131 protein-coding genes and 4 tRNA genes are annotated in these 108,573 nt (G+C 65.9%); 28 read left to right on the top strand and 107 right to left on the bottom strand.

Going from position 1 to position 108,573, the window contains the following annotated elements:
* Positions 1 to 128 precede the first annotated feature (128 nt).
* The 3 genes from ASF63_RS14120 (at position 129) to ASF63_RS14110 (ending at position 447) form a co-directional block, all read left to right on the top strand.
* Positions 129 to 201, top strand: a tRNA-Glu gene (locus ASF63_RS14120).
* Between the two features lie 29 nt (positions 202 to 230).
* A tRNA-Asp gene (locus ASF63_RS14115) sits at positions 231 to 304 on the top strand.
* Between the two features lie 70 nt (positions 305 to 374).
* Positions 375 to 447 (top strand) — tRNA-Phe (locus ASF63_RS14110).
* A gap of 109 nt (positions 448 to 556) precedes the next feature.
* On the opposite strand, the gene ASF63_RS18885 is transcribed toward ASF63_RS14110, so the two are convergent.
* The 3 genes from ASF63_RS18885 to ASF63_RS19165 form a co-directional block, all read right to left on the bottom strand.
* Positions 557 to 787 carry a DUF3263 domain-containing protein gene (locus tag ASF63_RS18885; protein WP_162238893.1) on the bottom strand — a complete coding sequence of 77 codons (231 nt, stop codon included), beginning with the start codon at positions 785 to 787 and terminating at the stop codon, positions 557 to 559.
* Between the two features lie 70 nt (positions 788 to 857).
* Positions 858 to 1,157, bottom strand: a complete 300-nt coding sequence (locus tag ASF63_RS14105; protein ID WP_056515303.1) for a hypothetical protein — start codon at positions 1,155 to 1,157, stop codon at positions 858 to 860.
* Positions 1,151 to 2,527 carry a hypothetical protein gene (locus tag ASF63_RS19165; RefSeq protein ID WP_157534379.1) on the bottom strand — a complete coding sequence of 459 codons (1,377 nt, stop codon included), beginning with the start codon at positions 2,525 to 2,527 and terminating at the stop codon, positions 1,151 to 1,153. The genes ASF63_RS14105 and ASF63_RS19165 overlap by 7 nt, the downstream gene beginning before the upstream one ends.
* 245 nt (positions 2,528 to 2,772) lie before the next feature.
* On the opposite strand from ASF63_RS19165, the gene ASF63_RS19160 reads away from it, so the two are divergent.
* Together ASF63_RS19160 and ASF63_RS19155 are read left to right on the top strand one after the other, a co-directional pair.
* Positions 2,773 to 2,949 (top strand): hypothetical protein, encoded by a 177-nt coding sequence (locus ASF63_RS19160; protein WP_157534378.1) that lies wholly within the window; start codon positions 2,773 to 2,775, stop codon positions 2,947 to 2,949.
* Positions 2,950 to 2,966: 17 nt separating this feature from the next.
* Positions 2,967 to 3,191 (top strand): hypothetical protein, encoded by a 225-nt coding sequence (locus ASF63_RS19155; RefSeq protein WP_157534377.1) that lies wholly within the window; start codon positions 2,967 to 2,969, stop codon positions 3,189 to 3,191.
* On the opposite strand, the gene ASF63_RS14100 is transcribed toward ASF63_RS19155, so the two are convergent.
* From ASF63_RS14100 to ASF63_RS14040, 13 genes are all read right to left on the bottom strand, one after another.
* A complete protein-coding gene (locus ASF63_RS14100; RefSeq protein WP_157534376.1) occupies positions 3,170 to 4,339 on the bottom strand; it encodes a hypothetical protein in 1,170 nt (389 codons plus the stop codon). The genes ASF63_RS19155 and ASF63_RS14100 overlap by 22 nt on opposite strands.
* A 193-nt stretch (positions 4,340 to 4,532) precedes the next feature.
* Complete coding sequence (locus tag ASF63_RS14095) at positions 4,533 to 4,970, bottom strand: hypothetical protein (protein ID WP_056515296.1); 438 nt, start codon at positions 4,968 to 4,970, stop codon at positions 4,533 to 4,535.
* Positions 4,971 to 4,972: 2 nt separating this feature from the next.
* Positions 4,973 to 5,254, bottom strand: coding sequence for a hypothetical protein (locus ASF63_RS14090; RefSeq protein WP_056515293.1), 282 nt, complete (start codon positions 5,252 to 5,254; stop codon positions 4,973 to 4,975).
* Between the two features lie 5 nt (positions 5,255 to 5,259).
* Positions 5,260 to 5,571 (bottom strand): hypothetical protein, encoded by a 312-nt coding sequence (locus ASF63_RS14085; RefSeq protein ID WP_056515289.1) that lies wholly within the window; start codon positions 5,569 to 5,571, stop codon positions 5,260 to 5,262.
* Positions 5,558 to 5,944 (bottom strand): hypothetical protein, encoded by a 387-nt coding sequence (locus tag ASF63_RS14080; protein ID WP_157534375.1) that lies wholly within the window; start codon positions 5,942 to 5,944, stop codon positions 5,558 to 5,560. Before ASF63_RS14080 ends, ASF63_RS14085 begins: the two co-directional genes overlap by 14 nt.
* 68 nt (positions 5,945 to 6,012) lie before the next feature.
* Positions 6,013 to 6,846, bottom strand: coding sequence for a M23 family metallopeptidase (locus ASF63_RS14075; RefSeq protein WP_082478202.1), 834 nt, complete (start codon positions 6,844 to 6,846; stop codon positions 6,013 to 6,015).
* Positions 6,847 to 6,856: 10 nt separating this feature from the next.
* On the bottom strand, positions 6,857 to 7,756 hold the full coding sequence (locus ASF63_RS14070; protein ID WP_157534374.1) for a GDSL-type esterase/lipase family protein: 900 nt from the start codon (positions 7,754 to 7,756) through the stop codon (positions 6,857 to 6,859).
* Entirely contained in the window at positions 7,753 to 8,397 is a 645-nt protein-coding gene (locus ASF63_RS14065; protein WP_056515275.1) for a hypothetical protein, read from the bottom strand. The genes ASF63_RS14070 and ASF63_RS14065 overlap by 4 nt, the downstream gene beginning before the upstream one ends.
* Before the next feature lie 9 nt (positions 8,398 to 8,406).
* Positions 8,407 to 9,285 carry a hypothetical protein gene (locus ASF63_RS14060; RefSeq protein WP_056515272.1) on the bottom strand — a complete coding sequence of 293 codons (879 nt, stop codon included), beginning with the start codon at positions 9,283 to 9,285 and terminating at the stop codon, positions 8,407 to 8,409.
* The gene (locus tag ASF63_RS14055) at positions 9,282 to 10,397 is read right to left on the bottom strand and encodes a hypothetical protein (RefSeq protein WP_056515269.1); all 1,116 of its coding nucleotides are present in this window, start codon (positions 10,395 to 10,397) and stop codon (positions 9,282 to 9,284) included. The genes ASF63_RS14060 and ASF63_RS14055 overlap by 4 nt, the downstream gene beginning before the upstream one ends.
* A gap of 9 nt (positions 10,398 to 10,406) precedes the next feature.
* Positions 10,407 to 10,601: a hypothetical protein gene (locus ASF63_RS14050; RefSeq protein ID WP_056515266.1), complete on the bottom strand. Its 195-nt coding sequence runs from the start codon at positions 10,599 to 10,601 to the stop codon at positions 10,407 to 10,409.
* 12 nt (positions 10,602 to 10,613) lie between these two features.
* Positions 10,614 to 11,426, bottom strand: coding sequence for a hypothetical protein (locus ASF63_RS14045; RefSeq protein ID WP_056515263.1), 813 nt, complete (start codon positions 11,424 to 11,426; stop codon positions 10,614 to 10,616).
* Between the two features lie 3 nt (positions 11,427 to 11,429).
* Positions 11,430 to 14,258 (bottom strand): phage tail tape measure protein, encoded by a 2,829-nt coding sequence (locus ASF63_RS14040; RefSeq protein WP_162238892.1) that lies wholly within the window; start codon positions 14,256 to 14,258, stop codon positions 11,430 to 11,432.
* A gap of 81 nt (positions 14,259 to 14,339) precedes the next feature.
* Here ASF63_RS14040 and ASF63_RS19150 point away from each other — a divergent pair, with 81 nt between their 5' ends.
* A complete protein-coding gene (locus tag ASF63_RS19150) occupies positions 14,340 to 14,738 on the top strand; it encodes a hypothetical protein (RefSeq protein ID WP_157534373.1) in 399 nt (132 codons plus the stop codon).
* Here the strand turns inward: ASF63_RS19150 and ASF63_RS14030 are convergent.
* The 63 genes from ASF63_RS14030 to ASF63_RS19105 form a co-directional block, all read right to left on the bottom strand.
* Positions 14,735 to 15,007: a hypothetical protein gene (locus ASF63_RS14030; protein WP_157534372.1), complete on the bottom strand. Its 273-nt coding sequence runs from the start codon at positions 15,005 to 15,007 to the stop codon at positions 14,735 to 14,737. The two genes, ASF63_RS19150 and ASF63_RS14030, sit on opposite strands and share 4 nt — an antisense overlap.
* A gap of 77 nt (positions 15,008 to 15,084) precedes the next feature.
* Positions 15,085 to 15,543: a hypothetical protein gene (locus ASF63_RS14025; RefSeq protein WP_056515249.1), complete on the bottom strand. Its 459-nt coding sequence runs from the start codon at positions 15,541 to 15,543 to the stop codon at positions 15,085 to 15,087.
* A gap of 75 nt (positions 15,544 to 15,618) precedes the next feature.
* Positions 15,619 to 16,125 (bottom strand): hypothetical protein, encoded by a 507-nt coding sequence (locus tag ASF63_RS14020; RefSeq protein ID WP_056515246.1) that lies wholly within the window; start codon positions 16,123 to 16,125, stop codon positions 15,619 to 15,621.
* Between the two features lie 110 nt (positions 16,126 to 16,235).
* Positions 16,236 to 16,385 (bottom strand): hypothetical protein, encoded by a 150-nt coding sequence (locus ASF63_RS19145; protein ID WP_157534371.1) that lies wholly within the window; start codon positions 16,383 to 16,385, stop codon positions 16,236 to 16,238.
* Complete coding sequence (locus ASF63_RS14015; protein WP_056515243.1) at positions 16,385 to 16,813, bottom strand: hypothetical protein; 429 nt, start codon at positions 16,811 to 16,813, stop codon at positions 16,385 to 16,387. The genes ASF63_RS19145 and ASF63_RS14015 overlap by 1 nt, the downstream gene beginning before the upstream one ends.
* Positions 16,810 to 17,199 (bottom strand): hypothetical protein, encoded by a 390-nt coding sequence (locus ASF63_RS14010; RefSeq protein WP_056515241.1) that lies wholly within the window; start codon positions 17,197 to 17,199, stop codon positions 16,810 to 16,812. Before ASF63_RS14010 ends, ASF63_RS14015 begins: the two co-directional genes overlap by 4 nt.
* A complete protein-coding gene (locus ASF63_RS14005) occupies positions 17,196 to 17,597 on the bottom strand; it encodes a DUF6093 family protein (RefSeq protein WP_056515237.1) in 402 nt (133 codons plus the stop codon). The genes ASF63_RS14010 and ASF63_RS14005 overlap by 4 nt, the downstream gene beginning before the upstream one ends.
* Positions 17,594 to 17,995, bottom strand: a complete 402-nt coding sequence (locus ASF63_RS14000) for a hypothetical protein (protein ID WP_056515233.1) — start codon at positions 17,993 to 17,995, stop codon at positions 17,594 to 17,596. The genes ASF63_RS14005 and ASF63_RS14000 overlap by 4 nt, the downstream gene beginning before the upstream one ends.
* Before the next feature lie 2 nt (positions 17,996 to 17,997).
* Positions 17,998 to 18,345 carry a hypothetical protein gene (locus ASF63_RS13995; protein ID WP_056515229.1) on the bottom strand — a complete coding sequence of 116 codons (348 nt, stop codon included), beginning with the start codon at positions 18,343 to 18,345 and terminating at the stop codon, positions 17,998 to 18,000.
* A gap of 53 nt (positions 18,346 to 18,398) precedes the next feature.
* Positions 18,399 to 19,412 carry a major capsid protein gene (locus ASF63_RS13990; protein ID WP_056515227.1) on the bottom strand — a complete coding sequence of 338 codons (1,014 nt, stop codon included), beginning with the start codon at positions 19,410 to 19,412 and terminating at the stop codon, positions 18,399 to 18,401.
* Positions 19,413 to 19,426: 14 nt separating this feature from the next.
* On the bottom strand, positions 19,427 to 19,816 hold the full coding sequence (locus ASF63_RS13985; RefSeq protein WP_200934029.1) for a head decoration protein: 390 nt from the start codon (positions 19,814 to 19,816) through the stop codon (positions 19,427 to 19,429).
* A 2-nt stretch (positions 19,817 to 19,818) separates the two neighbouring features.
* A complete protein-coding gene (locus tag ASF63_RS13980; protein WP_056515224.1) occupies positions 19,819 to 20,448 on the bottom strand; it encodes a hypothetical protein in 630 nt (209 codons plus the stop codon).
* Between the two features lie 106 nt (positions 20,449 to 20,554).
* Positions 20,555 to 21,724, bottom strand: a complete 1,170-nt coding sequence (locus tag ASF63_RS13975) for a hypothetical protein (RefSeq protein ID WP_056515222.1) — start codon at positions 21,722 to 21,724, stop codon at positions 20,555 to 20,557.
* Between the two features lie 67 nt (positions 21,725 to 21,791).
* Positions 21,792 to 23,240, bottom strand: coding sequence for a phage portal protein (locus ASF63_RS13970; protein ID WP_162238891.1), 1,449 nt, complete (start codon positions 23,238 to 23,240; stop codon positions 21,792 to 21,794).
* Between the two features lie 13 nt (positions 23,241 to 23,253).
* Entirely contained in the window at positions 23,254 to 24,990 is a 1,737-nt protein-coding gene (locus ASF63_RS18880; protein WP_082478198.1) for a hypothetical protein, read from the bottom strand.
* A 649-nt stretch (positions 24,991 to 25,639) separates the two neighbouring features.
* On the bottom strand, positions 25,640 to 25,945 hold the full coding sequence (locus ASF63_RS19670) for an HNH endonuclease (protein ID WP_162238890.1): 306 nt from the start codon (positions 25,943 to 25,945) through the stop codon (positions 25,640 to 25,642).
* Positions 25,946 to 27,236: 1,291 nt separating this feature from the next.
* Positions 27,237 to 27,386: a hypothetical protein gene (locus ASF63_RS19140; RefSeq protein ID WP_157534370.1), complete on the bottom strand. Its 150-nt coding sequence runs from the start codon at positions 27,384 to 27,386 to the stop codon at positions 27,237 to 27,239.
* Positions 27,376 to 27,516, bottom strand: a complete 141-nt coding sequence (locus tag ASF63_RS19135; RefSeq protein ID WP_157534369.1) for a hypothetical protein — start codon at positions 27,514 to 27,516, stop codon at positions 27,376 to 27,378. Before ASF63_RS19135 ends, ASF63_RS19140 begins: the two co-directional genes overlap by 11 nt.
* A complete protein-coding gene (locus ASF63_RS13955; RefSeq protein WP_056515216.1) occupies positions 27,513 to 27,707 on the bottom strand; it encodes a hypothetical protein in 195 nt (64 codons plus the stop codon). The genes ASF63_RS19135 and ASF63_RS13955 overlap by 4 nt, the downstream gene beginning before the upstream one ends.
* Before the next feature lie 401 nt (positions 27,708 to 28,108).
* A tRNA-Asn gene (locus tag ASF63_RS13950) sits at positions 28,109 to 28,181 on the bottom strand.
* Positions 28,182 to 28,441: 260 nt separating this feature from the next.
* Positions 28,442 to 28,690 carry a hypothetical protein gene (locus ASF63_RS19130; RefSeq protein ID WP_157534368.1) on the bottom strand — a complete coding sequence of 83 codons (249 nt, stop codon included), beginning with the start codon at positions 28,688 to 28,690 and terminating at the stop codon, positions 28,442 to 28,444.
* A complete protein-coding gene (locus ASF63_RS13945; protein WP_056515214.1) occupies positions 28,687 to 28,908 on the bottom strand; it encodes a DUF3039 domain-containing protein in 222 nt (73 codons plus the stop codon). The genes ASF63_RS19130 and ASF63_RS13945 overlap by 4 nt, the downstream gene beginning before the upstream one ends.
* A complete protein-coding gene (locus ASF63_RS13940; RefSeq protein WP_056515211.1) occupies positions 28,905 to 29,132 on the bottom strand; it encodes a hypothetical protein in 228 nt (75 codons plus the stop codon). The genes ASF63_RS13945 and ASF63_RS13940 overlap by 4 nt, the downstream gene beginning before the upstream one ends.
* A complete protein-coding gene (locus ASF63_RS13935) occupies positions 29,132 to 29,638 on the bottom strand; it encodes a hypothetical protein (protein WP_056515209.1) in 507 nt (168 codons plus the stop codon). The genes ASF63_RS13940 and ASF63_RS13935 overlap by 1 nt, the downstream gene beginning before the upstream one ends.
* 130 nt (positions 29,639 to 29,768) lie before the next feature.
* Positions 29,769 to 30,029 carry a hypothetical protein gene (locus ASF63_RS19125; RefSeq protein ID WP_157534367.1) on the bottom strand — a complete coding sequence of 87 codons (261 nt, stop codon included), beginning with the start codon at positions 30,027 to 30,029 and terminating at the stop codon, positions 29,769 to 29,771.
* On the bottom strand, positions 30,022 to 30,579 hold the full coding sequence (locus ASF63_RS19600) for a DNA translocase FtsK (protein WP_056515205.1): 558 nt from the start codon (positions 30,577 to 30,579) through the stop codon (positions 30,022 to 30,024). Before ASF63_RS19600 ends, ASF63_RS19125 begins: the two co-directional genes overlap by 8 nt.
* Positions 30,576 to 31,001, bottom strand: a complete 426-nt coding sequence (locus ASF63_RS18865; RefSeq protein ID WP_082478192.1) for a hypothetical protein — start codon at positions 30,999 to 31,001, stop codon at positions 30,576 to 30,578. The genes ASF63_RS19600 and ASF63_RS18865 overlap by 4 nt, the downstream gene beginning before the upstream one ends.
* 8 nt (positions 31,002 to 31,009) lie before the next feature.
* Entirely contained in the window at positions 31,010 to 31,186 is a 177-nt protein-coding gene (locus ASF63_RS19120; protein ID WP_157534366.1) for a hypothetical protein, read from the bottom strand.
* Positions 31,187 to 31,372: 186 nt separating this feature from the next.
* The gene (locus tag ASF63_RS13925) at positions 31,373 to 31,675 is read right to left on the bottom strand and encodes a hypothetical protein (protein WP_056515203.1); all 303 of its coding nucleotides are present in this window, start codon (positions 31,673 to 31,675) and stop codon (positions 31,373 to 31,375) included.
* The gene (locus ASF63_RS13920; protein WP_056515201.1) at positions 31,668 to 32,141 is read right to left on the bottom strand and encodes a hypothetical protein; all 474 of its coding nucleotides are present in this window, start codon (positions 32,139 to 32,141) and stop codon (positions 31,668 to 31,670) included. The genes ASF63_RS13925 and ASF63_RS13920 overlap by 8 nt, the downstream gene beginning before the upstream one ends.
* Complete coding sequence (locus ASF63_RS13915) at positions 32,138 to 32,368, bottom strand: hypothetical protein (protein ID WP_056515198.1); 231 nt, start codon at positions 32,366 to 32,368, stop codon at positions 32,138 to 32,140. Before ASF63_RS13915 ends, ASF63_RS13920 begins: the two co-directional genes overlap by 4 nt.
* Entirely contained in the window at positions 32,361 to 33,173 is an 813-nt protein-coding gene (locus ASF63_RS13910; RefSeq protein WP_157534365.1) for a hypothetical protein, read from the bottom strand. Before ASF63_RS13910 ends, ASF63_RS13915 begins: the two co-directional genes overlap by 8 nt.
* The gene (locus ASF63_RS13905) at positions 33,109 to 33,399 is read right to left on the bottom strand and encodes a DUF4326 domain-containing protein (protein WP_056515193.1); all 291 of its coding nucleotides are present in this window, start codon (positions 33,397 to 33,399) and stop codon (positions 33,109 to 33,111) included. Before ASF63_RS13905 ends, ASF63_RS13910 begins: the two co-directional genes overlap by 65 nt.
* Positions 33,392 to 33,700, bottom strand: a complete 309-nt coding sequence (locus tag ASF63_RS13900; protein WP_056515190.1) for a hypothetical protein — start codon at positions 33,698 to 33,700, stop codon at positions 33,392 to 33,394. Before ASF63_RS13900 ends, ASF63_RS13905 begins: the two co-directional genes overlap by 8 nt.
* A complete protein-coding gene (locus ASF63_RS13895) occupies positions 33,697 to 34,164 on the bottom strand; it encodes a hypothetical protein (RefSeq protein ID WP_157534364.1) in 468 nt (155 codons plus the stop codon). The genes ASF63_RS13900 and ASF63_RS13895 overlap by 4 nt, the downstream gene beginning before the upstream one ends.
* A gap of 414 nt (positions 34,165 to 34,578) precedes the next feature.
* A complete protein-coding gene (locus tag ASF63_RS13890; protein ID WP_235560804.1) occupies positions 34,579 to 34,878 on the bottom strand; it encodes a hypothetical protein in 300 nt (99 codons plus the stop codon).
* A gap of 125 nt (positions 34,879 to 35,003) precedes the next feature.
* On the bottom strand, positions 35,004 to 35,762 hold the full coding sequence (locus ASF63_RS13885) for a DNA-methyltransferase (protein ID WP_056515183.1): 759 nt from the start codon (positions 35,760 to 35,762) through the stop codon (positions 35,004 to 35,006).
* Complete coding sequence (locus ASF63_RS13880) at positions 35,759 to 37,498, bottom strand: DNA cytosine methyltransferase (protein WP_056515180.1); 1,740 nt, start codon at positions 37,496 to 37,498, stop codon at positions 35,759 to 35,761. The genes ASF63_RS13885 and ASF63_RS13880 overlap by 4 nt, the downstream gene beginning before the upstream one ends.
* The gene (locus ASF63_RS13875) at positions 37,495 to 37,707 is read right to left on the bottom strand and encodes a hypothetical protein (protein ID WP_056515178.1); all 213 of its coding nucleotides are present in this window, start codon (positions 37,705 to 37,707) and stop codon (positions 37,495 to 37,497) included. Before ASF63_RS13875 ends, ASF63_RS13880 begins: the two co-directional genes overlap by 4 nt.
* A 496-nt stretch (positions 37,708 to 38,203) precedes the next feature.
* Complete coding sequence (locus tag ASF63_RS13865) at positions 38,204 to 38,515, bottom strand: helix-turn-helix domain-containing protein (RefSeq protein WP_056515172.1); 312 nt, start codon at positions 38,513 to 38,515, stop codon at positions 38,204 to 38,206.
* A gap of 68 nt (positions 38,516 to 38,583) precedes the next feature.
* A complete protein-coding gene (locus tag ASF63_RS19360) occupies positions 38,584 to 39,327 on the bottom strand; it encodes a hypothetical protein (RefSeq protein WP_200934028.1) in 744 nt (247 codons plus the stop codon).
* 1 nt (position 39,328) lies between these two features.
* Positions 39,329 to 39,808: a class I SAM-dependent methyltransferase gene (locus ASF63_RS13855; RefSeq protein ID WP_056515170.1), complete on the bottom strand. Its 480-nt coding sequence runs from the start codon at positions 39,806 to 39,808 to the stop codon at positions 39,329 to 39,331.
* A 228-nt stretch (positions 39,809 to 40,036) separates the two neighbouring features.
* A complete protein-coding gene (locus tag ASF63_RS13845; RefSeq protein WP_056515163.1) occupies positions 40,037 to 40,543 on the bottom strand; it encodes an ASCH domain-containing protein in 507 nt (168 codons plus the stop codon).
* Positions 40,540 to 40,845 carry a DUF4406 domain-containing protein gene (locus tag ASF63_RS13840; protein WP_056515160.1) on the bottom strand — a complete coding sequence of 102 codons (306 nt, stop codon included), beginning with the start codon at positions 40,843 to 40,845 and terminating at the stop codon, positions 40,540 to 40,542. Before ASF63_RS13840 ends, ASF63_RS13845 begins: the two co-directional genes overlap by 4 nt.
* 2 nt (positions 40,846 to 40,847) lie before the next feature.
* Positions 40,848 to 41,147: an HNH endonuclease gene (locus tag ASF63_RS19665; protein ID WP_414843740.1), complete on the bottom strand. Its 300-nt coding sequence runs from the start codon at positions 41,145 to 41,147 to the stop codon at positions 40,848 to 40,850.
* Complete coding sequence (locus ASF63_RS19115; protein WP_157534363.1) at positions 41,144 to 41,302, bottom strand: hypothetical protein; 159 nt, start codon at positions 41,300 to 41,302, stop codon at positions 41,144 to 41,146. The genes ASF63_RS19665 and ASF63_RS19115 overlap by 4 nt, the downstream gene beginning before the upstream one ends.
* Positions 41,299 to 41,898, bottom strand: coding sequence for a helix-turn-helix transcriptional regulator (locus tag ASF63_RS13835; RefSeq protein WP_056515154.1), 600 nt, complete (start codon positions 41,896 to 41,898; stop codon positions 41,299 to 41,301). Before ASF63_RS13835 ends, ASF63_RS19115 begins: the two co-directional genes overlap by 4 nt.
* Positions 41,895 to 42,428: a hypothetical protein gene (locus ASF63_RS13830; RefSeq protein ID WP_056515151.1), complete on the bottom strand. Its 534-nt coding sequence runs from the start codon at positions 42,426 to 42,428 to the stop codon at positions 41,895 to 41,897. The genes ASF63_RS13835 and ASF63_RS13830 overlap by 4 nt, the downstream gene beginning before the upstream one ends.
* The gene (locus ASF63_RS13825; RefSeq protein WP_056515148.1) at positions 42,425 to 43,324 is read right to left on the bottom strand and encodes a PD-(D/E)XK nuclease-like domain-containing protein; all 900 of its coding nucleotides are present in this window, start codon (positions 43,322 to 43,324) and stop codon (positions 42,425 to 42,427) included. Before ASF63_RS13825 ends, ASF63_RS13830 begins: the two co-directional genes overlap by 4 nt.
* Positions 43,317 to 43,526, bottom strand: coding sequence for an LPXTG cell wall anchor domain-containing protein (locus tag ASF63_RS13820; RefSeq protein WP_056515145.1), 210 nt, complete (start codon positions 43,524 to 43,526; stop codon positions 43,317 to 43,319). Before ASF63_RS13820 ends, ASF63_RS13825 begins: the two co-directional genes overlap by 8 nt.
* Positions 43,523 to 44,092: a hypothetical protein gene (locus ASF63_RS13815; RefSeq protein WP_056515142.1), complete on the bottom strand. Its 570-nt coding sequence runs from the start codon at positions 44,090 to 44,092 to the stop codon at positions 43,523 to 43,525. The genes ASF63_RS13820 and ASF63_RS13815 overlap by 4 nt, the downstream gene beginning before the upstream one ends.
* Before the next feature lie 93 nt (positions 44,093 to 44,185).
* Positions 44,186 to 44,413 carry a hypothetical protein gene (locus tag ASF63_RS13810; RefSeq protein ID WP_056515141.1) on the bottom strand — a complete coding sequence of 76 codons (228 nt, stop codon included), beginning with the start codon at positions 44,411 to 44,413 and terminating at the stop codon, positions 44,186 to 44,188.
* Position 44,414: 1 nt separating this feature from the next.
* Positions 44,415 to 44,582 (bottom strand): hypothetical protein, encoded by a 168-nt coding sequence (locus ASF63_RS19110; protein ID WP_157534361.1) that lies wholly within the window; start codon positions 44,580 to 44,582, stop codon positions 44,415 to 44,417.
* A gap of 44 nt (positions 44,583 to 44,626) precedes the next feature.
* Complete coding sequence (locus tag ASF63_RS13805; RefSeq protein WP_157534360.1) at positions 44,627 to 44,833, bottom strand: hypothetical protein; 207 nt, start codon at positions 44,831 to 44,833, stop codon at positions 44,627 to 44,629.
* A complete protein-coding gene (locus tag ASF63_RS13800; protein ID WP_056515135.1) occupies positions 44,830 to 45,186 on the bottom strand; it encodes a hypothetical protein in 357 nt (118 codons plus the stop codon). The genes ASF63_RS13805 and ASF63_RS13800 overlap by 4 nt, the downstream gene beginning before the upstream one ends.
* Before the next feature lie 129 nt (positions 45,187 to 45,315).
* Positions 45,316 to 45,693 carry a DUF4326 domain-containing protein gene (locus ASF63_RS18860; RefSeq protein ID WP_082478190.1) on the bottom strand — a complete coding sequence of 126 codons (378 nt, stop codon included), beginning with the start codon at positions 45,691 to 45,693 and terminating at the stop codon, positions 45,316 to 45,318.
* A gap of 180 nt (positions 45,694 to 45,873) precedes the next feature.
* Complete coding sequence (locus ASF63_RS13790; protein WP_056515129.1) at positions 45,874 to 46,404, bottom strand: hypothetical protein; 531 nt, start codon at positions 46,402 to 46,404, stop codon at positions 45,874 to 45,876.
* Positions 46,405 to 46,829: 425 nt separating this feature from the next.
* Positions 46,830 to 47,228 carry a hypothetical protein gene (locus ASF63_RS13785; protein ID WP_056515126.1) on the bottom strand — a complete coding sequence of 133 codons (399 nt, stop codon included), beginning with the start codon at positions 47,226 to 47,228 and terminating at the stop codon, positions 46,830 to 46,832.
* Positions 47,225 to 47,428, bottom strand: coding sequence for a hypothetical protein (locus ASF63_RS13780; protein WP_056515124.1), 204 nt, complete (start codon positions 47,426 to 47,428; stop codon positions 47,225 to 47,227). The genes ASF63_RS13785 and ASF63_RS13780 overlap by 4 nt, the downstream gene beginning before the upstream one ends.
* Positions 47,429 to 47,898: 470 nt before the next feature.
* Complete coding sequence (locus ASF63_RS13775) at positions 47,899 to 48,078, bottom strand: hypothetical protein (protein WP_056515119.1); 180 nt, start codon at positions 48,076 to 48,078, stop codon at positions 47,899 to 47,901.
* Complete coding sequence (locus tag ASF63_RS18855) at positions 48,075 to 48,797, bottom strand: phage antirepressor KilAC domain-containing protein (protein WP_235560803.1); 723 nt, start codon at positions 48,795 to 48,797, stop codon at positions 48,075 to 48,077. The genes ASF63_RS13775 and ASF63_RS18855 overlap by 4 nt, the downstream gene beginning before the upstream one ends.
* Positions 48,794 to 48,997, bottom strand: coding sequence for a hypothetical protein (locus ASF63_RS13765; protein ID WP_056515116.1), 204 nt, complete (start codon positions 48,995 to 48,997; stop codon positions 48,794 to 48,796). Before ASF63_RS13765 ends, ASF63_RS18855 begins: the two co-directional genes overlap by 4 nt.
* Complete coding sequence (locus ASF63_RS19105; RefSeq protein ID WP_157534359.1) at positions 48,997 to 49,218, bottom strand: hypothetical protein; 222 nt, start codon at positions 49,216 to 49,218, stop codon at positions 48,997 to 48,999. Before ASF63_RS19105 ends, ASF63_RS13765 begins: the two co-directional genes overlap by 1 nt.
* 93 nt (positions 49,219 to 49,311) lie before the next feature.
* Here ASF63_RS19105 and ASF63_RS13760 point away from each other — a divergent pair, with 93 nt between their 5' ends.
* Together ASF63_RS13760 and ASF63_RS13755 are read left to right on the top strand one after the other, a co-directional pair.
* Complete coding sequence (locus tag ASF63_RS13760) at positions 49,312 to 49,704, top strand: helix-turn-helix domain-containing protein (RefSeq protein ID WP_056515113.1); 393 nt, start codon at positions 49,312 to 49,314, stop codon at positions 49,702 to 49,704.
* Entirely contained in the window at positions 49,652 to 50,068 is a 417-nt protein-coding gene (locus tag ASF63_RS13755; protein WP_162238889.1) for an ImmA/IrrE family metallo-endopeptidase, read from the top strand. The genes ASF63_RS13760 and ASF63_RS13755 overlap by 53 nt, the downstream gene beginning before the upstream one ends.
* On the opposite strand, the gene ASF63_RS13750 is transcribed toward ASF63_RS13755, so the two are convergent.
* The 4 genes from ASF63_RS13750 to ASF63_RS13740 all read right to left on the bottom strand — a co-directional run bounded on the left by ASF63_RS13750 (position 50,028) and on the right by ASF63_RS13740 (position 53,394).
* Positions 50,028 to 51,254 carry a tyrosine-type recombinase/integrase gene (locus ASF63_RS13750; protein ID WP_056515108.1) on the bottom strand — a complete coding sequence of 409 codons (1,227 nt, stop codon included), beginning with the start codon at positions 51,252 to 51,254 and terminating at the stop codon, positions 50,028 to 50,030. The two genes, ASF63_RS13755 and ASF63_RS13750, sit on opposite strands and share 41 nt — an antisense overlap.
* Complete coding sequence (locus ASF63_RS19100) at positions 51,254 to 51,424, bottom strand: hypothetical protein (protein ID WP_157534358.1); 171 nt, start codon at positions 51,422 to 51,424, stop codon at positions 51,254 to 51,256. The genes ASF63_RS13750 and ASF63_RS19100 overlap by 1 nt, the downstream gene beginning before the upstream one ends.
* A 475-nt stretch (positions 51,425 to 51,899) precedes the next feature.
* Complete coding sequence (locus ASF63_RS13745; protein WP_056515105.1) at positions 51,900 to 53,183, bottom strand: HipA domain-containing protein; 1,284 nt, start codon at positions 53,181 to 53,183, stop codon at positions 51,900 to 51,902.
* On the bottom strand, positions 53,173 to 53,394 hold the full coding sequence (locus ASF63_RS13740) for a helix-turn-helix domain-containing protein (RefSeq protein ID WP_056515101.1): 222 nt from the start codon (positions 53,392 to 53,394) through the stop codon (positions 53,173 to 53,175). Before ASF63_RS13740 ends, ASF63_RS13745 begins: the two co-directional genes overlap by 11 nt.
* Positions 53,395 to 53,608: 214 nt before the next feature.
* On the opposite strand from ASF63_RS13740, the gene ASF63_RS13735 reads away from it, so the two are divergent.
* From ASF63_RS13735 to ASF63_RS13725, 3 genes are all read left to right on the top strand, one after another.
* Positions 53,609 to 53,821 carry a hypothetical protein gene (locus ASF63_RS13735; protein WP_056515099.1) on the top strand — a complete coding sequence of 71 codons (213 nt, stop codon included), beginning with the start codon at positions 53,609 to 53,611 and terminating at the stop codon, positions 53,819 to 53,821.
* Between the two features lie 182 nt (positions 53,822 to 54,003).
* Positions 54,004 to 54,627 carry a GntR family transcriptional regulator gene (locus tag ASF63_RS13730; RefSeq protein ID WP_056515096.1) on the top strand — a complete coding sequence of 208 codons (624 nt, stop codon included), beginning with the start codon at positions 54,004 to 54,006 and terminating at the stop codon, positions 54,625 to 54,627.
* 319 nt (positions 54,628 to 54,946) lie between these two features.
* Positions 54,947 to 55,867 carry an AEC family transporter gene (locus ASF63_RS13725; protein ID WP_056515093.1) on the top strand — a complete coding sequence of 307 codons (921 nt, stop codon included), beginning with the start codon at positions 54,947 to 54,949 and terminating at the stop codon, positions 55,865 to 55,867.
* Here the strand turns inward: ASF63_RS13725 and ASF63_RS13720 are convergent.
* On the bottom strand, positions 55,848 to 56,582 hold the full coding sequence (locus ASF63_RS13720; protein ID WP_056515090.1) for a DUF2071 domain-containing protein: 735 nt from the start codon (positions 56,580 to 56,582) through the stop codon (positions 55,848 to 55,850). The genes ASF63_RS13725 and ASF63_RS13720 overlap by 20 nt on opposite strands.
* Before the next feature lie 72 nt (positions 56,583 to 56,654).
* Between ASF63_RS13720 and ASF63_RS13715 the strand changes: the two genes are divergently transcribed.
* The 4 genes from ASF63_RS13715 to ASF63_RS13700 all read left to right on the top strand — a co-directional run bounded on the left by ASF63_RS13715 (position 56,655) and on the right by ASF63_RS13700 (position 60,643).
* Positions 56,655 to 57,158, top strand: a complete 504-nt coding sequence (locus ASF63_RS13715) for a hypothetical protein (protein WP_056515087.1) — start codon at positions 56,655 to 56,657, stop codon at positions 57,156 to 57,158.
* A gap of 183 nt (positions 57,159 to 57,341) precedes the next feature.
* The gene (locus ASF63_RS13710; RefSeq protein WP_056515084.1) at positions 57,342 to 58,790 is read left to right on the top strand and encodes a hypothetical protein; all 1,449 of its coding nucleotides are present in this window, start codon (positions 57,342 to 57,344) and stop codon (positions 58,788 to 58,790) included.
* Between the two features lie 111 nt (positions 58,791 to 58,901).
* Positions 58,902 to 59,807: an ABC transporter ATP-binding protein gene (locus ASF63_RS13705; RefSeq protein ID WP_056515081.1), complete on the top strand. Its 906-nt coding sequence runs from the start codon at positions 58,902 to 58,904 to the stop codon at positions 59,805 to 59,807.
* Complete coding sequence (locus tag ASF63_RS13700) at positions 59,804 to 60,643, top strand: ABC transporter permease (protein ID WP_056515079.1); 840 nt, start codon at positions 59,804 to 59,806, stop codon at positions 60,641 to 60,643. Before ASF63_RS13705 ends, ASF63_RS13700 begins: the two co-directional genes overlap by 4 nt.
* A gap of 78 nt (positions 60,644 to 60,721) precedes the next feature.
* On the opposite strand, the gene ASF63_RS13695 is transcribed toward ASF63_RS13700, so the two are convergent.
* From ASF63_RS13695 to ASF63_RS13665, 7 genes are all read right to left on the bottom strand, one after another.
* Positions 60,722 to 61,843 (bottom strand): fatty acid desaturase family protein, encoded by a 1,122-nt coding sequence (locus ASF63_RS13695; RefSeq protein WP_235560829.1) that lies wholly within the window; start codon positions 61,841 to 61,843, stop codon positions 60,722 to 60,724.
* A gap of 145 nt (positions 61,844 to 61,988) precedes the next feature.
* Positions 61,989 to 62,273, bottom strand: coding sequence for a hypothetical protein (locus ASF63_RS13690; RefSeq protein WP_157534357.1), 285 nt, complete (start codon positions 62,271 to 62,273; stop codon positions 61,989 to 61,991).
* Positions 62,274 to 62,432: 159 nt separating this feature from the next.
* On the bottom strand, positions 62,433 to 62,864 hold the full coding sequence (locus ASF63_RS13685) for a twin-arginine translocase TatA/TatE family subunit (RefSeq protein WP_056515074.1): 432 nt from the start codon (positions 62,862 to 62,864) through the stop codon (positions 62,433 to 62,435).
* 3 nt (positions 62,865 to 62,867) lie between these two features.
* Positions 62,868 to 63,764, bottom strand: coding sequence for a twin-arginine translocase subunit TatC (gene tatC / locus ASF63_RS13680; protein ID WP_321163162.1), 897 nt, complete (start codon positions 63,762 to 63,764; stop codon positions 62,868 to 62,870).
* 3 nt (positions 63,765 to 63,767) lie between these two features.
* Positions 63,768 to 64,034 carry a twin-arginine translocase TatA/TatE family subunit gene (locus tag ASF63_RS13675; protein ID WP_056515071.1) on the bottom strand — a complete coding sequence of 89 codons (267 nt, stop codon included), beginning with the start codon at positions 64,032 to 64,034 and terminating at the stop codon, positions 63,768 to 63,770.
* 24 nt (positions 64,035 to 64,058) lie between these two features.
* The gene (locus ASF63_RS13670) at positions 64,059 to 65,039 is read right to left on the bottom strand and encodes an intradiol ring-cleavage dioxygenase (protein ID WP_056516265.1); all 981 of its coding nucleotides are present in this window, start codon (positions 65,037 to 65,039) and stop codon (positions 64,059 to 64,061) included.
* 101 nt (positions 65,040 to 65,140) lie between these two features.
* Positions 65,141 to 66,271 (bottom strand): low temperature requirement protein A, encoded by a 1,131-nt coding sequence (locus ASF63_RS13665; protein ID WP_056515069.1) that lies wholly within the window; start codon positions 66,269 to 66,271, stop codon positions 65,141 to 65,143.
* A gap of 353 nt (positions 66,272 to 66,624) precedes the next feature.
* On the opposite strand from ASF63_RS13665, the gene ASF63_RS13660 reads away from it, so the two are divergent.
* From ASF63_RS13660 to ASF63_RS13630, 7 genes are all read left to right on the top strand, one after another.
* The gene (locus ASF63_RS13660) at positions 66,625 to 68,157 is read left to right on the top strand and encodes a sugar transferase (RefSeq protein ID WP_056515066.1); all 1,533 of its coding nucleotides are present in this window, start codon (positions 66,625 to 66,627) and stop codon (positions 68,155 to 68,157) included.
* A gap of 98 nt (positions 68,158 to 68,255) precedes the next feature.
* The gene (locus ASF63_RS13655; protein WP_235560802.1) at positions 68,256 to 69,404 is read left to right on the top strand and encodes a DUF1972 domain-containing protein; all 1,149 of its coding nucleotides are present in this window, start codon (positions 68,256 to 68,258) and stop codon (positions 69,402 to 69,404) included.
* A complete protein-coding gene (locus tag ASF63_RS13650) occupies positions 69,401 to 70,516 on the top strand; it encodes a Gfo/Idh/MocA family protein (protein WP_056515058.1) in 1,116 nt (371 codons plus the stop codon). Before ASF63_RS13655 ends, ASF63_RS13650 begins: the two co-directional genes overlap by 4 nt.
* A gap of 2 nt (positions 70,517 to 70,518) precedes the next feature.
* Positions 70,519 to 71,406, top strand: a complete 888-nt coding sequence (locus ASF63_RS13645; protein ID WP_235560801.1) for a hypothetical protein — start codon at positions 70,519 to 70,521, stop codon at positions 71,404 to 71,406.
* 1 nt (position 71,407) lies between these two features.
* On the top strand, positions 71,408 to 72,547 hold the full coding sequence (locus ASF63_RS13640; protein ID WP_056515056.1) for a glycosyltransferase family 4 protein: 1,140 nt from the start codon (positions 71,408 to 71,410) through the stop codon (positions 72,545 to 72,547).
* Between the two features lie 188 nt (positions 72,548 to 72,735).
* Positions 72,736 to 73,353 (top strand): DUF4352 domain-containing protein, encoded by a 618-nt coding sequence (locus tag ASF63_RS13635; protein ID WP_056515053.1) that lies wholly within the window; start codon positions 72,736 to 72,738, stop codon positions 73,351 to 73,353.
* A 62-nt stretch (positions 73,354 to 73,415) separates the two neighbouring features.
* Positions 73,416 to 78,128, top strand: coding sequence for a PKD domain-containing protein (locus ASF63_RS13630; RefSeq protein WP_162238888.1), 4,713 nt, complete (start codon positions 73,416 to 73,418; stop codon positions 78,126 to 78,128).
* 402 nt (positions 78,129 to 78,530) lie between these two features.
* Here ASF63_RS13630 and ASF63_RS13625 read toward each other — a convergent pair whose 3' ends face one another.
* The 8 genes from ASF63_RS13625 to ASF63_RS13590 all read right to left on the bottom strand — a co-directional run bounded on the left by ASF63_RS13625 (position 78,531) and on the right by ASF63_RS13590 (position 93,249).
* On the bottom strand, positions 78,531 to 81,083 hold the full coding sequence (locus tag ASF63_RS13625) for a right-handed parallel beta-helix repeat-containing protein (RefSeq protein ID WP_157534356.1): 2,553 nt from the start codon (positions 81,081 to 81,083) through the stop codon (positions 78,531 to 78,533).
* Positions 81,084 to 81,253: 170 nt separating this feature from the next.
* Entirely contained in the window at positions 81,254 to 81,868 is a 615-nt protein-coding gene (locus tag ASF63_RS13620) for a CDP-alcohol phosphatidyltransferase family protein (RefSeq protein WP_235560800.1), read from the bottom strand.
* Between the two features lie 98 nt (positions 81,869 to 81,966).
* Positions 81,967 to 87,315, bottom strand: coding sequence for a PKD domain-containing protein (locus tag ASF63_RS19595; protein ID WP_157534355.1), 5,349 nt, complete (start codon positions 87,313 to 87,315; stop codon positions 81,967 to 81,969).
* Positions 87,316 to 87,410: 95 nt separating this feature from the next.
* Positions 87,411 to 88,043 carry a hypothetical protein gene (locus ASF63_RS13610; RefSeq protein ID WP_056515038.1) on the bottom strand — a complete coding sequence of 211 codons (633 nt, stop codon included), beginning with the start codon at positions 88,041 to 88,043 and terminating at the stop codon, positions 87,411 to 87,413.
* Positions 88,044 to 88,101: 58 nt separating this feature from the next.
* Complete coding sequence (locus ASF63_RS13605; protein ID WP_157534354.1) at positions 88,102 to 89,379, bottom strand: O-antigen ligase family protein; 1,278 nt, start codon at positions 89,377 to 89,379, stop codon at positions 88,102 to 88,104.
* On the bottom strand, positions 89,363 to 90,688 hold the full coding sequence (locus ASF63_RS13600) for a hypothetical protein (protein WP_056515033.1): 1,326 nt from the start codon (positions 90,686 to 90,688) through the stop codon (positions 89,363 to 89,365). The genes ASF63_RS13605 and ASF63_RS13600 overlap by 17 nt, the downstream gene beginning before the upstream one ends.
* A 59-nt stretch (positions 90,689 to 90,747) precedes the next feature.
* A complete protein-coding gene (locus tag ASF63_RS13595) occupies positions 90,748 to 91,956 on the bottom strand; it encodes a lipopolysaccharide biosynthesis protein (RefSeq protein ID WP_056515031.1) in 1,209 nt (402 codons plus the stop codon).
* Positions 91,957 to 92,025: 69 nt separating this feature from the next.
* A complete protein-coding gene (locus ASF63_RS13590; RefSeq protein ID WP_056515028.1) occupies positions 92,026 to 93,249 on the bottom strand; it encodes a glycosyltransferase in 1,224 nt (407 codons plus the stop codon).
* Between the two features lie 120 nt (positions 93,250 to 93,369).
* Here ASF63_RS13590 and ASF63_RS13585 point away from each other — a divergent pair, with 120 nt between their 5' ends.
* On the top strand, positions 93,370 to 93,831 hold the full coding sequence (locus ASF63_RS13585) for an adenylyltransferase/cytidyltransferase family protein (RefSeq protein WP_056515025.1): 462 nt from the start codon (positions 93,370 to 93,372) through the stop codon (positions 93,829 to 93,831).
* A gap of 71 nt (positions 93,832 to 93,902) precedes the next feature.
* On the opposite strand, the gene ASF63_RS13580 is transcribed toward ASF63_RS13585, so the two are convergent.
* Positions 93,903 to 94,295 (bottom strand): SIP domain-containing protein, encoded by a 393-nt coding sequence (locus ASF63_RS13580; protein WP_056515022.1) that lies wholly within the window; start codon positions 94,293 to 94,295, stop codon positions 93,903 to 93,905.
* A 99-nt stretch (positions 94,296 to 94,394) separates the two neighbouring features.
* On the opposite strand from ASF63_RS13580, the gene ASF63_RS13575 reads away from it, so the two are divergent.
* From ASF63_RS13575 to ASF63_RS13565, 3 genes are all read left to right on the top strand, one after another.
* On the top strand, positions 94,395 to 94,658 hold the full coding sequence (locus ASF63_RS13575; protein WP_056515020.1) for a glutaredoxin family protein: 264 nt from the start codon (positions 94,395 to 94,397) through the stop codon (positions 94,656 to 94,658).
* Positions 94,659 to 94,723: 65 nt separating this feature from the next.
* Entirely contained in the window at positions 94,724 to 96,121 is a 1,398-nt protein-coding gene (locus ASF63_RS13570; protein ID WP_056515018.1) for an MFS transporter, read from the top strand.
* 45 nt (positions 96,122 to 96,166) lie between these two features.
* Positions 96,167 to 97,933, top strand: a complete 1,767-nt coding sequence (locus tag ASF63_RS13565) for an aldehyde dehydrogenase family protein (protein ID WP_082478180.1) — start codon at positions 96,167 to 96,169, stop codon at positions 97,931 to 97,933.
* Between the two features lie 39 nt (positions 97,934 to 97,972).
* Here the strand turns inward: ASF63_RS13565 and pip are convergent, their stop codons facing one another.
* Positions 97,973 to 98,935, bottom strand: a complete 963-nt coding sequence (gene pip / locus ASF63_RS13560; protein ID WP_200934026.1) for a prolyl aminopeptidase — start codon at positions 98,933 to 98,935, stop codon at positions 97,973 to 97,975.
* A 44-nt stretch (positions 98,936 to 98,979) separates the two neighbouring features.
* Positions 98,980 to 99,864 carry a neutral zinc metallopeptidase gene (locus ASF63_RS13555; RefSeq protein ID WP_056515016.1) on the bottom strand — a complete coding sequence of 295 codons (885 nt, stop codon included), beginning with the start codon at positions 99,862 to 99,864 and terminating at the stop codon, positions 98,980 to 98,982.
* Between the two features lie 51 nt (positions 99,865 to 99,915).
* Here ASF63_RS13555 and ASF63_RS13550 point away from each other — a divergent pair, with 51 nt between their 5' ends.
* Complete coding sequence (locus ASF63_RS13550) at positions 99,916 to 100,905, top strand: malate dehydrogenase (protein ID WP_056515013.1); 990 nt, start codon at positions 99,916 to 99,918, stop codon at positions 100,903 to 100,905.
* Positions 100,906 to 100,957: 52 nt separating this feature from the next.
* On the top strand, positions 100,958 to 101,428 hold the full coding sequence (locus ASF63_RS13545; RefSeq protein ID WP_056309981.1) for a recombinase family protein: 471 nt from the start codon (positions 100,958 to 100,960) through the stop codon (positions 101,426 to 101,428).
* A 39-nt stretch (positions 101,429 to 101,467) separates the two neighbouring features.
* Here ASF63_RS13545 and ASF63_RS13540 read toward each other — a convergent pair whose 3' ends face one another.
* Genes ASF63_RS13540 through ASF63_RS13525 form a run of 5 tightly spaced genes read right to left on the bottom strand, consistent with a single transcriptional unit; the run spans position 101,468 to position 108,387 of the window.
* On the bottom strand, positions 101,468 to 101,647 hold the full coding sequence (locus tag ASF63_RS13540) for a hypothetical protein (protein WP_056515009.1): 180 nt from the start codon (positions 101,645 to 101,647) through the stop codon (positions 101,468 to 101,470).
* A gap of 2 nt (positions 101,648 to 101,649) precedes the next feature.
* Entirely contained in the window at positions 101,650 to 101,811 is a 162-nt protein-coding gene (locus tag ASF63_RS19095; RefSeq protein ID WP_157534353.1) for a hypothetical protein, read from the bottom strand.
* Positions 101,808 to 105,782, bottom strand: a complete 3,975-nt coding sequence (gene eccCa / locus ASF63_RS13535) for a type VII secretion protein EccCa (RefSeq protein WP_056515006.1) — start codon at positions 105,780 to 105,782, stop codon at positions 101,808 to 101,810. The genes ASF63_RS19095 and eccCa overlap by 4 nt, the downstream gene beginning before the upstream one ends.
* Positions 105,779 to 107,026 carry an FHA domain-containing protein gene (locus tag ASF63_RS13530; protein WP_056515002.1) on the bottom strand — a complete coding sequence of 416 codons (1,248 nt, stop codon included), beginning with the start codon at positions 107,024 to 107,026 and terminating at the stop codon, positions 105,779 to 105,781. The genes eccCa and ASF63_RS13530 overlap by 4 nt, the downstream gene beginning before the upstream one ends.
* Positions 107,023 to 108,387: a hypothetical protein gene (locus ASF63_RS13525; RefSeq protein ID WP_056514999.1), complete on the bottom strand. Its 1,365-nt coding sequence runs from the start codon at positions 108,385 to 108,387 to the stop codon at positions 107,023 to 107,025. The genes ASF63_RS13530 and ASF63_RS13525 overlap by 4 nt, the downstream gene beginning before the upstream one ends.
* Positions 108,388 to 108,573 lie beyond the last annotated feature (186 nt).

Below are 108,573 nucleotides of genomic sequence, written 5' to 3'. Positions count from 1 at the left end.
ACAGTGATACGACTCCATCGTCCCCCCGAACACGCCCGGGCGACAGCAGGCTCGCCCTCGATTCGCGTTTTGCTCGAATCTTCCCTTATGCTTGAGCGTCGGCAAGGAAGTCCTCCGGGACAGACTTCGGCCCCATCGTTTAGCGGCCTAGGACGCCGCCCTTTCACGGCGGTAGCACGGGTTCGAATCCCGTTGGGGTCACTCCTTCCGGTACAATTGAAAACAAGTATGGCCCTGTAGCGCAGTTGGTTAGCGTGCCGCCCTGTCACGGCGGAGGTCGCGGGTTCAAGTCCCGTCAGGGTCGCTCTAAGCGACGGGCCCTTTTCTTCGAGAAGGGCCTTTCGTCTAGATGCGGCAGGTTCAGCCGGTCGCATGGCTCTGTAGCTCAGTTGGTAGAGCGCACGACTGAAAATCGTGAGGTCACCAGTTCAATCCTGGTCGGAGCCACTGCCGCTTCCCTAGGCTTCTACTGGGGAAGCGGCTTTTTCGTAAACGGGCCCGATCTGCCGAGTGTATCCGAGGGTGTCTCCCATCGCGGCAAACGGCAACTCACGACTCAAGCAGCAGTCCTCCGAGCTCGGATCGCGGCGCGAGCTTCGACCCGTTCCCTGACCATCCGTGCAGTGATGGGGTCTGCTTCGATCCCGTCGATGGATGTTGCGGCGCGTTCGAGGAGTACGTAGTAGCGGATTTCGCTGATGCCGAGTTCGTGTCGGATGCGTGCGTGTTTGGTGGGTGTTGCGCCTGGGTGTTGTCGTTCGAAGGCGAGTAGTTGTGCGGGCGTCATGGGATTCATGTTCCTCTGGGGGTACGACAAAACGCCCCGCCCCGTCTCGTGGACGATGGCGGGGCGTTGTTCAGTGCGTGTCGAGGTCTTCGACGATACGGATCACGAACTGGTCAACTGATGGCGCTGTGCGGATCTCACCGGCTTGTGTGATTTCGAGCTCGATGTAGTGTTTGCCGATCGCCCATGTGCCGTCGAGGTTGTATCGGACTTGCCCGGTCGCCGCGTCGGTGACGGTGTGTGCGAGTTGTGCGAATACACCATCACGGGTGAGGTGGCGGACGATGAGCCGGGTTGTTGCGGAGGCGAGGTCGTGGTTCACAGTGAATGTCACCGGGAACTTGTCGCCTCGTTTGATCGAGATCACCATGTGGCCTCCAATGTGAGTGCTGGCACTGTGGCCTCGAGCGTGAACTGTTCCGTTGCGCCGGCGAGTGTCAGTGGTTCGACGGTTGCGGTGAGGGTGAGCACTCGTTCGAATGGTTCGCCACCACCGCTGCCACCTGTGACTTCGGGTGGGTTTGCGGCGACCATGATGGCTGCTGCGACGGCGTACATGACTGCGGTTTGTGTGCCGATGATGTCTGGTGTTCCGGCGCCGATGGTCATGGTTGCGGGTGGTGGCTGGATGGTTGCGCCGTATCCTGCCGCGACCTGGACGACGTGTGCGAGCAGTTGCAGTTGTGCGGGTACGGCTTGGACTTGTGCGCCCGCGGATACGAGTGGTGCGGGTGTGGTGAGTGTTGCTTGTGCACGTACCGCGGTGACTGTTGCTGATGCCCCTGCCGTGATGACGGGGACTCGAGCAGTGATCGTAACGGCACTGGTTGGCGCATTGACGATGCCTGATGCACCAGCCTGTACGACCGGTGCCAGTGCGCTCACGTTCGTCTGTGCGCGGATGCCAGACACGACGGCACCAGCGGACACGGAAGGAGCAATCCCAGTCACGCTCACCGATGCAGCAGGTGCAGTGGCCTGGCTACCGGATGCAACCACAGGAGCGAGTGCAGCGACAGAGCCCACCCCAATGACACCCTGCACGGATGCCGAACTAGTGACGACCGGAGCAAGACCCTGGCTGGTGCCCGTAGCAACAACCGCAGTGACGCTTGCCGATGCGGAAGCAGTAACCACAGGAGCAGATGCCACCAGCGTGACCGTAGCGACAACACCATCCACGGCCTGTGACGTAGACGGTGCGGCAACAACCATCCCAATGGTGACCGTCGCAACAACAGCATTGACGGTTGCAGGGGTGGACACGGATTCGCGCAGACGTACGATCGCACCCGTACCACCAACGTTCGCACCCGTGAACGTTCCGTTGATCGTCGGCACACCAGTTCCACCAGTGGTGACGGATGCGTATGCGGCACCGTAACCGATGGTGTTCGAGCCGGTACGTGAACCGAACGCCGCCGTCGAACTGATCGTGGCCGTGGTGTGGCTGATCGACACACCGGATGGCGACGCGGAGAACGAACCCGTGGCCGCGAGACCCGAGTACGGCGCAACCAGCAGGTCACCGGTTGCGATAGTCCACGAACCACCGACCGCCTGATACGTGGTCGCCGTGGCTGTTGAGTCTGACCCGTACTGGATGTCGTACAGGATCGTCGCACCGGACACGTTGGAGCGCGACCGGATGATGTCAGCCCACCCCTTAGTACCACCCGTGATACCCGTGAGAGTGACCGTGCCCGACTCGCCACCAGTAGCGATCCTCAGGAACGCCATCGACGTGATCCCACCCGCACGCGCCGGAGTACCCAGTGCAGTCCAACCAGACAGCGTGGACGGCATTGTCGCGGAATCGGATGCAACGTAGTAGACGAGTATGTCGTTCGCGAGAACGGTGGCCGGGTATGCGGGTGCGGCTGATGTTGTTACCGCGACTGCACCGCCGTGGTCTACATATGAGAGCGTCATCCGGCCTCCACTCAAGTGTTGCGATTGTCGACACGGGAGCCTAAACTGTTGCTATGAGCGAAACAGAATCTGGAATGATTGAGGAAGCCGCGAAAGCAATGCTGGCCGTGGATCATCCGAACGTCGAGTGGTGGGGCGTAGCGGATATCGTCAAGAGCCGTTGGCTCGAGAAGGCCCGCGTTGCGCTGGCGATCTATCGCAAGCACGTTGGCCCTGATGCAGCGTCATGACCGCTACACTTCAACGCGTGTCGCCGAACCCGAAACGTGTCCTCAACCGCCACGACGAGCTTGCAATCCTCAAAGCCATGGATGCACGCGATGAGGCCGACGAGAACCTACGCAACACGATCGTCGAGGTGTCTGCGCGTTCATCGGTTCGCGTGTTGGCTGATTTCACGGGCATGTCAACCAACACCATCAGCCGGTGGAAGGCCGACGCGAAAGGGAATCACAGAACCCGCAGCGACTGATCCGGGTTCACATACGAATACGCGCCAGTGTTGAGCAGAGCCGCCGTCGCAACCCGTGGACGACCAGACCACACACTCGTCTCCGAGGTGCGCCGTGTCACCGTCGCATACAGGCGACCACCCGTGTGACGGATCGCGGCCACCGCGCCCAGGTTGCGCCCGTACAGCTGCACACCATGCAACCCAACCTCAGTGGTCGCCTCACCGGTCGTCGCGCCACTGATATCGATCAGGGCACCCTCAGACGCATCCGGGTTATCCATCCCCTGCCCGATCTTCGTACCGAAAAAGTTGACCGAGCCGCCTGTGATCTTCACCAGCGAACCGGGACCAGGGCCAGCAAGCAGGCCGTTCGTGCGTGTCGGCTTGAAACCCTCAATGATCCCGCCATGCCAGTCAACAGACGAGTTGCCTGAGATGAGCACACCCCGCCACCCGTTCATCGCGGAGATGTAGATCTTCTCCCCCAACGTCACCTCAGCGGTGTCCAGTTTCAGGAAGTACCGGTTGACGTCACCCGTCTGAGCAGCAGACTGTGAGACGCCGATGTTCATCATGGACGGGGAGATGTTGAAGTCAGAACCGCCGACGTGGATGGGTGTGTCCCAACAGTTGTTGATCGTCCAGTCACCAGTCATCGTGACCTGTGTCATCAGCGCTTTCCGGTCGCTGCGACCGAACACGCCACGCATGAAGTTGAACGACAGGCTGTGGAAGCTCGCCGGGTACATCGACCCGCCACCCGCATAGTCCAGAAACTGGTGTGTCGACGCGCCCTGAGAACCCTGCACCTGGAAGTTCGCAAACAGGACGTTGTTCACATCGCCGCCCGGTGAACGCCACCACGACGAAGTACCCGAACCGATCGACCCCGCCAACGTGCACTCAGGGCCAGACCTCGAGCCACCCGAAATGTCCGGATTCTTCTGACCTGAATACTCAGCCGACCCCATGATCTTCAACCCCGAATACAACACCCGTGGGGTCGTGAAAGTCATTGGTCGTGACGGCAACACAATCACCGGCATGTTGCGATCCGTTGCCGCCTGCTGATCCTCGATCGCAGCCGTCAACTTCTCATCATCAGTGCCCGTGTAGTCATCCAGCCGGAAAGACTCAGCAGCCATCCCCCGCAACGTCGCATCCATCGACGCATAATGCGAGTACCAGTTCGTTGACCCTGCGGTGGGCAGGGCGGTGTCTCGAATCCTTGGCATCACTCACTCCCTCGTGGTCGACTGGCTTCCGAGAGGGATAGAACCGAGGGGGCCGACACCAAGCATCTGCTCGTCAGCCGCCCACGGCACGCCCAACGTCACCCAGGCGTCAATCCCCATCGGCCTAAGCGACCGTTACCGTGAAGATTCCAGCCGCGTCCCACACGATCGAGAACGTGCCAGCAGTCGTTGCGACGTCCGCACCAAAGTCGACATAGGCGATCAGCGGGTCAGTGGAAGCCGCGCCCGCAGTGTCCACATAGATGACCGCGTACCGTGCAGTGATTGTCGACGACGGCCACGACACGTCCGCGGCGTCAAACTTCCACGTGTTCGTGCCAGCCGTGTACGCCCACGTCACACCCGTCAGCGTTGCACCACCAGCCGTATACCCCGTGCCCGTCACCTGATTCGTCACGTCATCGAAGTAGTCGTTCGTGTCCTGGTTCGGAGTCCACGACGACGTAGCCAGGGCAACCTTGATCGTGTCCGTATCCAGATCAATACGCTTCTGGGCGAGGTGATCCAGGAACTGTCCGAAGACAAAAGCAGAAACAGCCATGATCAAACCTCCGAGTTCGAACGGAACTGCTGGTTCACGCCAGCATTCGTGTAGTCATCCGGGATACCCGAAGACGTGATCTGCAGGTACGACGCCACCCCAGACAGCACAGACGACACCAGCGCGCCACCCACACCCAGAGCCACACCCAGCAGTGCATCACCAGTCGTCGGAATCGCAATCGCCGTAATCGGAATCACCGACGAAAGGGTCTGCGTGAACGTGCGAATGAACCCACGCTTAGCCGCAAGCTTCGTAGCAGCGGGAATCACTTCATTACTCATGTGTGTTACTCCTTGTCAGAAAGTTCAATGTCATGCGCGGCCTGCTCAGCCGCATCAAGTTCCGTCGACCCACCAGCACGCACACGCGACACATACTCACGAAACGCATCCTGGATTCGATACGCCCACCGAGCTCGACGCTCAAGACGATCAGCGCGAGCCCAAATCTCAGACACACTCGGCGCCTTCGTCTCCACGTTCCCCTTGCGCCGATTCCACATCGCAAAAGCACCCACGATGATCGCGCCGATCGCAGCCGTCAGAAGCGGGATGTACGGGGTGATCTGTTCCGTCAGCGTCAACTCAGCCGCGAGCATGCTTCCTCTTCCCGCTCTGCGCCGCCAGGTACACGAATCGCACAGCAGGAAGGATGAAAGCGATGAACGCAATGGCCCCAATGAACTGCCGGTCAAGATCCCCCTCGACGAAACCAACACCATTCAGGCCACCCACGTAGGCGCCCATCATCGACGCCAAACCAAGCGACGCCCACTTCTCGAGCTGCTGCCACCGGTCAGTGATCGAACCAATCGCAGACAGGATCGCCGCCAACCCCAGCAGCACCGCCCACACAGCCGTGTACCCCTCAGGCGCCGTCAAACGGAACACGGGCACACCAGCAAGGAACGCGATCACCGACGCGTACACGTAGCCGAGATACACGGCGACGAGCGCGACGCGGAGCACCACGACCGGCCCCCACGCCCACACTGCAAGCCGAGAACGCGGGGCCACGTTCTCGAGATACCGGTACGGCATCAGCTCGCGAGTCGTTCCCGCTCGCGGCGATCCCGCTCGTCTGCGGCGGCATCTGCGATCCGAGACAGATCGGAGTCGCTCAGCGTGCCCACGTAGGCGGGAAGCAACGGTGCGAGCTCCTTCGCCAGCGCCGCCTCATCCACCTCCGCAGTGATGGGCTTGCCGAGGTCTTCGCGGATCAGCTGCAGCATGTCCCCTCGCGGGTCACGACCACGCACGCGATCCTGGGTGTCCCGGATGAGCGGTGCGAGATCACGCAGGTCGTTCAAGGTCGCCTGAGGCCACCCATACACCTGGCCGGGAACGCGAAGTAGCTCCACGACAATGCCAAACTGCCGATCCAGCCACGCGCGGTCTTCGTCATCGAGCTTTGCCATGATTTCCTCCAAAGGGGATGATCCGCCGCCAGCAGTGCCAGCCAGTCGGCTCTGAATGAATGCCACCGGGTCCACCTGGCCCGTGTTCGAGGTGTGGAACTTCCCCGGCGTGATCTCGAAGTGAAGGTGCGTGTCAGTCGCAGTCCCCGTCTTGCCCATCACCCCGACGGACTGGTTCTCGTCGACGTCCTCACCGACTCGCAGCAGAGTCCGGTTCTTCATGTGGCCGGACTTCGAGAAGTACCCGTCATGCTGAATCCACACCGAGTTGCCGAGCGCGGGCCAGACGTTGACCGCCACGACGCGTCCCGCCTCGACCGCACGTATCTGGTCGAATGTGTGCGAGAAGTCCGTGCCACGGTGATACGTGGATGCGCCAGGTATGGGGGCGACGCGTGGGCCGAAGGAGCTCGACACGTACGGCCTCGACTTCGTTCCGCTCGGCCAAACAGTCACGGTTACCTCCTCAGAACGATCGCCACGTGTGGCTGATGTTGTATGCGCCGGCGGGAAGACCGCTCAGCGTTCGAATGAGACCGTTCCCGAAGACCACGAGCGTTCCGGCAACCTGCCGGGATGCCGGGGAGACCACGGGAATGTATGGGGTCGAGATCGGCCACATGCCGTAGTCGAGCTGCCCGAGCTCCGTGTCCACCCCTACGTTGTTCCGCAGTTCGAAGACACCGTGAATGCTCGTCAGGTCGCCCGAGCGACCGGCATACCAGTACGAGCTATCCCCGTTCACCCCACCGCGCGGCGCGATGAGGCGAAGCGGCTGGTCCGTCGAGACATGCAGGCCGCGAACGTGCTTCACCATGAAGTCCGCGATGCGGGCGTACCCTGCAGCGTTCGGGTGAACCTCGTTCGGCTTCATCCATCCGCCCGCGTCCGCCAGCCACAGCCAGGTCTCCGGGACGATATCGACGTCGAAGCCGAATGCCGCGTTCGTGATCTCCTCGACGCGCTGAGCGATCGACTGTATGCACCCGCCGCTGTTGTTGCCCGGGGCGTTTCCCCAGACCGCGGGGAGCACGATGATCCTCGCGCGCGGGTACTCCGCGGCGACCATCTCGAACATCGTCTTCGCGTGATTGTGGATGTTCGACGTCGCGCGGATGTCGTTGCCGAGGTCGCAGACGAGGAAGTAATCCACGTCGGCGTGATCGTAGGACGTATCGGCGATCGCATTCGCGAGCTGGTTCTGGAACGTACCCGGTCCCCAGCCTGTGAAGCTGCCGCCGCCGATCGAATAGTTATGACCCGTCCATCCCAGTTGCGCAAGGAACGACTCCACCCACGTTCCCGGGGTAGCGTTCGAGCTGCCGATGAAGACAGCGCGCGGCCGGCGCCATGGCCACCGGGTCACAGCGTGGTCAGCTTCGTGATGGTGAGCACCCCAGAACCATTCGACGTGTTGCCAGTGGTCTTCTGAATGTCAACGATGAGGTCCTCAGATCCATCGGCCCGGAAGGTCGCGGTCGCGGTCATCCATGGGTCGGCATTCAGCGCCACGGCACCGCGCCCGCCAGGCAGTACACCTTGCACGGACCCCCTCAGCGCGACGAACGACTGACCGGTCGTGGCGGAGCCAGGGTGGGCCTTCACCGACACCAGATAGATGCCAGCCTCAAGCTTGATCTTCTCCAGCGACACCGAATAAGTGAACGCGGGCTCGGTGTCCTTCGCGGTGTCCTCAGTGGGCACCTGGAAGAACGCCGACCCGTCCGTCATGCCACCTCGAGCGAGGTTGAAGATGCGGAACGAGATCTCTCGCTTCCACGAGCTCCCCCGACGGATGAGCGAGCAACCCATGGTCGTGTCGAACCACTCGTGCCCTTCGACAGCGAACCCTGCTGTCGTGAACGTGTCCCGCTGCGTGGTCGTCCCCTTGAAACGGTTGCCCCGTTCGATGACGAGGTCACGGAGCCGTGTTAGGTCCGCTACCGTCTGCGGGGTGTTGTTGATGGTCGGCGTGCCCTCAGGGCCCGCTCCGTTGGTGAAACCCATCGGGGCCTCCTAGTACCGGTAGGTCGTGCGGATTGCACCGCACTGTGGGTCTTGAGCGATAGAGGCGAAGATGTTGTAACCGCCGTGGTTGAGGCCGACGCCAGCGGAGCCACCGCCGGACTTCAGAGCGGTGAAGAACGAAAGCGGCAGCGGGTACCACCCGGCGCCGGTGACGTCGACGGGTGCGCCACCCACGAGACCCGGGGAACCCCCTGGCTTCGTGGCGTGCGCGTGCGTGGTGAAGATCGGGTCGGCGCCGCTGATTCGGACAGGATTCAGGTAGATCTCAAGCGAGCTACCCACCGCTGATGCGGGAATGGTCCAGGGCATCTTGAGGTCGTAGAACCAGCAACCCTGGTTGCTGTCACCGGCGACGACCTGCCCTGTCCACCAGCGTCCGCTCTGGAATGATCCAGAGTCGATCGGGGTGAATGTCTGCGTGACGACGGTCCCACCGCCACCGCCACCGGGATCAGGCGTCGGGGCTACTGGCGTCGAGGCTTTGACGCCCACCACGTGATAGCCGCCATGGGCGAGAAGCTTCACCGGCAGACCCGCCGTCAACGTCGCACCGGTGTTGTAGGTCGCGACGATGTTCCCGATGTCGGTAGAGATCGTCGCAAGCCCACCCGCAACCGACACGACCGTTCCGTCAGAGGCGAGCGGCGCTGTCGGCCCCATGAGCCAGGCGACGCCGTCGATGATCTGCACCCAGACCGCGTCATTGACGACGGGTCGCCAGGCGGACCCGAAGTATGCGGGCACCCGGCCCCCGTCGAAGTCGACCACCGCTCGGAGGCCATCGAGACCGCGGTACGCTCCGGCGACCATACGGACGTTCGACTTATCGCCGAACATGTCGAAGATCGCATCAGTCTCGTTGGTCATGATTCGATCTCCACGGTCAACGACTGCCGGGCTCGAGCAGATCGCGTGATCGTGCGGACTCGGCCGGTGACCGTGCCCCGAAGCTGCTGGATAAGAATCACGTCGCCACGTTCGATACGTGGGTCGAACGTCATCTCAACTGGAACGACGGACGCTTTCAGCGTCGACACGGTCGGAAGGGTGGAGTCCGCCCACGCCTGCGCCTGCGCGGCTGTCGTCACGTACTCACTCGACTGGCGGAATGTGCGCGCACCGAACGGGGAGCGAGCGCCGTTCGGCTCTCGGACACGGAGAGGACCCTCGGTGATCTCTGCGATCGCGAGAACCGCTTTCTGGTCGCCCGAGGTCGCGCGGACGACCACGCGGTTGTAGACACGATCAGCGGACATCTTCCGCCCCATGCGGACCAGCTGACCACCCTCGCCGCGCCGGATCGTGTGGACCGGGGCCGGCCATGCGTTCGGACGAGCGGCCAGAGCACCATCGGCCGTCATATGTGCGACGCAGTCGAGCATCACGTCCATGAGCTCGTAGACAGCTTCGAGCTTGGAATCCGGGTACATGATGGTGCGCGTGATCGGCTGATCGGCGACTTCACGGGCAAGCTGAAGGCCCGACACCTTGCCGATCTCATCCCAGGTTGAGGAGAGCCCTGACGGGGATGAGGGGACGTCGAAGGACTCTTCACCGACACCGGCGAGCAGTTCCTTGAGTTCCAGCTCGATCTCTGAACCGATGGTGATGATCGATCCACGAAAGAACATGTCCTCGTCGCGGGCGGAGGGAACATCGGTGATCTCGAACACCCCGTACTGCATCCGCTCCGAGAAAGGACCGGAGGTGATGTTCGAGTAGACGCGCAGCTGCGCCCCGAAGGGGGTGAACGCATCGGTGATCTCGCGCGGGGCCATCGCCTTACCGAAGGTGTCGGTCCAGATGATCCGGCATGACCCAGACTGCTGCACTTCCGCATCCGCGTCCTCGCCGAACCTGACATCGGTGAGGGGAACATCCTGCAGCCGACGTTCCCCGTTGTAGATCAGGTCAGCGGACCAGTGATGATCGAAGTCGCCAGTGAGCACACCACCGAGAAGGTCTGTCGAACGTCGCACAGCGACTCCTCACTCGATAGCGTCGGCAATCGCCGCTCGCACCGCCTCGTAGGGAACATCGACGACCAAGGTGAATCGCACAGTCGTCGTGGGGTCGTTGAGTAGACCGATCTCCATGGAGCCGGGGTCGAGGTTCAAGCCCTCGAGCCCGGCCGCAGAGATGATCGCCTGCTCGAACTCGTCACCGAGATTCAGAGCTGCCATGTCGTCACCTCGCTATCCAGACAGTCCGGCAAGTTCATACGCCCGGTCACGGTCCGTGTAGGTCAGCCAGCCGGCATCCTGCGCCGTGTAGTTACCGAAGGCGTCGAGGTCGTCGTACGTGAGCAGCGGCGTCACCAGGCCGGGGAACGGAGGCTCGACCTCGTCCATCCGAGAGTCGAATCGAACCAGTTCGCCACCGAAGCGGACGTTGAGTTCCTTCTCCGACAGATCACCGCGTGCGAAGAACGTTCGTGGCCAGCGGATGCGCGCGCTCGTTCGGATACACAACACGCCCACCTGCTGCGTCTCGTACGTTCCGAGCATCGCCTGGACGCGGTTGGCGTCAGCAAGAGTCTGTGTTTCGAGCGAGACTTCGACATCGCGAAGTCCCTGCCGCCGAGTCCCGATCCACTTGCCCACAGGTGCGCCCTCGACGTAGACCATCTCTCCGTCGGTGGGCCGCACCAACGGGGCGACCGAATCACCGGTGATGTGCATCGAGGCCCACAACGACGCGGGGACGAGTGGGTTGTGAACCACCGTCCCCGCGTAGTCGACCGACGTCGTGGCCGAGTCAGTGAACCCGAGCGAGTTACCAAGCGCGTCGAACTGCTCCGCGCGGTACGTCGCCGGCGTTTGGAACGGCGCCTCAAAGTCGAGGGCGGCGACGCCAGTGGCGATGCCGATGCCCCCTCGGACCACCCACTGCCGATCCTCGCTGAGACGATAGATCTTCAGCGAGGAGGTGCCGGGGGCAACGCTGCTGAAGAACACCTCGACGAAGGGATTGCCCGACACGTCGACCGACAATGAAGGTGCAGCCATGAGCTATTTCCGCCTTCCGTTCGAGAGACCCGTGCCGCGCGCTGATGACGCTTGAGTGATCTGTTCTTGCACGATCGCTGTAACGGGACGGCCGTCGACGAGCATCGTGAACTGGGCCCCAGCAAGCGAGACCTCAACCGCTCCTTGCGACTGTTGAGCAGACGCGCCCGTTGCGGGCGCAACCCAACCGCCACCCCGGAGTGAGGCTCGGTACGCTTCGATCCCTTGGTGTCCGCCTGCAGCGTCTACCTCGTTGGCGGGGATCACATGCTCGCCGGGAGCGACCATGCGAAGTTCAGAATCGACACCCTTCGTGCCGCGCCCGATCACTGGCCCTCCCGTCGACATGCCCGGTGGCTTGAGAACGGTTCCCGTCCCCACCACCGTCGTAGTGACCGGAATATTGAGGGACTTCGGCAGGCTGTTGAACGCGTTGTTCAGATCCTGCAGATTCCACTTCGCCTGAGCTGTTTCAACGAGCATCCGAGTGATGTGCTCAGGAGGCGTATTGAAGATCTCGCCAGCGAGTGCGTTCACCTCGTCCGCGTTGTACCCCGCGGCAAGAGCCGCATCAACGAATGCCTGCCTTTGGCTCGCGAGAGTGCCGAGGTACTTCTGGGTCGCTTCATCAGCGCTCATCGTGTTCAGGTCTTGCTGGAGCTGAGCATCAGCAGCGTCGATCGCAGCGGCAGCGACATCTGACAACGAGGCCGCATTCGCGGCACCTGAAACAGTCGCCTGGTCCAGAGAGAGGATGAAGCCATCCAGGGTTCCGTTAGCTTCCTCGTACTGATCCCTCTGCCGTTGAACCTCTTCAGAGATCCCCGACAACGCGGTGAGCCAGTTCGAGTTCGCCGTCACTGCGTCCTGAGCAATGCCGTTCGCCTCGTTGATCTGCTCGATCAGGTCCGTCAGATCTGAGTGCAGGTCAGCGACCGCATCAGCCTGCTTCATGTATGACTCAGCGGCAGTGTCTGCAGCTTCTGCGGAGTCCTCCATCGCGAATGCGAGGAGCGCCGTCGTGTCGATCTGGCCGTCTTTGGTGGTGACGTCCCGCTGCTGCGCGTCAGCCACGCGCACGAGCTCGTCGCGGTACGGCTTCATCGCGTTGAGGAGATCGATCTGCTCGGACTTCGAAAGCCCCATCTCTTCCGACAGCATCCGGAAGGAGCGGGCTGCGGCCGGCGCATCGGTCTTGGCGAGCTTTCCCATCTCCTCGCCCATGGTGGTGAGGACGGCAGAGAGCTGGCTCGTTTCGCCACGCAGGCCCCGAAGGAAGTCGTTGTGGGCGATGATGTCCAGGTTCTCCCGGAACTTCTCAGCCGACGACACTGCCTCGTTGAGACGGGACAAGAACGGCACGGCGGAGTCGCCTGCCTCGAAGAGCTCGGCTGAGGACGTCGCGTTCTTGAGGACGTTCTGGAATACCTCGGTTGAGGTGCGCAGCTTCTCCTGTGCCACGGACAGTCCGACGACAGCGGCCGTAGCTGCAATCATCGCGATCCCATAAGGCCCCGTGAGGAACTGCCACATCGACGAGAGTGCTGCCTTCGACGATGCCCCGGTGATGCTCAGCGTCTCGAGTGCAATCTTCAGCTCTACGAGCTTCGGAACGGCGAGTAGCGCGCTTCCGCCGAGCAGAGCCACCACGCCGACCGACGACGTCAGAACTGCGATCACGCCCTGGACGGGGTCCGGCAGGTCCGCCATGAAGCCCGAGAATGCCGCGACGGCATCCGCGGCGCCGGCAACGGCCGGGAGGAACACCTGGCCAAAGTCGATCGCGGCATCACGCACGGCGTTGCCCGCGATCTGAATCTTCGCCTCCGTCGTCTCGTACCGCTTCGCGGCCTCTTCTGCCAGAGCAGTGTTCTCATCCCACGCCTCGGAACCAAGCTCGAGCGACTTGCGCAGCAGGTCTCCCGAGTTGGCCATCCCAAGCAGCGCCTGAGACACACGGATGTCCGTCTGTCCGAGGTTCGAGAGAGTCTGGAAGACATCGCCGCCCTGAGCGTTGATCCGTCCGAGCCCTTCGACGAAGGTGGCGATCGCGTCGGCCGGAGCCTCTTTGAAAGCCTTCTGGAAGTCGGTCGACGACATCCCGGCGACCTTCGCGAACTCGTCGAGCTTCTCGCCACCGGAAGAGACCGACATTGCGATGTCCGTCATGATGCGTGAGATTGCCGATCCACCAGCCTCAGCCTCGATACCCACCGACGCCAGTGCGTTGGCGAACCCGAGAACCTGAGCCTCGGTCAGGCCGACGACCGCTCCGGCACCTGCGATTCGCTGAGCCATCTGGATGATGTCTCGCTCAGTCGATGCGCCGTCGTTGCCGAGCGCGACAAGAGCGGCGCCGAGGTTGTCGACGTCCTCGGGAGCGGTCTGCATGACGTTCATCAGCTGCGCGATCGACGTCGCTGCCTCGTCTGCGGACAGGTTGGTGGTCTCTGACAGGTCGATCATTGTCTTGGTGAAGTCGACGACGTCCTTGCGCTTGACGCCGAGCTGGCCCGCTGCCTCTGCGACCGCAGCGATCTCCTGATGGGTAGCCGGGAGAGTCTGAGCGAGCGAGCGAAGCCCGTCCTCGAGCTCCGCCATCTGCTGCTCGTTGCCGTCAACTGTCTTGGTGACGCCCGCCCATGCCGACTCCCAATCCAGTGCGGCCTTCACCGAGAGCGCCGTAACAGCAGTGAGCGCCGATCCGGTCAGGACAAGTCCCTGGCCGACGCGTTCGAATGCCTGCTTCTTCTGCTCGAGCTTCTCTGCCTCGGTGCCGACCGTCCGGACGGCACGTGCGGCGTCGAGCATGCCCTTCTCAAGGTCAGACACCTGTGCGGTGAGCTTGACTGATACGACCCTCTGCGCCATTTGGAACCTCCGATGTCGCAGGTGCCGGGATAAGATCCGGGCATGCGGAAGAAACTGATCGCGCTAGTAGGCGCGGGACTCGTGCTGACGGGGTGTGCTGCGGGCGTCAGCGCTGAGCCGACCCCGACTCCGACGCCCTCAGCGGACCCGAACATCGCGGCCTGCGCTGACTTTGAGAGCACTTTCTTGGCGGGCGCTCTGGAGATGCCCGAGTACCTCGCTGACTGGGAGGCAACTCGCGATTCCATCGACGCGATCTCGCTGACCGCTCAAGGGGATGTGAAGACCCGGATTCAGACCTTCGTCTCGAACTGGCCCGAGATGGGTGACTTCTTCATCTGGCACGAGTTCGACGAATCGAACCGCATGCTCGGCGATATCGAGCGAGCATGCGCGGCGTCAGGCGCCGACATCGCAGTGCAGCTCACGACCAGCGACTAGTCCTTCATCTCGACGCGCCACAACGTGTCGTGCATCGCTTCCTTGCCCCAGCGCTTCTCGTAGGCATCTTGCGTCTTGCGCAGTGCCTTTCCTGCGAAGTCTGTGATGGGAAGCGGGACCGTGAATGCGTCCTTGTTCTTGGGGTCGGTTGCGTCGGAGATCAGGACGCCGTGACTGCCGCGGGGCGCTTTCTCCGCGCGCCGCGAGGCAAGCAACCGGGCTACCTCCAGCGGTGTAAATCGCGACTCTGTGACAGATACAGAGATCACGTTCCCGCCAGCGTCTAGGGTCACCGTGCGCGGCGTCCACCCGTGCAATTCACGGAGGGTGACGTGCAGCTCTCGGGCTAGCTGGGCTTCTTCTTCCGCGAGCCCGGTGAGGCTTTTCCCGCGTCGACGACCAGCCTTTCGGGGGCTCGCTCGTGTGCTGCCCACATCGACGCGGTGACGTCGTCCAGGCCGGTCTTCGTCAGCCGTGCGTACACCTTCGGCCACACCGAATAGTCGTTGCCCTCGGCGTCCTTCCGGATGAGGCTGACGACCTTGTCGCCGTCGATCAGGACGACGTCGGTATAGGCCGCGGCGACAGCATCGACGTTGTAGCCGAGGTTCAGGTCCTGGCGGATGTCGGGGCGTGGTGGGTGCTTCAGCGTCAGCGTGCGCCAGTCGGTGCCCGACATCGGCATGTACCGGACGCCCACCATGCGCTTTCCGAGCTTGACGTCTACGAGCTCGGGCTCTCGGTTCGCGATCAGGTCGTCTGCTTCTGCGAGCAGCGCGTCGAGATCGAAGTCTTCGTTGTTCATTCTCACCTCTCACCGTGTTCTCACCAGAAGGAAGACCGGGGCGGGATGGGTGAGGGCATCCCGCCCCGGTGGTTGTTACGCGACGATCGCGGACTCGAGCAGGATCTCTCCGGTGATCTCGGGGATCATCTGCTTCATCAGCTCGGTGTTCGCGGTCGGAGGCACGTCCGTGGACGTTCCGATGCGCGCCGGGATGATCGCGTTCACAACGTCGCCGGCGACGAAGGTGTGACCGTTCGGGTAGCCGAGGATGTGCACGAAGGCTCCCGCGGTTCCCTTCGCGCCGAGGACGAGCTCGGCGTCGGTCGGCTCTTCACGGTTGTAGACGTAGCGAGTCGTGAGCGTGAAGTCCTTCGTGCCCTCGAGCTTGAGTGCCTGTGCCAGCGTGTAGCGGCTTGAGGTGATCGAGTTGATCGTCACGGCGAGGTCGAAGCCGTCGCCGGACAGACCATAGGTCAGGCGCTTGTTCGCGACGTTGTTGACATCGGCGACCGCCAGGGGCCCGCCGTCGTAGCCGGGGACCCACATGACGATGCCGTTGCCATCGGAGGCAGTACCTGCCTGTACGGGTTCGTTTGCCATTTCTTCTCCTTGAGGGAATGCCCCTCGGAGGGGCTATGTACCCAGCACCGGCCGGTGTCCAGGCATGCAAAAGGCCCACACCGGACGGTGCGGGCCTTCGCGAGTTCGGGTTACTCTGCGGTCTTCGCCGCAGGCTTCGTGGCAGGCTTCTTCGGCTCCACCACTTCGTAGTCATCGGGGTACTTCTCGACGAGGCGCTTGTCCACCAGGAACTGCTTGCGCTTGCCTTTTGCGGATCGGACGTTCACCAGTTCAGCCATCAGGCCCTCCTTGACATGAATTCGTAGGTCTCGTCGACGAAGAACAGGTTCGCGTCGCGATCGTGCTCGTACGCGCCCTCTTCGACCGGGTCGACGAGTCGGATTGGCTCGCACCGACGCCCTTGGACGCTGAGGTGCACACCACCCTCGGGGATGAGGTTCTCTTGTCCGCGCTGCTGCCACAGGAGCACTGCGGCCACGGATGTTCCGACGTAGCGGACGTCGTATCGAAACAGGGAGTCGGAGAGGACCGAGTTGATCACCGTGAACCGATCGTCCTCGCGTTTCGGGGCTCCTGGATACAGGACGGCGTAGTTGTCACGAACGGCGGTATCGCCGTTGTAGCGGACGACGTCAGACACCTTGTTGGCGAGGATGCCGCGCGCGAGCTGCGCCTTGAACGCTTCGTAGTGGTCAGCGAGGGTCATTTCTCGACCTTGTCGATCACGGCATCGGTGGCGGCGATCTCGAGTCCGCGGAAGAAGTCGTCCTTGTTCGCCTCGTACGCGTCCCTACCTGCGTGCTGCGGGGAGGATCGCACCTTCCCGCCGCCGGCCTCGACGAGACCGAACCTTCCCTGTCGCTTGCCGAGGTTCGGGCCGATCTCGGATTCGATCGCGCCGCCCGGATATTTGATGTCGAAGTCGATCGACGCGGCGTAGCCCTCGAGGCCGGTAGCCTCGGCGCCCTGCTGCCAGTCGTCTTTGATCTCGACCGAGGTGAACTTCATGGCCTTGTCGATGTTCCGGTTCGCTTCGGCCGGGACGTCCGTGAGGTCCGCGGCGAGCTCGTACAGCTCGGAGAAGTCACTCATGACAGCTCCTTCAACGGGTAGCGGTGAGACGTCGTCTGCCCTGCCTGAGGTGCACCCTCGACGGAGTACGTACGGTCGACGAGCAGGCCGTCCGATGCGGATGCGGTGACCTTCACCTCATCACCGTCGTGCAGTCGCGGCGACGTTACGGGGATGCTCAGCAGCGGGCGTTGCACGGCGACGACCTGAGCGGACTTGTCGGTGTCGGTCAGCGTGAGCGACTCATACTTGATGCGGCCGATGCCGGAATAGCGCGTAACCACCGGCACACGGATCGGTGCACCGTCGGAGTCGACATCGTCCTTGAACGTGCCCACCTCGACGGTCTCCGTCATCCGCACCTCAGCGTTGCGCCGCCCCCGCTCGAGGGTCGCCGCGACGTCCTCCGCGCGAATCACGTCTGCCCCAACCGGATCGTGAACGCCCCACGACGCTGCCGGCGCCGAGGCACCAGGCGGTCAATGTCCGCATCGACGAAGAACAAGTTCCCGCTGCCCGCTTCACGCTTCCTGGTGGCGTCGTAATCGTCGAGCGACTCCCGCTCTTCCGTCCAACCCTCAGGGTTGAGGAAGTAGCGGCGGACGGATGCGACGACCGTGGCGACGTAGAGCGTCTCCCAGTCGGCGAGCTCCCCCGTGGTCTCGAACGTTGGTGTGCCGTCGAGACCACGGAGGCGGAGTGCGGTGTTGAGTTCGGCCTGAGCGTCAGCGATCCGCTGAGGCGCGGTGACTTCCTCCTCCGGGGAGAGAGGACGCCACCGGTCGGTGATGTCTGCGGTATCAACGTCAGGCCACATGCTCACTCCGTGGGGATCTTGGCCTCTTCGAGGGCCGTGATGATGTCGTCGCGCGAGGCGTCGTCAGGGATCTCGATGTTCAGGCCACGCTGCTCGACCTCCGCGACGGCGTACGTGCGCCATGCGTCGGCACCCGAACCCGGCCCACCCTTCGGAGGGATGATGACCTCGACCGACTTCGAAGCGGCAGCGTCCTTCTTCGACGGCTTGCCCTTCGGCTCATCCGAGAGAAGGTGTTCGCCGACCGTCAGCCCTTTGGGGACCTCTGCGCCGGCGCTGAGAATGTGATCTTCGCCAGCATCGTCTCGAACGATGGTGACGCCGATGAGGTCTTCGCGGATCTTCGCCACGTTGTTCTCCTTCTAGAGGGGGCGGGGCACCCGTAGGCGCCCCGCCCGACTGCTTAGAGGACCTTCGCCGCCAGGGAGAGGTCCGCGTTGGCGAGCACCGGGAGGGCGATCGCGTCCGAGATGACCTCGGCGATGAGCGGGGGCTTCTCGCCGCGGTACACGCCCGCGACGACACCCGGCTGCTCCGACTCTTCGATGCCGTAGCGCTCGTCCGTGGAGGTCAGCGTCTGACCCCAGAACGTTGCGCCGAGCTCCGTGCCCTCCGAGTCGGTCGGGTCGACCGGCGCGGGGAGCAGGAACAGCTTGGAGTCGTCGAGCACCTTGCCCGCCGAGGTGCGGCGGTCGTACCGGATGATGTCCGGCAGGCCAGCACCGGTCACGATGCCACGCACGTCAGCCTCGGTCGCGGGACGCGATGCTCCGTTGATGAGCTGGGTGCGGAACTGCGTACCGGCCGCGAGGGCGCGGAACACACGGTTCGTGACGACGATCGCGCCCGGGTCGACGCCGTTCGACTCCCGGTAGACATCGATGATGCCTTCCAGGAATGCGAGACGGTCCGCGGCGGGGTCCGACCACAGGGTCGGCGCCGTGACGTCGTGCGTCACCGAACGGCCGAAGCTGTCCGACGCGGCGAGCTCGGGGATGGTCGCGATGCCCGTGTTGATGACGATGCCGCGGAGACGCTCGATGCGGTCTGCGACGGCCCGCACGACGCGATCCGTGGTGCGGAGGATCGACTTCTCCACGATCTCGTCCGAGGAGTTGCGGGTGCGCAGCTGCTCATACTCCGAGACGGGGATGTTCTGTCCCAGTGCGGGGAGTTCGAGGATGGTGCGCTTGCCCGGTGCGCCCTTGCCGACCTCGGGCTCGGCGTCGTAGGCACGGAATCGTGCCTCTTCGACGAGACCCTTCTGGCCGGACACGAAGCGCACGACGGTGTCGGCGACCTCGCGGTTGGGGAGCCAGCGAGCGAGCGAGCCCTTCTCGGCTTCGTACTCCTCGAGGGAGCGGCGAGCGTACCCGGTCAGTGTGGCCGGGTCGATCAGATCAGTCCAAAGTGCCATGATCTACTCCCTTCTTAGATGTAGACGATCGTGGCCGCGAGCTTCGCGGCGATGGGCTTCACGAACCCCGTGTAGATCGCCGCAACCTTCGCGACGTTCACACGGCCGTGGTCGAGGATCGGGGCACCGAAGTCCGCCGTTCCGACGACCTGCTGGTCCGTCAGGATGTGGCCGGCGAGGATGCCAGCACCGGTCGTGGTGCCCACGGTGACGTCGTACGGGACGTAGACGCCGCCGACGAGGGCGACCGGGGTTCCGGAGCGGAGGTATCCGTCCGGGTAGTGGGTTCCCGCGGTGAACGTGGAGATGTCGATGATGCCGGTCCGTGCGTTACGGATTCCGTGCGTCGACCCGAGCCACGACTGGTCACCGGGGCCGAAGTTCTCCGTGCGGAGCTTAGGCATGGTTATTCCTTTCGAGTGGGTTTCTTGGCGCTGTCGAAGAGTTCGCGTCCTGCCTGGACGCTTCCTCCGGTCGCGTTTGAATCGCGTTCGCCCTGTCCGCGGAGACGGCGAGGAGATGGGCCGGCGACTTCGGTCGAGTTCTCTTCGACCCAGGTCTTGAGCGCGTCCTGGTCGACGTTCTTGCCGTCGTCCTTGATGAACTGCTCGCGATCGAGAGCGAAGAGCTTCGACGCGGAGACGTTGCGTCCCTCGAGTGCCTTGTCGAGACGGTCGGAGACCCGCTCGAGAGCGAGTTCCTTGCGTTCGGCTGCCAGAGCGTCGTTGATCTGCTTCTGGACGTCGTCCGTGGACAGGCTGGAGGGCTTGTCCTCGTTCTTGTCCGTGGGCTTCTCGTTGGGCTTCGGCTTGTTGGACTCGGCCTCGTGGGCGTCCCACTTGTTGGCCTTCTCCTTGAGGGGCTCGTACTGCTTGTGCGTGCGAGCCACGGCACCGTTGATGAGCTTGTTCAGCTCCTCCTGCGACTCCGGCGCTTTGAACTCGCTGTCGCCGCCCGTGCCGGTGTCGTCCGTGGGGACAATGAACCGGAGTCGGGGGGTTGCGGGAACCAGCTGACCGAATGCGTTGCGCTTCATGCGTGACCTTTCCGTTTAGGCACCGTCGTGCACCGTTTCAACCCCGTCGGGCACCGCGACACGCTCGCGTAGCGTCCCCACCGTGCGGCAGGAAGTGTGTGGGGGCTCAGAGGCCCAGGAGTCGCGCGAGGCGGCGGACAGAGTCCGGGGTGCTCGTGCGGTTGAGGAGCGCGACCTGCAGGCGTAGCTCTTCACGGAGCTCGGCGATGCGGGCGGGCGTCGCCACTATCGGTTGCGCGTAGATGTCGGCCGACGAGGTGCCGATCGCACGCGGGACGTTGCCGGTGCGGAGTGCGTAGTCGAGCCGGTAGTTCGCGTCGTAGAGGCGTCGTTCCGCGGCCGTCATCGTGGATCGGGCGAGCGGGTCGCGGGTACCGGATGTGACGGCGTCGAAGCGTGTCGCTCGAGCGGTCGTGACCCGTTGCCCTGCGATGGTCACCGCGCCCTTGCCGCGTCCGGCAGCGATGACCTGCGCGTCAGTCAGCACCCCCGGCGACCGGGGGACGACGACGCGCCCGCGGTCGAGGATGAACCCTTGCTGTTGCAGCATCTTGATCGCGTTGGTGCGGGTGCCGGCGTTGCGGTAGATCGTGTCGATCGCGGAGTTCGCGGTGGACAGCTTCCGGTTCGACTGGTTCACGACCTTGTAGATGTCGGCGCCCTCGCGAAGCGCTCGCGCCTCACTACGACCGAACACCCGCTCCTGCTCGGCAGGGGTCATGGAGTCGAACATCGCGTTCGGGTCGGTGCGGAAGTCCCCGGCGACGTTCTCCGCTGCGGGGATGTGGATGCAGTCGCAGTTCGGGTGACGCTCGAACCCTTCGTTCCACCGGAACCACTTCCCGGCGAGGGCGATGCAGTCCTTGCACGACGGCGGGTTCAGCATGCGCATGAACCCGGTGAGCGTCGGGCGCTGCATGATGTCGGCCTGGTAGACCATCCGGCGGGTGTCGGCGAGTGTTGTGAGTGTGGCCATGGTCAGCCACTGCCCTGCACCCGTGAGTGCACGCTCAGTGGTCATGCCGGAGCCAACGGCGACCTTCGCCTTGATGACGGACTGCTCGAGCAGGGAATCGACAGGCCGACCGTCGGGGGCCGATGCAAGGAACGCGGATGCGCTCAGCACACCGATGGGTTCGGCGACCTGTCCAGTCTCGGTGAGAACGGCGGTCGTGTAGGGGACGGCTACCGCGACAGCGGCAGCGCGTCCCGTCTCGACGACTTCGAGCATCTGCGGGCCGATGCTGGACCAGGACGCGTCGAAATCGGCGCCCATGCGAGACCAGAGCCGAGAGACTGCCTTCGCAGTGGTCCCGGTGATGGCCTGCTGCGCCCGGTACTGGTTAGCTGACGCCTCCGGCAACATTGTCCAGTCCCCTCATCGCTGCGGCGATCTGAGCGTCCTGCACGGCGTTCTCATCCCAGTCCCGCATGCGGTCCTGTTCGATGTCCGTGTACCCGAGGTCCTCGCGTGCCTGCTCGATCGGGAGGATCGAACGGCCCGAGTTGTCCTTGGCCTGGACGAGCTTCACGATCGCGTCGGCTTTCTGAGCGATCGTCGGAGTTGAAGGGTCACGCCACGTCGTCTCGATCATCTTCGGACGTGCGTCCTCAGACCGGCCGAGCTCCATCAGCGCCAGACGCTGCACCATCTCCCAGCGGGTCGACAACGCCTGCTGCTTGCGCTCAGCACGCTTCACCAGCTGCGCTTCCGACGAACGGATCGCATCCGCCGAAGGTGGGTTGTCACCCTGGAAGAGGAGGTAGTGAGAAGGGAGGCCGAGCTGCATCGCGACGACCTGCATGAGCAGCTTCATCGTGTTGTGGAAGTTCGACAGTTCAGCCTCGGGGAACTGCCCGAAGTGAGCCTTGTCGTTCTTGGTGCCCCACATGCGGCCGGCGATCATTGAGAACGTGTCCATCGGCTGGTCGTTCTCGTCGACGAAGTCTCCCTCGTCGAGCCCGGTCGCCCAACGCCGCGGGAGCGCGTGGAATTCAGCCGACACCATCATGTCGCTGGCGATCTTGTTCAGAGCATCCAGCGGGGAGATGATCGGCGAGAACACAGAGCGCCCGAGCCGCTGATCGAACTTCCCAGGCCGAGACCGTCCCAGGACTCGAACGTCGTTCGTGAGCGGGACGAGAGCGCACAGCTTCTGATCGTTCGCGTCGGTGGCGTCGTCGGTCTCTTCGACCCACGTGCCACCCTTCTGGAACCAAGTGACCGTGCTGCCGTCGCCACGAAGCAACGTCATCCACTTCGTCTTGTCCGGGTCAGTCCACTTCTTCAACCCGTGACGAACCTTCTTCGTCCGCGGGTCGTCCTCGTGGATCGCGTCGAACGGCGACTCGATAGTGATGACCGGTGCGTCGCCCGCGGAGTCTCCCCCACCGACCATCGCGTACGCACGACCGAGCGCGAGGCTCTCGCGATGCGCCTGCTGCGAGATGAAGGGCCCGTCGTTCTCCTGCCACGTGTCACGCACGTCCGCATCAGCAGACGAGTTCGCGACCACAGACTTGGTGAACAGCCCGTCAGCGCCGACCGTGGTCCGCTCCGTCGACTGCACACGGAACCCCTCGATGTCGAGGCGGTTGTCGTACACATCGACCGCGAACAGTGCCAGGTTGATGACGATCGGCGACAGCCGGAACCCGAGCTCCTGCTGAAGGATCGGCGACAGGAACCGCAGCGGCTGCTCACCCTCGAAGTACAGGTCGTTCTTCTCGAGCGGCCTCTTCTCCCGGGAGAGGATTCGAGACAGTCGCATTGCGTCATCGAGATCGGTCACGACCGTCCCCCTCTCACCGCCAGACGCGGACCTTGCTGGACTTCTTGGGCTTCCACCCGGAGGCGAGAGCATCCATCGCCGCCTCGTGGGCGAGCACACTGGACATGGCGTAGTCGATCTTTCGGTGGTCTTCCCCGAAGGGCTTCCCGATCACGTACCGCTTGACGCCACTGGTCTTGTCGACCGTGGTGGGGCGGATTCGAGCGTTCCGCATGTGCGTGCGCACTTCTTCGTCGCCGTCGTGGGTGAAGTCCGAGTCGTCGTTGTCGAGGTCGACCTTCAACCGCTCGAGAGCGGCATGCATCGGCACAGGCCGGTTGGTCGCCCACTTCACGAACACGTCGTCACCGAACTCCGCGGCAAGCGAGTCGATTTCGCTGTCGTAGAGGAACGGGTCGAGGTAGACGCGGATCAGGTCGAACCGCTTCGCGATCTCCCGCCACGCGACCATCACTTCACCGCGAGGGATCTGACCACCCCATTCGGCAGGGTTCCAGAGCGTCTTCCGCTCGTCGGGACCGTACGTCGGGGTGAACTGGAACAGATCCGGGAGCAACTCAAGGCGAATGCCGGTGTAGTCGTCGTTGTTCGACCCGTCGAAACCACCAGTGACCGGTGCCCGCTTCGCGAGCGTCCGGCCCGGGGCGGCTTTCGCTTCCCACTGCCCGTCTTCAAGCCACTTGCCGTGGCCGGCGACGAGCCGGTTACCGAAGAACCGCTCAGCCTGTTCCGGATCGCGCTTCATCAGCTTCCGCGCGAGTGCCTCAATCGAATCGAGGTTCACCCACCATGAACCCTCATAGGCGTATTCGTGAATGCGGCGACGGTCAGCGACCTTCTTGTAGTCGAGCGGCCGTCCGTCTTCACCACGCAACGCCTTGTCGGGGTCGCGGTAGAAGATGAACACGTCGGGCTCTTGCGCCTCGAAGATCATCTGCGCGTACGAGTTTTCGGACGGGTCCCACGCGTTTGTGGTCAGGTGGGTGCGACCACCCATACCTGCGGCACCACGCGCCTGCGTGTCCGCGACGTCGACCATCTTGTTCGACTTCGTGTACAGGCCCGCCTCGTCCTGCTCAGCATCCGAGATCGGGTTACCGAGTCGGGACCGCGCAGAGGACGTGACAACGTCGATGCGGTCGAGGTCGTCCTGATCGGACAGCCCCAGGATGCGGATGAACCCCTCACGCACCGCCAACAGGTGACGGAGCGGCCCGAGGTTGATCATCGCCCGCAGCGGCTTGTAGATGTTGTCCGCTTGCTCGGCCGAGTTCGCGGTGATCTGGATCAGGGGCGACGGATGCCGCATCCCCATCGGCTCACCCTCGAGGTACACGTACCGATCGGGGGCGTCTTCCCACCCACAGGGGCAGCCGTTGTCAGCGCAAGAGTAGACCTCACCACCAGCCGCCCACCCGCCGAACACGGACGGGCCAGCTGCTTCGAACGCCACCTGCGACGCCGAGAACGGGCCCTTGCCTGTCTTCTGCGGGGCGACGACGAGCGTCTGCTGGTAGAAGAACGCCTGGTTCAGCACCGGGGGCTTGTCAGGACCGACCAGCTCCGGAGGAACGAACGACGCATCCCGGCGGATGCGGTACCGGTTCGCATGGCACCAGAACTGCCAGTCCGCCATCTGGAACGCACGACCACGGGTGAAACCATCCGGAACCCGACAATGACGCGTGATCCACGCATCACCCAGATCACCGAGCGTCGGAAAGTCAACGACGAACTCAGCCTGCTCCATCGACAGCCCTCAGGCGACGCGGCGCCCTCGAGGATGCCGGTGCCGCTTCCACTTTCTCGTCACGCTTCACGCCAACTTCGTCGACAGCGATCGCCCAGCCGTTCTCCCTCAGACCAGCCGGCGTCAAACCGATCTGATCCCGGTACCGGTGCAGCTGCGCCACCAGAGACGCTGAAGCGGACGGGTCGAGCTCAACAACCGTCTTGAGACGGCAGTACTCAGCCACGATCGGCCACCGCCAAGACTGCATCGACCACGCACACGCCTGCGGGCTGCGCCATGCCTCAGCCCACACCGCGGATTCGCGAGACCGGAACGCGCTCGTTCCACCTTCGTCGAACGACTTCACCTTCTCGCCGTCGACCCTGTACTCCGTGAAGAGCTGGATAGGTTCGAGCGGGAACTCCGGCGCCTCCGAGGTGTAACCCTCCGAAGGCAGAGCCGTCAGCTTGAACCCACGCCGATCAGAACGACCCGAATTCGGGTCAGCCTGAGGGCCAGAACGATTCCGTGCACCACCCTTAGCCATCAGCACGCCACCTCACAGGTCAACGGCCGCGGACGGCCCGAATGGAAACTTCTGAACCCTCCGCACCATAGAAAGGCTTCTCCGGCGGTTCGGTAAGGGATGCCCTAGAGGTCAACCCCCCTATGCCGCTTGGGCGGCGAGAGAGTAGGCCGGCGAGGTCGGTTCATTGTGTGCGAGGTGTCGGTACTCGGGTGCGTGTAGCTCTGTGTCTACAGGTGGGAGTCCGCGACGTTCACGGCTGATCTTCCACTCGCTCAGGGTGAGGTCGATCTTGTCTGCGTTGCAGGCTCGGCATGAAGCCACGAGGTTACTCATGTCGTTGCGTCCGCCTCGGCTGAGCGCGAGCACGTGCTCGGGATCTGGTAGGCCGTCGGCTGGTTGCTTGCAGTATGCGCAGACGTTGCCCTGGCGTTGGTACTGACGCATGATCTGTGAGTACCGGAAGTCACCGGGCGCGTTGTGCTCGAGTGCTCGGCGACGGCGCCTTGCTACTCGCCGTGCACAGCGGTCTGAGCAGTATCGGATTGGTGAGCCGTTGGTCTCAGCGGTGAACGCTATGCCGCAGTCGACGCAGGTTCCGCATGTGAATCGTGTGAGCGGGTTCTTGCCGTCGCACCCTCTGGCGCAACGCTGCTTCGTCTCGACGGCCGTGGCGAACAGGTCGTGGCATCCGATGCACTCGCGTACGAAGAGTGTGGATGAGCGCCCGTACCATCGCGCCCAGTGATCGGCAGGCAGCTCGGTTCGAGGGCTGGTCAGCGCCGCGCCTTTGCATTGGTCTGAGCAGTAGAGGTTCTTGTACCTGTTCGCACGTGCCCGCTCGGTGATGAAAGCCGAGCCGCAGTGTGCGCAGGCGAACTGAGCGGTCGGGTTCGGTGTGCGGTGCTCGGCGTTGTAGTGGCCGATGCAGAGTCCTCGTGCACGCCGCGGCTTGCCGCATCCGTCAATGGTGCACAGTGCGGTCTTGCTGTCGCTTGAGCCGTGTGGCATGGCTTCGTCTCCCATGTCGGTGGGTATGAGTAGTGCCCACCGCCACCGGGGATCAGTCCGGTGCGTGGGCTCTCACCCCGACAGGTGAGCGATCTACTGTTCGTGGGACTTGCGTCCGGCTGCGCTGCGGTTGCAACGGTTGGCGTGCTCTGGTCCGCGGTAGTGGCGACGGTCGTTGTCGTCGTGTCCGAGGTCCCATGGTTCGGTGGGGGTGATGGGTTCACCGCAGCGCCAGCATGTGACGCTGCCGGTTGCTACCTTCGGTGCCCACTGTGCGCGGAGGCGGTCGTGGCCGGCGTCGTAGCCTCGCTGCTGTCGTGTGCCTCGACGCTTCTCGTGTGCGCTGCGGTGTGTCTTGCAGCGCATGCCCTCGTCCTTCGGGATGAGGGTTGGGCATCCTGGCTCGGAGCAGACACGCATGTCAGCCGTCACCCCATGCGTGCATGGGTCGCATGATGCGGGGGCTGACGTGGTTCTTCCTCGCGGCGACGGCGTCGGCGAAGTCTGATTCTTCGCAGAGCATCATGGCCCGGTACGAGGTGTAGACCTCTTGGCAGCCTTCGCACTCGTATGCGTTCATCGTGCCCATTCGCGTGTGAGTAGAGCCGCTTCCCACTCGGTGAGTGGGGTGGTGGCGTGGATGCGGACACCGCATGGGCACGTCACTGTGCCGGTGGTGGGGTAGGTGATGGGTCGGTGGCAGCGTGCGCAGTTCGATGATCTGAGTTCAGTGGCCATGCTGGCGTTCGAGCTTCACGACGAGGGTGATCAGCTCGGGCTTGGTCAGCTTCTTGAGCTCGCGGCGTCTGATGAGGTCGTTGCGTACCGCGTCATGGTTCGGGCCGAGCGCGGCAGCGACCTTATCGTTAGCGCTCATCACTGAGGCCTGTCGTGAAACGCTGGGTGAAGGCGGGGATGCTGGCCGCGTAAGTCATGTCCATGATGCGCTCGCGCAGGCGTTCGGCCGCGGCCTCGTGCCATTCAGTCACTTCGCGTACGTCGCTCACCACGGTCCTTCCGTCATGACTCCCTTGTGCCAGCTGCGGAAGCGCGGCTGGCAGTCGGGATGCGTCCGGACCTCCACGCGGGTGAACACCCATTGGAGGAAGTGTCGGACGTGGTCGAGTGTGGGTTGCTTCATCGCGTAGACCACGATCGAGAGGGTGATGCCGGCGGCGATGCCGAACGTGATCTTCATTCCGTCTCCGTGCATGATTCGGGATTAATGCCCTGTGCGGTTATCACGCGTGGACTTGGTGTCGAAGGTCGATGATCGCTGAGGCTTGGCGGGTCAGCTGTTCGAGGTATTCGGTTCCGTGATGTGCACAGTAGGAAACCGTGTTGCCTGATGGCATGCGTGCGTACAGGTACGCCTTCACGTGCGCTTCCGAGGGGCAGGCGTCGCACTCGTCTGCATCAACGCTGATGACATGCACGATCGTCTCCTCAAGGTGAGGGTGAGGTCGAAGGGAAAGTGTGAAAGGTTGCCCTGGGCCGCAGACAGCAGACTGCGTTGCTCCGGTTTCTCCAACCGGGCCGAGGGTCTTCTGCGAGGGGTGCACCGTCCGACTGCCTGGGCTTCCGTCTGACCTCGCATTGCTCCGGGAGCAGGGCTCGAACCTACGACCCGCGCATTAACAGTGCGCTGCTCTGCCATCTGAGCTATCCCGGAATGTGCCCGCCGCAGCCGAACTGGCTCGGGCGTGTGTAGTTGTCACCCCTATGCACGCCAACAGGTGCGCTCCGGCGATGTAGTCCGGCTCTTCGGGGTTGTGCGCCGCGTTGCTGTGCGGCTGCCCTGCGACCGCGCTAGCCAGGACTGGGGATCAACCGGCACGACGGGAGGGGTTCTTAACGACGAAACCCCCGGATGTGATCCGAGGGTGGTGGGTAGAGAGAACTCAACCTAGATGAACTCTATCAGGCTAGCGGTCACTCTGTTCGACGGTGCCAGCGTGTCGAATGTGATTCTTTCGATGGGATATCCCCATATCGAATCGCCCGATCCGGCATCCCCGGTCGGGTCTGTTCCGTTGGGTGGTCGAATGTGGTGATGTCATCGGCGCGTATCCACCGTCGGATCGTCGACTCGGACACGTTGAAGAGTTTCGGGAGCCAGGCGATCGGAACGGCCGCTTCGTCGAGCTCGTCGGATCTGATGTAGTCGGATTGGGTGGTCACTCGGGAATCCTTTCGAGGATGTCCTTGCAGGTGCCGCAGACGGGGTACTTCGTGAAGTCGCGCGCCGGCCGCCACTTCTTTCCGCAGAGCGCGGTGATCTCCACGCCTTCGAACATAGATCGTTCGATGTCCTGCTTGCGGGCGTAGTGCGCGAAGAGGTCGTGGTCGCCGGCGTCGGTGGTGATCGTGTCGGGCTTCTCGATGGTGTCGGTGCTCATTGGTCGTCCTGGGCGATTGGGGTGGCGTTGAGGATCGCTTCTGCTTCCTCCTTAGTGATGAACGTCACGAGCTCGACGGTCAGCTGGACCTCATCGCCCCATCCCTCCATTCGCCACCCTTCGCGGGTCATCTTCATGCCTGCGTCGGGGAGGACGAACAGGGCGCCGATGCGTTCGGCCTGGTTGTTGCGCTGCTCCTGCGTGTAGTGCGTGATGATCGCCATCACCGATCCTCCTCATAGGGGTCGATCTCGATGCAGCAGTCCGTGCAGTGACGACGCGCGGTCGTGCTGGCGTACGTGCGCTGGTCGACGATGCTGTGTCCGTCGTGGCTGGCCGCGTCGCGGGGAATGTGCTTCCGTTCGAGGGCCTGGTACTGGCGGTCCCACCACTCTGGCGTCTGCTCGAGTTCCCCGTGAGTGGAGTCAAGGTGGACGGTTCTCGCCATACCGGCTGGTTCCTTCACCTTCCGCTTCGCTGACCGTTCGTCTCGCCACATGCTGACGAGCCCCCATACGGCGGGAAGGAGCAACACGGCGATGCCGATAGGCATCAGGTCGATCGCCATGAGCCAGAAGCACACGACCATGAACGGGGCAACCAAGAGAAGCCCCAGCCCGATCCCCTTCACGAGTCCTCCCATCTGCCTCGGCAGTACCACCCGAGAGTGAAGATCAAGATCAAGCCCGGGATGGAGCCGAGCGCTGACGCGAAAACTAGCTGCCACCATTCAGTCATCGCTGTCCTTCTCGATGTCGTGGCATGCGTGTTCACACACGGTCGCTTCGTCGGTGGTGTCGTTCCATGCGTCACCGATACAGGCGGCGCACTTCCCGTCCCTGCAGTCTGGGCTGAGGATGTCAGCCATCAGATGCGTTCGATCCTGTGAGACCCGCGATCCACCGTTCGAACCGTGGAGCGTTGGTGACAAGCAGACCTGTCTCGGCGTCTTCGAGGATCTCTGCCACGTCGCCCGTTGGCCAGGGTGGCGTCTCAAACGGTCGCGATGGGTTTTGTCGGTCGTGCGGGTCGCGTTTCAGTCGTCGCACGTAGTAGGCCCGCTCGGAGTAGACGGGGGTCCCCGGGTGCAAGATGATCCGTGTGGGTTCGGCGTCAGGCATGGTTCTTCTCTCCTTCGGTTCGGATGGTGGCGGCGCGCGCGCGGAGGGCGATCGTCGAGTCGACCACGCCGTTCGCGAACGCTTCGATGCGGGCCGGGTCGCGGGTTCTCCCGGGCCAGTGCGGGAGGTTCTGACACTCTGCATCGAGGTGCTCGGCGGCTCGCTCGAGCGCGGATGCGGCGACCTCGCGTTCGTGCGCTGCGAGCCATGCGTCGAAGTCGGCGCCGTAGCCGTATCGGTGCTCGGTGTACCGCTGTTTCACCTGCTCAGTGCTTGGTGCGTCGGAGGGCGTACTTGATGCGATCAGTCGGGCGACGGATCGCGCGAGGATCTCTGCCGGCGTCGGTGGCGTCGGTGGGGGCATGAGCACCTCGCGCGCCCGTGCGCCCTCGGCGGCGCTAACGACGCCGCGCTGCTCGAGGGCATCCATCACGCGTCCGGCTTCAACCAGCCCGATCCGCATCTTGCGTTGCAGCATCGATGTCGAGCCGAACTGGGTGCTGCGGACGAGCTCTTCGGCTTCGTTCACACGGTCATCGAACGTGGTCATCGTGTGTCTCCTTGGGTTCGGGCGTTATTTGCTCGGCGAGCTGCGCTGAACACCGCAGTCACCTCGGCGTCGTACCGCGCCTTGTTCTCTCGGCGGGCTTCCTCGACGAGCTCCGTTCGGCGCCGACGTGTCTCGGCGTGGTGTTCCTTGTCGTAGTGCAGGTGACATCCCTGGCACATGGCTTTGAGGTTCTCGGGGCGGCAGTCCTCGGGGGTGTGGTTGAGGTGCGCGGTGGTGAGGACCACGCGAGAGCCGGTGCCGTACGCCGGCAGGTGGTGCAGGTTCGGGCACCGGCCCTCGTGCGTGCCGCGTCCGCACTCCCCCTCGCATTCGCACCGCCACCCGGCTCGGTGCTTCGTCTGGGCTGAGATGGTGTCCCAGTCCTCCGGGTAGCGGGCTCGTTCTTCTGCTCGGATGGGCATGTTCCGCCTCACCCGCAGAACGGGAAGTCGGTGCGCGGCTTCGGGGCTCGGAGGCGTTCGAGGTCACGGAGTGCGTCGTCGCGTTCCTTGAGCGCGGCATCGTAGGGGACGCGTGCGCTCTTGAGCGCGGCCTTCGCGCGTTCGAGGCGCTCTGTCGCCTCAGCAATTCCCGGCTTCTCGGTCACTTCTTCTTTCCCTTCGGTCAGCATGTGCACCGCCGGACGATGCGTAAGCAACCGGCACACCGGAGGGCGTAGCCGTCGTGGTCCCACGCGGACATGCGCGTCCCCCATTTCCCGCACTGGCAGCGGGGCGTTGCGCCGCGTCGCGCGAGCTCGGCGTTGAGTGCCGATGTCGACACGCTCGTGAGGTCAGCCACCGAACGGCCCTCCGTTGTCGGTCGAGAAGTCATCGCCCGTGAGGACGACGCCTCCCCCGTGGTGCCGGCCGATGCCGCGCGCCTCGGCGGACTTCGCGCCGACGTTGTACTGGTCGTAGTAGCCCGTGCGGTTCCTCTCCCGGGCCTTCGCCTTGCCCTGCGGTGACCGGATCGGCCACTTCGCGACCCGGTGTCCGGTGGCGGCGTGAGCGTCCGCCGCAGCCTGCCCGATGAGCTTCGGGTTGCATCCGACGACGGTGCACCGCCACCGGTTGTGCTGGTTGCGCTCAGCCATCGCTCTCCGCTCCTTCCTGCTTCACCGGCACCCACGACGCGAGAAGCTCCTTGGCTTCTGCATGCGGGCACTTCTCGCCAGGCTGCAGCGAGAGGTAGCCGTGCGCCTGGCATCCGCCGTTGTGGTCGAACGAGCAGTCGTCCGGATCGGTCATGTCTCGGATGAGCTGCTTGACCTGATCGCTCGGCTCCGGTTCTTCGACTGAGGTGCGGATGCGGTGAAGCTCTTCCGTGTCGAACCGCGCGAGCGCCAGAGAGTCCTCCTGCTTCGCGAGTTCGAGGCGTAGCTCCGCGATCGTCGCGTCCTTTTCGGCATCGTGAGCGGCCAGCCAGCGGTCGAACGCTCGCAGGTTCTCCCTCTGCATCGCCGGGAAACCGACCGGATCGCGATACTCGGCCTCAGGATCGTGGGCATATGCCGAGCGCACCTGCTCCGTCGTCGGCGTGAACTCCGGGTAGTCGCTCATCGCTCTACCTGCCCTTCCTGGCCCTCTCGATAGACCAACGTGTTGACCTTCTCGGCGCCGACAGCGCCGCTCGGATACGACTCCACGAGCCGCGGGTCTTCCCGTTCGAGGCGTCCCCGGACGAGTTCCTGAATGATGCGTCGCGCCTCGCGCTTGTTCGAAGCCTTGACGATGTGGATCATCTCCATCGCTTGAGTGATGCTCACCGAGTACAGCCGCTCAGCCATGGCTCTCCCCTTCCTGTCCGACGACACCAGCAGCACGCAGAGCGGCAATGATGTCGTCCGCCAGATCCCAGGCACTGAAGCTGTCCATCCGCGCCTCGCGAATGAGTCGACGTGCGATGATGCCCCGCGCGTCGGACGTTTCACCCTGCGGCTCCGAGGGCAGATGCCCGTACTCATCCGGCGCATCGCACTGGTCGGCGCGGTGCAGCGTGTAGCAGCCATGGATGTGACGTGGTGCCGAGCACTTTCCTGAGCCGTCGCACTCACCCGGCGCGAACTCGTCCTCGGCGCTCGGCTCCGGCACCTCGGAACCCGACAGTGCATCAAGCGCTTCCTGCACATCGATCGCGGGCGCTTCCCACCCATCCTCGCGCCACTGCTTCCGTGAGAGTGCGCGAGAGAGTGCCGTCTTCGCCTGCGCGATCGCGCTGGGCTCGGAACGACGGAAGCCAGCGAGAGCCGCGCGAAGCCGCTCCCGGTCATAGGTCACGCTCGGCCCCCAGTATGCAAGGGCGACAGCGTTCACCTCGTCGTCGGTCGGGGTGACGTGTGAAGAATCAGCCCCGTTCTTGACACGTTCCGTGGACGTGTCAGATTCCTTCGCATGTCCAGTGGCGTTGTGTGTCTTCTCGGCAGCTTCGAGGGCACCCGCAAGTGTGACGAGTAGAGCGACAACCGGCTCACTCGAGATGCGGTCGGTGATCGCAAGTCGGTATGCCTGTGCGATCAGCGGCTTGTTGTCAGTCATCGGTCTCTCCTTCGGATGCGAGCTTGAGTAGCACGTCGGCATGGCACGGTTCGCCATCGAACGGGCACCAGCACGCGAGGTCTTTCCCCCGCAGCGGGTCGAGCAGAGTCGGGTCGTCGCCGAGTTTCCACCGAATCATCTGCTCGTACCGGCGGACGGCCTCGTGCCGTCCGAACTCTTCGACGGTGAATGGGTTGCCCCACCGGGACGGTCGCGCGACGACGACCGCCCCTTCGGGCTTCCGGTATCCGCGCCGGCGGGAGAGCTGAACACGCTCAGGCACGGGGAACCTCCTTCGGTCGGGCGATCCACTCGCTGAGTTGATCGCGTAGTTCGGTGGCGGATGCTTCGGTGAGGACGGCGTCGCTCAGCGACACGCTCAGGCGCAGGTATGCCGCGACCGTGTCCCCCGACTCGTCGTCGCATCCCGGAACGCACCATGCGGGGATCGTGGCGAGCTCCACGATGGATGTTGGGTCTGTCGGTGATGGGAACCGGTGAGAGCCTCTGTACAGGAGCACTGTGCCGTCGCGATCGCCGTCCTCGGTCTCGCCGATGAGCGGCCATGACGAGTAGATGCTCACTTCGCCTTCTCCTTCCGTGCCGCTTTCTCGCGGCGTTTCATGTCGTTCGCGAACCATTCGATGGCGGGGGCGTAGAGCTTCACCCACGCGTCCCAGGTGAGGGAGAACCCGCAGTCGGGTGTGCGGCAGATGACGAGTAGGTCGTCGCCGAACTGTTCCGGTGCACGTCGCATCAGGTGCGGTTCGTTACACGTCGGACAACGAATCCCAGGGATGGGTCGGAGTTGTGCTTCGGAGTCCTGCCATCGACGGAGCGCCGTGTTCATGCGTCTCAACAGGACGACAGCCCACGTCGCACCCTCGATCGTGTTCACCCACTCATCGACGTCGATGAACACAGCGGCATGCGCGAGACGGATCGCCTCATCGATAGACGCGGACGACGGGATCACCCGGGCACCGAGTGCTTCCATGAGCTGATCGGCCGCGATCCACGGGTCCGGCATCAGGATCGACTTCGTCATCGACGTGTCCACCCGTTCACCGATCGCCGTCGCAGGACGGTCTATGGATCGAAGGTGGGAGATCAACCATGCGAGACGCCCCAGAGCATCACGCACCTGGAAGTAGCACGGCCCACACAGGTACCCGTGGGTTGCCGACCTGGGGATGCACCCACGGCACGCCTCGTCCTCACACGTCGCGTAGTGCGCTTCCGGGATGCGCTCCCCCGCCGGGGTCATCCCCCGGCGCCGGCAGGGGTACGGACGATCCGACCTGTGCAGGACGCTCATCGCCTCCGCGTGGTTGCTGATGCAGAACGTCTGATCGTCACTCATAGGTGACCTCCGGCAGACCCGGACCCTCATCATGGATACCGAATCTTGCGACCTCAGCCTTCTCCTCAGCGGACAGCTCCGGTGCGGGTGTGGTGCTCATCAGAGCCTCCTTGTGATCTGATCGACCGTTTCGGGTCGGAATGGGTTCGAGATGTCGGTGATCTGCACACGGAAGTGCGCGGTCACACCTGGTTGGTGTTCGATGACGAGCCGCGGCTTGTCCATGAACTCCTTCGTGTCGTCCTGGACGATGCGGGCGCTCACGCCGCGGTCGGAACCGATCGCGTCGTAGATCACCTTGCAGAGCGGATCGGGCCCGTCCTCGTCACGCTTGTGCCGCGTCGGCACCACCCACACGACCTGCACCGAAATGCGCTGCAACTTCGGGATCTTCGCCACGCGACACAGGACAGCGACTCGTTCCCGAATCTCCTTCGCCGAACGCGCCTTCACCATGTGGTGGACACGGTCGTTCGCGTGCAGACCCTTCGGCGGGCGTTCGTACGGGAGCTCAAGAGTCCAGGTCATGCTGCACCGTCCTCGAAGACGAACATCTGCTGCGACAGACGTGCGGCCGCCTTGAGGGCGTAGTCCTCGCGGCCCTCGAAGGCGATGCATCTGCGCCCCATCTGTCTCGCGACGACCGCAGTAGTGGCCGAGCCTGCGAACAGGTCGACCACGAGCCCGCCCGGCGGGACGCTGTACTCGATGAGCGGTGCGATGATCCCCGCCGGCTTCTGCGTCGGGTGGATCGCTCGCCCGTGCTCTGACCTCACGTACTGCACAGAGCGCATCAGCCGAGGCCCACCATCTTCGGACTCGTACGACGACGCGTCGATGTTCCCGGTATGGGTCGGTCGCGTCTTTCGACGTACCGTGCGGGCAGTCGCATCGGCTGTGGTCGGCGTCTCGTGACGCAGCTCCGACCACTCCCCGCGGTACCAAAGCACCGCGAGCTCGTGCACGCGCTTGAACCGGTCGTTCGCGAATCCAGAGCCGTTGTGCTTCTCCCAGACGATCTCCTGCGACAGCTGCCACAGAGGTTCGAGCGTCCTGAACTCATGCGCATGCTCGTGGAACATGCGGAACGACCCGAAGCACCAGAGAGCGTTCGAGACACCGGCCGCGTCGCTGAGCCATCCGGACGGCCACCGATCCCAGTCCAGACTGGTCTCGCCATAAGGCGGGTCCGTGATGATGGCGTCGGCGCGAAGACCGCCGAGGTGATCCCGGTAATCGGCGTGGTGGAGGGTCACCCATTCGTCCTCGTAGACGACCGTCACGCTGCCACCGCCAGAAGGAACTCGGCGACCGCGTGACCGAGGTCGCGCGCGGCGGGCGGAGTGACCGCGTTGCCTGCCTGCTTGACCTTGTCCCGCTTCGAACCGAGGAGCAGGTAGTCGCGGGCGAATCCCATCCCTGCCTGGATCTCATGCGGTTCGAGCATTCGGAAGCCCGCGTCGTCGACGTCGAGGCTGATAGGTGCACTCGGTTGGATCACCGACTGGTGCCCGCCTGTCGTGAGCGTGCGCATCACTTCGGTCACCGGTGTGGACATCTCTGCACCTCCGTGGTTGTTGCGCATGACCAGTGCGTGGTGGTTGCCCTCCGCGCTGACGGTGTCGATCGGGTGCGTAGCGGGCTTCGCGACGCCGTGATTCCGTAGCGGGACCACGAGTCCCGTCTCGTTCCGGGTCGACTGGGTGCGCATTGGGTCTGCCACGGATGCCGCGCTCTTGCCTTCTCGCCCCTCCACGGGAACGAGCAGCGAGGCGTGCAGGCCGCCGGCGACGATCGACGGCAGCACCTCGGAGACGCGACGCGACCGAGACTCGTCGTTGCCGCTGAGGTTGTTCACGATCAGCGCATGGTTTGCGCCATCGGCGACGACCGTGGGCAGAGCGTCGTCGAGAGTCTGCGTGCGCTCGCGCTGACGGAACTGCGCGAGGAACGCCGGTGGCAGCGCGAGGCCGTGCTCGGCCGTGCCCATCTGCGCGGGCATCGGCGCGTCAAGCTCGGACACTCGAAGGTAGTTCGATCCCGTTGTCACGCCGTCGTAGGTGTTGCCAGCGGCCTTCGCGATGATCGGCGCCCAGTGGCGTTCGATGCCGCGGCGAATACGCTCTCGGGTCTTCTCGGCGAGAGGCTTCGCCCGGTCTCCGATGCGGGGTGCGGGTAGCGACCAGTCGATGATCGACTCAGCGGCCAGCCAGCCCGGTTCGATGACCTGGAAGCACTCCGGGCACCGGTAGAGGTACTGCGCCCGGTAGCGGCCCCACTGCTCGGCCTTCTTGAACGCCTGCACGGCCTGGACCTCGCCGTGCTCGGGGCAGACCGCCATCGGCCGCGTCCACTTCCCGATGTTCGGGCCGGAGACGCCCTTCTGCTTCGTCGCGAGGTCTTCACGCCACATCACGATGTACATGCGGTCGCGCGACTGCGGAGCGGGGAGGCCACCAATCTGCGCGTGCATGCTGTTCAGCCACACGAACTGCATCCGGTAGCCGAGGGACTTCATCGCGAGCTGCCATGCTTCGAACTGGTCCCACCGGTACGCGTCGACGACGTTCTCGAGGATGATCGCCATGTACCGGTGGTGCTCGGCGAATCGCGGAATGTCCCACATCGTCGCGCGGGACCGGTTCGCGGCCTCGTCGGGCAGCGGGCGGGTGCCGTCGATCTCGAACAGCGCCTGATCCTGCTGCCGCTGCCGCTTCACCCCCTTCGCGATCGAATGGTTCGTGCACTCCGGAGACCCCCAGAGAACGTGCGTCTTCGGGAAGTACGCCGGGTTCACCTGCGAGATGTCCGCCTGCGAGTGATCCGTGTCGGGGTGGTTGATCTGGTGCGAGTCGATCGCGAGCTTCCAGTGGTTCGCCGCGATCACCACTCTGTACCCGGCTTCGACGAGCCCTGAGCTGGAGCCTCCCGCGCCGCAGAAGAGGTCTGTGACGGTCAGGCCGTTCCATGCCACGTCGGGTCGCTGGTATCCGACGGTTCGCTCGAGTGTGGCGGTCATGCGCTCTCCTGGTGAGACGACGAAGCCCCCGCCGAGGCGAGGGCTGAATTGGGTGTGAGGCTGAGCTTGCGTCGGCGTTTCCCGATGTACCGGGCGTCGACGTTCATCCGGTACGCGATCTCCCCATCGGTGAGGCCCTCGGTGTGGAGCTTGCGGAGCTCGTCGGAGGAGACCTTGATCGGTACGGCTCGGATGAGTGGAAGGTTCATGCGGCGCCGGCATGCGTTGATGTACTCGTCGCGTTTCCCGAGGGCACGGGCGATCTGGATATCGTCGAGGCCCTGGGCGTGGAGTTCCCGGATGCGATCGTTCGTTGTCTTCCCGGGGTTTGCTTTCAGGCCGAGGTGGAACCGTGTTGCGGATGCCTGGTCACGGGTGCGACCGACCTTCTCACCGATCTCCCGATCCGTTCCCTGCGGGACGCATTCGCTCGCTCCCGTGCCTGCACCTGAGTGCGGGACCGTTTGGCGGTGAGAGCAGCCCGTGCGGCTTCCTCAGCTGCCTTCGCCGCTCTCCGCTCCTGGTCGATGATCTGCTCCGGTGTCACACCGGCGTCGATCAGCTTCCGGAACCCGTAGTCACCCTGGTACCGGGTGTGCACATCACGGCACGTCATCGCACCCGGGCAATGGGAGCCGTGGCAGCCGGACTGGAACCCCGTCTTCGTGCCGTGCGGGTAGGTGGGGTCGGACAAGATATCGGCGCTCATGCGCCCTCCTTCATTCTCTGCAGGTGCTTGTAGATCGTTGAGCTCGAGCACCCGAACCGGACGGCAATCTGTGCGACAGTCCACTTCGCCGCACGCAGCCGGAGGATCTCCTCCCACTCGTCATCAGTGAGATGGCTGTACCCGTCCGTCCGTGAAGACGCGACGTTGCCGGTCACCTTCGGCTTCGATCTGGGTTCGAGGCTGGCGGCGATCAGGTCCCGCATCGTCACCCCTCGCGCTGCCGCGATCTTCTCGAGCCTGTTGAACGTCGCCGGGGGCAGGTTGATGGTCACTGGGATCATCGACATGACTCCTCTCAATGGAAAAGGCCACTACCCGTTTTGCTGGGTCAGTGGCCTGTGGATGGTTGGTGCGGTCAGCTTGTCCGCGTGCGTGCGACTTGTCGGATTGCTTCGCGGCAGAGACCGCTGATCCGATCAGGAGATGATGCGGCTGATGCGCGGATGTAGGCGACGAGGTTCTCGATGGGCTCCGCGGCTGCTTCGGTGATGATCTCGACTGCTACCGAGGTCTCGAGGTCGTCGATCGGGTGACCGACTGCTTCTCCGAGAATCCCCTTGACCTCATCGATCTCTTCTGGTGAAAACTCGCGCGCGTTACAGTCTTGAGAATCTGTTTGATCGCTACTGAGTTTCTTGCCCCTGATCCCCTGATCCTCTGTTCCTCTGTTCCCCTGTTCCCCTGTTCCAGGCGCGAGGGTTCCAGGAGGCCTCGCGACACTCTCGCGAATCGACGATTCCTTATAGTCGATTGTGCCGTCTGGCCTGGGTTTTCTACCCTTGCCCGGCTTGTCTATCCGCTGCACCTCCTCCCAGAAGGAGATGTAGAGCAGATGATCGCGTTCGACCTCGTATCGGTGCACCAATCCGGCCTGGTACAGCTCGGAGATGGCTTCGGACACCCTCGCGACGGTCTCGCGAGGGTTCCAGAACATGTCGCGCGGGAACACGTCGGTGACGATCAGTTCGATGTCGTCGATGCCGACGCCGTTGTCGTCCACGTAAGACTCGAGGCCTTTCAGAACGAGTCGGGCATCCCACGAGACAGATGTGATCCGACGCGACTTCCAGAACTCTGGTTTCGTGCTGCGAATTCTCACGTCATCTCCTCTCTGGTTTGAGGAAGCTGACCCAGTGAGTCTTCGCTGCTTTGCCGCTGCGGTGCCCCACGAGGGGCCTGTGCGGTGTCAGCGCGAGGATTTGACTGACAGGTATCTGCGTCTCGTTCCACTTGAAGATGAGGACGCCGTTCGGCGCGAGGACTCGGAAGCACTCCTTGAATCCCAGGGTGAGGTCGTGCCGCCAGTTGAGCGGGTCGAGCTTGCCGTACTTCTTGCCCATCCAGGCGTTGTCTCCGACTCTCACGAGGTGTGGCGGATCGAAGATGACTACCCGGAAGGTGTCGTCCGGAAACGGCAGTGACCTGAAGTCCATCTCCATGTCGGGGGCGATGCTCAGGGCGCGCCCATCGACGAGGATGTGATCCTCGGTGCGGATGTCGCCGAACAGAACCCGGTCGTCAGCTTTGTCGAAGTAGAACATTCGTGACCCGGAAGCCGGGTCGAGCACTGGGTGGGCCATCGGGTCTCCTCTCTTAGTCGTCGTCACAGCGGCACGGCTTCACGGTCCAGCAATCCGAGCAGAGGACCTCGCGTGGCCCGATGTCGAACTTCGACGGTTTCGGTGTGCACTGGTCGTGTCTGAGCTGGTCGTGGTCGTCGTATCGGACCGGGTCGCCCGGGTGGATACGGTCGGGGCATCCGGCGGCGCAGACGCCGTCGTAACGGGCCGGGAACACATGCCCCGGTGTCATGCGAGTTGCCGTTCAATCAGAGCGACAGTCGCGTCGTCGAGCGTCCTGAGGCCGAGCGCGCCCGTGTACGGGATCGGCTCGGCGAGTGCGCGGGGGTTCTCGAGCACGAGGTGCTGATACCAGCCCTCGGGTGCGGGTCCCATCGCCCACGGTGAGCAGTGGTGACGGCATCCGTTCGGATGCTCGTCGCAGTCGTTCTGCATCCACCCGCACCCGCCGACGACCGATGCGCTGTGCACGTCGACCAGATCCACGACGCCGACTATGTGCCCTCGGTCAGACCACGCCGGATCGAACTTCTTGGGCTGGGCCGTGCGGTCGCGGTACCAGTCTGAGTGCTGCATCCAGAGCGATTCGGGTGCGGTCTCAGCGTCGGCGCGTGCGACGTGAATCGCGACCGGCCCACGGTAGCCCCCGGCCACGTTGCGTACCCGGTTCTCGACGGTCTTCCCGCCGTGGATGATCGCCCAGGCCCATGGTTGGCGGACGGTGAGGATTCTCATGCTTCGATCCATTCGGAGAGGGGCGCGACGCGCATGCCGAGAGTCGCGCCGACGTTGACTTCGAGGCGGGCTCCTCCTGATGCTTCCCAGCCGTCAAGGAGTGCGATCGCGTCGCAGGTTATGAGCTGCGCAAGACCGGCCTTCAACCAGCCGTGATAGTCGTCCGGCGTCGGGTTCACGTTCGTAGAGGGGTCTTCGACCGTGTGTCCGAGTGCTTCGAGCTGCGTGGTGGCTGCGCGGAACGCCGGGTAGTTCAGATCGGGCAAACCGGTCATCGGTCCGGCCACGTAGATGCGTGTCATCTTCAGTCCTCGAGATAGATGAGTCCCCAGTAGTGGAGAAAGAGTTCCTGCGCCGGATCGCACCGGCCGGAAGGCAGCGACCACCCCTGTGGTGGGTTGGCGCTGTGTGCGAGACCGTGGCATCCGGTGTGGTTCCCCCACCCGCACAGCCCGACGATGTTCGCTGCGGTGTGCTTGCCTCCACGGGACCGGTACTTGCGGTGGTGCAGTTCGAGGGGTGCGACTTTCCCGCACCCCTCGCATCTGCCCTTCGCCCGTTCATGGACCTGCTTGCGCACTTTCGCCGGTATCTGCCCGCTCATGCGGGTTCGGCGGCGATGACACGGCAGGTCGCGTCGTACGCTTCCCGCCATGTCTCGTACCCGTCAGTGCTCGCTCCCGCGAGTGCTTCCAGCTCTGGCCCGGCGGATGCCCACCATCGGCCGGTGATGTTGCCGCGCCACACGAGCGGCTTCATCGCGCTCCCCCGAATCCGATGAGCTCGGCGAGGTGCTGGGCTTCGTTGTGCCGGAGTGACCGGGTGCCCTTCTCGATCGAGGAGACGGTGGTCTGTGACCACTTCACCTGCCGGTCGGTCATCGCAGCTGCGAGGTCCTTCTGGGACAGCTCTGCGCGTTCGCGGGCAGCGGTCAGGGCGGAACCGATCTCGACGTCGGTCTGTGGTGCGCTGAGCGTCGCCGGCGTGGCCTTGGTCGGTGTGGCGAGGATGCCGAGGTTGCGGATTGCGCGGGAGATCGCGGAGGTCTCGGCCGATTCCTGCGGGTAGGCGCGGACGAGGTCGTCTTCGTCGTTCTCCCCACGGGTAGCGTGCGCGACCGCATCGGGACCGTCTGATGCGCTGTTCTTCCGCACGAACGCTCTGACCGTGTAGACCTTGTATCCGTCGGCGTTCTCGCTGACCTCTACCTCGGGGAGGATGCTGCCGTCTGGGTACTTCGCCCAGAACGCTTCCACCCTCTCCATCGCTGTCGCGACATCATCGATGTTGTCTGCCTTCGGTGCGCGCTGCAGGCGGGATCTCCTGTTGTCCTCTGGGATCTCGATGTCGGTCATTTCTTTGAACCGATCCGCTCGTTGTAAGTCTCAAGGCCCTTGTGGAACTCGCTGGCCTTGATCTCTTCCCAGCCGCCATCTTCAGGCTTGACCTTGCCTCCGTCGTCCTCGGGCAGGAAGCTCACGCCCGAGTATGCGACCTCGTCGAGGACGAAGACGAGCGGTGATGCCACGCGGCGAGATCCGTCACGGGTCGCAGACTCCAGGAGTTGCGGCAGGCCCGGGACGGGCTCCTCGTCGAAGCGGATCGCTTCCAGCTGCTTTGCGAGCGGGTTGTTCTTGAACGGCAACCAGCCGCGCCGGTATCCCTCCTTCCACTGGCCCGTGGTCGGCTTCTCGTCGCCGCCAATGGCGGAGATTGCGTGTCCACCGGCGAACGACGAGCCGAAGTAGGCTCCGTCGGGAGCGCCGTGAGCCGTAGCGAAAGCGAATGCGCGCTCTCGGAACGCCTGAAAGCCTTCCTTGTTCCGCTGGATGACAGCGAGAACCCGAGGGTCGGTCGTACTCGCATACTGCGGGAATGCGGTCATGCTGCTGATCCTTCGTATTCGTCGATGAACTGGTTCACGTTCCAGACAGGTGCCTGGAGGATGCCGATAGGGGAACCGCTGCGGGTCTTGTACCCCGGCCACTCCCCCGACTCGACACAGCGCGCGTACCTTTCGCGGGCCTCTCGCGCCCGTCTGCGCGCCATGGTGAGCTCGTCCGAGCCGAGGACATGCACGGCTGTCAGATACGGCGCGTGTGCTTCCACGACGGCGAACAGGTACGGTCTCGTCTCACCCGTGATCAGGTGGTAGATGTGCTCGTAGTGCGCTTGCTGGACTTCGTACCCCAGGCGGAACGCTTGGATTGCGAACTCGCTCTCTGACGCGTCTCCCGCTGTTGTCTTGAGATCCACGAGCCGCGGCCCGTGCCAGTCGAGGCGACCTCTGAGTGGCACGCCCGTATCTGGGTCGGTGGCGAACATCGACACTTCCGGGTCGCCCGATGCGAGCAAAGCCTTGACCGTCGGGTTCGCGAGGACAGACTCGACCATGATGTTCACCACCCGGCCGGTGACCCGCTTGACGGGGATGAGTCCCTCGGCACGCTTCTCGACCTCGAACGCCCTCGCCGCTTTGGTGCTGATTGCTCCGTTCGAGGCGAGGACGTTGTCGAGTTCCTTGCCCTCGAACTCGAACCGTTCGGGTCCGGTGCCGTCGGGGTAGATCGCGATCTGTGCCCCGACGCCGAGGACCTTGGAGTGGACGGCGGAGCCGAGGTCGAACTCGGTCTTCGTCTCCTGTGGCTGCTCGGCGTAGTGGCGGTAGTGCGCCGGGGACTTGAGGATCTTCTTTGCCCCGGTCGAGCTGAGCCCGGGGAGCCTGTGGTACAGATCTTCGTTGAGTCCGTACACAAGTCCGTCGTACGGCTGGTCAGTCATGGTTGCTCCGTTTGGCGCGTCGCCCGAGGATGATGGCGCCGATGATGATCGCGGCCGATCCGGCGATCGTGAGTGTGGGATCGAGCTGGGCGCCGGTCGCGGCGAGGTCTGGTTCGTGGCGGATGACGATGACCTCAGCGACGGGTGTCTTGGGTGCCGGGTTGCAGGACACTGCGTAGTTGTCCTCACACGCGGCGGTCACGATGCGACCTCGGGGTAGATGCGACGGGCGTTCGTGATCATTCCCGACGAGATGGGAAGGGTGACCGTCTCTTCCGCGTCGGCGAACACGCGACCTTCCGCCGAGAAATCCGCCACGAGTAGTGCCTTCTCGAACGACTCATCGTCCGCTGTCCACTCGACAACCCAGGCCTGTCCCGGGATCGCCTGGTGCCAAGGCTTCGGCTCCGAGATAGCAGCGAAGTAGGCGGCGATGGCGTTGTGGATCGTGCCGTGCCCAGTGTCGGCGTAGCCTTCGGCGCGCGACGCGGTGGCCCATGCGCCGGTGCGCTCGTTGATCGCGCTGACGTACCCGCGCTCTCCCGGGTAGACGACGAAGTCCGAGTTCTCAGGCCACCGCCAGCGACCGACTTCCTTATCGCGACGCTGCTGCTCGAACTCGCGCCAGGCGACCATCTCTTCGAATCCGAGGTACGCGGTCGAGACGGAGGTTGCCGAATCCGAATCGCGTTCGACGAGGATGTAGCCGGTCGCGCCCGCGTTCGTGAGCACGACCTGTGCACCGTTGCTTGCTTCGAAGTCGATCATGCTGCGTCCTTCCAGATGAGGTGTGGGCAGTCCATCCACACGGTCGGGTTGTGAGTGACGACCACGGCGCCGACGCCGTGGCAGTAGGTGCAGTTACCGGAGCACACTGAGGTCTCCTTTCAGGGCCGCAGTCTCGCGACGTGCGAGGTCGTCGTTGGCCCGGTGCATCTCGTTGGTGATGTGGTGGCAGGCGGCGAACAGTCCTGGTGTGCGGGTCTCCTCGTCACCGACCTGCCTGATGAGGTCTTCGTGCATCCGTCCGATCGCGGCGAACACGACGTCGAACTCGCGGCGGCTGAACGTCTCCCACTCGATGGGCATGTCAGCTCACCTGCTTCGCGTACCGGTGCGCGTCGATGAACGCGTAGCCGGCGAGGACGATGAGGAGAGCGAACGCGAGGATCGGGAAACCGACCAGCCACCCGCCACCGACCGCCCACACAAGAAAGGCGACCGCCAGAGCGATCGCCGCACCACCGAGGTAAGCCACCCCGACGAGTCGTTTCCGTTGCGCCCACCGACGCCACATGCCGTTCATGAGTCGCCAATCAGTCGAGTGATGGCGCGGGTTGCACGCATGATCGCATCGAGGCCATTGGGAACCTTTTGCCCGTTGAACTCGGCTCTGACTGCTGCGCGCGCGTCGACAAGTGCAACTCGCCTCTCATCCGCACGCGCTTCCCGCACGACCTTGTCGATGTAGCGCGCAACGGACTCTTCTGCGCCGTTCGCCATGCTCATGCTGCGTTCACCACCGCTCGTGCTTCGTCGAGCGGGACAGCGAGTTCCCACACGGTCGACGGTCTGCCGTGGGCTGAAGGTCTCCTGTCTCCCGACTCGCGGACGACGTGGTGCTTCGCATGCAGCTCGGACAGGCGGCGCTTGACGTTATGCGCATCGTGCAAGCGCGGCCACCCGTTGATCTCGCCGAGGCGGAAGTACACCGCGGTGAGCTCGTCGGCCGTGCGGGGCGCTTCACCGAGCAGGTCAAGGATCGCGAGCTTGAGTCGTGCGGACTCGTGCGGGTCGACCGACTCGGCAGCGATCCGTGACGTGTCCGGGTCGCTCGAGTGGGACATGGTCTTCGTGTTCATGATTGGTTCCTTTCGCGGCCGGTTCCGCCACAGTCGAGACACTTGACGCTGTCTTCCATGTCGGTGGTCTTGTTGATGAGGTAACTCCCGAAGCCGTCACAGGATCTGCAGAGGGTGGGAGGAGTGTTGTCAGTCATCGCGATTCGCGATCTCGAGTAGTACGTCGGCATGGCAGGGCTGGTCGAGCGGGCACCAGCACGCGAGGTTCTTACCGCGAAGTTCCGCCTTCACCTGATGCGGGTTGTACGCGGTGCGTCCGTACATGACCCACACCTTGTACTCATCGACAGCTGATGCGCGGGCCTCACTCTCGGTCTGCGCGTGTGCGACATCGAATCGCCTGTCGTATGGACGAACCACCCAGCAATAGCCGTCGTCCGTGCTCTCGTCACATGCCTCGCGGGTGATCCAAAATGGGTTCCCCCACCGCGACGGGCGCGAGACGACGACCGTGTTCTCCGGCTTCCGCCAACCCTTCTTCCGGGACAGTCGTACGCGCTCAGGCATGACCGATCGCTTCCAGCGTGTGTATCGGGCAATCGGGTTCCCACTCGGCTTCGTAGTAAGTCCCCAACTGCGGTTCCCCGGGAATGTCGACCTCGCGGTGGTGACACTCGCAGCCGCGGCAGATGTGGGTCATGTAGTGATAAGGCGAGTACCCGCAGAACGGACATGCATCTTCACCGGTCACAATCGTTCGCCTTTCTCGGGTCTGGGGTTCTGGTCCCAGAGCTCCTGGGAGGTCCAGAGGACGGTGCGGATGCACGCGAACCCTGTGCTGTCGGTGACGGCGGATACGGCGATGCGGTCGCCGACGTACAGCCATGCAGCATGGTTGGTGGCCCACAGGACACGGGTTGGTGCACGGAGGGCGATGAGCACCTCTTGGAAGGTGAGGTCAGCTTGGCGTCTCATCAGGTCGAACCGTTCCCGCGCATGCTCCGACGTGGAAAGGCGTTCGAGGTCGATGACTGGTGCGCCTGGTCGTTTCTCGGTGAACCCGAGCGGGTCGAAGTTCGTCGCCCCGTACCGGTCCTGCATCGACCGGAGAATCAGGCGGGCCTTCCCCGCGGTGATGTTCGTGGGGACGAGGCGTCTCGCCCCATCCGGGAACCGGTACGTCACATTCGCTGACGTGCGCTCCACCCTGTCCGCACCCATCGCACGGAACTCCCGATCAAGACGCTTCGCCGGATGCTTGAAGAACTCAGATCCCATCAGAGCCTCTGCTTCTTTCCGCAGTAGTCACACACCCGGAACTTCTTGCGATAGATCCAGTCGTGCCCGGATAGGGCGCAGCTCAGAGAGCCAAAAAGGTCCATGCCGAACTCCTTCGTTTCGATGTCAATGGAGGAGGGCCCGGACGATCCCCACCGTCCGGGCCCTACCTGTTTCGTCGCGGTTCCCCAGAACCGCGTGGCACCCCAGATGCCGTTGAGCGACCACACCCCGCATGGGGTCGCTGTGTCCCCGCACCCCAGTGCGGGAAGAGAAGGTGGGGTCGGTGCGGACAACACCGACCCCAGGGGACATACCGGGAGTCACGGCGGCACTCCTACCGCCTACAGCCTCAGAACCGATCCCCAAGTGCCCTGCCCGACCATGACGTCGGCACCGCCTCAAGCGATCACAGGGCCGGTCGGCTACTCGTCTTCGCCGACCATGATGTCGAACTCGGGGATCACGTTCTGAGGCTTCAGCACGATGCGTGTGTGGTACTCGCTCACGTCGATCGGCTTCTCCTGCGTGACGACGACCGAGTCCTGATCGCCGAGGATGAACGTGTGCTTGCGGTACTCGCTCGGACCGTACTTGCAGGTCACGTCGACGCGGCCACCGGACGGGTACTCGAACGAGCATCGACCCTCGGCGAAGAAGATCGTCTCCCCCGTGATGCCGTTGATCCCCACGATCGACCGCTGCACCTCGAACGCCTCCGCCGCGGTGGCGATGTTCTCGGACGCCTTGTCTGCGTCGCTCGTACAGGCGGCGAGGCCGAGCATCGCGCCGACGATGACAGCGGCGGCGAGAACCCGCTTCACGCGCCGGCTCCCTTGAACGTGCGGCCGAGGACGACGGAAGCCATCTGCGCCGCCGCCTTCCCGCCCTTGTCGAGCACCGAGCGCCTGTAGGCGATCTTCTCGACCGCCTCCTGCGTGTCGATGCCGTGCTTCTTCGCGACCTGCGCGATGCGCGCCGGGTCGATGTCCAGCGCTGCGCGCGCCTCTTCGATTACAGACATGAGCGTCCTCCTTCTGTCGTGGTCATTCGCTCGTGCGCGCCGTGGACTGGCCCACGGTGTACTACCTGGTTCGCGCGGGTCCGAGCCGTTCCTAACCGCGTGCGTGCGCTCATGCACTAGCGGTCGTTCTCCGGAGAGAATCAGCAGCACCAAGTGAGCAGTGCTGCCGTCGTAGCTCTCGAACCAAACTGTTGTGCGCACCCTGAGGGTGCGTCTTTCCCTTCGACCTGCTTCTCGGCTTCTCGCCTTCGCGGTCTCCCCCAGCCACTGCGATCGGCACACGTGAACCACCACGTCACCGCGAACAGAACCCTGCTGGGATTCGTCTCTATTGAGTTCGCCCCGCTCATTTCTGCCGGTGGTCGACCGGGATATGCGGGGATGAAGTTGTGTCTGCGCACCCGTCTCCGGGTACGCCGAGTACCGGCCCCAGCGGCAAGCCGGGAACGCGGCGGATCGTTTAGCGGGGATCAGCCGTGGCGATGAACGCCTGTCTTCTCGAGACCGTCCAGAGCGAACGGTTCATCCGGAGAGACCGATGGGCGTGTGACCGCCCGGTAGAGCAGGACTGCGGAGCTGATCAGCCACGCCCACCCGACGAGCGCCGGCGGCAACCAGAACCACAGCGGCAGGGAGTCAATGACGTTCATGCTGCGGCCCGCTCGGCGTATCGGTTGACGAAGTAGGACTGGCCCTTGCCTGTGACCTTCGGCGTTTTCGAGACTGTGATGTGCCCGTCCGAATGCGTGACCGCTGTTTCCTTGACCTTGAACAGGCCGAGCTCCATAGCCTTCTGAGTGGGCATGTTCCAATCCGTACCCTTCCTCTTGATCAGGTATCCCTCATCTCGAAGAATCTCGAACAGGCGGACAGCGCCGACCGGGATTCCATTTCCTCGCAGGATCTTCGCGAGGTCGCCGACAAGGATCGTGGTGTCCGACGTGGCGACCGAGTCCGCGAACAGCACCTTGGGCGCGTCCTCCTGGACCTTGGCTTCCAGCGCCTGACGCTGCTCAACCTCAAGCGCGTACGCACGCAGGGCATCGGGCAGAGTCTGCGGGACAGCCTGGCGTCCGAGGTTGAAGAACGCTCTCACGAGAGCCTTCTTGAACGCCCGCACCTGATCCGTGTTCCGCTGAAAAGTCATGAGCAGTGTGGCCTGGTGCTCATTCAACAGAGCGACGCGGACCTGCGAGTTGTTGTAACCAGGTCGCGTTTCAAACGCGACCTGTCCGAAGTCCTCGAAGTCGGCACGGTTGGCATCGATCAACTCGAGCACGTTCTTGTGCTGGACCCCCGAGCCGTCTGCGACAGTCTCGGACGTCACAACAAACCTGCCGTCGCGCTGGATGATGTCGAGGGTGGTCATGCTGCACGCTCCGGCTTTTCGGTGGGGAGGGATTCGATCCATCTCCTGGCCTCGTCGCGGGTGATGATCGGCTTCGTGCCGAAGTAGTTCGCCACCAGGTCGCCACGCTTGATCGCCTTCTGGATCGAGTCGACCGACAGGTCGCTCGCGATCGCGAGGTTGGGGATCGAGTAACTGAGCTTGTCGAGCTGCGCTTCCATTACGCGGCCACCTCCATGAATCGAGACACGGGTACATGCAGAAAGCCGCCGACACGCACCAGTTCGTCGAGCTCGAAGTCGACGCGCCCCGAGAGGCGGTCTTCGAGCTCGGGAATGGTGATGTCGGCGGCTTGTGAGACGCTGAGGACGTCAGAGCCTGCCTCGCAGATAGCGAGATTGACTCTTCTTGCGATGCCGATTCCGGCGTTCAACCTGTCCATATCGGTAGGCTACATGCCGTCAGCGGTTGGTGCAACCCGTAAACGGAACTTTTTCTGCCGAAATAGACAGGTAGCCGATCTAGACTGGTGGGTATGCGTTCCGACCAGCCACTGATCAGCCGAGTAGCAGCAGACGTCTTGACGGGCTACTACCGCAGGAAGCGGATGACGCAGGAAGAGCTCGCAGTGAATGCGGACATCCCGCTCACGTCACTGCAGAAGAAGCTCAAGGCGCGCGCGCCGATCACGGCTACCGATCTCGTCATGCTGTCGCGCGCGATCGGCGTCGACCCCGCGAAGGTCATGGCTGAGATTGTCGAGGAAGCTGAGGCTGAGGAAGCGCGAATGTCTGCGGCTATCCCTAGCATCTCGGAACATCGGGAAAAGAAGACGCCGGCGACGATGACCGACGAGGAGCTTGAGGGGGTTCCCAGTGCAGCGAACACCGACCCAGAGATGGGATACGACGAGCCTGAATCTCCCTAGGGGGCGCGCGTACGATCCCTGGGAGCACGCGGAGCAGCTGGGTATCGAGGTGGTCGTCCGGCGGCTCCGCACGGCGAACGGACGATACTTTCCCGAGTACGGGCAGATCCTCATCAGCGACAAGCTCCGCGTCGGACGACAGCGTCTGGTCCTGTCTCACGAGGTCGGGCATGCGGCGCTCCTGCATCCGGACGACCGTCCGAAGCACGAGAAACAGGCCGACCAGTTCGCTGCCCGGAACTTGATCTGTCCGGACGAACTGGCCGACCTGTACGAGTGGTGTCCTGACGAGCGACGGATCGTCGCTGAGCTCGGCGTGACGACTACGCTATTTCGCGCGTACGTTCTGTCTCAGGCTGCGTGAGCATCACCGAGAACTGCTCCATCGCCAGCAGCAGGCGCTTCATGTTCTGAGGTGACCGGTAGCCGCGAGTGGTTGCGCGCACCGAGTGCCCGATGATGTCACCGATCACGTCTTCTGGCAGGCCGGCTTCGTAGAGGAGGTCGACCGTCGTGTGCCGCGCATCGTGGAGGCGGACATTCTTCTCGATCCCTGAGGAAGCGAGATCCGTCCGCCAGTCGCGGGAGGCCTGATCGGGGCTGATCGGTCGCCCGTTGTTGGTGAACACGAGACCCCACTCATTCGGGGTCATCGCCGACAGATGCTGCTCGAGAATCGCCTTGAGCGGGTCAACGAGCGGGACAATGCGCCAGGACTTCGACGACTTCGGCCGCGTCCAGTACAGACCGCCCTTGATGTGACGGTACTCGTAGTCGGCGGGAGTGTCGTCGGTCTGTCGTTTCGGGCACTCCGCGGCGCGCTTCCGGTCGCAGGTGCCGCCGCATCCGTGTAGCCAACGGATGCGCTGCAGCTGCCACGATAGATCGAGGGCTTCGCCGACGCGGTCGATTTCGAGGCCGATCACCTCGCCCCTGCGCGCGCCGGTGAGCAGCGCCGTGGCCCATTGGGCGGCGCGTGGGTTCTCCTGGAGGACATGCTCGAGGAAGCGCAGAGCTTCGGTGAGGTCGAGTGCCTCGAGGGTTGCGCGGGCCTTGCGTGGCGCCGCGGTGAGCGTGCAGGGGTTGCGGCTGATGCGGCCTTCCTGCACGGCCATCTTGAACGACACTGACATGGTGCGGTGTGCGAGCAGTGCAGTGGTGGACGACAGTCCCTTCGCGAGGATGCCGTCGTGCACGCGGCGCACGTGAGTCGCGGTGAGCTTGTCCAGCTTCACCTTCCCGATCGAGGGGATGATGTGATTCGTCACGGTGCGCCGGTATCCGTCAAACGTGTTCGGCCGCACCTCCTTGACGGTCTGCTTGAGCCAGTAGCCGAACCACTGCTCGACCGTCTGATTCGCGGTCGGGAGGTCGCCGAGTCGCTCGAGCTCAGCCTTCGCCGCCGACATCGCCGCGAGCAGGTCCTTCTTGTTCTTGCGGCGGATCTTCTTTCGCCGACGATCACCGTTCAGCGGCGGGAGTTCGATGACTCCCGTCCAGAGCCCGGTCCGCTGGTCCTTGAAGACCGCGCCCTCACCCTTGCCGCGCATCAGCTACGGGTGGTGTACGCAGCTGCGAGCGAGCCGATCTCCCACGTTCCATTCGGAACGTTGAGCTTGGCGAAGTCCTCCGCCTCGGCAGCGGACTCGAACGGCCCGATGTAGCGCGGCATGTTATCCACATCCCACTTGACGTCCAGCAGGTATCCGTTGACCTTCATGGGCTCTCTCCTTCAATGATGTCTCGTCGCTTGTGCGTCGCAGACCCCGTTGTCTGCGGGTCTTCTTCTCGTGCTTACGGCGTATGCCACAGCTAGTCCCTTCCGGCCAAGGTAGGTGTACCCGATGGTGTCTCCATCGCTACCGGTTGTTAGCTTCCGCTGACGACCGGTGAGGACAGGTTAGCACGCGTTTTCGACGTAAAGCAAGTCGTTTTCGACAGGTTCCTCACGACTGAAAATCGTGAGGTCACGGGATCGACGCCCGTCGGAGCCACAGGGTGATCATTACAGTCACCTTAGGAACCCTCGCCTAGCTTCTACATGGCGGGGGTTTCCGCTTTTTCCAGGCGAGACCTCCGACTCGCCCTGGGGCGTTCCGGCCCGGTCGCCGAACGAGCAGAACTCCCGATCGTTGAGCGAGCGCTCCGAGACGAAGCGCGCTCCTCGGGAGCTCGTGTCGACTTTGCGCCGGTCGTCACGCGTTCCAGCCACGCGACGACGCATACTCATGGATGCTGTCGACCATGCGTCGGACGAACGGGTCGTCGCCGAGCTGCGCTCGCGCAGCATCCGCCGCCGCGGCGTAGGCGATCACGATGCCGTCCGTGATCTCACGGGCGCGCGCCTCAGCCCAATCGCGATCGAGGCCGACCCGCGCCGCCACCCTGACCAGTGAATCGAGGCTGATCCGTCCGACGCTGTACTCGCCCTCGATCGACATGGCCAGCTTCGGGTTAGCGCCGTCTGCGGCGAGATACGGAGCGTAACTGCCGAGGTCATAGAGCGGGGCGAGCGCAGCGCGATCACGCCGCAGCAGAAGCGAGTAGTTCTTCGCGTGCGCGTCGGTGCCGAGAGACGCCACCGAGAACACAAGAGCCTCGTAGAACTGGGTTGCGTTGCCTCGGCGGTCTTCGGCGTCGGGCAGAGAGTTGATGAGGCGGGCGATCGCTGCGACACCTGGTCCGCCCTCGAGCTGATACTTCTTGTCCGGCGGCACGCTCAGCGACTGACAGAGGTCTTCCTGATGGAGCCGATGCCAACGCCCGTCTTCGAGCCGGCGGTCGTAGCGCGTGGAGACGAACACCGCGTGACCACGTTCGGTGGTCACCAAGAAATCGTCAGCGACGTGAAGCCCCAGCTCTCTCGCCGCGGCCATCGTCATGAACTCATTGATGTGATGATCCGGATACGGCGCGACTGCCGGCTTCAGTATGCGTGTGGTCGGCGTCGAATCCTGCGGCACCGCCCATCGTTCCTGCTCAGTGCGGAACAGCGCGACTTTGGGCTGCGCACCGGGAAGACTCCAGCGCGCGTCATCCGTACGCCTGCCCCAGGTGTCACCGTTGCGGACAAGATCCGCCACGAGCTCCGCGAAGTCGGCGTCGGAGAGTTCCCTCACATCGCCGTGACGTTCGGCTGCGTCAGCGCTCGCCTCACCCGGCGGAAGCAGCTGCACTGCACCGGCAGCATCACGACCGATGTGCGAAAGCAGCGCGAAAGGATTGCTGGCGCTGACACGATACTCGCGTCCTAACTCCGCGAGCCTGCCCGGACTGTCGGGAAGCAACCCCTGCAGAAAAGCGCGTACCGGTTTGTTCTTGTGCACTGCGCGCACAAGCGGCATCGAGAGCGAGAGCGGCGTCGCGTCGCGCCGGGACCGATAGTCATCGTCGTAGGTGAAAGACAGGGCACCGCCGGCCGACTGCTCGACGACGCCGATCGCTTCGCCATCGAGATACGCGAACAGTTCACTCGACATCGGCGACCTCACTGACGTCGACGACGAGGCCGAGCTCCCTCAGAACACGCATCAGCCGGAAGAGCGTGACGGTCGTGGACCCGTTCTCCAGCCGCACGACCCACTCACGAGTGACGCCGGCGCGGCGCGCGAGCTCAGCTTGAGACAGACTCAGACCTTCGCGGCGCTCAGCAACGAGTGCCCCGAAGTCGGATGCAGCGCGTACTTCCATCTCCACCTCACAAGTGACTTATAACGCACAATCCTACATGTGACTTTTAACGCACACAAGAGGAAGTGACTTATAACGCACAACCCTGTGTCGCCGAGCCACCAGTGACCGCCGGAACCCTCGTCCAACTTCGACATGGCGGGGGCTTCCCCTTTCCCCAGGCGAGATGCGATTCCGCGTCGCACGGCGAGCTCGCTGCTCTAACGTTGAGCGCATGCATGCTCGACACAACCCCCGAGGTGGTGCAGCTTCCGCCCCGCTCCTCCTCGGCCTCCCTCTGGGCGCGCTCGTCGGCCTCGGCATCGGGGCACTGGGCGACCAGCCGGGACTCGGTGCAGCCATCGGCGCCCCGTGCGGCCTGATGATCGGACTGATCATCACGATCGTCTGGGAGCAGCTGCGAAAGCGCGACCGTCGGAGCGAGTGACCTCGTGCAGTGGTCGTCGCAGCCGGCCCCGTCGCGGCGATGATCGTGCTGAGCCTCAGCAACAGTCGCGTCAGCCGCGTCAGCCGCGAGGCACGCTCCGCAGACGTCTGAAGTTGCTCCCCTTACTTAGGAGACCCCTAGGAAAAACACGCTTCCTTTGTTAAGCACCGTAATATATCGATATGGGACCTGAACTTCCCGTTGCGCCTGGGGCGCAGCGGAACCTGGGGCCGGACGAGCTCTTCCGCCGCCTCGCCACATCGATCGCCGACGGCACGTATGCGCCCGGGGCGAAGTTGAGCGACAAGGCGATCGCCGACGACCTCGGCGTCACGCGCACACCGGTCCGCGAGGCCGTGCAGCGTCTCGCGCGCGCCGGGTTGATGGAGGTGCACGCGAACCGCTACTCGATGGTCACCGACATCACGGATGAGCGCTCGCGCATCACCCGCGAGTTCGCCGCGTCTCAGGGCGGCGAGATCATTCGCGAGGCAGCGCTCGCACTGTCTGAGAAGGACCTCGTCATCGCCTGCGAGCTGATCCACGACGCGATCGAATCGGTCGAGTCCGGCGAGGGCTGGATCGAGAGGCACGTCGAGCTCTTCGAATTCCTCACGGACCGCGCGCTCAACGATCTCTACCGACTGATGCTGAGCGACTTCTGGTACCTGGTCTTCCGCGACCTCTACCTCGTCGAGCCGCGCGTGAATACAAGAGACTCCCTCGAGGAGCTCGAATCGGCGATGCGCGCCCGTAGTGCGAATGCCGGCGTGAAGGCCGTGCAGAGGATGCTCCGCTTCAAGTAGCCGGATCGACTCGACGGAGTTGGTCCCGGCCCTCCCTCGCCCGAACGGGGAGGACCGGAGCAGCCGATTGAGAAGGTCCGCAAGCGCACCCACCCCCATGTGGGCGCTCAAGACCGAGAGAACTCGAGGGCACCGTCTGGTTCGACCGACGGAGAGCGGCATACTGCGGCTCGTCGTGATCCCAGCGTATGGCGACGGGTCTCCTGACGCTCGTCGGGGCCTGACCGTTGACGCGGAGTCGCTCGACCTGCTAGGCCCTCCGTGTCCGCGTGTTCAGCTCGTTACGACGACGTGAACCCGGCCTCGGTACGCTCGAACCATGCTCGAGACTCTCACCGGATTCGCCGTCGTGGGAGTCGCGATCGCCCTCGGTTACGTGCTCGGACGGATCGACCTGCTCGGCCCACACGCCCGGCAGGTGCTGGGCCGCCTCATCTTCTTCGTGCTCTCGCCTTTCCTGCTCTTCACGGTGCTCGCTCACGCCGACGCGAAGATGCTGTTCTCGGCGCTCCTGCCGGTCTCGGCGATCGCCGCCGTGTCGATCATCGCGGTCTACACCCTCGTCGCACGCCTGTGGTGGAAGCGCCCCGTCGGCGAGACGCTGATCGGCGCCCTCTCTGCTGGCCAGGTCAACTCGAACAACATCGGCATCCCCCTGTCGCTCTACCTGTTGGGCAGCGCCGCCTACCCCGCACCCGTCGTGCTCATGCAGCTGCTGGTGTTCACACCCATCTCGCTCACCATCCTCGATGCGGTCACCAGCGACAGGGTCTCACTGGGCAAGACGCTCGTACGCACGGCGACGAACCCGATCATCATCGCCTCGCTGCTCGGGACACTCGTCTCAGTGCTCGGCATCACCGTTCCCCTGATCGTCATGGAGCCCGCGCAGCTCATCGCCGACGCAGCGGTGCCGGTACTGCTCATCAGCTACGGCATCTCCCTGCACGGCCAGCGGGTGCTCGGCGCTCCGGGCCACCGCCGGGACATCATCCTCGCCACGGTGCTCAAGCTCATCGCGATGCCTCTGATCGCGTGGGTCGTCGCGGAGTTCGTGTTCGGGCTCTCGTCGACCGAGGTGCTGATCGTGGTCGTCCTCGCCGCCCTGCCGACCGCGCAGAACGTCTTCAACTACTCGCAGCGGTACGACATCGGCGAGACGATCTCGCGCGACACGGTGTTCCTCACGACGCTCGGGTGCCTGCCCGTGCTGATCCTGATCATGTTCCTGCTGGGCTGAGCCTTTGGGCGTCCGCGAGCCGTCGAGCGTCCGTCAGCACCAGCGGCAGGTCCCGCATCACAACGACACTGTCGAACACCGCGGACCCTGCGGGAAGCGCGTCGAAGAAGGATGACCGAAGGCGGTGCAGCTGCGCCCCCTCGATCTTCCATTCACCTGTCGACAGCGCCACCGGCTCGACGGTGCGTCCGTCATGGCCCAGCGACCATCCGATGCGACCTGCGCGGTAGAAGTCCGACGCCTCGTCGACGGAGCCGAAGACCCCGCTCGTCCACTCGCCGCCCACCTCGACATCGGCGTCGAGACTGTGCGCCCCCGCCTGCATCGTGAGGACGTAGCGGTCGCCCGATTCCCGAATGCGGAATCGTGCCTTGCGATGGACTCCGGGGAACATCCGCCCGCCGAACAGCACCGGATGCCACGCCGAACTGTGCCTCTCGAAGATGAAGACGCCCTGCTCGACGCCTTCCGGGCCGTCCCACTCGACGGCGATCCGATGCGCGGCGTTCTCAGACCGGAGGCCCCATCGGCGATCGACCCCGCTCGGCCGGATCGACTCCAGCCCCAGGACGCACACCCCGGCGAGCGCCGTCCCGCGGATGATCTGCGGTCGGAAGCCGTCGGGCAGCATTGTCGCGGCGACCACCGGGTCGACACGGTAGCTGATGAGGAGTCGCCTTCGGAGCTGCGCTCGGACATCACGGATGATCGACATGTTCCGAAGATAGCACTGTAGCTAAATTCCTCCAAGGGTTCCTCCGCGACGCCTGCCCCGTAGGTTGGACGCGTGGACAACCCGCTCTTCTTCATCGCGTTGATCGCCGCCGTCATCGTTCTCGCGATCTTCCTGCCGCGGTGGGTCCGACGGTCGAGCCGGACAGCCGGAGAGCGCGCGGAGCAGCGCGTCACGGCATCCCGCCTCGAAGAGCTCCTCGGCGAGCTCGGCTCCACGCTCGTGCTTCACGCGCCAGAACCCGTGGCGCGCGAGATCGTCGACGGCGTCGCACTGCAGCAGCCTCGCAAGTTCACCGTGCTTCCCGACGGCGGCTACGGCATCCGTTTCGTCGAACCCGATGACTCCCTCGTCCGCCTCGTCGAGGACCAGGGCGGCACTCGCGTGCAGATCGAACGGTTCCGGGAGTACCTGGGGAGGCCGCAGACCACGGAGTTCTGGGCGGACCTGTGCTCCCGAATCGCCTCCGCGGCGAGCGCTCGCGGCGTCGCGACCACCGCCGGGCCTACGCTGCGCCACCGGCGTGACGATGCCTCCGGCACCTGGTCACTCGAGTAGTCGATGTTCGCGAACGGGGTCACGAGCTCCCGTTCCGCACAGGACCGGGTGCATCTCACAGCCGCCGCAACTAGGCTGTGGTATTGCCGATGACGCCCCGACCAGCCCTGCAGCCGGACAGCGACGGCACCACTTCTCATCACAGTTCTCAGTCTCTGTGACCTGCGCCGGAAAGGCTGACCCATGAGTGCATCACCCGACAACGACCGCACCCCCGACTTCTTCGACAAGCTGATCGAAGAGACTCCTCGCGAGAACGCACGCGAGCAGTCCGGCTTCACCGCCTCGTTCCGCGGCTACGACAAGGCCGAGGTCGACTCGGCTCTCAGCACGCTGCGCAACCAGCTGCAGCAGGCCAAGGCCGATCTCGCCGCGACCGAGGCCCGTCATGAGGATGCCGTCGAGGCCCTCCGTGACGAAGAGCGCATCGCTCGCGAAGAGCTCGAGGCCGAGCTGCTCGCCGCCAAGGCGAAGGCAGCCGAGACCGAGGCGCAGGTCGCCACCCTCACGAACGAACTCGTCGACACGCCCCGGGCCGACGGCCAGGAAGCGCCGTCCCGCGAGCAGTTCGAGGCGATCCTCCGCGTCGCCGAGGAGCAGGCGAACGTGCTCATCCAGAACGCCGCGGTGCAGGCCGACCGTCTGATGGCCGCCGCGCGCGAAGAGGTCACGACGCAGCGCGCCGAGGCCGACGCCGACGTCACGCGCATCATCGCGCAGGCTCAGCACGACGCCGATCAGGTGCGTCTCAAGATCGACACCGAGTACACCGCACACGAGGCCACGCTCGAGCGCGAGGCTGCGCACGCGGCCGAGAAGGTGCATCAGGCTACGCAGGAGGCCACGGCCATCCGCACCGAGGCCGAGAAGGGTGCTGCGGCGCTGCGCTCTCTCGTCACGCGGGAGACCACGCAGCTGCGCGCGGACGCCGAGCGCGAGGTGCGCGAGATGAACGCCCGCGTGCTCGAGTTCGAAGAGACCCTCACCCGCCGCCAGGACGACGCACAGCAGGAGTTCCTGGTGCTGCACAATCAGGCCGTCGCCCACGCCGAGCGCATCACCACCGACGCGAACGAGCAGGTCGCCGCATCGCTCGACCACGCACAGCGCATCTCGGGCAAGGCCGACGACTACGAGCGCCTGATGCGCTCGCAGGCGCAGACCATCGAGGCTGATGCCCAGGTGCGGGCGCGCGACACCCTCGACCGCGCCCGCGTGAAGTCGCAGAAGATCGTCGACTCCGTGACGAGCCACACCTCCACGGTGCTGCGCGACGCCGAGGACCAGGCCAGGCAGCTGCGCTGGCAGCAGCAGCAGCTCGCCAGCTTCATGGCCGAGGTGCGCGAGCTGATCCGCCCCGACGGCATCTTCAGCAACGAAGCGCCGGCCGTCGGAACCGTCGCGACCGCAGCGGACGCCGAGGAGGACGACGAGGTCGACACCGTCGAGGCCATCGACGCCGAGCTGATCGACGACACCGAGGCCGACGACACGGATGCGGCCGACGAGCCGACCTCGGAGTTCCGCGGCGACGAGGCGCTGGACGACGAGCTGCTCGACGACGATGCCGAGACCATCGACGGCAAGATCACGATCGAGGTCGTCGAGTCCGACGAGAAGGCATCGCGCTGAGCATCCTCTCCTGACTGACGAACGGGGGCGTGGGCGGATATCCGCACACGCCCCCGTTTCGTGGCCTACCCCCGGCTATCGCTCCGGCCCTTCAGCGTGCACGCTGTACCTATGACAGACAGCGTGATCGAGGTGCGAGACCTCCGCAAAGAGTACGGCGGCGCCGTCGCGGTCGACGGCATCAGCTTCGACATCCGCCGTGGAGAGACCTTCGCCCTCCTCGGCCCGAACGGCGCGGGCAAGTCGACGACCATCGAGATCCTCGAGGGCTATCGACACCGCACCTCCGGTGACGTACGCGTGCTCGGGGTCGATCCCCAGCGCGGCGGTCTGGCGTGGAAGGCACGACTCGGAATCGTGCTGCAGTCCACCGGCGAGGCCGGGAACTTCACCGTGCGCGAGCTGCTCACCGAGTTCGCCGGGTACTACCCCGACCCTCGCTCGGTCGACGAGGTGATCGCCGCGGTGGGGCTCGAGCACAAGCAGCGATCGAGAGCGGGCAAGCTGTCGGGCGGTCAGCAACGACGTCTCGACGTCGCCCTCGGGATCATCGGCCGACCAGAACTGCTGTTCCTCGACGAGCCGACGACGGGTTTCGACCCCGAGGCACGGCAGCAGTTCTGGCAGCTCATCCGCACCCTGAAGGCGGAGGGCACCAGCATCCTGCTGACGACCCACTACCTCGACGAGGCGGCGCGTCTCGGCGATCGAGCTGCGGTGATCACGGACGGTCGGATCGTGGCCATCGGTCGGATCGATGAGATCGGCGGACCCGAGGCGCGGACGCCGATGGTGCGGTGGAGGGATGCCGCGGGGGTGCGCCAGGAACAGCGCACCACGACTCCCGGTGCGGTCGTCTCCGAGCTCCAGCGCTCGGGCGGCGAGCCGGACAGCCTCGAGGTGGTGCGTCCCACGCTCGAGGACATCTACCTCGGCCTCATCCGCGAGCATGGAGTCGGCGCCGATGCCGATCCGACGGTCGACGACCTGCGGGCCGATGCGAGGGAGTCCGCATGAGCACCACGACCGCCACGACCGCCACCCAGGGATTCGGGCTCGCTCGGACCATCCGCCTCGGGGTCCGCCGCATCCCGTTCGAACTGCGTCAGTACTTCCGCGCCAGCGACCAGGTCTTCTTCACCTTCCTGTTCCCGACGCTGATGTACCTCATCTTCGCGACGATCTTCACGGGCGACATCGGCGAGGGTGCCGACAGGATCAGCATGGCGACGTACTACCTTCCCGGTCTCGTGGCGGGAGGCATCTTCCTGTCGGGCATGCAGGGGCTGTCGATCGAGATCGCAGTGGAGAAGAGCGATGGCACTCTCAAGCGGCTGGGCAGCACTCCGATCTCACCCGCCACGTACTTCATCGGGAAGGTCGGCGAGGTCTTCGTCACCGCGATTCTGCAGATCACCCTCCTGCTGGGCGTCGCGGTGGTTCTGTATCAGGTGGAGCTGCCTTCCGATCCTGAGGCCTGGGGGCGCTTCGCCTGGGTCTTCGTGCTCGGGCTGCTCTCGTGCACTCTCCTCGGCATCGCGCTCTCGGCCGTGCCACGATCCGGAAAGACCGCCTCTGCGGTGGTGATCCCGGTCGTGCTGCTGCTGCAGTTCATCTCCGGCGTCTATATCGCCTTCACCGCACTGCCGGAATGGCTGCAGAACGTCGCTGCGGTCTTCCCCCTGAAGTGGATGGCTCAGGGAATGCGCGCGGCGATACTGCCCGAGTCGTTCTCGGCGGCCGAGCCGAGCGGATCGTGGGAGCTCGGCTTCGTGGCGATCGCCCTCACCGCATGGCTCGTGGCGGGTTTCATCCTCAGTCGCGCGACGTTCCGCTGGATCAGACGCAACTGACGGCCCGGCACGCGAACGGCCCCATCCCGGAGGATGGGGCCGTTCGATGCGGAGGACGGCTCGTGAGCCGCGAGAGGTTTACGCGCGGACGAACTGCGCGGCAGCGGGGCAGTCGAACGGATCGGCACCCGCGGCGAGACCGACGCGGTTGAGGTACTGGATGACGATCGCGTACGACTGACCGAGGCTGGTCTCGGTGTACGGCACGTTGTTGGCTGCGCAGTAGTCGCGCACGACCTCGCGGGCCTTCGAGAGGTGCGGGCGGGGCATGTTCGGGAACAGGTGGTGCTCGACCTGGTAGTTGAGCCCTCCCATGAGCCAGGTGGCCCACCATCCGCCGCGGATGTTGCGGGAGGTGCGCACCTGCTTCGAGAAGAAGTCGAGGCGAGCGCTCGGGTCGATGATCGGCATGCCCTTGTGGTTGGGCGCGAACGAGGCGCCCATGTAGACGCCGAAGACGGCAAGCTGGACACCCATGAAGGCGAAGGCCATGCCGAGCGGCAGCATCATGAAGACCGGGACCAGCACGATCGCGAAGCGCAGGGCGATGAGCCCGAGCTCGATCCACCGGCCCTTGGCCTTCTTGCTGGTCACGAGGTGCTTGACACCGAGGTAGTGCAGGTTCAGGCCCTCGAGCGTGAGCAGCGGGAAGAAGAACCATCCCTGCTTGCGCGTGATCAGGCGGACCAGGCCGCGCGACTGCGCGGCGTCAGTCTCGAGGAACGAGATCGTATCGACCTCGATGTCGGGGTCCTTGCCGACCTGGTTCGGGTTTCCGTGGTGCTTGGTGTGCTTGGAATCCCACCACGAGTAGCTGATGCCGACCACGCCCGCGGCGAGGATGCGGGCGAGGCGGAAGTTCGCCGGGCCCGTCGAGAGGATCTGGCGGTGGGCTGCCTCATGAGCGAGGAACGCCACCTGCGTGAGGATGATGCCGAGAGCTGCGGCCATGAGCAGCTGGAACCAGCTGTCACCGAGAAGGATGAAGCCGGTGATGACTCCACCGAGGGCCACGGCGATGCCGGCGGCCACGAAGATGTAGAACCATCCGGCCCGCTGCAGCAGTCCGGTCTCGCGGATGACCTGCGACACCTGCTTGTAGGCGTGCGTCATCGGGGGGATCTCTGCGTTGCCCGAATACGTCTGACGTACGGGGCCGAGGGTGGCTGCGGTCTTTTCGACCTGTGCAATGGAGATGATGCTCTCCTGTCGATTGGAGCCCTTGAGCTGTGGAAAGCCCAAGGCAGATCGCCCAACGCTTACCTCAACCTAACCCCCCTCACATGCGCTGTGGGGAATACGTCGGCGACTCTGTGACGACTCTGTGTGAGGTCACAGGCTATGGTCAGGCGCGCCCTCGGTGCGGGCCGCGACGCAGCACCAGACGCAGCCGTCGCGAGAACGCCGACGGACGTCGTTCCGGAGTGGTCGCGCCTTCGAGAGCATCGCGGGCGTCGTCGAGGGACTCGAACGAGCCGAGCTCGGTGCCCCGCTGGTCGCGGGCGAGGTGCGTGGTGCCGTCGAACTCGACGAATCCGGCGAACTCGCCGGCTCGGGTCGCGACGTGCACGTCGGTGTCGGCCTGTTTCCAGGTCAAGGGGTCAGAAGGCGGAAAAGTGGTCGTGCTCATGGTGATACTCATTGCTGTGTGACGGGCACGCGCTGTCGCGGCCCGCAAGATGATGAGATCGAGGGCGGATGCCGCGCGCATCGATGCGCTTGGTCCGTGATGGCCCTGATCAGTGGCTTCGTGGTGGCCTAGAGGGGGGCCAGAACACACGCTGCGCCATCAGCTTAGCAGATCGGCATCCACAGGGCGAGGATCAGTTTCCGCGGGCACCCAGACGCGACGCGGATGACCGGACGATCCTGCGACGACCCAGGTGCCGGCAGGGGCTCCGGTGCCGGCGGGGGCAGCGGCGTCGTCGACGGATGCTTCGCCTCGGGGAGCCGCGACTTCCGCGATCTCGGCCTCAGCCCATGCCTCCCGGATGATGCGCCGAGGGTCGTACTGGCGAGGGTCCAAGGCTCTCCAGTCCTGTCGGATCGTGGCCACCCCGGTCTCCTGCTCGGCGCGACGGGTGGCATCGCCCGCGAGCACGGTGAGTCGACGGATCAACCCGCCGAGCATCCGGGCGTACTCCGGAAGACGGCGGGGACCGATGATCACCGCGGCCAGCAGGGCGACCAGGAACAGCTTCTCGATCGTGAGTCCGAACACGGGTCATGCTTCCGTCGTAGTCGCCGTCGTGGGCGCGGCCGTGCGCGCGGTGCCCGCCGAGAACCGACGCTCCGCCGCGCGATCGTGGAGCCAGGCGATGAGGAGCGCCACGAGGAACAGTGCGGTCATGGGCACGGCGATCAGGAACATCGACAGCACGTCGGCCGCCGGAGTCACGATCGCGCTGAAGAGCACGATCGCCACGATGACGATGCGCCAGCTGCGTGCGATCGCGCGCGCAGGCAGGATGCCGAGCAGATTGAGCAGCACGAGGAACACCGGCAGCACGAAGGCGACACCGGTCGCAAGCACGATCTTCAGGATGAAATCGACGTAGTAGGAGGCCTGCAGCAGGGTGCTGTCCTCGGTCGAGGCGAAGCCCGCCAGCAGCTCCACCATGTGCGGGAAGAGCAGGAACCCTGCACTGCAGCCGCCGGCGAAGAGCGGAACGGCTGCGGCGAGGAAGCCGAACGTGTACTTCTTCTCGCGCCGGTCGAGTCCGGGGGCGAGGAACGCGAAGAGCTCGTACATCCAGATCGGACTCGACAGCGCGACGCCCGAGAAGAGCGCGATCTTGAGCGTGAGGTCGAACGCCCCCGTGATGCTGTCGTAGTTCAGGCTCGCGTCACGGGACTCGGCGAGCGCGGTGATGGGCGCCCGCACGACCTCCATGATCTGGTCGGAGAGGACGTAGCCGACCGCCACCCCGACGAGGAGCGCCGCCACCGCCCGGAGGGACCGCGTGCGGGCCTCCCTCAGGTGCGCCGACAGCGGCATCCCGGCAGAGGCACCGGCCGGTGTGGCCGAGGCAGAGGCACCGGCCGGCGTGGCCGAGGCAGAGGCACCGGCCGGCGTGGCCGAGGCAGAGGCCTCGACCACGTCAGAGGCGAGCACGGTCATGATCTACTCCGGGGTGCGCGCGACGGGTCGGGTCGGGTCGTCCGACCCGACGGCGTCCACGTACGCGCGGGCGTTCCGTGTTGTCACCGGCCGCGACTCGGCGTGCGGCTCGTCCGCGGTGTCGCCCGCAGGCTCGGCGACCTCGGATTTGAGGATGCGCATGGACTGCCCGACGCTCTTGGCGAGGGCGGGGAGTTTGGCGGCGCCGAAGATGAGGACGACGATCGCGAGGATGACCAGGGCGTGCCACCCGGTGAGGTTCTGAAGCATGTCTTCTCTCCTTTCCTGAGAGCGTCAGTTGGACGGCTGGCCGCCGCCGCCGGGGCCGCCGTCGCCACCCGAGGGGGCGGAGCCTGCGGTGGGGGTGGTCGTCGTGTCGACGCCGACCACGAGTGTCGCCGTGTAGCCACCGGCCACGTCTCCCGTGATCGTGGGCAGCTGCAGGGCCGCGGAGTCATCGCCGAAGACGTTGTCTCCGGACAGGCTCGTCTGCGACAGATTCTGCGAGGAGCCGTCGTAGCGGGAGTCTGCGTAGACCGCTGCACACGCATCTTCGGGGAGCGCCATCTGCGAGGTGGCGATCGCGTTGGCGGAGTCGGTGATCGAGGCGACATCCGGATACACCTCGAAATGGATGTGCGGCCAGCGCCCCGAATAGCACCCGGGGAATATCGATGCGAACGAGACCTTGCCGTCGGCATCCGCCACCTGCACGCCGCGCAGATACGTGACGTCCTCCAGCCCCGAGGAGTACATCGAGTACTCCCCCTCGGCGGTGCAGTGCCAGGCGTAGACGGCGACACCCGCGAAGGGCACGCCGCCGTTCGCCAGGTCGAGCACCTCGAACTCGAAGGTGAGCGGGATGCCGTCGGCCGTGGCCGAGCCGTCGATCGAGGTCGTGATGTCCCGGCGGACGATGCCGGACTCCTCGAGCACGTCTGGGCCGTTGGATCCGTCTCCGGGGTACGGGCCGGCGGTCTCGTCGGGGATCTCCCCCGCCGCTGTCGTGGTGCTGGTCGACGCATCGCTCTCGGTCGTCGCCGTGGGGTCGCTGCTGCTCGTGCTCGATGTGCCGGTCGCCGCGGGGGCGCAGGCGGCCAGGACGACCGCGCCGACGCCGAGACCTGCGAGACCGAGCACTCCACGACGGGTCACGAGGGTGCGGATGTCGAAGGCCGCGCCCTGATCGACGACCTCCTCGTCGGCCCTGTCGAGCAGAAGCCCCTCATAGGTGGGGCCCTCAGGGGTCTGGACGGGTTCGGGGATGCGGCTCATGATCGTGCTCCTCTCGATGGTTTCGGGTGTCGATGCGTGTGTCGATGTACCCATGGTCACGGAGGAGCCGATCAGCGAGCTATGCCTCGTCTATGCGATAGCTATGCCTTCTTATCGACGGGCGGGTGCAGCACGAGCACAACCACGATCGCCACGAGCACCAGCGCGGTGATGGCCACGGGGATCGGCAGGATCGGGTCGAGGAGCACCACGACGGCCCCGACCGGGACCACGGCGTTCACGACGCGGTCGGCGTTCTCGCGGATCGCCACCCACCAGATGCCGAGCAGGAATATCACGATCGGGATCGTCACGGTGAACGAGGCGACCACGTTCGACAGGTGGCTCTCTCCCGTGAGCACGTCGAGCTCGACCTCGATGCCGGCCGAGAACGCGGCGGCGGCGGCGAACACCACGTAGTGGGTGTAGCCGTAGCGGAGCGACCGGCCGAACGTCGTGATCGCGCGGTGGTGCGGCGGCCAGAAGTAGATCCACCACAGCGATGCCGTCACGGCGAGCGTCAGAACGGAGATGGAGATGAGGGGGACGAACGATTCCAGCTCATGGCTCGCGTCGATGATCGCGTTCGCGGATGCGAGCAGACTCTCGCCGAGCACGATCAGTGTGAAGAGCCCGTACCTCTCGGTGATGTGATGCGGATGCCACGGCGTCTGCTGCCGGTACTCGGCGAACACCGGCACGCTGACCTCGATCAGCGCGAACACCACGAAGGCGAGCAGCTGGGCGGTGCCCGCGGGGATGAGCAGGAACAGGACCCACAGCACCTGCACCGCGGCGATCCCGAAGGCATACCGACGTGTCGCCGACCGCAGCTCGCCCGCACTCCGTGATGCACGAAGCCACTGCGCGACCATCGCGACGCGCATCACGATGTAGCCGAGCACGGGCACGGTGAAGTCGCCGTATTCGAATGCGGCGGGGATTCCTGAGGCGAAGACGAGCACCCCGCCCATCTGAACGATGGTGGTGACGCGATACAGCCAGTCGTCGGTGTCGAACGAGGTGGCGAACCACGTGAAGTTCATCCACGCCCACCACAGCGCGAAGAAGACCATCGCATACGACGTGATGCCGTGCACGAAGTCGCCGTGACTCAGCGCGTGATGCAGCTGCGCCGAGGCGATGCTCACGGCCACGACGAAGACCAGGTCGAAGAAGAGCTCGAGCATGCTGGCCGCCCGATGCGGCTGTGCAGGGTCACGCGGCAGCATGCGACTCAGGTGGAAACGCGGTGCGGAAGTTGTGGTCACGCGGTCAGAATATCGCCGAGATTCCGCGGCCCAGCGCATGTACCGGAATATCGGTTCGTCCACTCGGGTGAATTATCTTCCGCTGAACGTTCGGTTCCGCTAGAGTGAACGAAGTCTGCAGTGCCTGCTGCCAGCACCACCGTGTGGGACGGTGATCGCAACCCGTGATGTGGGATCACGGATGCAGCAGGAACCCGAGGGGTCGGGATGCAGACGATGCCATGGACGTGGGGTCCGTGGTCTGGGGAAACACTGGGGAAAATAATGGCGCACTGGGGATTTCTGCGTACATACACGGCTCAAGGAGCCTCGGCATGACTTCCGTCGAGGATGCCCTGAGCATCACTCGCGCGGGTTCGGTCTTCACGCCGGTCGCTGCACCGCGAGCCACCAAGTCGGTCACGCACACGGTGGTCACACCGCGCGTGTCCGCGACGCTGGAGAGGCGCCGCCAGTGGGAGCGGCGCTATCGGATGAGACTGCGGATCACGGATGCAGGGGTCATCCTGTTCGCCGTCGGGATCACAGCAGCGGTCCAGCTGATGACGGGTGTCGCGGGGGAAGAGGCCCTGCGCAACGGCATTCTGCTGGCCACGCTCTGGTACCTGATGCTCAGTGCTCTGCATACACGTGATGCAGCACTGTTCCGTGCCAGCGCCACCGAGTACCGCGGCGTCGCCCATGCGAGCGGGCTGGCGTTCGGGATCATCGCCATGCTCGGCGTCGTACTCGGCTGGCAGACGATGCAGCTCCTGCTGCTGGTCGGTCTGCCGCTCGGTGTCCTCACGCTGCTCGTCACGCGATGGGCGTGGCGGCACTGGCTGACGGCTCAGCGTGCGCGGGGGCGGTTCGCCTCCCGCACGCTGGTCGTCGGCAACAGGGACGACGTCGAGTACGTCATCCGCACCCTGCACCCGATCGGCGCCTCCGGGTACCAGGTCGTCGGTGCCACGCTGCTCGACGGCAACGCCCGTGACGTCGAGGTCGCGAACGCGCACTTCCCGGTGCTCGGCAACGTGAACTCGGTCTCGACGGTCGCCGCAGAGCTCGGCGCCGACACGATCATCGTCGCGAGCCGTCCTGACGGCGACCCGGACTTCGTGAAGCACCTGAGCTGGCAGCTCGAAGGCACGGCCGCAGAGCTCGTGCTCTCGAGCCGCCTCACCGACGTCGCCGGTCCGCGCATCTCGTTCGCGCCGGTCGAGGGCCTTCCGCTCATCCAGGTGCAGATCCCCTCGTACGAGGGTGGCCAGCATGTGCTCAAGCGTGCACTCGACATCGCTGTCGCATCCATCGCGCTCATCCCGATCGCACTGATCACTCCGTTCCTCGCGCTGCTCGTCAAGCTCGACTCCCCTGGGCCTCTGTTCTTCTCCCAGGAACGCGTCGGGCGTGACGGACGCACGTTCAAGATCATGAAGTTCCGCTCGATGAAGACCGACGCCGAGCAGCAGCTCGCCGCTCTCAAGGAGCAGAACCAAGGGGCGGGCCTCCTGTTCAAGATGAAGGACGACCCCCGGGTCACCCGCGTCGGCAGGATCCTGCGCAAGCTGTCGCTCGACGAGCTCCCGCAGTTCTGGAACGTACTCATCGGCGACATGAGCGTCGTGGGCCCTCGTCCGCCGCTGCCCTCTGAGGTGACGGCATACGACGGCACGGTCTTCCGCCGCCTGTACATCAAGCCCGGCATCACGGGTCTCTGGCAGGTCTCGGGTCGCAGCGACCTCTCATGGGATGAGAGCGTGCGTCTCGACCTGCGCTACGTCGAGAACTGGTCCGTGATGAACGACCTGCAGATCATGTGGCGAACTGCCAAGGTCATGGTGCAGCCCAGCGGGGCATACTAGTCACAGAACGCTGTGGTTCGGTCCGCCGGGGAGGCGGATGCGGGACCGACATGCAGCGAAATGGATGCGGGAGCATCCGAAATGAGGGGGAAATCAACGTGCCATCAACCGTCCGGATACTCGGAACCCACGGCGTTCCGGCCGCATACGGCGGCTTCGAGACGGCCGCCGAGAACGTCGGTCTGTACCTGCGCGATCAGGGCTGGAACGTGATCGTCTATTGCCAGCTTCCCGGCGACGGGCCGACGACCGTCGACGAATGGAACGGCCTGCAGCGAGTTCTCGTGCACGAGCCCCGCGACGGCTGGAAGGGCACGTCGGCGTTCGACCTGACCACCATCCGCCACGCGATGCGCGAGCACGTCGACGGAGACGTCTGGCTCACGTTCGGCTACAACACCGGCGTCTTCGACATCATCCCGCGGCTCCGCCGGATCCCGAACGTCATCAACATGGACGGCATGGAGTGGACCCGCAAGCGCTGGGGCATCGTCAAGCAGGGCATTCTGCTCGCCAACGAGCGGCTCGCCGGCTGGGTCGGCGACGTGCTGATCGCCGACCACCCCGTGATCGCCACATACCTGCGCCGGCACTTCGGCTCGCGCCGCGTGCAGACGATCACGTATGGCGCGCACGAGGTGCTGGACGCCCCGACGGCCCCGGTCGAAGAGCTCGGTCTCGTTCCCGACGAGTACGCGATGATCGTGTGCCGACCGATCCCCGAGAACTCGGTGCTCGAGATCGTCCAGGCGTGGTCCGCGACCGAACGCGGCATGCCGCTGGTCGTGGTCGGCCCCTATGGGGACGACGATCCGTATCACGTGGCCGTCCGCGCCGCGGCATCCGATGAGGTGATCTTCCCCGGGTCGATCTTCGAACCCGACCGCATCCAGTCGCTCCGGTTCCACTCCGCCCTCTACCTCCACGGGCACACTGTCGGCGGCACCAACCCGTCGCTTGTGGAGGCCATGGGTGCCGGCAACGCCGTCATCGCCCACGACAACCCGTACAACACGTGGGTCGCAGGACCCGACAACGCCTACTTCACCGGAGCCGACGATCTCGCCGGCCTGCTCGACGATGTGCTCTCCGATGACAGCAGAAGACGGCGCATGGGCGCCGCCAGCCGCGACCGGTTCCGTGCGGAGTTCACGTGGGCCAAGATCGGCGCCGAGTACGAACAGGCCCTTCGCACCGCGCTCGCGCGGCGAGGGCACGCGCAGCAGCAGACAGGGGTAAACGCATGATCGATGTGGCAGTGGTCGGACTCGGGAAGATGGGGTTGTCCCATCTCTCGATGATCAAGGCGCACCCCGACGTGAACCTCGTGGGGGTGTGCGATGCCACGGGGTATCTGCTCGACATCCTGGCGAAGTACACCGGGGTCAAGACATACAAAGACCTCGACAAGATGCTCGACGAGGCCCGCCCTCAGGCGATCATCATCGCGACACCGACCCACCTGCACGCGGGGATGATCCGCAATGCGCTGCAGCGCGGGATCCACGTGTTCTGCGAGAAGCCGCTCGTGATCGACCCGGCTGACAGCGTCGAGCTCTCAGCCCTCGCCGAGCAGAAGGGTCTCGTCACCCAGGTCGGCTATCACAACCGGTTCGTCGGCGCGTTCCTCGAGGTCAAGCGCCTGCTCGATCTCGACGCCATCGGCACTGTGAACACCGCGCTCGCCGAGGCCTACGGCCCGGTCGTCCTCAAGCCGGCCGGCCGCACCTGGCGCAGCGAACGCGCCACCGGCGGAGGATGCCTGTACGACTACGCAGCTCACCCGCTCAACCTCCTCACCTGGTATCTCGGCACGCCGGAGTCGGTCAGCGGCAGCCAGCTGACCAGCATCTTCTCGGCACAGATCGACGACGCCGTGGCGAGCACCCTGCACTACGCCGACGGCACCGCGCAGATCATCTCGAACTGGTCGGACGAGTCACAGCGCAAGATGACGACGAAGATCACCCTCTGGGGCACGAACGGTCGGATCTACGCAGACCGCCAGGAGATCCATGTCTACCTGCGCGACACCGCCACGATCCCCGAGGGCTACCGCGTCGGCTGGAACGTCCGATACACCACCGATCTCACCGAAGCGCCCTGGTTCTATCTGCGGGGTGAGGAGTACAGCGCGCAGCTGGACTCCTTCGTGCAGCGAGCCCAGGCCGGCGCATCGGCGGGGACCAACGACTTCGCATCGGCAGCGGTCACCGACAGGGTGATCTCGATGATCAGTGAGGATGCGCTTCGCGAGGACTCGCGCCTCACCGCAGAAGCAGCATCCGATCTCGCCGTGCAGACGGCACCGAAGGGGCGTATCGCGGCAGCGCTGAGCGCTCTGCGTGGAGGGAAATGACCATGACGACATCCACTCGCACGATGGACCGCCTGCTGTTCGGCGACAACCAGTTCTTCGGCGTCAACCACATGTCGGAAGAGAAGGCCCGCGCGCAGCAGATGCGGTTCCAGGACACCGAGGCGATCATGGGGGTGCTCGATGCCGCCTACGACGAGGGCGTGCACACGTTCATGTGCACCACCCACGATCGGATCGCGGAGGTGACCGATCATGTCCGGGCCCATCCCGATCGCTACGCAGACATGACCTTCTTCCCCTGCATGCCCTATGCGCACAAGTACGCGAACGCTGTGACGGAAGACGGCTTCCTCGGGGCGATCCGCAAGTTCCTCCCGGAGGAGGGACTGCTCGACAGCATCGCCCGCGGCACGTCCTCGCTCGCCCGCAAGGACATCGAGGGCGTCACCACGCTGCTCATCGACGCCGAGATGAAGATGTTCGAGGGGCTGAACACCCCCGTCATCTGGCTGCAGAACGTCGTCGTGGATCTGCTGTCGGGCCTGGGCTTCACCGACGCGTTCCGCATCTTCGCCGACCATGTGCGCAAGCGCTACAACGCCGAGCCCGGCTTCATCACCATGAACCTGCCGCGTCTGCTCGACGACCTCGACAAGGCGGGCGTCGAGAACCCGATCGTGTGCTCGAACATCAACAAGCTCGGCTTCCGCATGTCGGGCGGCGTCGACGCATACCGCGACGCGATGGAGAAGCGCCCGTTCCGCGCCGTCGCGATGTCGGTGTACGCGAGCGGGGCGATCCCCCCGCGCGAGGCCATCGAATGGGTGACCTCGCTGCCGAATCTCGAGTCGATCGTCTTCGGCGCATCGAGCCGCGCGAACATCGCGTCCACGGTGAGCCTCGTGGACGAGTACTGGCCGCAGCGCTGACATGACGAAGGGCGACCCGAACGCGGTCCTGATCGCCAACCCCGGCGCCGACCTGTACGGCTCCGATCGGATGGTGCTCGAAACCGTCCGATCACTCGTCGGGGCCGGCCGGAGAGTGGTCGTGACGGTGCCGCACGCGGGTCCTCTCGTGCCCCTGCTCGAGGGCGCCGGCGCGGAGGTCGTCGAATGCGCGACGCCGGTGGTGCGCAAGGGTCTTCTCAACCCCCGCGGACTGGTGGACCTGGTCGTCACATCGATCAGATCCGTCGGCCCCGGGCTCAGGCTGATCCGTCGGGTCGATCCCGGCGCGGTGATCGTCAACACGATCACTCCCCCGCTGTGGATTCTCCTGGGTCGTCTCAGCAGACGCCTGACGGTGTGCCACGTGCACGAAGGAGAAGGTTCCGTCGCCGGCATCGTGCGTCGCGCCCTCTATCTGCCCCTCGCGTTCACGCATCGCGTGATCGCGAACAGCGACTTCACGCGACGCGTCCTGGCTTCAGCCGCACCTCAGGTGCGCAACCGCACCGTGGTCGTGCACAACGCGGTCGCCGGCCCGGAGCAGGTCGTGCCTCCGCGCGTTCCGCTCGCCGCGCCGACCCGGCTGCTGTACGTCGGTCGCCTGTCGCACCGCAAGGGCGTGCATGTGGCGATCGATGCGCTCGACGCCCTCATCCGCGACGGTCGGGATGCCACCCTCGACGTCGTCGGCGCGGTCTTCCCCGGCAACGAGTCGTACCTCGACGAACTGCATGCCCAGGTCGAGCGCTGCGGTCTGGGCGATCGCGTGTCCTTCCTCGGCTTCAAGGCCTCGGTATGGGAAGACCTCGCGCGGACTGACATCTCCGTGATGACCTCGCTGGTCGACGAGACCTTCGGCAACACCGCCGTCGAGGCCGCGCTCGCCGCGCGCCCTGCGGTGGTGAGCGAGGTCGGCGGACTACCCGAAGCCGTCAGCGCGTCGAAGAGCGCGACGCTCGTGCCACCCGGTGACGCCCGGGCACTGGCGGCTGCGATCGCCGCGAAGATCGACGACTGGCCGGCCCAGGCGAAGCTCGCGGTGGCGGATTCGTCCGCGGTGGCCGAGGCGTTCTCGACCGCGCGGTACTCAGACGGCATCCTCGCCGCACTTCTTGACTGAAGGTCTGCCGAGGTCTGCCCACAGGACTCTTGTCCCCCTTCCGGTGGACATGATAGGATCGCGCTCACTGGGGATAGCGTCATTTGGGGATGACGCAAGCCGATCGACTCGTTCTGAACGGGTCGTCGTCGGCAACCCTGATTGGGGAATCTGGGGAATCGACAATCATGGTGATTGCGCGTACATGCATGTCCATCGCGGCCCTCGCGCTCTGCGTGAGTCTGGTCGCCTGCAGCGGCGGTGCCGAACCGCCGAGCGGAGCGGAACCGACGGCGACGACGTCGTCGACTCCTGCTCCTGATCCGACGGCGGGCTCGTCGCCATCAGCGAATTCAGGGTCGTCCGATCCGGATTCGCCGGTCGCGAAGATCGAACGCGCCGGGCAGTCGACCGCGCCGACCGTGAAGGCCGAACCAGCCGACACGTCGGGCGACGTGTCGTACAGCGACGGCGTCACGGTCCGCATCGACGACGTCTCGTTCGGCAAGGAGACGGCGCAGGGGCCGGGGAGCTTCCCTGACCGCGAGTACGCCCGCCTGACCATCACGATCGACAACGGCTCCTCCGATGCCATCGATCTCGGCACGTCCGTGCTCACCCTGCTCGACGCCGACGGCGCGACAGCCGTGCGCGTGTACGCGGCCGAAGCGGAGGTCACCGACTTCTCCGGCGTCCTCGCCGCAGGCGACAGCGCCACCGCCACCTACGCGTACGCCCTCCCTGCGGCTGCGCGCGACGCCGTCACCGTCGTCGTCGACTTCGACGGCGACCACTCATCCGCCGTCTTCCGCGGAGGGCTCGACTGATGTCCATCTCGAGCTCATCCGCGACCACCCGATCTGACCGCTTCTCGACCCGAGGAACCTCCATGACACGCACCGCCCGCGGAGCAGACCGTCTCCGCCGCGTGATCGCCGCACTCGCCGTCGCGGCGACGGCGCTGGCCACCATCGCCTTCGTCGCCCTTCCCGCGCAGTCGGCGAGCGCCGAGACGCCAGGCCAACCCGACACCGTCACCGCCGACGTCCTGCCCACCTGGCAGATCAACGGCGTCGTGTGGAGCCAGGTCGTCGCCGGGAACACGGTGTACGTCACGGGCAGCTTCACCAAGGCGCGTCCGCCGGGGGTCGCCGTCGGAGGTGCCGGTGAGATCGACGCCAACAACGTGTTCGCGTTCGACATCACCACGGGCAACCCCGTGCCGAACTTCAGCCATTCGTTCGACGGGCAGGGCCTCGTCGTCCGAGTCACCCCCGACGGCAAGACCGTGTACTTCGGCGGGGACTTCACCGCCGTCGACGGCCAGGCCCGCGCACACGTCGCGGCGTTCGACGTCGCCACGGGCGCGATGCTCGATTGGGCGCCTCGCACCGACGGACAGGTCAGAGGCTTCGCTTTCGCCGGCGACACCGTCTACGTCGGCGGCAACTTCCGCTCCAGCGGAGGGCAGCCGCGCAGCGAGCTGGCCGCCTGGAACACCACGACCAAGTCGCTCACATCCTGGGCCCCGTCGGCGGCAGGCGACGGGTTCGTCTGGGACATGGTGACGTCTCCCGATGCCTCTCGCATCATCATCGGCGGGTCTTTCACGACCCTCAACGGCGCATCCGCCTACGGCATGGCGTCGATCGACGCCGCGACCGGCACCCCCCTCCCGTGGGCGGCGACGGATCGGATCAAGACCGCCGGTCTCAACGGCGCGATCTCGAGCCTCAGCACCGACGGCACGCAGGTCTACGGCACAGGCTACGCGTTCGGTGCAGGAGCCTCGTTCGAGGGCACTTTCGCGGCCGACCCGTACACCGGGTCGATCAACTGGGTCAACGACTGCCTCGGCGACACCTACGGCAGCTTCCCGCAGGACGGTGTGCTCTACTCGGTCTCGCACAAGCACGACTGCAGCGTGGTCGGCGCCTTCGGCGACACGAACCCACGCTCGCGGTGGACGAAAGCTCTCGCCGAGAGCACCACGCCGTCCGGGGTCATCACCAAGAAGGACGCCTACGGGTGGGACTTCACCGGGCTCCCGTACACCGAGCAGCTGAACTGGTACCCCGACCTCGAGTTCGGCACCTACACCAGCTCTCGTCAGGCAGCATGGTCGGTCACAGGCAACGCGAACTACGTCGTCCTCGGCGGCGAGTTCCCGAAGGTCAACAACGTCGCCCAGCAGGGTCTCGTGCGATTCGGCAAGACCAACGTCTCACCTCATGCTGTCGGCCCGGTCTACAACGCGGGCCTCACTCCCGCCCCGTACTCGAACGAGTCCGGCGTGGTCAGGGTTCCCTTCACCAGCGTGTGGGACCGCGACAACGCGACGATCACGTATGACGTCTTCCGCAGCCCGTCCGTGAAGATCGCGACGATCACGCGCACCGACGGCCGTTTCTGGAACCTGCCGAACCTCAGCATCACCGACAGCGGCCAGACGCCGGGAGCCCAGGTGCGTTACCAGGTCAGGGCGAAGGATGCCGACGGCAACGTGCAATGGAGCGCCTGGTCGCCCTACGTGACGGTGTCGAGCACGCCGCCCGCGGCCTACCGTTCCGCCGTGCGCGCGAGCGGAGCCGATCACTACTGGCGCCTCGACGAGGCGACGGGCACCCGTCTCTACGACGACGTCGGAGATGCCCCGGGCACAGCGACCGGCCTCACTCTCGGATCGAGCGGCGCGATGCTCAACGATGCGAACGCCTCGATCACCTCGGCCGGCGGCAGCTCCCCCAAGATGACGACGCAGGACGTCAGCGCAGCGCCGTCCGCGGTGACGGTCGAGGCCTGGGTGAAGACCACCAACACGAGGGGTGGACGGATCGTCGGATTCGGCGACTCCGCGACGGGTACGTCGACCTCGGGCATCACCGACCGTGTGCTGTACCTCGACACCTCCGGGCGCGTGAACTTCGCGATCAATGACGGGTCGTACCGCACGATCTTCAGCCGCACGGCGGTGAACGACGGCAACTGGCACCACCTCGTGGGAACCGTGGGCAGTGAGGGCATGCAGCTCTTCGTCGACGGCAAGCGTGTGGACCGCGATCAGGCCCGCACATCGCCCAAGATCTACAACGGCTACTGGCGCATCGGCGCAGACCAGACGAACGGCTTCACCAACAAGCCGACCAACGCCGGTCTCGCCGGCACGATCGACGACGTGGCCGTGTACCCGTCGGCGCTGACGCCGACCGACATCCAGTCGCACTACCTGGCGAGCGGTCGCTCTGCAGCGTGGACGACGGCTCCGACGGATGTCTACGGCGCGGAGGTCTCGACCGACAAGCCCGACGTCTTCTGGCGTCTCAACGAAACCGCGGCGGGAACGATCGCGGACTCCGCGGCAGGCGGATCGACCGGCAACCTCGCCGGCACCGTGACCCGCGGGCAGACGCCCGCGATCGGGACAGGCACGGCGACGACCTTCAACGGCACGAGTGCCATCGTGGTCGCGCAGGAGGCGTGGACCGCGCCCACCACCTACAGCGCCGAGCTCTGGTTCAAGACGACGACCAACAAGGGCGGCACGCTGATCGGGTTCGGGAACACGACCAGCGGGTTGAGTGCCTCGTACGACCGTCACGTCATCATGCAGAGCGACGGCAAGCTGCAGTTCGGAAGCGGTCAGCCGCAGACGACGCTGGTGACCCCCTCGGCCTACAACGACGGCCAGTGGCACCACGTCGTGGCGACGCAGGGAGCTGACGGCATGAAGCTGTGGCTCGACACGCAGTTGGTCGGGAGCAACTCCATGGCGGGGTCCGAGAACTACCGCGGCTACTGGCGCATCGGTGGCGACAGGACCTGGGGCAGCACCTCGAGCAACTACATCGCCGGAACACTCGACGAGGTCGCCGTGTACTCCTCGGTGCTCTCCGAGCAGCGGGTACGGGATCACTTCGCCGCGAGCGGTCGCACCGTACCCGGACGCGCCCCGGTGGCTGCCTTCACCTCGGTGACCGACAAGCTGAAGATCGATGTCGACGCGAGCACCTCGACCGATGCCGACGGAGGCCCTCTGGCGTATGCATGGAACTTCGGAGACGGAACGGTCACGACCGGCGCGACGGCCTCGCACGTGTACACCGCGGGTGGCACGTACACGATCACGCTCAAGGTGACGGACAGCACCTCGCTGGTCAACACCCTCACGCGCTCGGTGACGGTCGCTCCGAACCAGGCACCCACGGCCGCGATCACCGCGACCACGGATCACCTCGATGTCTCGCTCGACGGTTCCACCTCGACCGACCCCGACGGAACGATCGCCTCGTACGCCTGGGACTTCGGAGACGGAGCCACGGGCACCGGAGCGACGGCGACGCACACGTACGCGTCGGCCGGCGAGTTCACCGTGACGCTCACCGTCACGGACGACAACGGCACCACCGCGACCGAGACGCGCACCGTCACCACGACGCTGGCGCCGAACCAGGACCCGACGGCCGCCTTCACCACGGCGGCGGATCAGCTCGCGGTGACCGCGGATGCCACGAGCTCGACGGATCCCGACGGAACCATCGCCTCGTACGCGTGGGAGTACGGCGACGGCGCGACCGGCACCGGCGCGACGACGTCGCACACCTACGCGGCTGCGGGGACGTATGCGGTGAAGCTCACCGTGACCGACAACCGGGGCGGCACCTCGTCGGTGACTCACGACGTCACCGTCGCTCCGAACCAGGCTCCGGTCGCGGCTTTCACCACTTCGGTGGCGAACCTGGCCGTGAGCGTGGACGGCACGGGCTCCACGGACGCGGACGGAACGGTCTCGGCATACGCGTGGGACTTCGGAGACGGCGGAACCGGTTCCGGGGCGACATCCACCCACACCTACGCAGCCGGGGGCACGTACACCGTGACCTTGACGGTGACGGACGATCGCGGGGCGACAGCCACCACGACGAAGTCGGTCGCTGTCGCGGCTCCCCAGGTCTGGGCGCAGGACGCCTTCACCAGGACCGGCACCAACGGCTGGGGCACCGCGACCATCACCGGCGGCGCGTGGACCATGTTCCCGAGCAGTGCGACGGCGCTCAGCAAGTTCGCCGTCAACGGCACGGGTGGCACGGTCACCCTGTCGCCCGGGAACAACTACTCGGCATCGCTCGCCGGCTCGACGCCGTCGACGAACACCGAGGAGCGGTTCACGGTGGCGTTCAACCAGCCTTCGACGGGCGGCGGATTCTACTTCTCCGCTCTCGGACGACAGATCGACAACGCCAACGACTACCGCGCGAAGTTCCGCGTGGCATCGAATGGCGTCGTGTCCCTCTGGCTGACGAAGACGATCGCGGGAGTCGAGACGGTCATCTCCTCGACGGCCGTTCCCGGGCTGACGATCACCACCGCCGATCAACTGAGCGTCAAGTTCCAGGTGACCGGCACGAACCCGACGACCCTCAAGGCCAAGGTCTGGCGCACCGCGACCACGGAACCGACGGCGTGGACTCTCACGACGACGGATGCCACGGCCTCGCTCCAGGTTCCCGGCTACGTGGGCGTGAACAGCTACCTGTCATCGAGTGCGACGGCTGTTCCGGTCGTCTACACCTACGACGACTTCTGGGCGGGCCCCGCGCAGTAGTAGTCAGCACGGACATGGAAGGGTCGAGGCGTTCACCGCCTCGGCCCTTCTGGGTCTCAGAGGGAGATCCCTGATGTCTCCTGGCCGCTGAAAGTGGAAGCCGGGAGCCTCTGAGCGCCGCACCCGGGCGGCTGACCCAGGCGGCTGACCCAGGCGGCTGACCCAGGCGGCTGACGAGGGCGGCTGACGAGGGCGGGCGGACAGGCTTCGAGCACACGCTCCCTGCATGGCAGACGCGCACACGTTGCCACTCGCCCGAGGACGCCTCCTCACGCCATCTGCCCGGCCCGAAGCTCCGGAGTCACCCCTCTCTTCTCACCGACCTCATCGGAGGGCGATGCAGACAGTGAGAGGCCCGGACGCGCATGCGCATCCGGGCCTCTCACCTAACCTGAATCCCGATCAGGGAAAACGTGCACCGATCGTCGGCGTCGTCGATCCGAGGATCGTCGCGACCAGCGCCGGAAGGCTCCGGGCCGATGCCGTGACCCCTGCCACAAGCCTGCCCGAAGCATCCGTCGCGGGGCGTCCCTCGACGGCCGTCGAGTTCGCGTCCTGGCCGGTGGTGCTGCGATAGGCGTCCCAGGTAGTGAAGACGTACGGGTTCACGTTGGCCGTGCCCCGTGACCAGATCACGAACCAGGACGGCGCCGAAGCACTGTTGCGCTGGATCACGTTGCCATCCGAGCCGATGTTGAGCTCGGCCGGGGTGAAGCGGTGCGTGTAGTCCTCGACGCACACCGTGCAGTTGCCGGCACTCTCGCCGATCACGTTGTTGCCGATCGAGATGTCGCGGATCAGCCACGGCATCGTCGAGTCGGGGAACGGACGTCGGGCGTTGTGCCCCGGTACGGACGCATCCGTCGAGCTGCGACTGTCCTGCACGATGTTGACGGCGCGGTCACCGCCGATGATCGTGTTGTTCCACAGGTTCACCCCGCCGGTGTTGTTGATCTTGACTCCGTTGCCCACGTTGCGCAGCACGAGGTTGTTGACGAAGTCGATCTTCTGCGACAGCTCGAGGAACGCACCGGCGCCCTTGTTCTCGATGAGGTCCGAACCGGTGATGCGCACGTCGTACACCGACTGATCGAGCCACAGCCCGGGTCCGTCGTTGCGCAGCAGCGCCGAATCGGTCACGGTGACACCGCGCGACTTGGCGATCTTCACGCCACCCGAGACGGGCGACGTGTTGAAGTGCTCCGCATTGTTCTCGACTGCGAGAAGGTCGTCGATCACGAGCGCATCCGCGTAGTTGGCGCCGAGCCCCATGAGACCGTTGCGCGCCAGAGTCACATCGCGAACCGTCGCGTTCGAGGCGCCGACGAAAAGTCCGGTCGAGGCGGTGTCGTAGATGACCACGTTCTCGATCGTCGCCTTCGGTGCCTCGACGGTCACCGCACCCATCATCCACACGGATGTCGCATAGTTGCGGACGCCGATCCCCCGGATCACCGCACCCTCACCGCGGAGCGAGAGCGCCTTGGTCAGAGTGGAGGTCTGGACGGAGTGCCCCGTCGGGTCGCTGCCGAGGTAGAGGCGGTCGTTCGCGACATCCGTGAAGAACGTTCCCGCCTTCAGGCCGGCAAGCGTCGACACCTCGACCTGCGGGACACCGTCGATCCAGACCTGCTCCGGGTGGGCCGCCATCGGATGCTCGGCATTCAGCCAGCGCCATCCGGCGGCCGTGCCGTCTGCCTCACCCTTGGTGAAGGACGGCGTCGAGTCGAAGTCGTACTTCCAGTCGGGACTGAACCAGCTGCCGCCGGACGCCTGCCAGTTCTTGAGCGTCGACGCGCCGTCGAACCAGACCGCTTCGCCGGGGTACGACTGGATCGTGATCTTCTTGCCCGCAGGGATCACGACGGACTCGTGATAGGTCCCGGCGCGGAGCACGAGAGTCGAGCCGGATGCTGCGCGGTCGACCGCGGACTGCACCGTGGCGAATGGAGCCGCCGATGTTCCCGTTCCGGTCGTCGCTCCCCCGGCACTGACGAACAGCGCACCCGAAGGAACCGCATAGCTGGTGGTCCCGACGAGCGCAGAACCCGCCGAGGTGCGTGCACCGGTCACGTTCCACGCGGGCGCCCCACCTGCAGGCGGAGCGGTGGGCACCGTCGGAGCGGTGGGCACCGTCGGAGTGGTCGGGACGGTCGGAGTCGTCGGGACGGTCGGAGTCGTCGGGACGGTCGGAGTCGTCGGGACGGTCGGAGTCGTCGGCGGAGCCACCTCTTCCGGCGACGTCACCCGAAGATCGTCGAACAGCACCGGAAGCGCCGGTGTGCTCCGCGAGACGTAGAGCCGCACACCTGTGCGCCCATCCGCTGAGAGACGCTTCGTCGATCGATCCGACACCGAGAGCTTCCACGTCGTGGGTGAGGCGCCGACAGCGCTCACCCGCGCATCGATGGTGACCTTGTCCGTGCCCACGAGGCGGGTCTCGAGCACGAAGGGGACCCCGGCCTTGACGCGGAGCTCGGGAACCCAGGTGTAGCCGAGCGTCGTCTGCACGCCGGCGTTGACGCGGAGCGTCTCGAGGAGCACCACGCCCTTCGGGTCGACGCGAACCTGCGTCTGGTAGAAACCGTCGGTCGTCAGCCGCGACTGCAGACTCATGTAGACGCCCGAGCCGGACTTCGGCAGGGCCGGGAGTGTGAACTCCGTCGACTGCGTGGAATCGCCGACGGACAGGCCCACCGGACGCGCGGTCACAGTGGCCCCGGGGGCTGCGGCGCTCAGCTTCGCCGAGCCGTTCGCGACGGAGACGGACGTGGCCGGAGACGCGTCGTAGGTGACGCCGTCAGCGGAGGCGCCGAGGCCCGCGGCGACAGTGCGGTCCATGGAGTCCTGGATCAGGACTTCGTCGGTCGCATCCGCCGCAGCGGGTGCCACAACGGCGAACGGGAGTAACAGTGCGGATAAGGATGCGATCAGGGGGAGGGTACGTTTACGCATGAGGGGGAGGCTCTCCGATGTGCTTCTCGTCACTGCAGGGTCGGGTAGGCAGCGTCGACATCCGACTTCGGTGGCGGATGATGATAGACCATATCCTGAATCTCCTGGGCAGTTCCTGAGGATTTGCTGATATCGATTGGATAACTGTCAGCGATCGGTCGGCCTTCCGGTCAGCCGAGCGCAGACATCTTCCGGAACCATATGGCGAGCGCGGCACCCAGGTACAGCGCCGCGGCGAGGGCGAGAAGGCTATATACCAGCATGAATGCGGGCGGCCACCCCCACAGCACGAAGGCGAAGCAGAGGACTCCGTAGTCGGTCGGAAGACCGAGGAGGGAACGGCCGAGCGAGAACCCGCCGGACTCCGCCGCCTGCGGCACACCCCGCTTGCCCTTGAGGAGATCGTTCAGGATCATTCCGAAGAACGTGACCGTCGAGATGACGGCGAACCCGAGCGGCACCAGGAGCCAGAGATCCGACGGCAGCGGGAAGAACCGATACCAGCCGATCGTCACAGCGAGTGGAAGTGCGACCAGCTTCGTCGAGTCGAGCACGTGGTCGAGCCATTCGCCGGCGAGGGATCCGCCGCCGCGCAGACGAGCCACCTGGCCGTCCGCGCTGTCCCACGCGTAACCGATCGCGAGCAGCAGCCAGACGACGATGCCGAGGACGATCGACGGAGGCACCGTCGCCAGCAGGACGATCCCCGTGAAGGTGAATGCCGCGCTGATCAGGGACACCTGGTTCGGCACGAGGCCGACCGTGTACGCCCCCGCCGCGATCACGCGCCCGACAGGGCGGTTGATGAAGACCGAGTAGGCGGGGGCCCCACGGGCCCGTCCCTTCTGCGCTGCAGAGAGACTCCGGTACGAATCTGTGAAAGTCAGGGCGTCACTCCTCGTGCGCGGAAGTCATCGAATGTCAGGGTGTACGGCACACTGCTGAATCCGGATCCGGCGTACGTCGAGATGCCGATGTGCCCGGGGCTCTGCAGTGCGGCGGTGGAATCGGTCGTCGTGAGCTGCCAGTCCGCAGGCTCCGGCGACCCCGCCGCCCAGAGCTTACTGCGGAGCGTGGTCGTTCCGACCCCGAATGCCTGCACCCGCACGTTATATATCGTTCCGGTGGCGAACGTGAAGCCCGTCATGTTCTGCGACACCAGTGCGGTGCCGCCACGAGCCAGCTGCGCCGTCACCGATCCGTCGGCGCCGATCAGCCACCGCGCCCGGTAGTCATCGGGTCCGACGACGCGTGCGAGTGCTGCGACGTACACCCGGGCTCCCGCCGGCATCGCCGGTGCCGTGACCGTGAACGTCAGGTCGGTGCTCGTCGACGTCGCGGCGTTCAACGACGCGGTTCGGGTCTGTCCCGCGGCCTGCGTCGTGAACTTCGCGGCTCCGTTCTCGATCGACACGTTCGCGGCCCCGCTCGTCTGCGTCCAGACGCCGCCCGTCTGAGCGGTGCCCAGCGTTCCGTTGGCCCGACCGAAGTCGTCGGCGGCGAAGGCCGCACCAGCCGGGGCGACCACCGTCACCGACTTCGTCACGGTGTTCACGGCGCCGAGGTTGTCGGTCACCGTCAGCGACACCGTGTACGTGCCTGCAGCGGCATACGGGTGCGAGGCCGTGGCACCGGTGGCGGTCGCCCCGTCACCGAAGTTCCACGAATACGAGGCGATCGAGCCATCCGGATCCGACGACGTCGAGGCATCGACAGCCACGGTGAGGTCGGTCGGTGTCGCCGTGAACGAGGCGACGGGGTTCTGGTTGCCCGGAGTCGCCGTCACCGTGACCGCGTTGGTCACCGTTCCGGTCGCGCCCTTGTCGTCCGTGACCGTCAGCTTCACCTGGTACGTGCCGGCGGCGGCATACGTGTGTGCGGCGGGCGTGACTCCCGATCCCGTCGCCCCGTCTCCGAACTCCCAGGCGTACGAGGCGATGGTTCCGTCGGCGTCCGTCGACGTCGATCCGTTGACCGTTGCGGCGAGGCCGCTCACGGAGTTGGTGAACGCCGCGACGGGCGCCTGGTTCGCCGGAGGAGTCGGACCGCCGGTCGTGGAACCTGCCCAGAAGTTGTCGAAGCGGGTCTGGAACGGCACGTTCGTGACCGAGCCGCCGAGGTAGACGCCGAGTCCGACGTGACCTGCAGCCTGCAGAGCCGCCGTGGAGTCGGTCGTGGTCGAGGTCCACGTCGCGGGCTCGACCGTTCCCACCTTCCACACCTTGGCCCTGATGGTCGTCGGAGACGTTCCCGTCGCCTCGGTGCGCACGTGGAGCGCGTCACCGGCGTTGACGGTCAGCCCCGTCGACGCAGTGGTCAGCACCGTGGCGGTCCGCTGGAGCTGGAGCTGCACCCCACCCGTCGGCGACACGATGATGCGCGACCGGTAGTCTTCCGTTCCGACGCGCCGCGCCGAGACCGTGTAGTACGCACTGCCTCCGACCGGCCGCTGCGGCAGGACCACATCGACGTCGACCGCGGTGTCCGTCGCCGAGACTCCGGTCAGGTACGCGTACCGCTGCGATCCGCCGGCAGGCTGCTGGAACGCCGCGTAGGCGCCACTGACGAGGTAGTTGGATGCCGTGTTGGACAGCGTCCAGGCTCCCCCGGTGTTGGCGGTGCCGAGACCGCTGGCCACGGTGCGGTTGAACGAATCCGATGCGTAGGTCACCGCTCCCACGGGCGCGGTCACCGTGATCGACGCCGTCGTCTGCGACGTGGCTCCTTCGTCGTCGGTCACCGTCAGGGTGATCGTGTAGGTGCCTGCCGCCGCGTACGTGTGCGTCGCTGTCTTACCCGTCCCGGTCGCGGTCGAGTCACCCCAGTTCCAGGCGTAACCGGCGATCGTGCCGTCGCTGTCCTGCGATGCGCTCGCGTCCACATCGACCTTGAGGTCTGCCGCGGCCGAGGTGAACGACGAGACCGGAGCCTGGTTGGCCACGGCTTCGACGATGGCCGTCTCGGTGTCGGTCGCGCCCTTGTCGTCGGTCACCGTGAGGGTCACCGTGTAAGAGCCCGCGACCGCGTATGCGTGCGTCGCCGTCGCGCCGGAACCCGCAGGCGTTCCGTCGCCCCAGTTCCAGCTGTAGCTGGCGATCGTGCCGTCGGCATCCGTGGAGGCGCTCGCGTCGACCGCGAGGCCGAGCTTGGTCACCGCGTTGGTGAAGCTCGCCGTCGGTGCGACGTTCGCGGGTGCTCCCGTGGTTCCCAGCGCGTAGTGCTGCGAGACGGCCGTTCCGGTGAGCGGCGAGAGGTAGACGGCGACCTCGTCGATCGATCCGTCGAACTCCCAGTCCCCCGGACCCCACGTGACGTCGCCGCCGACGTGCCAGTAGCCGGTGTAGTCCTGAGCGTTGGTCTGGCCGTTCGAGCCTTGAAGCACGCCGTCGACGTAGAGCCGCATTCCGGTCGAGCCCTGAGTCGCCACGACCTGGTGCCACTGCCCGTCGTTGTACGACGCGGACGTCTGCAGCGTGTCGGCGAAGCCGACCCAGACGCCGTAGATGAGCTTGCCGTCGGGCGTCATGTAGATGTGGCGGTCGTAACCCGAGGAGTTGCCGTTCGAGCTGTTGCCGAATCCGATGATCTTGCCACCGGTGGTCGTGCTCGTCTTGAACCAGGCCTCGAGCGAGTACGAGCGGGGGTTCGTGTAGGAGTTCTGGCTGATGACCTGGCCGCCCTCGAACGACGCCGCCTTGTTGGTCACACCGGCGAGAGCCCCTTCGGCGCCCTTGCTGATGCCGCCGAAGTACGTGCCCTTCTGGTTGTAGCCGGAGGCATCGGCCGCGGTGCTTCCCGTCGACTCGCCGAGTCGCCAGTAGAGCGCGGGGTCGGCGGCGTAGACGGCTGCGCCGTATGCGTCGCTCGGTGCGGTCGCGCCTTCGAGCTCGCGACCGGATGCGGTGTAGTGAGCCGCCGCCTGCTCACGGGTCAGCGGGGCACCGTAGACGGCCACCTCGTCGATCTGCCCGTCGAAGAACGCGGCACCGGCCCACGAGGTGTCGCCACCGACGCGCCAGTATCCGTTGTACGGCTGAGCCGAGGTGACATCCGTGCGCTGAGCGACGCGGACACCGTCGATGTAGAGCACCATGCCGCCGTCGCTGAGACCGGCCGACATGTAGTGCCATTCGCCGTCGTTGAACGCGCTGGCCGAGCTGATCGTCTGCGACGAGCCGGGATACACACCGAAGGTGACGCGTCCGCTCGGCTCCATGTAGACGTGCCGGTCGTAGCTGCCCGACGTGCCGGTGGAGCTGCTGCCGAATCCGACGATCTTGCCGCCGTCGGTGCTCGTCGTCTTGAACCAGGCCTCGACACCGAAGGTGTCAGGACCGGCGATCGCCGAGGTCGTCGAGGCGAAGCCGTTGTTCGAGCCGTCGAAGTCGGACGCGCTGCGAGAATCGGACAGCATGGCCCCCGAGGTTCCGCGCGTCACGCCGCTGCGGACGGCGAGGTCGGATGCTCCGGCCCAGTCGTACGAGAGCGTGGCCGATGAGTCGTCGAGCGGCCAGTAGCTCAGGGGCGCGTCGCCGAGCACCGCGGTGCGGTACGCGCTCGGGGCTGCGGAACCGGATGCCGTCACGGTCGTCGTGCCGCCGAGGATCGTGTGGCCCTCGTTGTCGGTCGCACGCACCCGATAGGTGTAGCTCGTGCCGTTCGTGACGGTGGTGTCGACGAACGCCATGGGAGGCAGGCCCCAGTCGGCGGACTTCGACCGGACGTTCTCGTAGGTCTTGACGACCACGTTGTCGCGGAGCACCTCGTACTTCAGGAACTCGCTGTCGCGGTCGTAGTTGAGAGGCCAGCTGACGCGGATCGATCCACCGGTGAGGGCGATCGAGGAGGCGGGCCAGGCGGTGTTCCACAGGATCGGGCCCTGAGCGTTCGGCGCCTTCTCGGTCACCGCGAAACGCGCGAGCCCCTGCTGTCCTGTGTTGTTCACGCGCGTGAACTCGCCGCCGTAGACGAGGTACTCGCTGTTGGACGAGACCGACCACGGACCCTGCGATGCGCCGCTGACGTTGCCGGCGTTGAAGGCCGGGAACCAGTGCAGCAGCTTGGGCGAGGGGTTGCCGCCGAAGTCGTGGTAGCCCAGGTTCAGCCCGTAGGGCATGATCCGTCCGGCGTCCTTCGATACGGCCAGACCGCGGTAGAACGTCCACGGGTCGCTCTGCGGGAAACCGCCTTCGAGGCTGCCGCAGTAGTGCGAGTGACCGGCCGCATACACCGTGTCACCCATGGGCTCCACGTCGTACTGGTCGCCGTGGCAGTCGTTGACCCAGACGAGGTTTCCGCTCGACCACGAGGCTCGGAACGAGCCTTCGAGGTTGCCGCCTGCACCGAAAACGTAGCCGGTGCCGTAGATGTCGTCGCCGTCGGACTTGAGCGAGAGGATCGCGGCGTCGAGACCTGCGTTCCGGATGACGTTGTTCGCCGAGAACGGCAGCAGAGACGCGTCGGATGCGGAGACCATGGCGAGGCCGTAACCGGGGTTCGAGCTGCCGTTGAGCGTCTGGAAGTTTCCGCCGAGGACGACCTTGTCACCCGCGGGAGAGACGGTGACGACACGGCCCTGGCGCTGCTCGAGCACAGGGGCCCAGGGAAGCAGGGCGCCCGCACGGGTGAACGCAGCGGCGCCGGAGCGGTCGCTGCCGGAGACTCGGCCGAAGGTGCCGGTGATGTACACGGTGTCGTTCGTCGCGGCGACTCCGGAGGTGATGCCGTTGGAGTTCGGATTGAACGCCGAGAGCGTTCCGCCGGGCAGATCGAACGCGGCGACGCGGTTACGGGTCTGGGTGTTCACCGTCGTGAAGTCGCCGACGATGTAGAGGCGTGTGCCGTCGGGCGAGGCCTCGACCTGACGCACCTGACCGTTGATCGAGGGCGCGAATGAGGCGATCAGCACACCGGTGCGGATGTCGTAGGCCAGGAGGTTCGATCGCGGGGTCTCGTTCACTCCGGCAGCGGCCCCTGCGGGGCGCGCGCTGGTGAACTTGCCCGCGGCATACACGACGTTGCCCACGACGGCCTGATCCCAGACGATGCCGTTGATCTGGACCGTCGGAAGCGAGTCGGCGGTGACCGTCGACGCTTCGCCATCGGGTGGACTCACGTCAGCCTGGGCGGGCGAGATCGCCACCAGTGACCCGAATGCCACGGCGAGCGTCATCACGATCGCGATCGATGCTCCGCGTACGCGGCGTCCCCAAGACAGAGCTGTATTGCCCATCGTTCATCTCCCCAGATGATGGACCGTTCGCGCTCAACCCCTACATTGGCACCGAACGATGATTCCCCAGTAATCCGTCGTCCGGCGCACTCGACCTAAGGTCGGGGTCCGACGAACACGACGTTTGGCGCAGCGGCCAATATATCGACGATAACACGCACGTCCCCGTCAGGAGAAGAGGGAACGGCAAACTGGAATATCGCATCTGCCTGGCCGCCCGCCGGGATCGATGCCGGCCACAGCGTGGTGCCTTCGCCCGTCACCCCCGAAGCGGGGAGCCGATCGTCGCCGCCGTAGGTCATGGTGACATTCGCACCCGCGGTGTCGACGGGCTCATCCGATCCGTTGGTGAGGCGCACGGTCACCTGGATCGCCGGGCCGCTCGGCTCGCCGGGGATGTCATTGCCCGCCGTGGTCGACTCGATCGCGGTGACTTCGGCGACCACGCCCTCGACAGCGGGTGCGGGTTCGTCGATCGGCACCTCGTCTCCACTGTCCGGCTTGGCCACGCCGTCCGTCGCCCCGGGAGACGGGGTCTCGAACTCGCTCGGCTGCGGAGTAGGAGTAGGCCCGGGACTCGTCGATGCACCCGGGTCAGCCGGCGAAGCGCTGTTGTTCGCGAGCACACCCCAGACGACTCCGCCGACAAGGAGCACGGCGATCACTCCGACGAGAGTCCAACCCCGCCAGCCCATCCGCCGCTGCGGCTCGTCGAGAGAGTCCGTCATGGTTGCCTCCTCCGCCCGACGATGCGCGCTGCATCCAGGACCCTAATATTCCGCCATTCTAGGTCAGACTCGCCTGCCGAGAGCGGCGGCCTTCGACCACGTCGTAATGTGGCCCGACCGGGTCGTCGGCATGTCTGGATCTGTGGGTCAGCAGAGACGCCACCGTGAAGAAGAGGATGAAGGCCGTGGCGCTGTCGACGAGTCCGCTCTCCGTCACCGAGCGGATGATCACCAGGGTCAGCAATGGGGCGACGAGCCAGCGCCGCCGCGACGATATGAGAGCGCTCGCCACGCACCACACGATCAGCGCCGCGATCAATGCGGTGCCGATGAGACCGGTCTGCGCGAGCAGCGATGCCCAGCTGCTGTCGAGCACCTGTTCGTCCCGCCACTTGATGTCGACCGGGATCTTCTTGGCCGACAGGCCGATCCCGATCCACTTCTGCCACTCAGCCCAGTCCCACCCGAGCACGACCCGCCAGACGTCGAAGCGCGAGTCGAGGGCTGTCGACGTGTCGTTCGAGCCCGCTCTGGTGGCAAGACTGCTGAACACGTCGGTGAACGAGGCGATGGCGTAACCGAGCGGCAGCACGCCGATGAGCATGTACAGGACGCTGCGATCCCGGATGCCGTTGACGAGCACCGCGACCACGATCCCCACCACGATCGCGAGCAGCCCCGTCCTCGATCCGCTGGCGACCGCGATGCCGACCAGGATGACCGTCGCGGTCAGACGCCAGACCCGCACTCCGTTGCGGAGCATCAGCACGACCAGGCCGATGATGGGCGCGGCCACGAGGCCCGCCAGCTCGTTCGGGTGGATCTCGGGGATGCCTCCGCCCAGGCGACCGGTCGATGCGAGCGTCGGGACGCCGGTGACCCCCGCGACCACGGCGACGCTCGCCATAGCCGCCAGAAGGCAGACGATGCTCGTCACCCAGGGGACGCACGTCAGGAGAAGCAGGATCGTCGCCATCACGACGAACATCCGGCCCACGAGCACGATCGTCGAAGAGTCATTGCCGGCCAGGACCGAACCGAGCACGCTGACCAGGAGCACCACAGCGATGACCCCGGCCGGAGCGATCCCCACCGCGACCCGCTCTCGCGTCCTGACCGCGAGCGCGAGCGTCGCGCCGAGCGCTATCACCGCGATGAGTGCCTTCGCGATCACGACGGCATCCACGCCACCGCTGTAGATCGTGGCGCTGCGCCAGGGAATCACGCTCACGATCAGCAGCACGTAGAGTCCGCCCACCGCCGTCACCCTGGCGGTGCTGGGGTGGTGCGCCGACTGCTGTCGGGGTTGACGCGCGGGGTCAGTCGGTGTGGGCATGCGAGACTCCCGTGCCCGCGAGAACGGGGTCACGGTCGGAGACCCGCCAGGACTCCGCGATGGAGCCGAGGGACTTCGTCCCGGTGTGGAGCATCACGACGCCGACCGGCCGCAGGCCCATGACCCGCAGACGCGTCGTCACCGCGACGAGGTCGGTCGCGGACGTCGCATTGTGCCGGACGTTGATGATGACGCCGGCTCCGGGCCCCACCAGCTGCTCGATCAGAGCGGATGCTCCGGGCTCGACGATGACCACGACGACGTCGAAGTCCTCGTGCATCGCCGTGATGACGTCGGGGAGCTCGGTCACGAGAGTCTCGAGTGCGATCGGCTCATCCGCGACGAAGATCGCGTTCCCCTCGTCGCCGTCGGCGATCGGCTCGCCGCCGAGCACCTCGTTGAGCGTGTGGCCGCGCCCGGTCACATGCGTCTCCCGGGTGTCGACGACGCAGGCCGTCGCTCCGATCAGGCGCTGGGCCTCGAGCATCCCGGCGATCGCATCGTCGTCGATGGCGCCGTCGGAGGCGGGGACCACGATGTGCGTGCGCATGCCACCGCCGGCGAGCGCGACGAGGTTTCCGGCTGCCTCCTCGTACGCCACGATCGCGCCCGTGTTCGACTCGGGGTGCAGGCGACTGCGCCGGGGGATCTGACCGATCACCGGAAGCCCGGATGAGCGCCGCACGTCCGAGATGGTGCGCAGGCGACGGTTGGTCGTCGTGCGGTACACCGCGACGATCGCGCCCAGAGCGAGCCCGGCGATGCCGCCGAGGCCGGTGATCGCGGTCACCTGGGGCGAGATCGGCGCGAGCGGGGCGACCGCGGGCAGCACCTGGTCGAGCGCCACCGTGTAGCGCGCGTCGTCTTCGTCGTTCTCCGTCTCCCCGATCAGCTCGGAGAGATGGGTCGCCGCGGAGTTGGCGATGTCTGTGGCGAGCTGCGCCGTCGGAGCATCCGCCCGCACGACGAGCAGCACGGTGTCGGCGGTGTTCTCGGCGGAGAGCATGCGGCGGATGTCGCGATCGGGGTACTCGTCCTCATCGAGGTCGAGGTCGGCGCGGACCGCGTCGATGACCTCTGGGCTGTCGACCAGCGGCGGGTACGACTTGATGCGCGCGAGGCTGAACTGATTTCGCTCGAAGAGCGATGCCTCGGTCGAGTCGACGCGCAGCAGCAGCGTCGACGTCGCCGCATAGGTCTCCGGAAGCGCCTTGGTGACGAGCCACCCCATGCCGGCACCGAGCACCGCGAGCACGACGATGACAATCCATCCCTCGCGCAGGATACGTCCGTAAGGGACATCTTCCATCGCCAACCCCCTCAGTCGAAGACAGGGCCTAAACCTATCATTGGCCGCTCCGTGGACGATTACCGAGCGGGGCGCTCGGGCTGACCGCCCGCGACGACCAGCCAGCGCAGACCCAGACCGCCCAGCATCGATGCCACGGCGAGTGCGAACGGAAGGGTCGACGGCTGCGCGCCGAACGCGATCATCACGACCACGGCGATCACGGCGAGGAGGGTGTCGGAGAGGCGGATGAGGAACACCGCGATCTGGCGTCCTGCGACCGCCCCGAGCGCCCCGTACGGTGTCACGATCGCGACGGACATGCCGTAGGCGAGCCAGGCGATCACCGCGAGCGGATCGACCTCGACGTCGAACAGGAGCGGACTCACCCACGGGATGAGCACGACAGCGATCGCGCTCATCACGACAGTGCCGGCGAGCAGGAAGACCACGACGCGGTCGGCTTCGCGCACCGAGCCGCTCTTGCCCGCCTTGTGCTGATCGGCGAATCGCACGAAGAGGAACGACGAGAGACCGCCGATCACGAGGATCAGAGGCGAGGTGTAGGTGCGAGCCGCCTCGAGCAGACCGACGGCGGTGAGGCCGGCGCCGGCGAGCACGAGCAGGCGCAGCACGGTGAACAGGCTCGGTCGCAGCACCTGCTGCAGACCCCGCCACATGCCGTACCGCCAGACCGCGGCGATGTCCGCGCCGCGGAGGCCGACCAGATGTCGGTCGGCACGAGGCACGAGGAACCAGCCGATGAACGTGGCGACGACCTGCCCCGCCGCGATCCCGCCGAGGAACGCGGCGAGCGAGAGGGTTCCCGTGAAGTGCACCGTGAGGATGACCGCGAGCGCGACGACGAAGCCTGCGACGTCGGTGATCGCGGTGCGGACGAACGACATGTGCGCGATCAGCAACCGCCGCACGATCTCCTCGACGGCGAAGGCCGCGAGCGCGAGGGCGAACAGGGCCGACTCCCACGCGTCGGAGAATCCGGTGAGCCAGGCGATCAGGAAGGAACCGATCGCGAGCAGCACGGATGTCATGAGCAGCATGGCCTCGAGGCCCGCCCTGATCGTGCGCTTCGAGCGGTCGAGCACGACGAGGGAGTCGCCGACGAGGCCGGTGACGACAGCTGTGGCGACGATCACGACTCCGTACAGGATCGCGAAACGGCCGTACTCCTCGATGCCGAGCAGTCGCGCGACGAGGATCTGCAGGAGCAGACCGATCCCTGCCTGCGCCGCCTGCGCGATCACGGCCCCCAGAGCCTTGCGTTTCATGTCGCCTCCCCGCCTGACATCCTCGCACGCGACTCGTCGCGTCGGAGTCCGGTGCGGCGGACGGGATCGCTAGAGCTCGCCCGGCTTCATCGCCTCGGCGTCGATCGCCCGGATCACCCGCAGAGCCGCGGTGTCCGGCTTCGGCTCGGCATCCGCCGCATCGGCCTTCGAACGCCTCTTCGGCGCGTAGACGACGAGCGAGTGGAAGAGGAAGCGCGCGAAGAAGGCCACGATGAGCGACAGCCCCGTGGCGAGCACGCTGGAGATGTGCCAGGTCTCGACCATCAGCGCCATGACGGGGATGCGCAGCGCCGCCTCGACGTTGTTGAACGTGAACGAGGCGGCGAAGCGCCCGCCCAGACCGCGTGCATCCGTGCGCATGTCGGCGAAGACGAACCGCTCCTGCAGGATGAAGTTGCCGATGATGGTGATCTCGGCCCCGATGATGGCCGCCCAGATGTAGGGCACACCGGCCAGCGTGAGCAGCCACATGATGCCGAGGTTCGCCACGGCTCCGATCGCGCCGATCAGCGCGAAGAGCGACATCTTGCCGAAGCGCAGTCGGGTCAGGTGCGCGAGGAACGTTGCACCCTGCCGCAGGCTCGCCTTGGACGTGCCGTGCCTTCGCTCGGCGAACTCCATAGGTATCTCGGCGATGCGCAGATCCGTACGGGCGAGGATCTCGAGGAGGATCTTGAAGCCCTGAGGCTTGAGGGTCGCGAGATCGAGCCTGGCGCGGGAGACGAGGAAGAAGCCGGTCATCGGGTCGGAGCTGCGCGCGAGCCGGATCGGGAACATCGCGCGCGTGAGCCAGGTCGCCGTCCGAGATACCCCGAAGCGCACGGCCGTGCCGAGGCCGCTGGTGTCGCCGCCGCCGACGTACCGCGAGGCCGCGACCACGTCGGCATCGCCCTCCTCGTGACGAGCCAGCAGGGCGGGAAGCAGCTCGGGCGGATGCTGCAGATCGCCGTCCATCACGATGCAGAGATCGGATGCCGATGCCTCGAGCCCCACCACGACCGCTCCCCCGAGTCCACCGGTGTTGTCCGCGCGGTGGATGACGCGGACGGGAAGCGGAGCATCCGCCGCCACGCGCTCGACCTCGGACGCCGTGTCGTCGGTGCTGTCGTCGACGAACAGGATCTCGGCGTCGTACGCGGCGAGCGCGACGGCGGTCCTGGCCACGAGCTCCGCGACGTTGTCGCGCTCGTTGAAGGTCGGCACGATGACGGTGACCGCTGTCCCCACGGGCCCTCCCCCTTCACGTGCGCCGGCGATTGCTGCGGCATCCATAGTTCCATGTGTTCCTATGGGCGGGAAACCCGGCACCTGCTAGGCTGTGCGGATGCGGCTGTGGGAGTCGCTGGGCGGATGGGGATCCGCCTTCTGGGGAATTACTGATCTGGGGAGATCATGGGGACGCGCATCGGCTATGCCGTGGGTGCTTTCGACCTGTTTCACGTCGGGCATCTCAACCTTCTTCGTCACGCCAAACAGCACTGCGACATCCTTGTCGCCGGTGTCGTCAGCGATGAGATGCTGCGGCAGGTGAAGGGCATCGAGCCCGTCATCCCGACCGCAGAGCGGGCGGAGATCGTCCGCCACATCTCGTTCGTCGACGAGGTGTATGTCGAGACCACTCCGTCGAAGATGGATTCGTGGCGGGACGTGCAGTTCACGCACTTCTTCAAGGGCGACGACTGGCGCGGCACCGACAAGGGCCTGCGGCTCGAACGCGAGTTCGCCGAGGTCGGCGTCGAGGTCGTCTACTTCCCGTACACGGCGCACACGTCGAGCTCGTCGCTGCGGCGAGCGCTCGATGCGATCACCGCCGGCGCCACAGCCACCGGCATTCCGGCGCTCGCGACGCGCTGACTCCGCGCGCCCGCGCCCTCAACGTCGCGGGCGCGGGCGCGACGGTTCGTACACTCTCTCGGATATCGTGGTCAGTTGGCCACGCCGAGCAGGCTGCGAGCCATGCGCGCGACGTGCGGCGGAGTGTGCGCACCGAGCCAGACCGTCCACTGCAGCGGCGGTTCGGAGCAGGTCCATTCGACGCACCACGAGTGCACCGCGGTGGCGAGCCGCTCACCCTTCGCGTGTTGCCGGATGCCGTCGCCTCGCAGCAGCCAGCGCACCGAGACGCCTTCGGGCACATCGATGTGGCGGAACTGTATGCGTGCGGCCGCTTCGAGCATGATGACCCCCTCCGCATCCCAGGGCAGGCGAGCGGCGATGGCCGCGATCGCTGCGGCATCCGTCGAGTCTCCGGCGATCAGCACGACTCCCTCGATGTGCTCCCAGTCCGGATCCTCGAGGTGCTCGCACGCAGTGTTCATGGGATCGAGTATAGGTAAGGCTAGCCTTACCTAGCAACGGTCAGCGTAGACCGTGTGCGACTCGGCGCCCGTCCAGCTATGCGGCTCTACCCTGGATACATGACTTCTCCTGCAGAATCCGCGATCACGCTCTTCGGCGCCGATTGGTGCCGCGACTGCATCCGCACCAAGAAGCAGCTCGACGGCCTCGGTGTCGAGTACACCTACGTCGACCTCGTCGCAGACCCGTCGGCTGCCGACGTCGCGAAGGAGATCTCGGGCCGCACGAACATCCCGGTCGTGGTCTACCCCGACTCCTCGCACCACGTCGAGCCGTCGAATGCCGACGTCGAGTCGAAGCTGCGCGAGCTCTCCCTCATCTGATCCCGCTCGTCTGCCCCCCCCATCTGCACCGCTGGGGGCACTTCGCGCACCGATACACTGGCGCGATGAGCACCGCGGCTCGGCCTGAACGAGCATCCGCCCGCCTGTCCGCCCGCACGGTCGCGCTGTACGCGATCGGCTCGCTGGGCACGGGCGGTTACGCGACCCTCCCGGGGCTCGTGCTGACGTACTTCCTCACCGACAACCTCGGTGTCGCGGCCCTCGCCGCCGGTCTCATCGTGACCTCGGCGAAGATCTGGGACGTCATCATCGATCCGCTGATCGGTGCGGCATCCGACCGCCAGTACGCGAAGACGGGCTCCCGTCGTGGCTTCATGGTCCTGGGCGCCCTCACGCTCCCACTGTTCTTCGCACTCACGTTCGCGGTGCCCCCGTCGTGGGGACCGACAGCGGGCGCGATCTGCGTGCTCCTCGCTTTCCTCGCCACGGCCACGTCGTTCAGTCTGTTCCAGGTGCCGTACGTCGCACTGCCCGCCGAGCTCACCTCGGGCTACGACGAGCGCACCCGCCTGCTCGGGTGGCGCGTGGTCGTGCTCACCGCGGCGATCCTGCTCTTCGGCGCCGGCGGGCCCGAGCTGCGCAGCGCCGGGCCGGACCCGGTCGCGGGATACCTGCTGATGGGCGTCGTCGCGGGCCTCACGATCGGCGTCGGCATGCTCATCGCCTCGCGCACGGCGGATGCTGCCGCGCACCGCGCAGCGGCAGCGCACCACCCCGACGAGGCCGATCGCCCCACGCTCGCGGCGCCGGCCGGAATCCGCGAGCAGTACGCGGCCGGCGTGCGCACTCTGCGCCGCAGCCAGCCCTTCCGCGCGCTGCTCGGCACGTTCCTGCTGCAGGCCCTGGCGACGGGAACCATGCTCGCGGCCGCGCAGTACGTCGCCACCTGGGTGCTGCGCAGCGAGGACGCCGTCACGCTGGTGTTCCTGGCGCTCGTCGGCCCTGCCCTCATCGCCACCCCCGTCTGGACGGTCGTCGCGCGGAGGATCGGCAAGGAACGGGCGTTCGCCATCGCGAGCATCCTGTTCACGGCCGCCGCCGCGACCCTCGTCCTGGCCGCCTGGATGCCCGGCATCTGGATGTACGGCGCGATCGGGTTCGCCGGCATCGCATACGCCGGCCTGCAGTCCCTTCCGATGGCGATGCTCCCCGATGTCATCTCGCACGACGAGCGCATCAGCGGCAGGGGCCGGGCAGGCACGTTCACGGGGGTGTGGACGGCCGGCGAGACCGTCGGGTTCGCCCTCGGCGCCACCACGGTCTCGCTCACCCTCGCGGCGACCGGGTACGTGTCGACGGTCGCGGGCGCTACGACGCAGCAGCCGGACGCGGCGATCACCGGGATCGTGCTGAGCTTCAGCATCCTTCCCGCTCTCCTGATGGCGGCGAGCCTGCTGACCCTTCGCCGGTACCGGCTGCGTCGCGCCGACATCGACGCGTGAGCGGATGCCCGGCCTAAGCTGGGATCCCGTCCGAAGGAGACGCCGATGACTTCTGCGACCACGCCCGCCGCCAAGACGACGACCACGACGACCACCACCGACCTGCCGGAGGGCGAACGCGAACGCCTCGATGCCGCGATCGCGGAGCTCCACGTCGGCAGTCGCACCTGGTCTGCGCTGACCCTCGCACAGCGCGTCACCCTGCTGCACGGCGTCCGCACGAGTGTCGCTGCGACCGCGGAGGACTGGGCGAACACGGCCGCAGCATCCAAGGGCCTCGACGGCCGGCATCCCCTGCGCGGGGAGGAATGGCTCAGCGGGCCGTACAGCGTGCTCGGGGCTCTCGACGCGTACATCGAGACCCTCACTCGCCTCGCGAACGGCACCAATCCACTCGACGGCGTCAGGATCGACCGAGCACCCGGCGGACGCTCTCGCGTGCACGCCTTCCCGCTGACGGGCATCGACCGGTTCCTGCTCTCGGGCTACACGGGCGAGGTGTGGCTGGAACCCGGGATCACCCCGAACGGCGCGCGGGCCGCGGCGGGCCTCGCCCAGCGCACGCCGTCGGAATCCGGGGGCGTGGGGCTCGTGCTCGGCGCCGGCAACATCACCTCGATCCCCGTGCTCGACGTGCTCTACGAGCTGCTCGCCCACAACCGCACCGCACTGCTCAAGGTCAATCCGACCCAGGATGCTCTCGTGCCGGTGTACAAGCGCGCATTCGCCCCGCTCATCGCCCTCGGCCTGCTGCGCATCGTGCGCGGAGGGCCCGCGGTGGGCGTGTACCTGACGGGTCACCCCGATCTCGCGCACGTGCACATCACCGGTTCCGCCGCGACGTTCGACGCGATCGTCTGGGGCACCGGATCGGCCGCCACGCGTCGGCGCCGAGAGAACCGGCCGCAGCTGAAGAAGCCCATCACCGCCGAGCTCGGCGGAGTCTCGCCGATCATCATCGTGCCGGGCGACTGGACGGCCGCCGACCTCACCTATCAGGCCGAGCATGTCGCGACCATGCGCCTGCAGAACAGCGGCCACAACTGCATCGCCGGCCAGGTCGTCATCATGTCGTCGGACTGGGCGCAGGCCGACGACTTCCGGGCGGCCCTGCGTCGCGCCTACGCCAACGCCCCCGAGCGGCCGATCTGGTACCCCGGCTCGCCTTCGCGGATGGACCTCGCGACCCAGGCGTACCCCGACGCCCTCGTGCTCGGCGACCGCCTGCTGGTCGAGATCGAGCAGGGCGACGACGCCGCAGCGCTGCAGGGCACCGAGTACTTCGCTCCCGTCCTCGGGGTCGTCGCGATCCCCGGCACCGGGCAGGAGTTCCTCGACTCCGCGGTCGCCTACGCGAACGAGCAGCTGCAGGGCACGCTGGGAGCCAATCTGCTGATCGACCCGCCGACCGAGAAGACGCTCGGGGCCGGATTCGACCGGGCCATCGCGGCGCTGCGCTACGGCTCGATCGCGATCAACGGGTGGACCGCCTTCGGCTTCATCACACCGACCCTGACCTGGGGGGCGTTCCCCGGCAGCACGATCGACGACGTCGGCAGCGGCATCGGGGTCGTCCACAATGCGCTGCTGCTCGACGGCGTCGAGCGCTCGGTGATCCGGGGCCCCTTCCGGCCGTTCCCGCGGTCACTGCCGGTCGCCAACGGTGGCGGGCGCCTCACGATCCTCCCGAAGCCGCCATGGTTCGTGTCTGCACGCACGGGTGCCGCGGTGAGCGAAGGCCTCACACGGTTCCGTGCGGACGGCGGGATCATCGGGCTCCTGAAGACGCTGACCCAGGCGTTGCGCGCCTGAGGCACCTCAGCCTCTGAGCGGTCCGTCCGCCGCGAGTTCTCAGCTCGCGAAGCGGTCGGTCGCCGCGCGCAGTGCCCGCTGGGTGCCGGGTTCGGTGGCCGAGTGGCCGGCATCGTCGACCACGACGAAGTCCGCCTCGGGCCACGCCACGTGCAGGTCCCATGCGGTCATCATCGGGGTGCACACGTCGTGGCGCCCCTGCACGATGACGGTCGGGATGTGGCGGATGGCGTCGACCCCGGCGATCAGCTGTCCCTCCGACCACCAGCCGCGGTTCACGAAGAAGTGGTTCTCGATCCGGGCGAACGCCGTCGCTGCGCGCGGATCCGACATCGCCTCGATCTGCGCGGCATCCGGTCGCAGGGTGACCGTCGACGCCTCCCACCGCGACCAGGCGACCGCGGCCGGTTCGTGGACGGCCGGGTCGGGGTCGAAGAGGCGACGGTGATAGGCCTCGATCATGTGCGACCGCTCGAGCACGGGGATGGGCGCGAGGAACTCCTCCCACAGATCCGGGAAGAGCGCCGCCGCGCCGCCCTCGTAGAACCACTCCAGCTCCTCCCGCCGCAGCGTGAAGATGCCACGGAGGATCAATTCGCTCACGGCATCCGGATGCGCCTGCGCATAGGCGAGCGCGAGCGCACTCCCCCACGATCCGCCGAACACCTGCCACTGCTCGACGCCGAGGTTACGGCGAAGCAACTCGATGTCGGCGATCAGGTGCGCGGTCGTGACGAAGCGGAGATCGGCGTCGGGCGCGCTCGCATGCGGGGTGCTGCGTCCGCAGCCGCGCTGGTCGAGCAGCACGATCCGATACGCGTCGGGGTCGAAGAAGCGGCGCTGCCAGGCGGATGTTCCGCTTCCCGGTCCGCCGTGCAGGAACACGACGGGTTTGCCGTCCGGGTTGCCGCTGACCTCCCAGTACATGCGGTGACCGTCGCCGACGAGCAGCTCACCGGTCTCGTACGGTTCGATCGGCGGATACAGCGCGTCCAGGTCCATCGTCTTTCCTCCCTCAGAAGCCCGTCGTGATCACGTCGGCGTGATCAGAGCTGGTCTCCCGGCAGTGTCAGGGGCTGCTCGCACACGTCGAGCCCGTTCTCGTAGCCGCTCGCGAACCAGTACTTGCGCTGCTCGCTCGTGCCGTGCGTGAAGCTCTCGGGGTTCACCGAACCCGACGACTGCTGCTGGATGTTGTCGTCGCCGACCGTGTTCGCCGCGTTCAGCGCATCCTGGCGCTCGGCCTCCGTCGTCTCCTGCAGGTAGGGGACGCCGTCCGGGTCCTTCTCCTTCGTCATCTGCCCGATCCACGCGCCGGCATAGCAGTCCGCCTGCAGTTCGATGCGCACGCCGTTGCTGTCCGGCCCTGTGCCGTTGTTCGGGTATCGATCCATCACGCCGGTGATGTACTGAATATGGTGGCCCCACTCGTGCCCCACGATGTAGAGCTGGGCGAGGTTGCCGGCGGATGCGCCGAACTGCTGCTGCATGAGGTCGAAGAACGTGGGGTCGATGTAGACCGTCTCATCCGGCGGGCAGTAGAAGGGACCGACCGCGTTCGAGGCCGTGCCGCACGCGGTCGAGGTCGCACCGTCGACGATGATGAGCTGCGGAGCCCGGTAGGGGTCGACGTGGTCCTCCCAGTAGCCGTCGAGCGCGAGCTGCGAGCTCGCCACCCGGCAGTCGACGTTCTCGTTGGCGTCCTCACCGGTGAGGCAGTTCTCGATCACGCTGCCGCCCTCGGGCTCCGATCCGCCGCCGGTGGCTCCCCCGCCGCCGAGCAGGCCCGTCAGGTCGATCCCCAGCAGCGGCCCGGCGATGAGCGCGATGATGCCGAGGAGGCCGACGCCGCCGGCTCCCGCGACGACGGCGCCGCGACCGCGTCGGCGGGCGGTGTTGCCGGAGACATCGGCATCTGGGTTGAAGGTCATGCCACGAGGGTACTCTGCGCCGAGGGCTCGTCACGGTCGTAGGCTCGAGTCATGACGACCACGATCACGCTGACCGGTGCAGGCGGACAGATCGGATACGCGTTGCTCTTCCGCATCGCAGCCGGAGACCTGCTCGGCCCTGAGGAGAGGGTGCGACTGCGACTGCTCGAGATCCCCCAGGGTCTCGGTGCCGCCGAGGGCGCGGCGCTCGAGTTGCAGGACGGCGCCTTCGGGCTGCTCGAGCACGTCGAGGTCACCGACGACCCGGCTGTGGGCTTCGACGGGGCCGACCTCGCGTTGCTCGTCGGAGCGCGTCCGCGTGGGCCCGGCATGGAACGGGGAGACCTGCTTACCGCGAACGCGGGCATCTTCGGGCCCCAGGGAGCGGCGATCGCCGCGCACGCGTCGCCCGACGTGCGCGTGACCGTGGTCGGCAACCCGGCGAACACGAACGCCCTCATCGCCGCGGCATCCGCGGACGGAGTTCCTGCCGAGCGCTTCACGGCACTCACGCGCCTCGACGAGAATCGGGCGAGGGCTCAGCTGGCGCAGACTCTGGCAGCGCCCGTCGACACCGTGCGACGGGTGCCGATCTGGGGAAACCACTCGGCGACGCAGTTCCCCGATGTCTCGCATGCGACGGTCGGCGGCGCTCCGGTGGCCGATGCCCTCGAGGCCATCGTCGGCGACGTGCCCGCGTGGCTCGACGAGACGTTCATCCCGCGGGTCGCGAAGCGCGGGGCGGAGATCATCCAGGTGCGCGGGTCGTCGTCGGTGGCCTCCGCCGCGAACGCGACGATCGAGCACGTGCGCGACTGGGTGCGCGGCACCGATGACTGGACCTCGGCCGGCGTCGTCTCGCACGGCGAGTACGGGGTTCCGGAGGGACTGATCTCGTCGTTCCCGGTGCGCTCGATCGACGGCGAATGGCAGATCGTCGAGGGACTCGAGGTCAGCGACTGGGCGCGCGCCCGCATCGATGCCTCCGTCGCGGAGCTGGTCGAGGAGCGCGAGGCGGTGCGAGCCCTCGGGATGCTCTGAAAGGTCACCGCGCAGCCTCGGATCAGGGCAGAATGGATGCCGGAGGTGCGCGATGAGCGAGACGATCGATCCCATGAAGGCGACGGCATCCGTCGACGAGGCCCTGACGAGTCCGCTGCACCTGCCGCATGCGGCAGCGGAGTGTCCGAAGTGCTTCACCGAGCTGCAGCAGAACCGCGATTTCTGGCTCGCCCGCCCCGACGGCTCCCGCCTTGTCGGACTCGTCGTCTCGCGCGAGGGCATGCCCTCGGTGGTCGAGCAGCGTGACGACCTCACCCGCTTCGGCGTGCCGATCGAGGGGTTCCGTCACCCCTCGCCCGACATCCTCGAGAGCTGGAGCGACCGGCTCTCCCGCCTCATCGGCACCCTGAAGACGGGTGACGTGCTCGTCGTCGCGAACATCCACGCTCTGGGCCGCGACGCCGACGAAGGCGCCCGCACGGCCAAGGAACTGCGCCGCCACGGCATCATCGTCAAGGTGCTGAGCCACGACGCACGCCACCTGGCCGACGCCACGCGCTGACGCCTTCGGCCAGCGCGCCGGATCGCTGAGGTCCGGATCTCAGAAGTCTCCGGACCGAAGACGCGCGAGCGTCGCCGCGCCGATCTCGGCTCGCGCCGCAGGATGCCGCGCGTAGAACGACACGAGCGCGGCGAGGATCACCGGATCACTCGCGAGATCACGAGTGATCCGCGATGAGCAGTGTCGCCCGATCACGGGCACGCCCAGCAGGGTGAGCATCGTCATCCGCTCTGCGGGAACCGCGAAGACGCTCCATGCCCAGCCGCGGCGGCGAGCAGGACGCCGAGCGCGACCAGACCGGTCGTCGAACCCTGCTGACCCTGCCATCCGGCGAGACCCGGGACCCAGACGGTCTCGACGGCGACCTTCTGCGTCGCTGTCACTGGTAGCTCGGCGGCACCCACAGCAGCTGCGCGGCGACCAGGCCGCGATCACGGCTGACGATCTGCGCGCGACCGGGGATGGCCGGGATCGCCTTGACCTTGCCGATCAGCTGACCCTCCTCCGGGTTGCCCGAGAGAAGGATGCCTGTGGCCCCCAGGTCGGTCATGCGCTGGATGATCGGGTCATAGGCCGCACGGCTCGCTCCACCGGTACGACGCGTGAGGATCACGTGCAGACCGAGGTCGGCCGCCTGCGCGAGCAACGGGGCGAGCACGGCCACCGGATTGCCCTGCGACGTGGACACGAGGTCGTAGTCGTCGATGAGCACGAAGCCCTCAGCGCCCTTCCACCACGACCGCGTGCGCAGCTGGTCGGGAGTGACGTCGGCGCCGGGGATGCGGCTCTGGAAGAACTGGGCGAGCTCGCTCATGCCGCCCTCCGTCATCTCGTGCGACGTGAGGTAGGCGCCGAGGTACTCCTGCGGGATCTCTCCGAGCAGCGCACGGCGGTAGTCGACCACGAAGATCTTCGCCTCGGACGGGCCGTACAGGCGGGTGATCTCGTGCACGACACCGCGGAGCATCGAGGACTTTCCCGAGTCGGCGTCGCCGTAGAGGTAGAGCAGCGGCTCTTCGAGAGGATCGATCGAGAACGGAGCGAGGTTCGCCTCGTCGATGCCGAGGAGGATCTCGCGGGGCTCCGAACCGTCCGCCGATGCGGCCGCGGCGACTCCGCGCAGGTCGGCGTGACCGATGCGCGAGGGCAGCAGACGCAGCTTGGGTCCGGCCGGGCCGTGCCACGCCGATGCGACTCGCGCGACGAGATCGTCGATGCCGCCCGCGAGCGAGGATGCCTCGTCGACGCCGTCGATGCGCGGCAGCGCCGTGAGCATCTGCAGACCGTTCTCGTTCAGGCCGCGACCGGGGATCGCCGTGACGTTCTCCGCCGCCTTGCGGTTGACCTCGGAGTCCGTCGGGTCGCCGAGCCGCAGCTCGATGCGTGTGCCGATGAGGTCCTTGATGTTGGCGCGGATCTCCATCCAGCGCGCCGCCGTGATCACGACGTGCACGCCGTAGGTCAGACCGCGAGCGGCGATCGCCTGGATCTGCGGTTCGAGCATCTCGAACTCGGCTCGGAGCGTGCCCCAGCCGTCGACCATGAGGAAGATGTCGCCGTAGCCGTCATCCGCCAGCCCCTGGGCACGGCGCTGACGGTAGGTGTCGATCGAGTCGATGCCGTTCTGGCGGAAGTAGACCTCGCGGGCGTTGAGCAGGCTCGTGATCTCGGCGACGGTGCGTCGCACGATGTCGGGCTCCGAACGCGTCGCGACGCCGCTGACGTGCGTGAATCTCTGCAGACCCGTGAAGCTGCCGCCGCCGAAGTCGATGACGAAGAACTGCACCTCCTGCGGGGTGTGAGTGAGAGCAAGAGCGACCAGGGCCGTACGCGCGAGCGTGCTCTTGCCACTGAGCGGTGCACCGACGATCGCCATGTGACCCGCGGCACCGCCGAGCGAGATCGCGAGGTTCTCACGGCGCTGCTCGAGCGGCACGTCGACGATTCCGAGCGGAACGGTGAGCGCACCGGCGCCGCGCCACCGCGGCGAGATCAGACCGAGGGCCGGGTCTTCGACGAGGTCGCCGAACAGCTGGTCGAGCGTGGCCGGGGTCTCGAGCGGCGGCAGCCAGACCTGGTGGGCGGACGGACCGCGACCGCTCATCATCTCGACAGCGATCTCGAACGTGTTGCGCTTCTCTTCGGGCTCGGCGTCGACCACGACCTCTGGTTCGTCGACAGGGGCCTCTGCACGCCAGACCGGAGCCGCCGTGAACAGCTCGACCGCGGTAGAGCCTGTGCTCTGGGAGGTGCCTGTCGCCGCGCGGCGCCTGCGACGGGGCGGCGGCCCCGACACGTAGGAGGCACGGAACTGCGTCATGGTCTCGGTGTCGGACTTCAGGATTCCGGCACCCGGCTGCGTGGGCAGGTGGTACGCGTCGGGCACGCCGAGCACCGTGCGGGACTCGGCGGCCGAGAACGTGCGCAGGCCGATGCGGTACGACAGGTGCGTGTCGAGGCCGCGGAGCTTGCCCTCCTCCAGGCGCTGCGAGGACAGCAGGAGGTGCACCTGGAGCGAACGGCCGAGTCGGCCGATGTTGACGAACGTGTCGACGAACTCGGGCTTGGCCGACAGCAGCTCGGAGAACTCGTCCGCGACGATGAGCAGAGCGGGAAGAGGGGCCAGGTCGGTGCGTCCGCCACGACGCGCCTTCTCGTAGTCGGCGACGTTCGCGAACGGACCGGTCGCGCGAAGGAGCTCCTGCCGACGGACCATCTCGCCCTGCAGGGCGTCCTGCATACGGTCGACGAGCGAGATCTCCTCGCCGAGGTTCGTGATGATCGCCGAGACATGGGGCATGTCCGCCATGCCGGCGAACGTCGCGCCACCCTTGAAGTCGACGAGCACGAAGTTGAGCTGCTCGGGCGAGTGGGTCATCGCGAGGGCGAGCACGAGCGTGCGCAGCACCTCGGACTTACCCGAACCGGTCGCACCGATGATGAGACCGTGGGGACCCATGCCCTGCTGCGCGGATTCCTTGATGTCGAGGATCAGCGGGCTGCCGTCCTCCGTCTGACCGATGGGCACACGCAGCCGGTCGCGTTCGAGCCGAGGAGCCCAGGCCGCGTCGAGGTCGAGGTCGCGCACGTCGGGGAGCCCGAGCAGCTCGACGAGCTCGGCCTGATCGGTCGCGCTCTTCTTCTTCGTGATGGTCGTGCCACCGGAGTACAGGGCGATGAGTCGCCGCGCGGTCGCCTCGGCCTCGACGATGCTGATCGCGTCGGCCTCGAACGGCCGCGCAGGGACCTGCAGGCTCACGAGTTCGGCACGGCTGCCCTTGTCTCCGGGCTCGAAGGCGATGCGGAGCGCGTTCGGGTCGTCGAGGTCGCTCCACCGGGAGGGGAGGTCGATCACGGTCACACCCTGCACGCCGTCGCCGCTGACCAGCATGTCGTTGAACGACGTGCTCACGCCGTCGGTGAGGATCACGATGTGGGGAACCTTGGCGCCGGACCCGTCACGTGAGAAGCGCGACCGCTCCCGCACCTCGGCCGGGAGCATGTCCTCGAGCTCGGACAGCTGGGAGCCGATCATGCGCGCAGCACCGAGACCGTCTCTCACGGTGCGCGAGTGCGTGTGCGGCATCCACTTGGCCCACTCCCACTGCGGCAGGACGGCGGAGTCGGCGGCGATGACGATCTGCACGATGTCCGGGTCGTGCATCGTGGCGAGGTGCAGCAGCATGGCTCGCGCGAGGCCGCGGGATTCGTTCTCGTCGCCGGTGATCTCGACGCGCGCGTAGTCGCGCAGGGTGACGCCGAGCGACAGGTTCTTCTGGAGCTCGTGGGTCAGCATGAATCGATGCGCGGCGGACGCCGCGACCGGGTCGAGCTGCGCGAGCGGAGGGAGCTCAGGCGCCTCGAGCGTGATGCACAGCGGCTGGTCGCTCGTGCCGACCCGCACGGTGAGGAAGTCGGGGTCGTTCATCCCGCGCTCCCACACACGGGTGCGCTCCTCGGCGATGTACGGCAGCGCCGAGGGCGCGGGAAGGTGCCAGTTCGCTGCTCTCCGCTGCTGCCTCGCGGCGACGCGCACGGTCTGGCGCAGCTCGGTGAGATAGGCCAGATACTCGCGGCGCGAGCCGAGCGTGGCCGCCTGCCGCTGCGACCGCTGACGCCAGCCGTTCACGGCGACGAAACCCAGCGACGACAGCAGGAACATGCCGCCGGTGAGCAGGCCCGTCACCGACTGGTTCGACATGGTGACCATGACGATCGCGCCCACGCTTCCGAGCATCGGCAGGAGGGATCCGAGGATGCCCATCCCGCCCTCGTTCGGCTGCAGCTCGGGCGGCGCCTGGACGGGGAGCTTTCCGGAGGGGACGCGGGGCGGCGCGAGACGGGGTCCTGTCATGCTCTCTCTCCGGCGCTGCTGTCGGTGGCCAGCAGGAGGCTGATGGTGAAGCTGCGGTTTCCGATCCGGACACGGTCGGCGTCGTCGAGGAGCATCCGCTCGCCCGCGACGAGCTCCGTCATCTGCCCGTCGTCGGAGCGGACGTCGGAGCCGTTGGTGGATCCGAAGTCCGTGACCCAGGTGCGGCCTCGGGAATGCTCGATGCGCAGGTGCGTCTTGGACACCGAGGAGTCAGGATCGGTCACGGTGACGAGCCGGTCGTCATGGACGCTGGCCACGGGGGCACGACCGAGGTTCACCGAGACCGGGAGCCCGAGCTGCACCCGCTGCCCCGTGTCGAAGATGAGCAGCAGGGCGCCGGACTCGGATGCCGGTCCGGCAGCGTCGCCGCCGGACTGCTGCGCCGGGGCAGGGGCGACCGTGAAGAGCGGCCGGTCCTCGCCCTGAGGCACGGGGGCGGCCGTCTCGGTGCGGTGCGAGGCCGCGCGGGCATCGGTGGGCTCGGAGTCCTCGTCGACCGCCGAGGGGTGCGCACCCAGCGGGACGATCTGAGGAGGCGCGAGTGGAGCTGCCGCCTGCGGCACAGGCACCACCGCGTCGACGTCTGCGGCCACGCGCGGAACCGACACCACCACGGTGCCGGCCATGCGGTCGGCCCAGGACTGCCGACGCCCGCCGCGGTCCCAGGCGGTGGAGGCGACGACGACCCAGCTGCCCACAGCGACCAGGAACCCCGCACCGGTGACGACGCCGCGCACGAACTGCCGCCCGATGCCAGGAGAGTACGGGCGGTCGGCTCGTGCCGCGCGCAACCGGAGAACGGCGTTGCCGAGGGTGAGACCCGTGCGGGCTTCGAGCACCCAGAGGAAGATCGCGAGCTCGGCGACGGTCAGGCCGGCGAGGAGAATGCTGCGCGTGGTGACGAGCACGATGGCCGCGACGAGGATCACGGCGGCCACATCGAGCGTGAAGGCGGCGATCCGCAGACCTGTGCCCGCCGGCGAGCCGACGAATGCTGGCCCCAGACCGTCTGCGGGCTGCCTCGTCCGTGCGCGCGTCGAGACGATCGGCGTGGGTGCGGGAGGTGTGGGTGCGGAGCGCAGCGGCGCTCCGTCGACTCCGGGAGGCGCCGCGATCAGTGCCGGAGGAAGTGCCGGGATCTCACCATGCTGACCGGGTCCCGGCTGCACCGGGGGGATCAGTCCACCCGCCGGCCAGGGCTGTGGTTCGCCGTTCCCGCTCATCCCGCCATCATTCCACGAACGAGCGACAGCGCATTCGCGTAGAGCAGTGCGGCCGGCAGCGCCAGCGCCACGGCGAGCCACTCGAACGCGTCGCCGAATCGCGACCAGATGAGCGAGCTCGCACCGCGCGAGATCGGGATGATGACCGCGACCGCGGTGAGACCGACGACGAACAGCGCTGCCGCACCGAGTACCTGGAAACCTGCGCCGAGAGCCACCGAGGCCTGGATGCCGGCGATCACGAAGACCACGGCAGCCGCCGCACGCGGAAGCCAGCGCAGGATGCGTGAGGTCGTGTGCCGCGGAGTCAGCAGCAGCGCGAGGCCGACGCAGACGAGAAGGGCGATTCCTCCCGACAGCACGATCGGATCGTCCGGCCACTCGCGCAGGAAGGCCAGCGGAGTCATCAGCACCGCGACGAGGCTGAGCACGGCCGTCCCGGCGATGAGCCGCGCGGAGGAGTCATCGACGACCGCTGTGATGCGCTCAGGGCGCAGCAGCCCGACCGATTCCGGAATCGCTCCGCGAACGGTCCATCGGCTGGTCATGAAGTGCTTGTAGTCGATGAAGTAGCCCTCTGGGAGGTTCACCAGGCTGCTCGGCAGAGCGCGGAGCCCGAGCGGGACCAATCCGAGCGAGATGGCGGCTGCCTCGGCCTGTCCCCAGCGCAGGAGCAGCGCGAGCCCCCAGACGGAGGCGAGGACGACGAGCAGCACTGTCGCCGTTCCTGCGGCCGCCCGCATCGGACGGGCCCGAGCGGACACGGCGATCACGGCGGTGGTGATCCCGGCCGCGAGGAGACCGGTGGCTGCGGAGAGATGAGCGCTCTCCTCCAGCCCCGCCGGGATCAGAAGCGCCCCGGCCGCGAACGACAGGAGGATCGGGGCGAGGACACCGAGGATGCCACGCACTCCTGCCGCCGAGTCCCGACGAGCCCACGCGACCGCACCGCTGATCGCTCCGACGACGAGGAGCAGACCGATCAGCAGCCTGAGCAGCGGATCGCCTGCTCCCTGCGCGAACACCGCGACGAGCAGCAGACCGCTGACGGCCAGCATCCACCATCGGGCGCCGTGATCCGCACGCGTGGCAGCCGGGAGCGCACCTGCGCGCCGGGCCTGCGGGGCGAGCGCCGTGCGGTCGATGAGCGCATACAGTCCGCCGTCGATGAGGTCTTCGCACTCGGTCTCACCCGGGATCTCGAAGCCGCCGGGGCCGATCGTCACGAAGCGATCGGCCGTCGACAGTCCGCTGAGGATGAGAGCGTCGTCGAGGGTCTCATCGAAGGGAAGGGAGAGATCGAAGCGACGATCCTCACTCTGAAGAACGATCCGACGCCGCTCTACCGTCTCGACTGCCACACCTGCACCCTATCCGCCCTGCACTGCACTGCCGTGGACTTCCAAGGAGCGCGCTCTCATCGCACCCCCTCCTTCATACGCTGAAACCCCTGACGTCTGCACCGTCCTCCGACCAGGGCGGAGGGCAGAGCAGACGACGCGGGCCCGACGCATCGCTGCGACGGGCCCGCGTCACGGGATCACGCC

It is taken from the genome of Microbacterium sp. Leaf320 (assembly GCF_001423485.1).
In the GTDB taxonomy this organism is placed as follows: domain Bacteria; phylum Actinomycetota; class Actinomycetes; order Actinomycetales; family Microbacteriaceae; genus Microbacterium.
This window is presented reverse-complemented; position numbering and strand designations above follow the sequence as displayed.

Coding starts and splice junctions, on each gene's coding strand:
- ASF63_RS18885 (WP_162238893.1), bottom strand. CDS start 787: ATGACGCCCGCACAACTACTCGCCTTCGAACGACAACACCCAGGCGCA.
- ASF63_RS14105 (WP_056515303.1), bottom strand. CDS start 1,157: ATGGTGATCTCGATCAAACGAGGCGACAAGTTCCCGGTGACATTCACT.
- ASF63_RS19165 (WP_157534379.1), bottom strand. CDS start 2,527: ATGGCGTTCCTGAGGATCGCTACTGGTGGCGAGTCGGGCACGGTCACT.
- ASF63_RS19160 (WP_157534378.1), top strand. CDS start 2,773: ATGAGCGAAACAGAATCTGGAATGATTGAGGAAGCCGCGAAAGCAATG.
- ASF63_RS14100 (WP_157534376.1), bottom strand. CDS start 4,339: ATGGATGCGACGTTGCGGGGGATGGCTGCTGAGTCTTTCCGGCTGGAT.
- ASF63_RS14095 (WP_056515296.1), bottom strand. CDS start 4,970: ATGGCTGTTTCTGCTTTTGTCTTCGGACAGTTCCTGGATCACCTCGCC.
- ASF63_RS14090 (WP_056515293.1), bottom strand. CDS start 5,254: ATGAGTAATGAAGTGATTCCCGCTGCTACGAAGCTTGCGGCTAAGCGT.
- ASF63_RS14085 (WP_056515289.1), bottom strand. CDS start 5,571: ATGCTCGCGGCTGAGTTGACGCTGACGGAACAGATCACCCCGTACATC.
- ASF63_RS14065 (WP_056515275.1), bottom strand. CDS start 8,397: ATGGGTTTCACCAACGGAGCGGGCCCTGAGGGCACGCCGACCATCAAC.
- ASF63_RS14060 (WP_056515272.1), bottom strand. CDS start 9,285: ATGACCAACGAGACTGATGCGATCTTCGACATGTTCGGCGATAAGTCG.
- ASF63_RS14050 (WP_056515266.1), bottom strand. CDS start 10,601: ATGGCAGCTCTGAATCTCGGTGACGAGTTCGAGCAGGCGATCATCTCT.
- ASF63_RS14045 (WP_056515263.1), bottom strand. CDS start 11,426: ATGGCTGCACCTTCATTGTCGGTCGACGTGTCGGGCAATCCCTTCGTC.
- ASF63_RS19150 (WP_157534373.1), top strand. CDS start 14,340: ATGCGGAAGAAACTGATCGCGCTAGTAGGCGCGGGACTCGTGCTGACG.
- ASF63_RS14025 (WP_056515249.1), bottom strand. CDS start 15,543: ATGAACAACGAAGACTTCGATCTCGACGCGCTGCTCGCAGAAGCAGAC.
- ASF63_RS14020 (WP_056515246.1), bottom strand. CDS start 16,125: ATGGCAAACGAACCCGTACAGGCAGGTACTGCCTCCGATGGCAACGGC.
- ASF63_RS19145 (WP_157534371.1), bottom strand. CDS start 16,385: ATGGCTGAACTGGTGAACGTCCGATCCGCAAAAGGCAAGCGCAAGCAG.
- ASF63_RS14015 (WP_056515243.1), bottom strand. CDS start 16,813: ATGACCCTCGCTGACCACTACGAAGCGTTCAAGGCGCAGCTCGCGCGC.
- ASF63_RS14010 (WP_056515241.1), bottom strand. CDS start 17,199: ATGAGTGACTTCTCCGAGCTGTACGAGCTCGCCGCGGACCTCACGGAC.
- ASF63_RS14000 (WP_056515233.1), bottom strand. CDS start 17,995: ATGTGGCCTGACGTTGATACCGCAGACATCACCGACCGGTGGCGTCCT.
- ASF63_RS13990 (WP_056515227.1), bottom strand. CDS start 19,412: ATGGCACTTTGGACTGATCTGATCGACCCGGCCACACTGACCGGGTAC.
- ASF63_RS13985 (WP_200934029.1), bottom strand. CDS start 19,816: ATGCCTAAGCTCCGCACGGAGAACTTCGGCCCCGGTGACCAGTCGTGG.
- ASF63_RS13980 (WP_056515224.1), bottom strand. CDS start 20,448: ATGAAGCGCAACGCATTCGGTCAGCTGGTTCCCGCAACCCCCCGACTC.
- ASF63_RS13975 (WP_056515222.1), bottom strand. CDS start 21,724: ATGGGCGCCGATTTCGACGCGTCCTGGTCCAGCATCGGCCCGCAGATG.
- ASF63_RS18880 (WP_082478198.1), bottom strand. CDS start 24,990: ATGGAGCAGGCTGAGTTCGTCGTTGACTTTCCGACGCTCGGTGATCTG.
- ASF63_RS19670 (WP_162238890.1), bottom strand. CDS start 25,945: ATGCGTCAGTACCAACGCCAGGGCAACGTCTGCGCATACTGCAAGCAA.
- ASF63_RS19140 (WP_157534370.1), bottom strand. CDS start 27,386: ATGAGCGCTAACGATAAGGTCGCTGCCGCGCTCGGCCCGAACCATGAC.
- ASF63_RS13955 (WP_056515216.1), bottom strand. CDS start 27,707: ATGAAGATCACGTTCGGCATCGCCGCCGGCATCACCCTCTCGATCGTG.
- ASF63_RS13945 (WP_056515214.1), bottom strand. CDS start 28,908: ATGAGCACCGACACCATCGAGAAGCCCGACACGATCACCACCGACGCC.
- ASF63_RS13940 (WP_056515211.1), bottom strand. CDS start 29,132: ATGGCGATCATCACGCACTACACGCAGGAGCAGCGCAACAACCAGGCC.
- ASF63_RS13935 (WP_056515209.1), bottom strand. CDS start 29,638: ATGGTGGCAGCTAGTTTTCGCGTCAGCGCTCGGCTCCATCCCGGGCTT.
- ASF63_RS19125 (WP_157534367.1), bottom strand. CDS start 30,029: ATGCCTGACGCCGAACCCACACGGATCATCTTGCACCCGGGGACCCCC.
- ASF63_RS19600 (WP_056515205.1), bottom strand. CDS start 30,579: ATGACCACGTTCGATGACCGTGTGAACGAAGCCGAAGAGCTCGTCCGC.
- ASF63_RS18865 (WP_082478192.1), bottom strand. CDS start 31,001: ATGCCCATCCGAGCAGAAGAACGAGCCCGCTACCCGGAGGACTGGGAC.
- ASF63_RS13925 (WP_056515203.1), bottom strand. CDS start 31,675: ATGGCTGAGCGCAACCAGCACAACCGGTGGCGGTGCACCGTCGTCGGA.
- ASF63_RS13920 (WP_056515201.1), bottom strand. CDS start 32,141: ATGAGCGACTACCCGGAGTTCACGCCGACGACGGAGCAGGTGCGCTCG.
- ASF63_RS13915 (WP_056515198.1), bottom strand. CDS start 32,368: ATGGCTGAGCGGCTGTACTCGGTGAGCATCACTCAAGCGATGGAGATG.
- ASF63_RS13910 (WP_157534365.1), bottom strand. CDS start 33,173: ATGGCGAACCGTGCCATGCCGACGTGCTACTCAAGCTCGCATCCGAAG.
- ASF63_RS13895 (WP_157534364.1), bottom strand. CDS start 34,164: ATGACGAAGTCGATCCTGATGCCGGACCCGTGGATCGCGGCCGATCAG.
- ASF63_RS13880 (WP_056515180.1), bottom strand. CDS start 37,498: ATGACCGCCACACTCGAGCGAACCGTCGGATACCAGCGACCCGACGTG.
- ASF63_RS13875 (WP_056515178.1), bottom strand. CDS start 37,707: ATGAACCTTCCACTCATCCGAGCCGTACCGATCAAGGTCTCCTCCGAC.
- ASF63_RS13865 (WP_056515172.1), bottom strand. CDS start 38,515: ATGTCGATGATCCCAGTGACCATCAACCTGCCCCCGGCGACGTTCAAC.
- ASF63_RS13855 (WP_056515170.1), bottom strand. CDS start 39,808: ATGGCCCACCCAGTGCTCGACCCGGCTTCCGGGTCACGAATGTTCTAC.
- ASF63_RS13845 (WP_056515163.1), bottom strand. CDS start 40,543: ATGAGAATCCTCACCGTCCGCCAACCATGGGCCTGGGCGATCATCCAC.
- ASF63_RS13840 (WP_056515160.1), bottom strand. CDS start 40,845: ATGACACGCATCTACGTGGCCGGACCGATGACCGGTTTGCCCGATCTG.
- ASF63_RS19665 (WP_414843740.1), bottom strand. CDS start 41,147: ATGAGCGGGCAGATACCGGCGAAAGTGCGCAAGCAGGTCCATGAACGG.
- ASF63_RS19115 (WP_157534363.1), bottom strand. CDS start 41,302: ATGAAGCCGCTCGTGTGGCGCGGCAACATCACCGGCCGATGGTGGGCA.
- ASF63_RS13835 (WP_056515154.1), bottom strand. CDS start 41,898: ATGACCGACATCGAGATCCCAGAGGACAACAGGAGATCCCGCCTGCAG.
- ASF63_RS13830 (WP_056515151.1), bottom strand. CDS start 42,428: ATGACCGCATTCCCGCAGTATGCGAGTACGACCGACCCTCGGGTTCTC.
- ASF63_RS13825 (WP_056515148.1), bottom strand. CDS start 43,324: ATGACTGACCAGCCGTACGACGGACTTGTGTACGGACTCAACGAAGAT.
- ASF63_RS13815 (WP_056515142.1), bottom strand. CDS start 44,092: ATGATCGACTTCGAAGCAAGCAACGGTGCACAGGTCGTGCTCACGAAC.
- ASF63_RS13810 (WP_056515141.1), bottom strand. CDS start 44,413: ATGCCCATCGAGTGGGAGACGTTCAGCCGCCGCGAGTTCGACGTCGTG.
- ASF63_RS13805 (WP_157534360.1), bottom strand. CDS start 44,833: ATGAGCATGGCGAACGGCGCAGAAGAGTCCGTTGCGCGCTACATCGAC.
- ASF63_RS13800 (WP_056515135.1), bottom strand. CDS start 45,186: ATGAACACGAAGACCATGTCCCACTCGAGCGACCCGGACACGTCACGG.
- ASF63_RS18860 (WP_082478190.1), bottom strand. CDS start 45,693: ATGCCTGAGCGCGTACGACTGTCCCGGAAGAAGGGTTGGCGGAAGCCG.
- ASF63_RS13790 (WP_056515129.1), bottom strand. CDS start 46,404: ATGGGATCTGAGTTCTTCAAGCATCCGGCGAAGCGTCTTGATCGGGAG.
- ASF63_RS13780 (WP_056515124.1), bottom strand. CDS start 47,428: ATGTCTGTAATCGAAGAGGCGCGCGCAGCGCTGGACATCGACCCGGCG.
- ASF63_RS13775 (WP_056515119.1), bottom strand. CDS start 48,078: ATGAACGTCATTGACTCCCTGCCGCTGTGGTTCTGGTTGCCGCCGGCG.
- ASF63_RS18855 (WP_235560803.1), bottom strand. CDS start 48,797: ATGACCACCCTCGACATCATCCAGCGCGACGGCAGGTTTGTTGTGACG.
- ASF63_RS13765 (WP_056515116.1), bottom strand. CDS start 48,997: ATGGAAGCGCAGCTCGACAAGCTCAGTTACTCGATCCCCAACCTCGCG.
- ASF63_RS19105 (WP_157534359.1), bottom strand. CDS start 49,218: ATGGACAGGTTGAACGCCGGAATCGGCATCGCAAGAAGAGTCAATCTC.
- ASF63_RS13760 (WP_056515113.1), top strand. CDS start 49,312: ATGCGTTCCGACCAGCCACTGATCAGCCGAGTAGCAGCAGACGTCTTG.
- ASF63_RS13750 (WP_056515108.1), bottom strand. CDS start 51,254: ATGCGCGGCAAGGGTGAGGGCGCGGTCTTCAAGGACCAGCGGACCGGG.
- ASF63_RS19100 (WP_157534358.1), bottom strand. CDS start 51,424: ATGAAGGTCAACGGATACCTGCTGGACGTCAAGTGGGATGTGGATAAC.
- ASF63_RS13745 (WP_056515105.1), bottom strand. CDS start 53,183: ATGTCGAGTGAACTGTTCGCGTATCTCGATGGCGAAGCGATCGGCGTC.
- ASF63_RS13740 (WP_056515101.1), bottom strand. CDS start 53,394: ATGGAAGTACGCGCTGCATCCGACTTCGGGGCACTCGTTGCTGAGCGC.
- ASF63_RS13735 (WP_056515099.1), top strand. CDS start 53,609: ATGCATGCTCGACACAACCCCCGAGGTGGTGCAGCTTCCGCCCCGCTC.
- ASF63_RS13730 (WP_056515096.1), top strand. CDS start 54,004: ATGGGACCTGAACTTCCCGTTGCGCCTGGGGCGCAGCGGAACCTGGGG.
- ASF63_RS13725 (WP_056515093.1), top strand. CDS start 54,947: ATGCTCGAGACTCTCACCGGATTCGCCGTCGTGGGAGTCGCGATCGCC.
- ASF63_RS13720 (WP_056515090.1), bottom strand. CDS start 56,582: ATGTCGATCATCCGTGATGTCCGAGCGCAGCTCCGAAGGCGACTCCTC.
- ASF63_RS13710 (WP_056515084.1), top strand. CDS start 57,342: ATGAGTGCATCACCCGACAACGACCGCACCCCCGACTTCTTCGACAAG.
- ASF63_RS13705 (WP_056515081.1), top strand. CDS start 58,902: ATGACAGACAGCGTGATCGAGGTGCGAGACCTCCGCAAAGAGTACGGC.
- ASF63_RS13700 (WP_056515079.1), top strand. CDS start 59,804: ATGAGCACCACGACCGCCACGACCGCCACCCAGGGATTCGGGCTCGCT.
- ASF63_RS13690 (WP_157534357.1), bottom strand. CDS start 62,273: ATGAGCACGACCACTTTTCCGCCTTCTGACCCCTTGACCTGGAAACAG.
- tatC (WP_321163162.1), bottom strand. CDS start 63,764: ATGACCGTGCTCGCCTCTGACGTGGTCGAGGCCTCTGCCTCGGCCACG.
- ASF63_RS13675 (WP_056515071.1), bottom strand. CDS start 64,034: ATGCTTCAGAACCTCACCGGGTGGCACGCCCTGGTCATCCTCGCGATC.
- ASF63_RS13670 (WP_056516265.1), bottom strand. CDS start 65,039: ATGAGCCGCATCCCCGAACCCGTCCAGACCCCTGAGGGCCCCACCTAT.
- ASF63_RS13665 (WP_056515069.1), bottom strand. CDS start 66,271: ATGCTGCCGCGTGACCCTGCACAGCCGCATCGGGCGGCCAGCATGCTC.
- ASF63_RS13660 (WP_056515066.1), top strand. CDS start 66,625: ATGACTTCCGTCGAGGATGCCCTGAGCATCACTCGCGCGGGTTCGGTC.
- ASF63_RS13650 (WP_056515058.1), top strand. CDS start 69,401: ATGATCGATGTGGCAGTGGTCGGACTCGGGAAGATGGGGTTGTCCCAT.
- ASF63_RS13645 (WP_235560801.1), top strand. CDS start 70,519: ATGACGACATCCACTCGCACGATGGACCGCCTGCTGTTCGGCGACAAC.
- ASF63_RS13640 (WP_056515056.1), top strand. CDS start 71,408: ATGACGAAGGGCGACCCGAACGCGGTCCTGATCGCCAACCCCGGCGCC.
- ASF63_RS13635 (WP_056515053.1), top strand. CDS start 72,736: ATGTCCATCGCGGCCCTCGCGCTCTGCGTGAGTCTGGTCGCCTGCAGC.
- ASF63_RS13630 (WP_162238888.1), top strand. CDS start 73,416: ATGACACGCACCGCCCGCGGAGCAGACCGTCTCCGCCGCGTGATCGCC.
- ASF63_RS13625 (WP_157534356.1), bottom strand. CDS start 81,083: ATGCGTAAACGTACCCTCCCCCTGATCGCATCCTTATCCGCACTGTTA.
- ASF63_RS19595 (WP_157534355.1), bottom strand. CDS start 87,315: ATGGGCAATACAGCTCTGTCTTGGGGACGCCGCGTACGCGGAGCATCG.
- ASF63_RS13610 (WP_056515038.1), bottom strand. CDS start 88,043: ATGACGGACTCTCTCGACGAGCCGCAGCGGCGGATGGGCTGGCGGGGT.
- ASF63_RS13605 (WP_157534354.1), bottom strand. CDS start 89,379: ATGCCCACACCGACTGACCCCGCGCGTCAACCCCGACAGCAGTCGGCG.
- ASF63_RS13600 (WP_056515033.1), bottom strand. CDS start 90,688: ATGGAAGATGTCCCTTACGGACGTATCCTGCGCGAGGGATGGATTGTC.
- ASF63_RS13595 (WP_056515031.1), bottom strand. CDS start 91,956: ATGAAACGCAAGGCTCTGGGGGCCGTGATCGCGCAGGCGGCGCAGGCA.
- ASF63_RS13590 (WP_056515028.1), bottom strand. CDS start 93,249: ATGGATGCCGCAGCAATCGCCGGCGCACGTGAAGGGGGAGGGCCCGTG.
- ASF63_RS13585 (WP_056515025.1), top strand. CDS start 93,370: ATGGGGACGCGCATCGGCTATGCCGTGGGTGCTTTCGACCTGTTTCAC.
- ASF63_RS13580 (WP_056515022.1), bottom strand. CDS start 94,295: ATGAACACTGCGTGCGAGCACCTCGAGGATCCGGACTGGGAGCACATC.
- ASF63_RS13575 (WP_056515020.1), top strand. CDS start 94,395: ATGACTTCTCCTGCAGAATCCGCGATCACGCTCTTCGGCGCCGATTGG.
- ASF63_RS13570 (WP_056515018.1), top strand. CDS start 94,724: ATGAGCACCGCGGCTCGGCCTGAACGAGCATCCGCCCGCCTGTCCGCC.
- ASF63_RS13565 (WP_082478180.1), top strand. CDS start 96,167: ATGACTTCTGCGACCACGCCCGCCGCCAAGACGACGACCACGACGACC.
- pip (WP_200934026.1), bottom strand. CDS start 98,935: ATGGACCTGGACGCGCTGTATCCGCCGATCGAACCGTACGAGACCGGT.
- ASF63_RS13555 (WP_056515016.1), bottom strand. CDS start 99,864: ATGACCTTCAACCCAGATGCCGATGTCTCCGGCAACACCGCCCGCCGA.
- ASF63_RS13550 (WP_056515013.1), top strand. CDS start 99,916: ATGACGACCACGATCACGCTGACCGGTGCAGGCGGACAGATCGGATAC.
- ASF63_RS13545 (WP_056309981.1), top strand. CDS start 100,958: ATGAGCGAGACGATCGATCCCATGAAGGCGACGGCATCCGTCGACGAG.
- ASF63_RS13540 (WP_056515009.1), bottom strand. CDS start 101,647: ATGCTCACCCTGCTGGGCGTGCCCGTGATCGGGCGACACTGCTCATCG.
- eccCa (WP_056515006.1), bottom strand. CDS start 105,782: ATGACAGGACCCCGTCTCGCGCCGCCCCGCGTCCCCTCCGGAAAGCTC.
- ASF63_RS13530 (WP_056515002.1), bottom strand. CDS start 107,026: ATGAGCGGGAACGGCGAACCACAGCCCTGGCCGGCGGGTGGACTGATC.